The sequence below is a fragment of the Bacillus cereus group sp. N12 genome, assembly GCF_016483575.1.
Taxonomy (GTDB): Bacteria; Bacillota; Bacilli; order Bacillales; family Bacillaceae_G; genus Bacillus_A; species Bacillus_A toyonensis.
This window is the reverse complement of the sequence record NZ_JAEHBO010000015.1, coordinates 1-91,621: the sequence shown is the minus strand read 5'-3', so window position 1 is coordinate 91,621 and position 91,621 is coordinate 1. Positions and strand designations below refer to the sequence as shown.

Here is a 91,621-nt window from a genome sequence, read left to right as displayed (position 1 = left end):
GTCCCCTGTGCAATACAGAGTTCAATCCTTAGTAGCTGCTTAATATATTTGTCTAATTTTTTGGGTTCAGTTCAAAATGATGGGCTTTTCTTTTCATTTTATCCTTCAATCGTAACCCCAGTAAACATCGATAAGTTTCCCGTTATTTTCTCACCAACTCGTAAAAATAACCCTGCCGCTCTCCCACTAATACAATGTGAGCCAATTAATAATTTACCAGTATACGGACCATCCCATGTATCAATGGTATAGTCAGGCATTTCTATGTATTGCTGATATATTTTCCGTTGTTCAAAGTAATATTCCGTTTTATCTTCAGCTAATAGTTCATCATTTTCGTATATAGATACGCCCCCACCTTCACGTCCATATAAAGGTTTAGAAACAAATGATTCATTTCTTTCTTTAAATGGCTTATTTGTAAAATATGTTGGTAAGAAGTATTTATTAATAATAACACGCTCTTCTTCTTCAAAGAAAACCGCTTTTTCATAAAGCTTCCAAATTAATGCAAGCACATTTTTATTTTGCATTACGAATGCGGCTGGTGGATTAATAATTTTCACTCTTCCTTGCGCTATATGATTTAAAAACTGCAGACCAATTCTTTTTCCATTTTTATCAACATCTGTAACTAAATATTCAATTGGATACAGTCGATATAAATAATGAATTCGCTTGCCATTTGGCGTATATATTCCATCATCTGTAACTACAATATCTTGAATTCCTATATATTCCGTGGGCTGATTTAGGCAATAACTTCTTAAAAACTGGACTGTTTGATGGTCTTCATCGTGCCAATCATAGCTACTAAAATATATCGTTTCTTCAGGATCAATATTATAGTCATGTTTAATTTGTTCCCATGCCTGTACAATATGCTCCTCAATATGATTCGGGTGATTCACATCGTGATAACGGCACAACACTTCATTTGCAACAGAAGGTTCTAAATATCCTGTTGGTGTATCACAATTCACTTCTATTAATTTAATAACATCACCATTTACGATAAAGTCGAGCCTTGTAAAATAAGAAAACAAACCAGTATGTTTCATTCTCGCAATCTCCCACGTTTCAGGCGGGAATCCGAGTTTTTGAAAATCTTCTGTCGTATGTACAATATATTGATACGTTCTATATAACACATACATTATTTCTTCTGTCGCTTTCGAAATAGCGGTATATGTGTTTACCGACATACGAAACATCCCTGTTGCCATATACTGATTCCACTCTTCATTCTCTAATAGACTCGGCCACGTAAAACCATTCCTACCAGCCTCTTCCGCAAGTGAAAACCATATTTTCATATACTCTTTCTGTTCTTGTTCTGTATACATGACTCTATTATCCTTTCTCTTTATGATCCGGCCGGCGCTTTTGCGTTCCCAATTCCACTTGAACCAGAATTTACTTTCGGCGTTTGTGTCGTAGATGATTTAGATGTATTTGTATCTGGCGTCACTTTATTTGATGGATTGGGCTGTTGTTTATTTAAATCCACTTTCTTTGAAGAATCGTTGTTGCTAGTAGTTCCGCCGTAATAACCTCCGCCACCGCTGCCACCAGTTCTCCGTTCATCTTTTTCACGATAAGAAAGAACATTGTTTGTATATGGTTTCTTCATTACATTTGGTTTGACTGTATAGTTCATATTTGAGGTTTTACTTGCTAATAAATATCCTGCTACGAACGGTAATATCGGTAAGTGAGAGTTTTCTTGATACGATGAAAATGATGGATTATTTTCCTTGCATAACTCATCTTTTTCTACATTTTCAGTAGTTGGGGCTTTATCATCACAATTTAATGGTTCTTGTTCGCTCCCTTGCTTCCCACCATCCGTTTTAACAGCGGTATTTTCTTGTTGTACATTTTCTTCTTCATAGTCACCACAACCTGTTAATAAAAAAGATGACACGCCAATTGAAGCAGCGACTTTCAAAAATTTATTTTTTTCCATTCTCATGTGCTATACACCTAATTTCTTTTATCTATATTTTTCCATTTAACTATATTATATAATGCAAATATCACTTTTTACAAACTATACTCAATATGCATATTTACATATTTTCATGCTATTTATTCCCTAAATGAAAATGAAATATTATAATAGCCGAATTGTCTATCTGTACACCTAAATAAAGTGAAAGACGATTTTGTATTATGTCGTCTTTCACTTTATTTATTTTTTATATACTAAACGTCTCAATAAAATTTCTAATGGTCCATTAAGATTATTTTTTTCCATTATTAAAGCTACTATGACAGACAATATCCAAATACATATTGCTATCAATGCAGCAAAAGCGTTACTTACATGCCCTCCTAAATCAAATGCTACTGGTGATAAAAATATAACAAGCAGTGCTTCATTTAAAACAAAAAATGTTAATGAACGTTTTCCTAGAGCGATTAATGCAAGGCTAAAGTACCCTGGATTTTTCAATCTACTCCCTATTATCCCGAAACCTGTTGCATATGCTAATCCTCCAGCAATTCCAGTTAAAATATGGATTCCATTTATCATTCCAGCTGTAAATACAGTTGGATACCATATAGTCCCTATAAAAGATAAAGGCAAAGCACCTATTAAAGAAATTGCTAATCCTATAGTTGTTATAAAATATAATTTTTTTAACTGTTGCTCTGGTTTTATTAATAACTTATATCTAGCAATCCACAAACCAAGAATTATAGAAGGAAGAATTGGGAACATAAAATGGATGAGTACAGGTATAATAGGAAAGAAAAGTAATCGTATCATTGTAGTACTAAGATACGTGTCTTTTGCCGAAACATCTGGTGAAAAACCATAATCACCTATTGATTGCATATTAAGTCCCCATATTATTGGAATAAAAATGGTATACAATATAGCGATAATTATAAACGTTCGAATTAATGTTTTCATTTTACACTTTAATAGTGGACTAACAAAAATACCCGCTAAACCATAGGCCATAAGAATATCTTGCCCTCCAATTAAGACCGCTAACACAATCCCAAACAGTATTAAATACAAGGAGCGTTTTCTTACTATTTTTACAGCCTGAATTTCATTTTTCCCTTTTGATATTTGCCCTTCAAATGCTAGAACTAAACCGTAGCCTAATAATACGGCAAACATTGCTCTTGCACGGTTATCAATTATGAATATACCAAAAAGATTTACAATTTGATCAAAGAAACTACTGCTTTCCACTCTATGCATAATTCCAGGATATGCAGCGTACAAATACAGCGGTGCATGAGCAAGTACGATTAACAGCAACATAGTACCCCTTGCTAAATCTAATGAGACTGCACGCTTCTTTTCAAGTGTTCCATCACATATTGAACTGCTCATATTTCACTTCCTTATTATCAAATAAAGTGAAACTTTAATCAGTGGGGGTTTTGTTCATCCCCCACTGATTATTAGCCTTCACCAATCGGGCTTTTATGGGCAGCCCGACCCCCACCTAACTTCTTTGCTTCCGCTGAATTTTGAGGTGGGGATCTTACTGCCCGTTAATGCGGGATAAAATTCAACTGCCTCATTGTCTGTTTCTGCTTCTACATAAGTCAACTGATGCATCGTTACTACTTTCTTTATCATTTGCAATGCAATTCCCTTATGACGATATTGTGGAGCGACTGCTATATGGCATATTCGTGCTTTCGTTGCGCCAATTACTTCAATACCTATACAAGCCTTTTCTTCATATTTATATAATCTACCTTTTTTACCTTGATAAAATAATACTGCTTCCTTTAAGCTTGTTTCACTTGGACCGACTGCATACTGTAATACGTTTAATACTGAATCCCTTCCAATTTGTTCAACACGTTGCAAATTCATATCTTCATCCCTTTCTAAGAAAAAAGATTAGCTCTTTATAAAAAAGAGCTAATCTCATTACGCTGTTATTTTTTCTTCTTTTTTCACAACGACCGCCACATAACTATGGAGTATCATTCCGACAATAACGAGACTCATTCCAACCCAAGATAAAGATGATGGAATTGGAGCAGAAAGCCAAATAAGCTCTCCTACTAAAGCAAATAAAACTTCACCGGATTGTGTCGCTTCAACCGTTGCTAGCTTTTGCGGATCATCTTTCACAAGATCTGTCGCAAAGAAAAATAATACTGTCGCGATTAAACCTGAACTAACTGCTACAATAAAACATTGAAAAACTTGACTACTTGACGGTAATCCACCTGTTGATACTTCGTAACCAGATAGTAAAAACCAAAATGGTAAACTTGCTAATGTCATCCCGAGAACTCGCTGGAATACATCTAATTCCCCTTTACATACTTGCATCATTTTTCGATTTCCAAGAGGGTACGCAAACGCCGCAATGAGAACAGGAACTACACATAAAATGGTTTCACGAATTCCTAAAGAAGAAGCATGTTCTACTTGCATGAGTACAACACCGAATAAAATAATACCCGACATTACTAATTCTTTCATCGGAAGTTTTTTATGTAATGGGTCTACCGCAAAAAATGGTGTTAACAAAATCCCTGCGACTATCGTAATTTGCCATGTTGATGCAACAAGCCACCCTGGTCCAAATGCGCCAGCAAAACTAAGTGGTGCATAAAAAAGACCAAAACCTACAATACTCCATACCAACCATTCTTTCGGATTGTTTTTCATATATTGAAAGAGTTGCTTTAAGTTGCCTCTATACATGACAATAAGTAGTAGCATTGGTACCATAAAGTAATACCGTAATGATGCACTCCAAATCCAACTTCCACCTTCTAAGTCCATCGCCCGGTTTAAAACAAAGGTAAAGGCAAAGAAAAATGATGCCAATATCCCTATTGCAATTGCTTTCATTATAAAACCCCTTGTTTAGTTTCTTCTTAATACTATACAACAAAATGAATATAATTAAAATTCACGCACTTTAACTTACATGTAATCTAGCTCTATATAATCTTCTTAACTGACCAATATGCGCTTGATGATACCGATTATGATCAGCTACATGCCATATGCCCCATCTTATTGTCGCATTTTCGCCCTTTTCATAAAAAACTTCCCGTGTTAAATCATTTTCTGTTAGTTTCATACATTCTTCATAAAGTGAAACTTTAATCAGTGGGGGTTTTGTTCATCCCCCACTGATTATTAGTTTAACCAATCGGGCTGCCCGTTAATGCGGGATAAAACAATTGTTGCACTGCTTCATAATCTTGCATTAACTCTTGTAACGTGTGTTTTCTTAAAACTGGCAGTTCTCCCACTTCATTCAACATAGGCCCATATTTATTTTTTAGTGCAGTGGAACTTCTTCTCCCTTTAAGTGATACACCCAATGTAAATCGACAACTGCTAAATGCTGAAGTAGCTGTCCGATGCTATTTTCATTATTTTCAGACCCTTTAAAAGATAATTCCTTCTCTTCAGTACTTTCTACTAAATTTTGCAATCGTATATATGTATCTCGAACCGTTGCATACAAAATTGCTACTTGCGGATTCATGTTTTTTTCTAAATAAAGATCTTTCATGATAAACTCCGTCCTTTAAAGGAACAGCACCATATGTTCATCATCACTGTACGCACCATTAATCTTTATAGCCCTTTTTTCAATTCCATATGTTTTAAAGCCCATTGATTCGTACAAATTTTTTGCTGGTTCGTTTGTAGATACAACACCTAATGTCAATTGCTCTAGTTGTATATCCCGCGCTCTTTGAATTGCATTTGCAATTAGCTCACGTGCCAACCCGTTTCGTCTGTTTTGTGCGTCTACATACATCGCAACGATATGGCCTTTATGCTTATATGCTACTTTCTCTTCCGTTAGTAAAGTGACTACACCAATTAATTTTTCTTCATTAAACGCGCCAAGTGTACAACTAATAGTAGATGTTAAATTCCCTTCAACTCGCTCAATAGGATTTTCCTGACGAATCGCCTCTTCATAAGTTGTTATAAACGCCTCTGGGTTTACTTGTAATGCTTGTAAACGTAAATCCCAATATTTTTTTGCATCTTCTTTCGTAAGTAATCGAATCATGTATCTCTACCCCTTTTTAATTTACATAATATTTTTATAAACCACTAATTATAGATTGATATTCTTCTATTAACATACTATAACGATAGCGATGAATGAACTTCTTTTGACGTAACCGATCATTTCTCATTAGTCCTTCACAAACAAAGCCAGCCTTTTCATAACTCTTTCTAGCTTGTAAATTATCCTCATCTACACGTAGCCAAACTTTCTCCAATTCGAAATCAAAGAATCCCAGTTGTAATATACTATATAGAGATGCTATTCCATACCCTTTTTCCCAATACTCTTTATCCCCAATCGTAATTCCTAGTTCCGCATTTTTATTTGTTTTGTCAAAATTTTCAAGGTCTACCCAGCCAATGTGTATATCGTTTTCTGTAACGATAGCCCTTTGTTCATAACCATTCTTTCGACTTATGCATGCTTCAATCCATTTTCTCGTATCTTCACGAGTGAACGGAGGATATTGATCTGGTACGACTAAGTGTTTTGTCACTTCTGTATCTAATGACCATTGATATCGATCTTCTACATCCTCTAGTGTCAATTCCCTTAATTGAACGAATGGTATTTTCATTTTACTATCCCCTTTTTATTTGCCAATAGAAAATCCTTCGAACACTCTTCCTCCGTATAGTTCTAACGTCTTTTCTGTAAAATTAATTAATACATTTTTATCACCGTTTTTATAAAAATGATCAAAAGCCGCTACAAATTGTTCTGCATAATGGTCATCATATCTTCTTAAAACTCTAATAAACCATTTTGAATTTCCAAGCCATTGGCCATTTACTCTTAATACATATTCATGTATTAATTCCGCTAATAAATTAGCAATGAATAGTTCTTCTTCTCTTTTTGATGCACCAATGAAGTCATCCAAAGTATCCGAAATAAAATAGCGCTTCTGTTTCATCGTTTCTTCGGTCCATTTATCTGGTCCTTTAATTAGTAAATCGTTCGCTTCTTTTTTTAATTTCTCAACAATTTCACTTTCCCCTTTTAATACAATTCCTTCTGAAACTAATTGAGGTAGAGAAGGTCGCCCGCGATCACAATCCATTTTAAAAAAGGTTTTATACGTTACAAAATTATGTACAAATACTTCAACGGGCCATCCATTACTATAGAAGGATTCTCTATAACAAGATGACAAACTTTGATCGACTATAACAATATCAAGGTCAGATGTTTTTGTCGCTTCTCCTCGTACAACGCTTCCTCCCAGTAAAGCTACATCACAATTCGGAAATTGTGATGTAATTATGCTTTGTGCCGCTTCAATTGGTTTCATTTTCTTTTCTCCTTCGCTTATTTTACTTTCTTTTTTCTGCTCTTTCTCGAGCCTTTTTTATATATGGTTCTGCATCTGGTGTTTTACATGACGTTGCACCGTGATCAATTTTTACTTTTCCAATTTCACGAGCAATTTCAATTGCTTGTTGCTCTAAAGCTTCATTTCGAATCCCTATCGCAATTAAAGCGCTATTCATTGCTTCTCTTTTTCTATTTTTTTCATTATGTATATGAACTTTAATCTCTTCTAAATACGGCATGAAGAAGTTATCGTCTAACTTTTTATTTTTTATTGCGATATTCGCTAATAATGACCAACCTGCTCTCCCGATCCATTCATCATCAGATTTCGTCCATTCGTCCATTCTTTCTATTGCGATTGGCGACGTACATATAGCTGTCATAAGAACGTCCATTAAACAATAATAATCAACATCCCTAATCCAACTATTCAGCTGTTCTGATGTTACATTCTTCGGTTCTAAAATATACGTTGCTAAAGTCATTGCATCCATATTTTTTGTTTCCCATAATGAAATTGCTAAATCATGATCTTTTTTTATCTTCTTTTTTAATAATTTTAAATTTGCAAAACTGACTCCGAATAGCGGCTCTTTCGCCCCATGATTTTTATACGTTTTTCGATTTTGTTCCGTTCCATATTTCTCTAGTTGCTGCATGACCTCTTCAAGTAGCATTTGTCCACCTCTTTTATGTTTTCTGTTGACTTCATATAGGTATGTACGATATATTCTACATTATTTTTTGATTTTCCTATATTTATTTTTAAAATACGGTATGTGAAATTTTAAATATACTACGCAATCACACCATGAAAAACCTACACATTGTAAACATGCAGGTTTTTCATGGTATCAAATTTCCATAAAATAAGAAATAAACGAAGGAACCACCTTTGGTTCGTTCTCTCAATAATTTATCTCCGCTATATTTTGGCTAAACTCTTTACATCTGACCACTCTTCTATAGAACCTGCATCCGGAAAAACGGTAACTACATTAAAATTCGCACCTTTTTCTTTTCCTAATTGTTTTGCAGCTAATAAGTTTGCTGCCGCAGACGTTCCTATTTTCATACCAGTAGTCTTATAAAAACGGGCCATTTCATACAAGGTTTCTTCATATGAATAAGTCCATTGCTTTTCTATCAAATTGTCTTCCTTTTCTATGAAATGTTGTTTCCGTCCTAGACCGAATCCACCTGATCCTGCATATTTCTTTAAAGCATTTGGCGGTTGTTCAGATCCATATGGTAATTCGGCAGGCATTACTAAATGTAGCTCAACATTTTTTGTATACTTCTTTACTGCTTTATAGACCCCAATTAGAGTTCCACCAGTACCAGCGGATGCTACCCATGCGTGTATTGGTTTTCCGTTCATTTGTGCAATAATTTCTCGGCCTGTTCCTTCTATATGACTTAATAAATTTGCATTATTATAATGTTGGAACAAAAAGTATAACTCTTGTTTTTGTTTGCTAATCTCTATTGTCTTCTCAATTACAGCGTAAAATCCCTTACATTTATCAACTAAGATTACGTTAGCACCATAATATTCGAGTTCATTTAATAGAGATTGACCAGTTGCAGAACTTAACACTAACGTGCATTCAATCCCTAAATAATAACAAAGATAGCCAATTGACCTCGCTAAGCTTCCACCACTATACTCTAAAATATGTTGTTTTTTGTTAGCTTCTTGTAAATATTTATTGATCATTCCAAGTGCTGCTCTATCCTTAATCGATCCTGTAGGGTTGTGCCATTCACATTTAGCATAGATTGAAAGATTCTTCGTTTCTTCGCATTCTAATTTAATGAGAGGGGTATTTCCAACATTTTTAGAAAACTCTTCAAAATGGTTTACTATCATACTTTTATACCTCCGTCATACATCATATTTATAACATTTGTTCTTAGTCAAAATACTTTCTATATTTCAATTACGCTATTAACTATATTTTCCTATAAAAAATCCCTACAAACGTTGTAGGGATTTTTGTCTAAATCATTTTGTTGCACTCTATTACATACGAAAAGAACTTCTTTATTCAAATGCATTCATAAGCACAATTCTCCAGCCATCTGGATCCTCTATTGTAGTACCTTTCTCTATCCAATACGGATTTTCCGGTTCCACCTCATGGTAGCCCATTTCACTTAACCGATTCGCGATTATTTCAATTTCATCTTTATTCGGCATATAAAAAACTAGTAAATTATCTTTTGTCGGTGCTGGGCATGGGCTTCCATTTACATGCGTAGTAAACTCCAAATGGTACTCTTCACCCGGTAATCCAAACATAACCCCGTCATATCCTTCATGATTGTGAAATTCCCCTATACGTTTTAACCCTAATCCTGTTTCGTAAAAACTTATAACTTCTTCAAATTTATCTGTTGGTCTTGCAATTCTAAATTGAACCCAATTCTTCATGCAAATCTCCTCCTTTTCATTTTCCAAAGCTTTATAGTAGCCATTATAAGTTACATATATTTAGTTTAATATCCCTCATTAGTGTGAGAACTGCTTAAGTTGAAAGACCTATTCGTTCATACATAGTAGGACTTTAGTATAAAATTCATATAAACTTAGTTATACAAATATGGAGATAAAATAAAGATTTCTTCCATATATATTATTACGTATGAAATAATTCTCCTTGTAGGGCCTTTATATATCGATCAGCAGATCTTTGTACAGCCCTATTCGCATCTTCCATCACAACACCATGAAACGCATTATACAGTCGACTAAATTGGATTCCTTTTACTTTCTCTGCCATTTTTCTAACTTTATTCGCTGGTAATGGGATAAGATTGGGATAACTATACATAAAACTTACCCATTTTCGATCCGAAACTACTTGTATAATATCACCTGATAACAAAATACCTTTCCCTTCATTACCGTCTTTCCAGTGCATAACAGTTCCACCTTTAAAATGGCCTCCTAACCGATGCAATGTAAGTTCTTCCGATAATATCAAATGTTCCCCAGACCAAAATTTAATTTGCTTACTCGGGTGAACCACCCATTCTTTATCATCTTCATGAATATAGATAGGTATATGAAATGTTTCCGCCCATTTTACTTGTGTAGAGTAATAATGTGGATGAGAAAGTGCTATTGCTTGAATACCACCTAAATCATATATACGTTGTATCGTTTTATCATCTAAATAACTAATACAATCCCACAAAACATTTAGAGTTTTACTTTGTATTAAAAATGCTGTTTGTCCAATTGCAAACTTAGGTTTAGTAGTAATGCTATACAAACCAGTTTCTTCTTTTATTATTTCATTTTTGTATAAATTGCTATGTTGCATTGTTTCTAATGTTGTCCATGACTGCCCCATTGGATTCATATATTGCCTTTCCTCATTACAAATTTTACAACGAGAAGGTGCCTCTTTATTTTCGGGATACTGAACTCCACATGTCGTGCAAATATAATGAACCATATTCCCACTCCCTTTTTAAATGTAATTAATTCTTTACCAATATTTTAATAAAAAACGAAAATAATTAAATCAATAATTGTGACTAAAATGAAGTCATACGAAAGTACGATTATTCCCCTTCTATTTAAGAATTTAGTCTAAGTACTATATTTTATATTTCTTCTTTCTGGGAAGTTAAATTTTTCAATCATTACATGAAAGAGTAACTCTATACGAAATAAATGAACCTATTCATAGTTTTTGTCACAAGTTTGACACAGTAGTATAAACTAATACACATCTGGGGTATAGTATATTTAAAGTAACGATAAAAAAGAATATTGAATAAATTCTTTTTTAATCGTCACTAGATTACATTTGTAATAACTTAAGGGGAGATTATAATGGAAATCGTTATTATGCTCTATGAAGGGATTACTGCATTAGATGCTATTGGTCCGTACGAAGTATTTGCAGCAGAAAGCAATAACAACATAAAGTTTGTTGCTAAAACTACGGGCTTAATTAAATTAGATTCAAAAATGGGCTATTTACATGCCGATTATAATTTTACTGAAGTTAATTCAGCTGATATCCTTATTATTCCTGGATGTCGCCCGCCTAACTTTAAACAACTTATGGAGGACGAAGAAACTCTCAATTGGATTCTCCAAATACATGAAACTACTAAATGGACTACAACTGTATGTACAGGTTCTTTAATCTTAGGTGCTACTGGCCTACTAAATGGTGTTAAAGCCACTAGTCATTGGAGCTCTTTTGACTTACTTCGTTCTCTCGGGGCTATTCCAACTGAAGAGAGAGTCGTTCGTCATGAAAAAATCATAACAGCAGCTGGTGTATCTGCAGGTATGGATATGGCTCTCCAGTTGATGGCTTGGGAATTCGGAGATGAAAAGAGTAAAGCAGTTCAGCTCATGTTAGAATACGACCCGCAGCCTCCTTTTGATACAGGTTCACCAAAAAAAGCATCCGCATCATTATTAGAAGAATTAAATTTGATGCTTGAAGATTTTCATAATAAAGTTTAAAACCATCCAATTTTTCAAGAATGCAGTTGATACAAAATCTTGCATATTTTTAACCAAACTTTTTTACAGTTGTAAAAAAGTTTTTTTGCATTTCCCTACCTATAATTGCTAATATAGTAGAGTAGAACTTTTATAGAGAGAAGGAAAATTATGCACAATGGAATTCGAATGACAACTTTAGTAAAAAGGGCTATGTTGATTTGCGCTGGGGTATTATTTACATATGAGGCCGCTTTAGGATCAGTACATACTGCTCTAGCAAGTACAGAAGATGAAGCAAAGTCTGTTCAATTTGTAAGTGAAATTCAAACATCTCTTGCACCGAAAGAAGCTCCAAAACACTATAATGGGCAAGTTAGAAAAGTCGCTTACTTAACATTTGATGACGGTCCTGGAAAATACACAGCTGAGCTTTTAGATATGTTAAAGAAAGAAAATGCAAAAGCAACATTCTTCCTAATTGGTTCAAACGTGAAAGCTTTCCCTGATCTTGTGAAACGTGAAGATGCTGAAGGCCACTATGTTGGGATGCACAGTATGACTCATAACTATAAGAAACTTTACACAGAAGGACATTACGTAGATGAAATGAAAGAAGATCAAGGCTTAATCGCTGGCGTTCTAGGCAAATCACCCGTATTAACTCGTCCATCATACGGCTCTATGCCAGGATTAAACGAAGCACTTCGCAACAAAGTGGTGGAAAACGGGTTGAAAGTTTGGGATTGGACAATTGATTCTTTAGACTGGAGATACAACAAAATGCAAGTTGATGCTGCATCAGCTAAAATTGTAGAAAACGTTCTACATGGTGCTACAAATCCAACAGAAGTTATCCTTATGCACGATATTCACCCACAATCAGTTAAAGCAGTACCTGGAATTATAAAAGGACTGAAAGAAAAAGGATATGAATTAGAAGCCTATAATGAGAACGAACACTTCCCATTAAACTTCTGGCATGATAATCGTATGTAATGAAAAGACTTGATTCCCTCTAGTAGGATATCAAGTCTTTTTTTAACGTTTTGGAAAATTTCTTTGTTGCTCTTCAATAAAACGAATAATCTTTTCTCTGTCCTCATGCGTAATACTTATAGAAAATTCGTACTCCTCTTCCTTACACCATGAAGGGGTAAGTTCCTGAGATAATCGGACTACAATTTGAAACTCACCTTCATTTTTCCCCATTAATTCAAACGCTATATTAGGCTCTATGAAATCTAGTTCGGTATATGTAGGATTCGGTAATAATTGAAACCATTTTTTCATATGCTGTAAGTCGAAAGTTTGTAGAAAAGGATCCATCGTTTCAAAAACTTTATTTCCTTCTGACAGTTTCGCTTTTACTATAAGCCAATTTCTATCACACTCCTCTTTTGCATCTTTAAATTGGTATCTCACCACCTCTAAATGTAATGCTACTTTTTCATTTTGAAAATCCATAAATTGCTCCCCTTCTTGCTATAAAACTTTTACTTTATAAATTTGAAATATATAAGCCTTTACTTGCAAGACAATTATTTTTCTATCTCCTGTTAATTTCAATTCTTAAATATAATGATTTTCGTTTATTAATACACATGACTGATTCTAACATATCATCCTTTATACATTAAATATATTTGATTTGCTATATAATCTGAACTAAAGTGAAGTCCATTCCTTATCCACCACATGATAATACCTACCAAAGAGGCTGTTTTAATATCAACTGCAACATAATCATCAGGTAATTTATTTTTCGTATTCTCTCTTCTCGTTTCTATTAATTGCTTTAAAAATAAAAATAATTGCTCTTCAAATTGATTCATTTTAAATAATATAAATAAAAAATTCCGGTGGATATATAAATAATCTAGCAATTGTGTTAGCTTTTGTTTTTCTGATAAATCTTTTGCATGTATTAAATCAACAATTTTATTAGAAAGCTCATTTAAAATCTCGATATTGATTTGGTCTAGTAAATCTTGAATATCTTGATAATGTAAGTAAAATGTTGTTCGATTTAATCCTGCTTTTGTTGCGATTTTCTGAACCGTTAAGTTTGAAATAGTAGGATTCTCACATAAAAGAGAAAAAACAGCATTTTTAAACATTTCTCTTGAACGAACTGTACGAGGGTCCTCTTTTTTAAGTGTAGACATTTTGAAACTCCTTTATAGATTTTCTCTTTACTTTCTCGACAGTACATATCTTCTCTGTCGAGTAGTGAACATTTTCAACAAAACTGTTCATGGTCAGAGAAAACGTATTTTGTTACCTTGATTTATCGACACGATGTCGATAAATCAAGGTAACAATGAAGGAGATTACCAATGCAAAAGGAAATATCAGAAAGAAATAAAAAAATTATATTAGTTGTCCTCATTACCGGCTGTTTTTTATCAACCTTAAATCAGACGCTATTAAATGTGGCAATGAGTAATTTAATGAAGGTATTTGATGTAACAGCTGCAACAGTGCAATGGCTATCAACAGGCTTTATGCTCATAAATGGTGTTCTAGTTCCAATTACTGCATTTTTAATGAAACGATTTACAACAAGGCAGCTATTTATTAGCTCAATGCTCTCTTTGTTTATTGGGACCGTTCTCTGTGCATGCGCCATGAATTTTAGCATTTTGTTAACAGGAAGAATGATTCAAGTAGTTGGAGCAGGAATTATTATGCCACTCATGATGACTATTATTTTATATTTGTACCCTAGTGAAAAACGCGGAAGTATTATGGGGACCATCGGATTCGCTATAATTTTTGCGCCAGCTATCGCTCCAACTTTATCTGGCTTTATTATTGAATATGTATCATGGAGATGGCTATTTATTGGATTAGCTCCATTTATATTCAACGTAATTATTCTCGCGCTTAAATATTTAATGAATGTTGCAAATACAACAAAAGCGAAATTAGATATCGTAAGTGTCATTTTATCAACGATTGGCTTTGGTTGTGTTATATACGGATTCAGTAGTGCAGGAAGTAAAGGATGGAATCATCCCGTTGTTATTATAACAATTACTATCGGTATCATCGTTACAGCTTTATTCTGTTTACGTCAAATAAAGTCTAATGATCCATTATTGAATTTATCAGTATTTAAATATAAAGTTTTCACTCTTACTTCCGTCATTAACGTACTCATTACGATGATTATGTATGCAGATTTAATTCTATTACCAATTTTCTTACAAAACGGACGAGGTTTTACTGCATTTGAATCAGGTTTACTTCTATTACCTGGAGCTGTCATTAACGCCTTCTTATCACCTATCACAGGCAAAATGTTTGATAAATATGGGAGCGAAACCACTCTTTATTACCGGTTTAATCTGTGTCATTATTTCGATGTGGGGTGTAATTGATTTGACCGACTCCACAACTTATATGTATTTAATGGTTCGTACCATTATTTTACGAATTGGGTTAAGTTTCATTTCAATGCCTTTAAATACAGCCGGCTTAAACGCTTTGCCAATAGAACTAGGTTCACATGGTTCAGCAGTAAATAATACAATTCGCCAATTAGCAGGTTCGATTGGGACAGCAGTTATCATCACGGTGTATACAATTCAATCTACTTCACACATATCACAGTTATCTAGTGGGAATGGAAATATAACAGCTACGCAAGTAACAAAATTATCTTCTATCTTCAGCTCAAGTGATGCATACGTGTTTATGTTAGTCTTATCTTTTATAGCTTTGATTATTGCAAGTTTCATGCCAAAAAAAGTAGTAATCAAAAGATACGAAAGTAAATCTTCAAACATAAAATGATTGTTAAAAATTAAGCACTTAAAAGATGGCTCCGGAATTGTACCGAAGCCATCTTTTTGAGTGCTTACGACTATAATTATAATCCTCGATTACTATTTGAAGAGATTATATTTTACAGTTATGCTTTTAAATAATCGTTAGAATTCTTAATACTGAATAGCTTATAAGTACATATTAATCATAAGGAGTGATATGTATATGGATTTTCTTTCATCTGAATATTTGTCTGCCTTGCTTGCCATTATTGTAATTGATTTAGTGTTAGCTGGAGATAATGCCATCGTAATTGGATTAGCAGCAAGGCGATTACCGAAAGATCAACAAAAGAAAGTTATTATATGGGGAACTGTCGGGGCTATCGCTATTAGAGCCCTCGCTACCTTAATTGTCGTTTGGTTATTAAAAATACCAGGATTACTTCTAATTGGTGGTGTACTCCTCATATGGATTGCTTACAAATTAATTGCTGAGGGCAAAAATCATGATATTAAAGCTGAAGAAGGATTTTGGTCTGCTATTAAAACCATTATTATAGCTGATGCGTTAATGGGAATTGATAACGTACTCGCTGTTGCGGGAGCTGCCCATGGTAACTTTTCTTTAGTAATCATCGGATTATTAGTGTCTATTCCAGTAGTTGTATGGGGCAGTACATTAATTTTAAAATGGGTTGACCGTTTCCCTGTCATCATTACGATTGGAGCAGCTGTTTTAGCTTATACTGCCGCAAAAATGATTGTAGATGAGAAATGGTTCGCTGGATTTTTCGAAAGTAACCCTTTCATGAAATGGGCATTCATCATTATTATCATCATCGGTGTGGTATTCTTCGGAAAGATGAAACAAAAAACTAAAGATGATACTATATAATGTCAATGTAATTATAGTTACAAACAAAAGCGCTACTCATATGAGTAGCGCTTTTTAATATTTATTTAGCTTCCCCGTCTTCAGTCGTTTTTACCTTCGTTTTATTTTTATCACGATGGTTATAGTTATACTTTGAACGATCTACTGGAGTGAAGCCTTCTGGTGTGTAGAATCGTAATAAGTCACCATTTACGACTTGGTCAGAGTATTTTAATGAGTTTTGAACCATTTGTTCATTTTGTTTTATTTCATCTGTTAATTCTACAGGTTTTCCAGTTGTTGTATCATAATATTTTCCGTTCAATGCCGTAACTGTTGGGCTTACATAATTACCGTTACGGAATGGAACGACTTGTTTATGATCTGGTGATAATAAATCTGAACCGAATTGAACATAATTTTTCGTATCTGTACCTAGTAAGTGTAATAACGTTGGAAGAACGTCAATTTCACCGCCATATTGATGTTGTACGCCACCTTTCACTCCTGGTACACGAACGATTAATGGTACACGTTGTAACTGTGCATTTTCAAATGAGTTCATTTCTTTACCCATTACTTGTGACATTGCTGCATTATGATTATCTGAAATACCGTAATGGTCACCGTACATAACGATAATTGAGTTATCGTATAAGCCAGATTGTTTCAAGTAATCGATGAACCCTTTTACAGATTCATCTAAATATCTTGCTGTTTGGAAATACGTATCTACTGATGAGTCACCTGTTTTCGCCGGTTCAATCGTTGCTTCCGCTTTATCAATAGGATAAGGGAAATGGTTTGATAACGTAATGAACTTCGTATAGAACGGTTGTTTTAACGTTTGTAATAATGGAATTGATTCATTAAAGAACGGTTTATCTTTTAAGCCATAGTTTACAACGTCTTTTTCGTTCATATCATAGTATGACGCATCAAAGAATTTATTAAAACCAAATGATTTATAAATATCATCACGGTTCCAGAACGTTTTGTAGTTACCGTGGAACACTGCTGAAGTGTATCCTTGTTGCCCTAAAATAGCTGGTGCCGATTGATACGTGTTATGAGCTTTATTTGTAAATACAGATCCTTGCGGTAATCCGTACATTGAGTTTTCTAACATGAACTCCGCATCAGATGTTTTACCTTGTCCTGTTTGATGGAAGAAGTTATCAAAGTATAACGTATTCGCATCTTTTGTAAATGAATTTAGAAATGGTGTAACTTCTTGACCATTTAATTGATAATCGATTAAAAAGTTTTGGAATGACTCCAAATGAATATAAATTACGTTCATTCCTTTTCCTTTACCGAAGTACTCAGGATTTGGACTTGCATATGTTGATGCAAGATAATTTCTAACTTCTGTCATATTATCTCCATCAGCTAATGCTCGTTCTGTTGATGCTTTCGCACTTTGAATACCATCATAAATCGTATAATTGTATGCCCCTAAATATTTCACGATATAATTACGGTCAAACGTTCTTGTTAACAATTCAGGACGGTCAGATTCTGCAAGCCCTAGGTTCACACTGAATAATAAAATACCCGCTACAAATACTAGTGATAGTTTATGTTTCGCAACACGAATAGGTTTTGGATTTGCAAATTTTGTTGCGACTAAAACAATTAAAATAATTGTATCTAAGAAATATAGTGGATCATATAAGTGTAGTAAAGCGAAAATACTACCACCTAAATCTCCAAAGTTATTCGTTTGTGTTAATGTCGGGAACGTAATAAAATCACTGAAAAAGCGATAATATACTACGTTTGCGTATAAAAGTATCGACAATAACAAATTAATAATAATTACCCAAATATAAGATCGTTTCCCTTTTGCAAATAATGCAAGTCCTAAAAATAGAACTGCTGAACTAAGCGGGTTAAAAAACAGCAAGAATTTTTGGATTGTGTTTGAAATTCCTAAATTAAATTCCGTTACATAGGCTGCATATGTTTTGAGCCATAATAAAATAACGGCAAACAGAAAGAATCCAAAATGATTACTTAACACACTTTTGCTCTTTAATAAGAATTGTTTCATTTCTCCACCTCTTTTGATCATCCAAGGCTTATTTTTTATAAGTCTGTCTCTCTATTCATTTTTTCTTCTTCAAATAGATTATTTTTATTTAACTATATGAAGAATATTAGTAATTATAATTTGAAGCTAGTATTTATTCAACTATTTCTTTCTAGACATTTTGACCTTGGTTTCTATTTAACAAAATACATTTGTAACATTTCCTGTTTTCTCCCAAGTTTCATCCACTAATTATGACACCACATACTATAAACCTTTATTCACTACTTCGCAAACTAATCTATCTCCATTTTTGGTACATTTTTCACATAAAAAAATAGTGTATTTTAATCTTATTACTCAAAATACACTTCTCCTGTTACAATTAACTCCTTCAATTCTATACACATTACATGTCATCTATATGTCAAAAATCTATGCAATCATAACATTACAACTTCTTACCACCATAAATGTTATATTTGAATAATTATTCATTTCGTACCTTGGTCTTCATCTCTTTTCAACAAAACCCCCGCTCTAACAAAGAGCGGGGGTTTTCATCATATATTATTGACCTTTATACATTGCATCTACTTGTTTTTGAAGTTCTTCATTTTCTAAGTACTCATCGTAAGTTGCCTCTTTATCGATTACACCGTTTGGTGTTACTTCGATAATGCGGTTTGCAATTGTTTGTACGAACTGATGGTCATGAGATGTGAATAACATTGTACCTTTGAATGCAATTAAACCGTTGTTTAATGCAGTGATAGACTCAAGGTCTAAATGGTTCGTCGGATCGTCAAGTGTGATTACGTTCGCACCACTTAACATCATTTTAGATAGCATACAACGAACTTTTTCGCCTCCAGATAATACAGAAACGTTCTTCTTAACTTCTTCACCTGAGAATAACATACGGCCTAAGAAACCACGTAAGAAGCTCTCTGACTCATCTTGTGGAGAGAATTGGCGTAACCAATCAACTAAGTTGAAGTCACTGTTCTCAAAGTATTTAGAGTTATCTCTTGGGAAATACGATTGAGATGTTGTAACACCCCATTTGAATGAACCGCTATCTGGCTCCATTTCACCCATAAGGATTTTAAATAATGTTGTCATCGCAATATCGTTACGACCGATAAATGCAACTTTATCACCTTTATTTAAAGTGAAGTACACATTATCTAACACTTTTTCGCCATCAATTGTTTTAGAAAGTCCTTCAACAGTTAATAAGTCATTTCCTATTTCACGCTCAGGTGTGAAACCAACGAATGGATAACGACGTGATGATGGTCTAATATCATCTAATGTAATTTTATCTAATAATTTTTTACGAGAAGTTGCTTGTTTCGCTTTAGATGCGTTTGAGCTAAAGCGTGCAATGAAGTTTTGTAACTCTTTTACTTTCTCTTCTTTTTTCTTATTAGCATCTTGTGTTAATTTTAAAGCTAATTGGCTTGACTCATACCAGAAGTCATAGTTACCAACATAAAGTTGAATTTTACCGAAATCAAGATCAGCCATGTGCGTACAAACTTTATTTAAGAAGTGACGGTCATGGGATACAACGATTACTGTATTTTCAAAGTTCATTAAGAAGTTCTCTAACCATTGAATCGCTTTTAAGTCCAAGTGGTTGGTAGGCTCATCTAGTAATAGAATGTCAGGTTTACCGAATAAAGCTTGAGCAAGTAATACTTTTACTTTCTCTGCCCCAGTTAATTCTGACAATTTCTTATCATGAAGATCTTCACCAATACCAAGTCCTTTTAGTAAGATTGCAGCTTCTGACTCAGCTTCCCAACCGTTAAGCTCAGCGAACTCACCTTCAAGTTCAGCAGCACGCATACCATCTTCATCACTAAAGTCTTCTTTCATGTAAATAGCATTTTTCTCTTGCATTACTTTATAAAGTTGCGTGTGACCCATAATTACTGTTTCTAATACTGGGAACTCTTCATATTCGAAGTGGTTCTGTTTTAATACTGCTAGACGCTCACCTGGCGTAATATGTATGTCACCTGTTGATGGTTCGATTTCTCCAGATAAAATCTTTAGAAATGTTGATTTACCAGCACCGTTTGCTCCAATTAAACCGTAGCAATTACCTGGCGTGAATTTTATGTTAACATCTTCAAACAATTTGCGATCCGCGAAACGCAAACTAACGTTACTTACTGTAATCATTTGTGTCCTCCTACTAATACCGCTTATTTCAGCGTTTTCTCACCGATTGTCTTAAAAAATCGCATATTACGACTCAATTATTGTAGACTATAGCTATTATATAGTAGAAGCTGGATGAATAGCAACGGTTGATTACCTTTCTACAATGAAATCGGATAGTTTTTATCGATTCTCACTCTGTAATACATTGGATTAATTTCCTATTTTTAATTTTTATATACAGAAAAAACTGTAGAGAAAACATTCCCTACAGTTTTTTCTTATTTCGTATTTATTATTTTCTCTTTATAACTCTTCAATTTACTCGTTAACCCTATTAAAGCAGGTAACAATATCGGCATCACGGTTAAAGCTAATAGTAATAGTGCAACGCCAACAACTGATGCTACTTGTATAAGTGTCAATACACCTGACGGAATTAATGCAGCAAATGTCCCGCCTAAAATTAGCGCCGCTGATAATACAACTCCTCCTATATGACGAGATGCAGTTACAATTTTCGTTACCGAATCCCCTTCTATCTCGTTATAGCGCATCATTACGAAAATACTATAATCCACTCCTAAAGCGACAATCATAATGAAGCTAAAGAATGGAACATTCCAGCTTAATGAATCTACATGTAATACATGTGCACTAATTTGTTCGCTTATACCAAGTGATGCAAAGTACGCTAATAGTAATGAGCCAATAATAAATATTGTGTTTAGTAATGAGCGTGTAATTACGATTAATACAATCGCAATTCCAATCAACATAATTGTAGCTGTACGTAAGAAATCTTGCCCGGTTACTTCTTTTAAATCAACATTTCTAGCTGTTGTCCCGCCGATCGCTTTTTTCGCCGTTTTTAATTCAGTACCATTTAGCGTACCATCTATCGTTTTATTAATTTCTTGAATGATTGGCATCGCTTCTTTTGAATACGGATTTACGTCTAAAATGATTGTCATTTTAGCAGTCTTTCTATCATGTGACATGTACGTATTCAATGCTTTTTGGAAATCTTCTCCCGCTAACACTTCTTTAGGAATATAAAATTTCTCAGAGCTTTTTGACTCATTAAGCTCGCCTAAATATTTCTGAGCATCCCCTAGGCCGTTACTTACTTTTCCAAGCCCTTCTGTACTTTTAGATAAGCCGGATTGTAATTGCCCCATCTTTTCTTGCAGGTCTTTCAATCCAGTTAAAAGCTGCCCTTGCCCATCATTTATTTTTGTTAAGCCGGATTGTAGCTCAGATGATTTGTTTGCAATTTGTTTTGAACCTGTAGCTCCTTCGTTTAATCCAGTTTTTAGTCCGGCAGCTCCTTTTTGTAACTCGGTAACGCCATTATTCATTTCCTTTAAGCCGTTATCTACTTTCAGTAATGATTGATTCGCTTCTTTAAATGAATTCACCGCAGCTTTATGTTGCACTGCTAATTGATTTAATTCTTTTGAAAGTCCACTTAATTGCTTTTGAGCTTCCTTCGCAATTCCTATCGTTTGCTGTACATTAGGATCATTTGCTACTTCTGGTTTCGTTTGAATGAAATTAGTCATTAACACTTCAATTTGTTCATATCCTTTTTTCGCACCGTCAATCGCTTGAGAAATACTTCCGAAGTATTTCTCGTAAGAACTTAAACCCTTTTCTAACTGTGCATAACCAGCATGAAGCTGTGACGTTGCACCCGATAGGACATTTATATTTTCATTTACTGAAGTTAACCCACTCTCAATTTGCTGCGCTCCTTGTGCACCTTCGTTTATGCCAGTGGATAATTGATTTAAAGCTGTTCCTAATGCTGATACTCCATTTTTCGCTTCGTTCGTTCCATCAATTAACTTTTGAACATTTGCAAGACTATTTGAGTCATTACTACCCATTTTATCTTTCGCATCCGTTAAGCCATCATTAATTTCCTTTATGCCACCATTGGCATCGCCTAAACCAGTATTTAGTTCTCCCGCTTGTTTATTTAAATATAATTCTTTTATCTTATCACCAGTTGGACGCGTCGGTGCATATACTTCTGAAACACCTTTAACTTTCGAAATTTTATCAGTTAATTCATCTAAAGTTTGTAGAGACGTTCCTTCATCTAATTTTTTGTTAGATTGAATCACTAACGTACTTGGTGAAGAAAATCCTGGTGGAAAATGTTCTTCTATCACATTAATACCCATTTTTGATTCATACTTATTATCCACTTCAAACAAATCATTGTAATTCAGTGTATTAGAGTATTTTAATACGAAAGGAATCGATATCACGAATACGATGATTAAAGCAACAAATGGTCTTGCTACTGAATTTTTAGCAAAGAATCCCCATAAACGGCTATCCTCATGACCTTTAAATGTTTTAACTGGATAAAACATTCCTTTTCCTAAAAGCACCATAAAAAATGGATTTAAAGTGGTTATTACGAGTAGTAATACTAAAACACCAATTGCTACCGCTGAAGTAGATTGATATAATTTAAAACTCGCTAAAGCAAGTGATGCAAAACCAATTAGCACCGCTATCCCGCTATATAAAACGGTTTTACCTGCCGATTTAAATGTTTCTTTCGTGGCCAAAAATGCATTTTCTTGTTTACTTAATTCTTCTTTAAACCTCGTATATAATAAAATGTTGTAATCTGTTCCTACTCCAAACAGTACGACAACTACAAACACTTGCGTAAAGTTAGAAAACGGAAAATTAAATTGATCTACAAGATGAGCAATAATACCCATTGAAACTAAATACGATATACCAACTGTAAGAAGAGAAACAATTGGAACAATTGGTGAACGGAATACAATGATTAATACTATAAGAATGAAAATGATTGAAATAACTTCAGTCTTTTTCACTCCCTCTTGAGAGGATGTAAGAAAATCACCCGCTATTAAGTCACTTCCTGTTAAGTACGTTTTTACTCCTTTCGTTTGCACTTTTTTATGAAGATTATTTGCAACTTTTGATATTTCACCATGCTTTTTATCTATTGATATTTGCGTTAAAATAGTCGTATTATCTTTAGAAACTAATTGTTTCTCCAATTCTTTATTATCTAAATGTGAAACAACTTCCTTAATTCCTAATTGCTCTTTTTCATTTTGCAAAGCGTTGATTGTTTTTGTTATTTCCTCTTTTTGCTCAGTAGTTAAAGCTGCTTTATTGCCACTATTAAATACGGCGATAACTTCGTATTTTTCAACCCCTTCTTTATCCATTTCTTTGATCATTTTGTCAGCAATACTGCTTTGTTCTGTATTAGGAATTGTAATTTTCCCTTTTTCCTTCACTAATTTATCCATATTAGGCATCGTTACGACCATTGTAATAGTAATAACTATCCATAATAGAAAAGATAAACTTCTCCAACTTTTTAACTTGCTCATTTGAATCATCTCCCGTTTTTAGCGTTTCATGTTAAATTCGGAATGAACATTCATTCCTATCCTTTTAAAACTATCATTACGGAATGAACGTTCATTCCTATCACTCTATTAAATTATTTTTAAAACCCTTTTAAATTACCTTTCACGGAATGAATATTCATTCCTGTCCTTATAAAGCTATAGAATCAAATGATTCTAATAGCATTCCAACAACTTTCTTCCAGTTCTTTTACCAATTCTTCTGTATATTCTAATTGCCCTGTTTCCATTACTTTAATTAATTTTTCAATTGGTTGATATACAATGATAATTAAAGCAATTGGTGGTAATGGACGAAGAAAACCTTTTTCGATTCCATCTTCAATTAAGTTCATAAAGAAACCCATAAAGTCCTCGAATATTTCATTACTATGCTTATCGAGAAAATAACTATCACAGTGAGAATTTGTAAAAAGAAAAGCATCTGCATTTTGTCTCGCAAATTCAAATAAACGGTTGTACGTATGGCTAAACTGTTCACGAATATTTGCATTGACTGGAAAATCGGTTTTTATTAATTCTGATAGTTGTAAAACGCTTTTCGTAAATAAAGAATTAACTAACGACTCTTTATTTTCAAAATAACGATAAATGGTACCTGCACCTACTTTTGCTTTTTCAGCAATCATCGGAATTGTTGTACCATCATAACCTCGCTCTGCAAAAAGTTGTATTGCAGCATCAAAAATGTCTTCTTGTTTGTTTTTAGCCATTTTTCTCACCTCAATTTTCAGGAATGAAAATTCATTCCGTTTTTAATTATAAATTACATGGATTAAAAGTCAAGTGCGCTACACAGTTCCGTTATGTTTTTTAATTCCATATCTGTCAGTGACATTATATCAGCAATTTCCAGAATATATCAGCGCAACTCACATTTTATCAGCGATTTTCAAGATATATCGACTTAACGACAAAAAACAACAAAATAAGAGTGAACTGTACCAAAACTTTATTTGGTACAGTTCACTTTCAAATATACAATTAAAAGAAATCATAAATAAACGCTTCACGCACCGGGACTACATTTTCAAATGTTCGTATCTCCTCTTCGCTTCCACTAATTAATTCCAGCTTACTTAGCTCTAACGGACGTTTGTAGCCAAGCATTATTGTAGATAGCGCATTAATGTCCAGCTTTATTCCTTTATCAATTGTTTCTTCTTTCATAATTGTTATTTCATGATTTGCAAGTCTCACTACTACGTTATTCCACGGAGCAAATGAATCTGTAATATGTAAGATCACTTCTTGCTGTACATCGTTCCAGTTAAATTCATATTTACTTAAGAACTGCTCTACATCTACAATTCTGCCCATAAAATATGGTTTCACTTCTGTCTTCACGCGTGGCTCTTGCAATGTATATAACAACGGTTCGTTTTCACTTACTGTCATTTCAAGTTCTTTAATCATAGAATCATGCTGGCAAATAAAGTTCCACAGACCATTTCGTGCTTCATTATGCAGTGGTACAAATTCTTCTACTGTCATTTTATAGTTTTCTATTTTATATAACATGTAACCAGCTGCCGTTTTATTTTCATCATAGTAAATCGCTAATGCTAAATCATCATAAACCACTTGTAACCACCAGTTTTTCTCTCGAACTAACATACCTGAAAAACGTTCTGCAAAGATTTCATATAGCTTCTCGACTTCTTCTGGATGATTTTCTTTATTGAAACGTTTCACGGTGCCATTTACTTGTTTTTTCATAACTAAATCGCTCTTAGTCATATGACATACGAGAAGATTCGCACAAAGTTCCCAGCCGTATTTACGGTAAAATGAAACAGAAAATGGATGTAACATCGATACTGTATATCCATCTTTTTTCATCGTTTGAAGAGAATGCTGAAGTAGCTCTTTTACATACCCACTTCTTCTATACTCAGGATACGTCGCTACCCCTGCAACGCCGCCCATTTTAAATGTTTCTTTTCCTATGTATATATGAAATGGAATAAGATGTAGTTTTGCTGCTAAGTCTTCCCCTTCCATAATGCCGTATATTTCATGACTTTCTTTCATTCGAGTGATTTGCCGCTGCAATCGTTCCTCATTTACTTTATATTGAAAAGCGTATTCTGATAAACGTAATGCTTCTCTAAATTTATCTTCTTGTAATTGTATGACATTCATATAATTCTCCTCCATTCCCTGATTGAATTGTATCATAATTCTTACTATTGTAGTTCGGTAAGTGAAATTACACAGACGTTTCAACAAAAAATATCGAATTTACAACAACCTAACATAAAAAAGCAGATACATAATGTATCTGCTTCTCATCACCTTATTTTGCTAACTTTTGAAATTCTTCAAAGAATGTAGGATATGATACGCCTACTGCTTCTGCATCTTCAATTGTTGTTTTTCCCTCTGCTAGACAGCCAGCAATCGCAAGCATCATTCCGATGCGGTGATCACCGTAACTATTTACTGTACTGCCTTTTAGAGCTGATTTTCCGTATATAATCATGCCATCATCAGTTGCTTCTATGCGAGCTCCTAGTTTCGTTAACTCCGCAACGACTGTATCAATACGGTTCGTTTCTTTTACTTTTAACTCGTGTGCATCTTTAATAACTGTAATACCTTCTGCTTGTGTTGCCGCTAAAGCGATAATTGGAATTTCATCGATTAGTCTTGGAATAATATCCCCACCAATTTCAATTCCTTTTAATGAAGATGTTTCAATCGTAATGTTTGCAGCTGGTTCTGATGCCCCTTCGTTAATCGGCTCTACAGTAAATGTAGCACCCATTGTCTCTAAAACATCAATAATACCTGTACGAGTTGGATTCATTCCTACATTTTGTAATACTAGTTTACTATTTGGAATAATTGCTCCCGCTACTAAGAAAAATGCTGCTGATGATACGTCACCTGGTACTTGAACGTCTGTCGCTGTTAACTTCTGTCCACCTGCAAGTTTCACTGTTTTTCCCTCACGAGTTACGTTAACACCGAATGCTTCAAGCATTCTTTCCGTGTGATCACGCGAAACATGTGGTTCTGTAACAGCTGTTACACCTTCTGCCCGAAGACCTGCAAGTAAAATAGCTGACTTTACTTGTGCACTTGCAACAGGAGAAATATACTCAATTGCTTTTAAATCTCCGCCACGTATTGTGAGCGGCGTAAACGTTCCTTCTTCTCGGCCATCAATTTTTGCGCCCATTTGTTTTAATGGATTTGTAACACGTTTCATCGGTCTTTTTGCGATAGACGCATCACCTTGTACGCAAGAGAAAAATGGTGTATTTGCTAATATTCCTGACATTAATCGTATCGTTGTACCAGAATTACCAACATCTAATACAGCTTTCGGTTCTTGTAAGCCTTCAATTCCTTTTCCGACTACAGTTACTTCATCACCATTTTGCGTGATTTCTACTCCCATTTCCTTAAAGCACGAAATCGTACTTAAACAGTCTGCACCGGGCAAGAAACCTTTAATTGTCGTTTTTCCTTCTGCAATTGCGCCGAACATAACAGCACGATGTGAAATGGACTTATCACCTGGAATTGTAATGTTGCCGTTCAATCCGCTATTTATAGGTTGTATCGTTCTTTCTTTCATGTTTTCACCTTCTCATTTAAATTGTTTCATAAGTTGGGTATTCTTCTTCTCCAAGCGCTAGTTTCGCTTTCATACGATCGTCTTCTCTTTGGAAGCTAATGCGTAATACGCCAAGCAATCCTTCTCGCGCTTCTAATATTTGCAAGTTCGTAATACTAATTTCTTCACGCGCCAAAATACTCGTAATATGAGCCAATGCCCCTACTTTATCTAAAACATCGACGTATAAGTCGTGATAGGCAGGAATTGCCCCTCTTTTTCGTACTGGTAAAGAATCACGGTATTCTTTCGCATCTGCAAAATAGTTTTGAATCTCGCCTGCATCTCCAGTAGAAACAGTATCATATAATTCTTCCATTTCAGAGATCCACTCTTTTAATAATACCATTAAATGCTCACGATTTTGCTTTACAATATCACTCCACATTTTCGGGCTACTAGATGCAATGCGTGTAATGTCTTTAAATCCGCCAGCAGCTAGCTGATGAATGAGCGGATTATCTCCTGCATGTTTCTCCACTTGCTTGACTAACCCTGCTGCGATAAGATGCGGAAAATGACTAACGATCCCTGTTACATAATCATGCTCTTCTGTATTTAAAACGAGAAAATGAGACCCCGTTCCCTTTAACCAACCTTTTAGTTCTTCCACTTGTTCATTTGGCACATGGTTCATCGGTGTTAAAATGTAAAATGCATTTTCAAATAAATGTGCTTTTGCACTTTCAACCCCAGTTTTATGAGAACCTGCCATCGGATGTCCACCAATGAAAGAAATTTCCTTTGAAAATAAAGCTTCCGCTTCGTTCATAATTGTTCCTTTTGTACTACCAACATCGGTCACTATCACATCTTCTCGTAAACGAAATGACGCTAATTTGTGTAATAACTTCTTCGTTTCTTCAACTGGAGAAGCAAAAACAATTAAATGTGCCTCTTCACATGCACGCTGTAAATCTACTGCTACTTCATCTACTACGTGTAATTCTTTTGCACGCTCTACTTGCTCTTGAAATATATCATAACCTGTTATCGTTACATCGTGCTCTTTCTTAATTGCTAATGCGAGAGAACCTCCTATTAAGCCTGTTCCAATTAATACTACCTTTTTACACATTTGCCTCATCTCGAGACTTATTTTTCTTATTTTCAAAGTGTTGTTTTAACACTGAAATCACTCCTTCATTTTGCTCCCTTGTGCCGACTGTAATACGGACACCATTCGGGAACGGACGAATAATAAACCCTGCGTGTGCACAAGCTTCATAAATCTCTCCACCATTCTCTACCGGTAAGAAGATGAAGTTTGTTTGTGACGGATAAAATGGAATTTCGTTTTCCTTACAAAAACTTTCGTATTGTTGTATTCCCTCTGTATTAACACGTACAATTTCTTCAATAAACGCTTCATCGTTAAAAGCAATCGTTGCTGCTTTTTGCGCTAATGAAGATACGTTAAATGGCAAACGTACGACATTTAATTTCTCGATTAACTCTTCCTGGCCAATCGCATAACCAACGCGGAAAGAGGCTAATCCGTACGCTTTAGAAAACGTTCTAAGTACAAGAATGTTGTTATGTTTTTCTAGAAGCGGTAATGTCTCAGGGAAATCTTTTGCTGTTACGTATTCATAGTACGCTTCATCAATGACAATTAACGTATTTTCACTAATGCTTTCAATGAACTGAATCAATTTTTGCTCATTCACATATGTGCCTGTAGGGTTGTTCGGATTACAAAGCCAAATGATTTTCGTATTGTTATCAACTGCTGACGAAATTTCATCTAAGTCGTATACACCGTTATTTAAAGCAACTTCTTTCACTTCACAACCTTCAATAATTGCATGATGACGGTACTGTGGGAATGTTGCACCTGCCGTTACGATGTTATCTCCAGCTCGAAGTACGGCGCGACTTATTATTTGAATGACCTCATCTAAACCACTACCGCAAAGTATTTGTTCCATTTGAACTTGTAATTTCTCTGCAATTGTTTGACGGAGCGTTGTAGCACCTCCGTCAGGATATAAAGCATGTTCCAACCACGATTTTTGTAACTCTTCTAACACTCGTGGCGAACAACCGAATGGATTTTCATTCGATGCTAATTTCACAAACGAATGATCTCCGTACACTTCTTTCATTTGTTCTGGTGATTTACCTAGTTTATATGGTTGTAAGGATGATAGTTGATCTTTTACTTGCATGTTAAACCCACCTTTTTTAAAATTCTTTTGCGTATTTGTTATGTTGTGTAATGTTTTGCTTTAATAATTCTATACGATCTTTTCCGAATTGTTCGACTAGTGCATCTGCAAGTTCCCATGCCACAACAGATTCAGCTACTACACCTGCTGCTGGTACTGCGCAACTATCAGATCTTTCAATACTCGCTTGGAATGCTTCTTTCGTATCAATATCAACGCTTGCTAACGGTTTGTATAATGTAGGAATCGGCTTCATAACACCTCTTACAACAATCGGCATTCCCGTTGTCATACCACCTTCTAAACCGCCGGCATTATTCGTTTTTCTCGTGTACCCTTTTTCTTCATCCCAAAGGATTTCATCGTGCACTTTACTTCCTGGCTGTCTTGCCGCTTCAAAACCAACACCAATTTCAGCACCTTTAAATGCATTAATACTCATAATAGCACCAGCGAGTTTTGCATCTAATTTACGATCGTAATGAACGTAACTACCAACACCAATTGGCATACCTTCTGCAATGACTTCGACAATACCACCGATTGAATCTCCACTACTTTTTGCATTATCGATCGCATCCATCATCTCTTGTTCTACTTCTTTATCTAAACATCGAACAGGTGAATTTTCAGTTATCGTTTGAATCTCTTCAATTGATAAGTTGGAAATATGCTTCGCTTGCACCCCACCAATTTCAAGCACATGCCCTGCAATTTCCACACCTAACTCTTTCAAAATTTGTTTCGCAACTGCTCCAGCAGCTACACGAACTGTCGTTTCTCTTGCAGATGAGCGCTCTAATACGTTTCTTATATCACGATGACCGTATTTAATAGCTCCGTTTAAATCTGCATGTCCTGGACGTGGTTTTGTAATTGTGCGTTTCATTTCTTTACTTTCTTGCTCTGAAATTGGGTCTGCACCCATTACTTTCGTCCAATGTTTGAAATCATCATTTTTTACGATTAACGTAATCGGTGAGCCAAGTGTCATCCCGTGACGAACACCACTTACAATTTCAACTGTATCTGTTTCAATTTGCATGCGTCTTCCGCGCCCATGTCCTTTTTGTCTTCTTAATAATTCCTTATTAATATGTTCCGCTGTTAATGTTAAACCTGCCGGTACACCTTCTAAAATAACTGTTAACTGCGGACCATGTGATTCTCCAGCTGTAATGTATCTCATTTCTCTTGCTCCTTTACTATTTTTTTGTACAAAAAAGTCCCTACTGAGCGCTCAGTAGGGACGATATTTATCGCGGTACCACCCTAGTTGTAGACAACTATCGTCTACCTCTCTTCTTCTTTAACGATCGTTTGACCGTCTTACCCTCCAAAAGTTATCGGGAAAGATGCTCCAAGGCTGTAATTCATGCTTATCTTTGTACTGATTCACACCGACCATCAGCTCTCTTTAACAGTGAGATAAACACTACTGTTTCCTCTTCAGCGCATATATGATATGGAATTAAGATAATTTATTTTTGAAACCTTTTAACTCATCCATGAATCTATGGAATTCTGGAATGTCCATTTGTTGTGCAGAATCTGATAATGCAACTGCTGGATCTGGATGAACTTCAGCCATTACTGCATCAGCTCCAATAGCAAGTGCCGCTTTCGCTGTTGGTAATAATAAATCTCTACGTCCAGTTGAATGTGTTACGTCAACGATAACTGGTAAATGTGTTTCTTTCTTTAAAATCGGTACTGCAGAAATGTCTAATGTGTTACGTGTTGCTCTTTCGTATGTGCGGATACCGCGCTCACAAAGAATAATTTGGTCATTACCTTGCGCAATAATGTATTCTGCTGCATTAATGAACTCATCAATTGTTGCTGCTAATCCACGTTTTAGTAATACTGGCTTATTAACTTTACCTACAGCTCGTAGTAAATCGAAGTTTTGCATGTTACGTGCACCAACTTGAATTACATCAACGTATTCTAATGCCATTTCAACATCGTTCGGATTTAAAATTTCACTAATAATCGCTAAGTCGAACTCATCTGCTACTTGGCGTAAAATTTGTAACCCTTCTACTCCTAAACCTTGGAAATCATATGGAGATGTTCTCGGTTTGAAAGCACCACCGCGCATTAATTTTAAGCCTTGGTCTTTCATAGCTTGCCCTACTTGGCGAACTTGCTCTAAGCTTTCTACTGCACAAGGCCCCATGATGAACGTTTGTGTTCCGTCCCCAATCAATTCACCTTTTACATTAACGATTGTATTTTCTTGTTTCTTTTTACGTGATACTAATAACGCCTTACGGTTATCATCTTCTTGTAATTCCAAGCTAGCTTTGAAGATTGTTTTGAAAATATGTTGAACTGTTGACGTTTCGAATGGTCCTTCGTTATGCTCTGCGATCATATCAAGTACTTCACGCTCACGTACTGGATCAAAGCGTTTCGTACCTTGTACTTGTTTTTGCTCCCCGATTTTTTGAACGATTTCACCACGTTTGTTTAAAAGGTGTAATAGTTGTAGGTTAATTTCATCTACCTGTTTACGTAATTGATCTAATTCATGATTTGCCATTTGAAAATCCTCCTCTAATGTTTTAAATATAGTAAGAGAATGAAAAATTCTCTATTTTCTGAACTGGTTAATTATACAAATTTTAAGTGGAATCGATACCTCTTCTTATCTTAAACTAATAATTACCACAAAGACACTATCTACTAGCTGAAAACCACTTTTTTTGTACAAAAAAGCCCTACTGATCCAATCAGTAGGGACGATATTTATCGCGGTACCACCCTAGTTGTAGACTTCTTTCGTCTACCTCTCTTCCTTGTTAACGATCAATGTGACCGTCTTTCCCTTCATAAAGACAATACTATCTTTACTACGAAAAAGATGCTCCAGGACTGTAATTCGCTCTTGTTTTTGTACTGGTTCGCACCAACCACCAGCTCTCTGTTACAGGGAAACAACAACTACTGCTTTTCCTTTCAATGCATGACTATTTTATTTTCAAGTTGGACCACTAAAATACAAAAAGTCCCTACTGAATAAATCAGTAGGGACGATATTTATCGCGGTACCACCCTAGTTGTAGACTAACTTTCCGTCTACCTCTCTTCACTGTTAACGATCAATTGACCGCTCTTTCTTCATAAAGACAATCCTATCTTTACTACGAAAAAGATGCTCCAAGACTGTAATTCATGATTATCCCTGTACTGGTTCACACCAACCACCAGCTCTCTGTTACAGTAAGACTAACCACTACTGTGATCTCTTCATTGCACTTTGTTTATTCAAATGTTTTTGAAATTGAATAAGTATGATTCGTATTATAGAACGCTTTTCAAAACACTGTCAATATGTTTTTTATATATTTTTTAAAATTCCACTTTCGTCCTATATTTCTTCTTGTAAATTCCCCATTACAATTCCGATGCGAATCATCTCATTTTCTATTAAGTTTAATACGTGTTTTTCTATTTCAAACTGGGCTAATCGTTTTTTTATTTGTATGATTTCATTTTCAAGAAAATCAGCTTCCTGACGTGTTTGCAGTAATGTAAAAAACACATTTGCATACATTTCTTTATACGCTTTCATACTCTCTTTCTTTTCAAGCATTTCAATAAATAACTGTTTCATTTCCTCTCCTGCACATTCTCCATTTACATCTATAAATGTACGCGACATAATACGTAATCCTTTTTCTAAAATCTCATCCATGTATAAAATAATACGTAAAATCATTACATATTCTCTCGTTGTTATCTCACCCATTTTTGGTCGTTCTCGTAAAAATATACTGAGCCAAGCTGTCCAAAATTTTTGTTGTTCTTTTACACTTAATGTTTTAACGTAATAGCATAAATGTTGCATAAATTTAATTTTATTCTCTTCATTTTCTCGTATAAGCAACGGATATAGCCAATCTGTTTTTTGTTCCCAATACAGCACACATTTTATAAATACAAAACTAAGCCACTTCAAGAAAGCTTCCCTCGTATGCGGGTGTAAAACTTCTAAATGCTCTACTGCATACTTAATAAACCTCTTCATTTCAGTAAATAAAGGTAAATTTATTTGCGTATAACATAGACCTGCCCAAGCATATTTCGTAATCTCATTTTCTTTCTTTAATTCTAAGTAAGGTAACAAATATTTTCGGCACCATTGTTTCTCAATATGATATAAAAATGTAATATCTGCTATTAAACGCGCAAACATAAAGTTTGTCCGTTCAGAACTTACTCTTACTTGTTCTTCAAATAAAAATAAATATTCATACACATTGCGATCGTATAAATGATCATATGATAACAGTTTTAATAATACAGCTGTCATTTTTCCAACAGGATGCTGAATCGACTCATTATAAAAGTCTTGTTTTCCAATCTTAAAATCTGTATCGCTTTTCATAACTTGAGGAAATACCGAAAAAGCAAAACGTTTTACAAACCGTATACTATTCTCCTCTAACTCTTCTAATCGATTACTAATCTCATATAGAAAACTACTAATTAACCAATGAAACGCAGTGTTTCTAACAAATTTCTGTAACAGCGGAATAATTTTTTGGATTTGCCCATTTGTCAGTCTCCGGTTATTTCGCCACTCTCTAATACAAACAAACCACACTTCGTTACTTATTTCATGCATGCCTATTAATTGGTACGCAAATGAAATACTCCACTCTGTATTCAATTTACATGCCTTTGATAACATCTCTAAAAAATGACGTTGTTCAAAAACACCGTCATTCGAAAATTGCCGAATTTGGTTCATGATTTCATCGTCTTTCAGCTGCAGTAATCCATCGGCAGTTACATTACAAGTAATACTTTGTTCGATAGCCTTTTTTTTAGGTACACTGTATCGATCAGAATGAAAATGCGGATGTTTCTGTTTCATTAGCTCGTATCCTTGTGCTGTTGATGGACTATTTGAATCACAAGTGAATAATAAATCTAAGACTAAACAAACATCAAATGCCCTCTCCTCTGCAAGGTGCTTCATTGCAGTTTGAATGACTTCTTCCTTTGTTTTTTCTAAAGAATGTACGTAATGATTTTTTAAAAGTTGAAACACCTCATGTTTATATGTGACATCTAAAAGAAGCCCTTCCTGTAACAACCATTTCATTTTATCATCTACGCTAACAAATAAATTTTTATTCATCGCATCAATTGCAATTCGCTTTTGAAGCAAACTATTTGCTTCTATCATTTCTGTAATATAATAATTCGCTTTTTTCTCATTGTTTTCACATAAATAGATTAAACACTCTTTTACAATTTGAATTAAAAACGCAAGGTCATTTTGATGAAACTCTTTCTCTACATTTTCCTTATTTCTTTTTTTCAGTGCCGTTTGTCTTAATGACAACATTCGCATCTTCTCTAATCCCATCATCAAAATGGGAACTGCGTAATAAGAAATATGCGGTCTCATCTTCTCATTCCAAATTTGCTCCACATGAGAAAATGTAGACACCGGTAACCGACTCGATTCCTCAAGTTCAATGGATTCTTGTGTATCATTTCCTAACTTTCTTTCACGCTTCAACTTAAGTTTTCCATCCAAAATAAACGTTAGTAACAATAAAGCAATTTCTTTATGCTCAGGAAAAGAACACTTTTGCAATAAGTAAGAGATTTTTTCTATAGATTTACTATCTTTTTCAGCTGTTTCTAATAAAAGGAGTGTCCATCTTGCAAACAACAACGGGTCCATCTTGATCTTCGTTTCGTTTAAATAGCTGCAAATTGTTCTCCATAATAACGGGGATATTTTAGAATGATTTTTAAAAATCAATTGAAATAATTCTTTCTGATGACTAAAAAGAAATTGTTCCACCAACCATTCTGCAAGCAATTCATCTACTTCATCATAGGTTGACGTAAGCAAAAATAAATTTCGTAATTTCCCCTCTGCTTCAAGCCATTCCACCCATTCATAATCTCGGGCAAATTCAACAAAATATCGAACAGTTTCAATTTTTTTAATGGACTGTTTTATGTAGGATAATTGTTCCTGCTCTACTGATGGTGGCACTGTTACAATGTCACGAATACGCATTCTTTTTGTAATATAATTATCCCCCATTAATTCCGCCCAGCGTTTTACCGCTTTGACGAGGGACTGATGATTATTTGATTTATTCGGATACACAATCGGCCTTATCCCTAAATGTTCCCAGTGATACGTATTTTCTCCTTGTGCGACAAATGCATAGCGCCTTGTACTTGGTGGTAAACCAGTTGCTAAATATTTCATTACTGGGTCATTATGGCTATACCCAACGAATAAAACAGTGTAATTGGAGAATAAATCAACTAAAAATCTTCTCGCCCATCCTTCCGTTAAGTAAGCCCTTCCAAAATCACCATCTGTTAAAATTAAAGCTTCCTTTTCTTGTTCTATATTTCCATGTATGTAAGCGAGCCCTTTAAACGCTCTACCTGTAGGTAAAGCAGGTGCATAATAAACGTTTAATTCTCTATTCATTTCGTTCATCGCAGTTGTAAAATGTCGATCAAAATTCGTCGTTACAATGCGAACTTCTGTATCTAAAGGAAACAACCTCGGAATTGCAAAATGAAGCGGATTTGGTTTTGATGTTTCTATATGAACTAGATCTTTTGCAACTTGATGTACATCTTTTGTTTTCGCAATTTTACCAAGATAATAATCATGAGGTTCTGTTATTTCACGCTTTTCGACATATAAAGTTTTTGCAATTTCATCAACTAAATCATCAAAATTCGGTAAGTTTGATTTCCCTTTCATAGAAACTCCCGCTCCAACAAACAATACTAACTTTCCTTGTTCAAGATGATCGATTAACTCATCTGGAATTTCTACTTCTGAAGTAATCCACATTTGGATTCACCCCTTACCTAAAAATGTCATATACTCTCATTTTACTATAACATTTTTTTGTTGTTTTTTTAATATTTAGACATAAATTCGAACATGAAAAAGTTTTATTTAAATATATTAGTTACAATGTATGAACTCCTGAATTTATTGCAAAACTATGTATAAATCGGAGGTGTAACTATTGAATGGTTTTACTGTAGTACTTATCAAATTCATATCGTGCATTATCGCATTTAGTATCGGACTAGCTTTATTTTTCCCTGCAACGTTCGTCCAAATTATTTCATTCAGTCTTTTTGTGACAATCGTATCTTATATGTTCGTTGATAAAATTATTTTAAATCGCATTGGCAATACTGGTGCCATTATGACAGATTTCTTATTAGCGTATTTAAGCGTTTGGATTTTCGGAAATATTTTATTAGACAATTACATGCAAATTGCATGGGGGAGTATCCTTTCAGCGATTGTCTTCACATTATCAGAAGTAATTGTACATCGCTTCTCTAACTCACACACAAGACATCACAACGATAATATTCATATTAATCGCCGATTTGCATATGGTACGGAGTTTGCTGAAGAACAGAATGTATTGGATAAAGATAAGAAGAAGTAACATTTTGATGAAGGAGCTCCCTTTTTAATCATGTGGGCTCCTTTTTCTGTACTATCATTTCGGTACATGAAATGATATAGACTTACCAACAATATTTGATATGTTATCTTCAAATAAAAAACTACCTCTTATTTAGAGGCAGCCACTTTCAAATCTTTTAACGTCACAACATCAGCAAACGCTCCAAACACTACGTTATGATGCTTCACAATATCTTCAGCACGTAACACATCTGTATCAAATGTACTATGTGCATCACTTACTAACGTTACTTTATACCCTTCACTACATGCTCTGCGCGTTGTCGTATCCACACAGTACTCTGTTTGCATGCCTGAAATAATAACATGTTCAATTCCTTTTTCTTGTAACACTTCGTTTAAGTTTGTTTTATGGAATGAATCTGGCGTCGTCTTTTCAACGATACTATCACCCTCTTTTGGTGCAATTGCCGCATGCACCTCCCAGCCATCTGTCCCTTTTTCTAACGGGTGATCTTTTGGCCCGTTATGTTGGACATACATAACCGGAATATCATTTGAACGACATTCTTCAATGAGTTCTTGTAATGTTTCTAAAAACTTTTCCCCATTATGTACTGGTATTCCTGCTGTATACATACCTGCTTGTACATCAATTACTATTAATGCTTTTTTCATTTCGCTCATCCCCTTTGTTTGTATAGGCCATTGGATATTCACTATAGTTGTTTATATTCCATCATCCAACAATCTTCTAATTTCCCCTCATGCAGTTCATGTTCCTTTAAAATCTTCACTTTTTTAAATCCGCATTTTTCATAACACTTTATCGCACGTTCATTATTTACTTTTGGATCCATTGCGATTGCTTCCGCCCCCACGTTCTCTACAATATATGTAATCGCTGCTTGAACGAGTTTTGTTCCGATTCCCTTTCCCCAAAAGGTCGGTTCTCCGATAAATTGATCCATCCCCCATACATTTTGCGATTCTTCATATCCATATAACGCTTTCCATTCAGAATCAACTTGGTACATTTGAATGTATCCGATCGGCACTTCATCAAATTCTATTAAACATCTTTTTTCATGGCTGTTTGGATTATGTATAAAATGAGTAAGCACCATTTCTACAGATTGCGGATTATCGCGTCCTTCGTAATACTGCAAAACTTCTGGGTCTGTTAACCATTTAGACATGATAGGTGCGTCATCTTCTATTACGTACCTAACCAATAAATCTCCTTTTTGAAAAAGCATGTGACACCTCTATTGTTCTTGTATATTTTTCTTTACTATTACATCTTTACTTGCACCTACTAGTGCATATGGTAGTAATGTTATCGCAAAAAATATTGTAAATACATTCAATTGCGAGATTTTATATGGTGTGAACCATTCCGTGAAAAATTGAGAATGTAAAATTCTATTAAAAAACTCTCCGCCCAGTCTAAAGTTTGGTTTCCATTCAGTAACATCACAAATAATAAAAATGAATTGTACAATTAAAAATGCCCCTAAATACCGAAACCAAATTCAATTCCAAATCGGCTGCACTTTATTTAATGTATCTTCCATCTAGCTCTCACCTTTTTTATTTCTATCATATTGATTATACACTTCCCTCACTTTATTTGATAAAATTTTCTATACAATCAAAGATGTTGGGGGAAATATATGATGTCTAATCCTATACAAAAATCAACTTTAATTATCCTTCGAGGAAACTCCGCAAGTGGCAAAACAACAATCGCAAAGGAACTGCAAGAACATTTCGGGCAAGGTACACTATTAGTCTCACAAGATGTCGTGCGTAGAGATATGCTAAAAGTTCACGACACAATGGGTAACTTATCTCATGATTTACTATTTGAAATTACAAAGTATGGAAAAGGAAAATGTGAATTTGTTATTTTAGAAGGTATTTTAAACAGTCGTAGATACGGTAATATGCTGAAAGAATTAATACACCACTTTGATGGAAACGCGTATACATACTACTTCGATTTATCATTAGAGGAAACGATCAGACGCCATAATACAAGAGAAAAACGAATTGAGTTTGGAGAGGATTCATTACGAAAATGGTACAATCCTCACGATACAATTGTAGTGAATAGGGAGACTGTTTTTACAGATGCTTTTACGCAAAAAGATATATTTCATGCGATTCTTAATGATGTTGCGATACGAAAATAAGACCGACAGAATATGTCAGTCTTATTTTCGTTATGTACTTTATATTTCGGTTTTTATAATTGAACAATCTTTACATAAATAAAAATATATATTCATTTCCCCGAACTGGAAATCAACTACTGAAATAAGTTTCCGTTCCTTAATATCTTGTGTAATTGTAGCAACATACTTCATTTCTTTAGAGCAAGTTGGACATGCAGAATCCTCTGGAAGATCTTCATATAATGGTGCCCCTAATAATCTACAAACATATTCTGAACCGAACAAGTCAAAAGCTTCCCAGTAACTATCCTCATCAGTAGGTATATCTTCATTTTTCATATTTATAAGCTTTACAGTTGTTTTTGGTAATGAAACTGGAAGCTTATCTTCCTCTTCCATTACCCATTCTTCTGTATTTTCTTGCCGTATAATTTGAACTGTTTTACCTCCATTACTTAATTGGAAATATTGTGGCTCCCACACCATTGCACAATTCAAGCATGAAACTAATGGTAAAATATTTAGTTCTCCACTTTTAAGTTCAGCAAGCCGCTCATCATTCAAATCAAAACAAATGATTTGGTGCATCTTCTCACCACATAACTTACATACTGGTAAATGACAATCTTGATCGCCGAAATAATGATTATACAAATCTTTCCCTTCGATTACTCTATACCCTTTCTTTTCATTGCAATATGCGCCATATAATTCCGTTGTCATATTCCATCCTCGCTTTATATAAATGTGATCCACCATATAATATTAATTAACACTAAAAAGCATCGTCTTCCTGCATAGTTTCTATAATAAATCCTTTTAAATTTCGGGCTATTTCTTCCATTTCCGCATCTTCGTGATACCAAATATATATTTCATCACAAACTATTCCGTTATGTATTTTAAAGCACAATTTATCCCCTGAACCATCGTCACCAATTATTATAAGGTCTTCAGATATATATTCATCTCTCAACTCAATATTTTGTCTAACTACATCGTCCCAAGTTTTTGCTACATTTTTATTATCTTTAATAGGATATAATATCCATTCCCCTATTTCAGCGTTATTTACTAATTTAAAAAGATCTCTATATTGTGCCGGGAAAACAACACCTAACTTTTCTTCGGTTTCTTTTATATACAATTCAAATACACCTTGTTTCTTTGTTTCAATAATTTCTCTTACTTCTTTCATACAATACACCTATCCTTTGAACTTAATTACACGAATATGAGTGAAAGTGCTTAGCAAATAATTTAATTTATATATTTCATTATATATTAACCCTTCGTTGCCATCATACTGTTCTTGTCAATTTCTCAATGAATCACACTAACTCAAAAAATAAAAGCCAGCCTCAATAAAGAGAACTGACTTCTATCTAGATAACTATATATATTATAGAATTTTCACTTTAACGGTTTGTCTTCCCCAATTCATAGCTTTACTTTTTGACCCCATTAAAACATCAATGCGATTACCTTTAATTGCACTTCCGGTATCTCCAGCGATGGCTTCTCCATAACCTTCTACCCATACTTTAGATCCTAAAGGAATTACTTTCGGATCAACTGCGATAATTCTCATATTCGGATTAGCCGTTAAATCATGCCCCATCGCAGTTAAAACGCGTCCACCATATGTACCATTTTCACTTGGATCAGCAGTATATGCTGTCGCTACTACCGTTAATTCACGTTTAGCAGACTGTGTGTTATTTTTAGATTCTTCTTTTGCTTTCGCTTCTTCTTTAGCCTTTTCTATTTCTCGAGCTTTCGCTTCTTCCTTAGCCCTTGCTATTTCTTGTGCTTTTGCTTCTTCCTTAGCCTTTGCTATTTCTCGAGCTTTCGCTTCTTCCTTAGCCTTTGCTATTTCTTGCGCTTTCGCTTCTTCCTTAGCCCTTGCTATTTCTTGTGCTTTTGCTTCTTCTTTAGCCTTTGCTATTTCTTGCGCTTTCGCTTCTTCCTTAGCCTTTGCTATTTCTTGTGCTTTCGCTTCTTCTTTAGCCTTTGCTATTTCTTGCGCTTTCGCTTCTTCCTTAGCCTTTGCTATTTCTTGTACTTTCGCTTCTTCCTTAACCTTTGCTATTTCTTGTACTTTCGCTTCTTCCTTAGCCTTTGCTATTTCTTGTGCTTTCGCTTCTTCTTTAACTTTTTCTACCTCTTTTACTTTTGCTTCTTCCTTAGGCTTCGCTATTTCTTGTACTTTTGTTTCTTCTTTAGGCTTCGCTATTTCTTGCGCTTTCTTTTCTTCCTTACCTTTTGCTACTTCTTGTACTTTTACTTCTTCCAGCACTTTTGTTGTTTCTTTCGTTTTTGCTATTTCCTGTATTTTTGCTACTTTCTGCGTTTTGGCTTCTTCCTTAGCTTTTACCGCTTTTTGTACTTTCGCTACTTGCTTCGTTTTCTCTCCAGTTTTCTTTTCACTTGGTGCTGTACTTGATAGGAAAGAAACATTTGCATAAGCTGTTTTTCCTTTATACTCAAATTGTAGCCATCCGTCTTTTGCTTGATGCGTTGATTCAATTACATCATCTTTTTTCAGTCTACCAAGAATTTCTGATTCTGTGTTTGCTTCAGAGCGTACATTTAACAAGTTTGCTGTTACATGATAAATATCTTTTGTAAACTCCGAACTTACAAACAATTCTTTACCATTTAAATCAATTTTTGACCATCCTTCTTCGGTATTTATTACTTTTAACTTTTGTCCTTCTTTTACTTTTTCGATAACTTTTGATTCCGTAGTTGGCTTTTCACGTACGTTGAGTACATCCGCTGTTACAATCGTTTCTGCGATAGCAGATGTAGTAAAAGCCCCCAATCCAAAAACTGTTGCTGTTGCTGCGCCAATTATTTTTTTCATATTAGCCTCCATTGCTTTTTTTGGGTTTTATGAAATGCTCCCATAAAATTAGGTAATTTCACGGAATATCAAAACATTTGCAACGATATATTTATACCCCCTAATATACCGTTATTAAAACCCTTTACTCCAATAGTATCAAATTCTCATTTTTAATTCTATAAATTATCAATCTCTTTATCTTATATAAATGTTTCTAATCCTTTTTCTTTTTACTAAATAGTCGTTGCAATTCCTGCCAGAAATAAACTTACAATTGCTAAAAATGAAGTACCGACTATAGCCCCTCTTAAATGGAACATGTAATCTTTATATCCCTTCATCCCATCCGTACAAGGAATAACAACAAACCTCGGAGTAATCCAGCAAAAAATAAGCCAATCAATTATAATTAAATCTACTAAATTGAAGATCATTAAAATGCCTAAAGTATGTAAATAAGCTTCAATATACAATAATTTTTCTTGTTGATGTAGTATATATGTAGAAACGAAAGGAGTACCGAAAAGAATTATATTGTATGCAATATTAAAGTAAATCGTTTGCTTTTTTTCATGAATTGATTTCGGAAAAACTACCTTTTGAATATCTTTCGGATAATCATTTAATGATAGACGAGGATTATAATATACAGACCCCAATATCATTACGGAAAGTACAATAGACATAATGACACCAACATACATCATTTGCTCAAATTGACTCATAAGCCTCATTCACCCTTTTCTGTAATTCCTATGTAAGTCATTCACTTAATTACACATTGTATGTACGGACACAACTAAAAATTATCTTTTTTGCCAAATCAAATTCCTTGTAATATAAATACAGTTTTTATACAGTGAAAGCCTAATTAGTACAGATAGGATTGGTGGAACCTATGAAAATTGAACATATCGCAATTTGGGTAAATGATTTAGAATTAATGCGTGATTTTTATATAAAATACTTTAACAGTAAATCAAACTCTTTATATCATAATGAAGCGAAACAATTTGAATCTTATTTTATTACGTTCGAATCTGGAGCAAGGATCGAACTAATGCGTAAAAAAGGTATAGAAAACCAGCCTAACCTTCATATAACTGGCTATGCACATATGGCTTTTTCTGTCGGTAGTGAAGAACGTGTAAATACATTTACTACAACATTACAAAATGATGGTTACCCTTTATTAAGTGGACCTCGTTTCACTGGAGATGGATATTACGAAAGTGTGATAGGCGATCCGGAAGGTAATCAAATTGAAATTACGATTTAGCTTACTTTTTCTTTTCTGAAGAACAAATAAAAATTGGTTTGGAGGAATATTATGCAAAAGCTATATTTTACTAAATATGGAGCAACAGATTTCAATCAATATTTCCAACTCGTATCAAATGAAGAAGTGATGGCGCAAATTACCGAGCGTGCCATTCCGTTAGATGAGGCACAAAATGACTTTGAAAAATTGTTAAAGCGCAACGAAAAGCATCGGCTATTTGGCTCCTATAAAGTGTATGACTCTATTACAAATGAATATATCGGCCTTGGACACGTTACACTCAGTGAGGAAAATGAAAAAGAGGCTGAAATTGGTTATATGATTTTGCCAGGATACTGGGGAAAGAGATATGGTAGTGCGATTGCAAAGGAATTAATGCATATAGCGAAGCAAACAGAAGTAAACGTATTAAAAGCAATTATTGATCCGAATAATATCCCCTCTCGTAAAATATTATTAAACTTCGGTTTTACATCTGAAAAAGTTTGCGAGATTGATGGATTGCCTGGGGAGATTTTGAGTACATATATTTAACTATATAAAAAAGCAGTGCTACATTTGAACTAACCGTAGCATTGCTTTTATCTTTTATTATTATAAAAATCCATTTTCACTTTAATACGAACTAAATCATTATTTCTTTATCTCGTCTACTACACTTTGAACTAAAGAGATAAGAGCTTCCTTTGTATCCTCATCTGTTACCTTTGCATCATCACTAAATTTAGTGCGCACTGATGGGATTAATAGCGAACCATTTTGAACGATAATTGTATCTAGCATACCTAGCGTAAGTAATAATGATTCATGAGCTTTATCCCCTCCAGCAATCGACGGTGAAGCTGTTATAATAGCAACTGGCTTTTTATAAAGTTCCGCTGATGAAACAAGCCATTCTAATGCATTCTTCAAAACTCCTGGAATACTTTTTGCGTACTCTGGTGTACAAATAATAAGTGCATGTGCCTCACTTAATGTCTTTCGAAATTTTTCAACAACAATCGGTGCTCCAACTCGATCTACATCCGGATTAAAATGAGGTAGTTCCCCTATCCCATTATAAATAGTGTAATCTATACCTTCTGGAATAAATGCTGCTAAAGTTTTTAATACGTTTGTGTTGGATGACCCTTCCCTAATACTTCCTGAAATCGCTATGACCCTTTTGTGTTTACACATATGATCCCTCCTAAGAACATCATACTGATACAGCCATAGAAAAATCAAAAATATTGAATCATTTAACAAATGTACATCCGTTAAATTTGTTTACATAATAATATTATGAGTATAAAAAACGAATCAGTTATTACTTTCACCGTTTTTCATTTAGTCTCTACATACCACGCACTATTCCACCACCGAAAGTAAAACTTTCTCAAGCTCTTTTTTAGACAACATACTATCGTTTATATACACTTGGTATGCATTTCTTCCTTCTTTTACAGGTACTACTATTTTTTTATTTTAACATGTTGGATATGCATTAGAACCCAAATAACGTTCTTTTATAATTTGACGATGATGAAGCTCATGACCAGCGATAATGTTTGCTAATGCAAGAACCGTGACTTCAGAATTGTTCGCGATTCCCCTTTGTAACCAGGCTTCTTTATCTAAACTTTTAAGCAAATGCACAGTAGATTGGCGAACAACTGTTAAATTCTCAAGAAGATCTTGCATAGATTGCTTATCAAAAGCTGCTCTAAGAACATACATATCATCGTTATATCCAGGAAGTTCTGCTGTCTCGCCTCTTGCTATGGAAAGCAATCGATATGCCATAATACGTTCAGTATCCACAATATGACCGATTACTTCTTTTATACTCCATTTATTAGGAGCATATCGAAAATGTCCCTCACTATCAGAAATATCTTTCAATAAAAGATTTGTTTCCTTCATTTGTTGCTCTAGAATACGTATGATATCTCCATTTGGTATTAAATTTATGTACGTTGAATAATACGGATTATATTCATTTGCGTCTGGTCTCTTTTGCATGCTTATCATCCTTTTTATCTTATCTTTATATACAACTTATCATAAATTATTATCATATTAATCAGATGATTTAAATTCTAAAACAAAAGGTCCCCTTCCTATAGAATTACATTAACAAAGCGACTCATCCCCAAGCTTCCAACTAAACCATCTCCCATGCCCTTCCGTTTCCCCAACAGTTTCACGATATTCGTTTCCGTTAATATAATAATCAATATGAAGATCACGATCCCACATGTTATTATATAGGTGGAATACATCACGTTTTGCACCAATTTCTTTCATTTGTTTTTCTAGCGTATGTTTTACATTTTCAGGTATTTGGTTTGCCACATGTGTATGGAAAATACAAATAACAGCATCTTCCCTTATTTGATTTACAATGGCCGGAAGAAGCGCTACACCGTCCCCTTCAATTAATTGCACTGATTTTTCTTTTACAAGCGTCGCTGCTTGGTCAAACATTTCAAGCCTTTCTTTATGTTCTGGCCAAATGAGTGCACGTAACCATAAATAATCTTCCCCATTATGTAAATCATTCACATGTAAGTCCAGTCCGATTCTTTCTACGACAGATGGGCTTTCTTTTAGAAAATGCGGCACATTCGCCCCTCTTATTTCAGAAGTTACATGCACATTTGAATTTATATTTCCGTACATTTCATCCGTCCCGTACGAATAACGGTATTGGTCCCAGAACAGTTGCAACCCAGAACTTGTCCCAATTTCAATTAACGCTAACGGCTTCTTCACTTTGTTAAATATGTAGCAGAAACTTGGGTATAAGTATGCGCACCGTCTTACTTCATTCGTTTGAACAAGTTTTGTTTGTAACAAAGTAATGATTTCTTCTCGGTACTCTTTACAGAAATCTTTAAAATGATTAAAAGCTTTATCTAAATTTGTATCGGCATTTTCAACTAAACTACTATAATACGTTTTTAAATGATGTTCTTTCCCTGCTAACAATAAATAATGTACTGCACCTAATAATAAGTTTGGGACTGGTTGATCTACCTGAGCATAGGACGATAGTGTAAGTACTTCCTCATCTTCAGCAATTTTCATTGATAAATATTCATATAAATCACTTGACCCTTTACATTCCTTTATTGAAAAGTTTCGAAATAAGTTTGAAATTTGCTCTTTTGTACGCATTAAAGTCCCTCCTTTTCATTTTTCAGAATAATCTTACCATTACTGAGAGAAAAATCCCATAAAAAGGTACTCGATTTAGTCACTTAAGGATACGTAAGCTTTTTCGAGATAATTTCAAACTGTAATTTTTTTCTATTCATTAACTGAAAAGTGCTTGTTAAATAAGAATTTTGGCAAATAAAACGTTAAATAGTTTAAAATTATCAGATAACACTAGATATTTTAGTCTATTAATTATTATAATAGAGTATGAGATGGTTATATAATTGAGACAAAAAAGGTATACACCTAGGTGGGGCCTAGGCGGTGTTTCTCTTTTACGGCTTAGACATAGAAAACACCTACTCTTTTTTGCCAATATAGGGGATGGAGAGATTATCATGAGCAACATGCAGCAAAAAACAGACGTTATCTTAATTGGTGCAGGAATTATGAGTGCAACGTTAGGCTCATTACTAAAAGAATTAGCACCTGAATGGGAAATTAAAGTTTTTGAAAAACTCGCAAGTGCCGGGGAAGAAAGCTCTAACGAATGGAATAATGCAGGTACAGGGCATTCTGCGCTATGCGAACTGAACTATACTTCCGAAAAATCTGACGGATCTATAGATATTAGTAAGGCTGTAAAAGTGAATGAGCAATTCCAGCTTTCAAGACAATTTTGGGCATATCTTGTAAAAAGCAAATTAATTCGTAATCCACAAGATTTTATTATGCCACTTCCTCATATGAGTTTAGTAGAAGGGGAAAAAAATGTAGAGTTTCTAAAAAATCGTTTTGAAGCGCTTTCAAAAAATCCACTATTTCAAGGAATGGAGTTTTCTGATGCTCCTGAAACATTAAAAAAATGGCTTCCTCTCATTATGGAAGGTCGTACATCTAATGAACCGATGGCTGCAACGAAGATTGACTCTGGAACAGATGTTAACTTCGGTGCATTAACACGTATGTTGTTTGATTACTTACAAACGAAAAATGTCGAGCTAAACTACAAACATAGTGTCGAAAATATTAAACGCACGAAAAATGGTTTGTGGGAAGTAAAAGTACACGATATGAATAGTGGTAAAATTGAGCATCATACTGCAAAATTTGTCTTTATCGGTGGCGGTGGCGGTAGCCTACCTCTACTACAAAAGACAGGTATTCCTGAATCAAAACATATCGGTGGATTCCCAGTAAGTGGACTATTTATGGTATGTAAAAATCAAAAAGTAATTGAGCAACATCATGCAAAAGTATACGGTAAAGCTAAAGTTGGTGCTCCACCAATGTCTGTACCTCATCTAGATACGAGATATATAGATAATAAAAAAGCTTTACTGTTCGGACCGTTCGCAGGGTTCTCACCTAAATTCTTAAAAACTGGTTCAAATCTTGACTTAATCGGTTCTGTAAAACCGAATAACGTCTTAACGATGTTAGCTGCTGGTGTAAAAGAAATGGGACTAACAAAATACTTAATTCAACAAGTTATGTTATCACATGAAAAACGTATGGAAGAATTACGCGAATTCATTCCGAACGCAAAAAGTGAAGATTGGGATATTGTAGTTGCTGGGCAACGTGTACAAGTAATTAAAGATACTGATGCTGGCGGTAAAGGCACACTTCAATTCGGTACAGAAGTTGTAAGTGCAGCTGACGGATCAATCGCTGCATTACTAGGTGCTTCACCAGGTGCTTCTACTGCCGTTCACGTCATGCTTGAAGTATTAGAAAAATGTTTCCCTGATCGTATATTAGGATGGGAAGAAAAAATAAAAGAAATGATTCCTTCTTATGGCATTTCTCTTACTGAAAATCCAAGACTATTCCAAGATTTACACACTTCAACTGGACGTACACTTGGATTAAACGAAAAAGAAACTGTTCATAATTAATGAATACATTCACAAAATGACATAATAAAAACGTCCGATATATTCGGACGTTTTTTCTTCTTTAAAAATTATACTTATCAATATTATCTTTCGTAAAGACAACTCGCTCTGGTAATACGATAATTCCGTTTCCTTCTGCCTCATAGTCATATCCTTGTATGGAGTTAGGCTCTACTTTCACTTTTCCGATACCTTTTACTTCGAAGCTATCCCCTACTTTTAACTTCTTCCCTTTTACAACAATTTCATTTGCTACATATGTTGCGAGAGCCCCTTGCTGTTTTACATCCCATAATCCAAATTGTTGTACTGTTCCTCGTTTTACATAATCACGCATAACGTTCGGCGTAGAAAATCCAGTTACAACTACTTTTTTATCCATTTTTAAATTTTCTGCTGCTTGTGCCATTGCTGGAAGTGCTGTTGCATCTGGACAAATGACTGCGTTTATATCAGGATACGTTTTTAATATGTTCTCCCCTACTGACAAAGACTTTTGCGCATTATTTTCACCATACTGAGTCGTTACAATTTCCCAGTTCGGATATTTCTTTTTAATTATTTCTTTCGCCTTCGTTACCCATTGGTTTTGATCCGTTACAGTTGGACTTGAATAAAAGAATGCTACTTTTCCTTTATCTCCAATTTGCTTTGAAGTCATTTCAATCAATACATTAGCAAGTTGATCTGGTGTTCCTTGACTTATATAAAAAGAACGATCTTTCGGATTCACATCAGAATCCCACGTTAACACTGTCATCCCTTTTTTCTTAGCACGTTGCAGTGATTGTGATAGGCCGTCCACCGACGTAGAAGAAACCATTAATGCATCATAGTTTTGGTTAATAAAATTATTTATATATTTCACTTGTCCTGATACACTCGCTTCAGACGGTCCATCATATTTTACTTGTACACCTAGCTTATCCCCCATCTCTTTCGCGCCTTCACCACCTGATGTGAAGAAACCAACTCCAGTTAATTTCGGGATGAATGCAAATTTTACATCATCAGCCTTTTTCTTATCTGCTGTTTGACTAGAGCAAGCAATTAAACCGATTAAACAAATACATACAATAATAACAATCCCCAGTTTTCTCTTCATGACATTTCCCCCTTATGCAAATTCCTTCTTTTTCCCGCTAAGAATGGATGTACTTTGAAATGTCTCATAATAACTGAAAGAATAAGGATAATACCAATCACTACATTGGATTGTTCATTAGTTAAGCCTGTCATTTGCAAGCCATACTGCATTAGTCCTATAAATACACTCGCTAGTACAGTACCGATAATACTTCCTTTTCCCCCTGTAATAAGTGTCCCGCCTAATACGACTGCTGTAATGATCGGTAAAATCGTTTCACTTCCCATATCAGCACGTGCGGAACCAAAATATGCAGTTAAGAAAGCTCCCCCTAATCCACCTCCTAACCCAGAAATTATATAAGCGATGATGACTACTTTCTCCGTTTTGATTCCGGTGTATTTCGCTGCATTTTCGTTTGCGCCTGTTAATTTTACGTGGCGCCCATATATGGTACGATGAAACAATACAGTGCATAAAACAGTTAATACGATTAGGATCCATAATAGATTAGGTATTCCTACTAAACTACCATTTGCCAGTTGCACATACGCATCAGGTAAACCACTTATTCCTTCGTATCCAGAAGCGCCCGCACCTCCTGAAATGACGAGTGCAATTCCTCCGTATAAAAACATCGTTCCGAGTGTAACGACAAGTGGTTCTACACCTGTCATTTTTATAATGATTCCGTTTAAAGCGCCCGCTAAGCAACTTATTATTAGGGCGATTATGACAGCAAACAAAATAGGTATTCCGCTCATCCAAAGTACACCAATCAAAATCGAAGTGAGCCCCATTATTGAGCCGACCGATACATCAATTCCACCTGTTACAATAACGAAAGTCATTGGTATCGCCGCGATTGCGATAAATAGGAAATCATTTGTACTAAAAAGGAGATTACTAACGTTGAAGAAATCACTATTTAGAAAACTAAAGAGAATGAATTCTATAAGAAGGAATACGATTAGAACACCTTCCCATCTGTAAACATGCTTCATATATTCATCCTCCTTTCTGCTCTCCACTTTTTCATTACACTATCTAATATAATAATAAGTAATAGTAAAAATCCTGAAATAGCATTATTCCAAAATGCTGGTATTTTTAAAAAGACGAGTGAACTGCTTATTGCTTCTAAAAATAATGCACCTAATGCGGCCCCAAATATAGAACCTGTTCCCCCTTTTAAATGAATTCCTCCTAGCACAGCAGCTGCGATAACCTGTAGTTCTATTCCTGTACCTGTTTGATTTGGAACGAAGCCGATATTCATAACAAAAATGCAACCAGCAAGTGCCGCACTTAAGCTCGATATAATAAACGCATTTATCTTCACTTTATTAACAGGTATCCCAATGAGTCTTGCACCATTTTCATTATCACCTACCGCATAAAAGTATCTTCCGTACGGCACTTTCATTAAAAAGAAATAGAGTAGTAGTAAAATAATAAGAACAGTCCATACAGTTATCGGTAGACCAAGTATGACGATAGATGACAGCTGCTTAAAATCGTTTGGAATATCTTCAATCCACTTCCCGCCTGTGAAGATTAACATTGCACCTCTAATAATTCCTAGCATGCCTAATGTCATAATAATGGCTGGTACCCGAAACTTCGCAACGCCAATCCCGTTTAAGAAACCGATAATAGTCCCAAGTATCATAGTAGCAATAATTGAAAAGAATGCACTATACCCGTTCGTTAACAACATTCCGCAAACCGCTGCGCTTAATCCCATAATCGAGCCAACTGATACGTCTATATTTTTCGTAAATAAGACGAAAGATTGGCCAATTGCTAGAACGACTAAAATAACGCTTGATTTCATCATTAAAGATAACGAGTTAAACTGAACAAAACTAGGATTTATCATTCCGACAATGGCTATATACATAAGTAGTAACAGTATGATAGACGTTTCGTGCATTTTATACATGCGTTTCATTCCGTTACACCCCCATATGCAAGACGTGTAACTTCACCTACACTCATTTGTTCTTTCTCTAAATGAGAAACAAATTGACCATTTCGCATTACATATACACGGTTAGAAAATTGGACAATTTCCTCAATATCTGAAGAGATCATTAATATGGCGAGTCCTTCCCCTTTCATTTTTTCTATCGCCTCATACACTTCAAGTCTTGCTTTTGCATCAATTCCGCGCGTCGGTTCATCGAGAATAATAATTTTTGGGTTACATGCTAAATATTTCGCAAGCACGACTTTTTGCTGATTACCTCCTGATAAAGATGCCAGTTCTTCATTCATGTTTGGCACAACAATTCGAAACTGGTCTATATACGACTTCGCTAAAGCGCTTTCTTTTTCTCGGCTAATAAAAAAACGATTATTTTGCTGTAAACATGCTGCTGTAATATTTTCTGTTACAGATGCGATTGAGAAAATCCCATTCCTCGCTCTATCCTCTGGCACATAAACGAGTCCTTCGCCTAGCCTTTTATGCAAAGAAAATGTATCAATAGATTTTCCTTCTAATAAAATAGACCCTGTTTTTATAGATTTCAATCCAAATATTGCTTCTGCTAATTCAGTTCTACCTGATCCAACGATGCCAGCAATACCTACAATTTCTCCAGCGTGTACAGCGAATGATATATTTGAAAATGCGTGGCCAGTTACATTCGTTACTTCTAATATTTTTTTCGTCCTTTCTATCTCTTGAACTACTTCTCTTTTTTCTTCCTGTTTATATCCTTTTGGCAATAGTCCCTCCATCAGCATGTCATAAGTATAGTCACATACATCCCCTTGGCTTATAATCATTCCATCACGTAATATCGCTACTTTATTAGCAATTTCAAAGATTTCTGGAAAACGATGCGTAATGTATATCATCCCAATTCCTTTTTCTTGTAAACTTTTCATCAACACAAAAAGACTCTTCATTTCGTGAGTTGTTAATGTCGATGTTGGCTCATCTAAAATAAGAATCTCGGCTTCTCGTATTAATCCCCTAACGATTTCTACTAATTGTTGCTGCGCAATGGATAACGATGCTCCTAGCTCATAAAGGGCAATATCCCAACCTAAACTGTCCATTAATTGCTGAATCTTTACTTTCAGTTCCTTTTTCTTTCTGTTTAGCCCAATACATATATTTTCTTCAATAGTCATATGCGGAAAAATGAGTGGTTCTTGTGGTATTAAATACATACGTTCTCGATGTGCTTCTGACGGATTTGAAAATTGTTGCCTCTTTCCTTTTACATACATTTCTCCACTATCATACGAATATAACCCCGTTAATATTTTCATTAATGTTGATTTTCCAGCACCATTTCCCCCAACTAAAGCGTATATATCTCCACGCTCTACTTGTAAGTTCACTTCTTTTAGCACAAGTTGATTTGAAAACGCCTTACTCATTTTCTTTACTTGTAATAAGGGTATGTTCTCCACATGATGTCACCTGCCTTTATCCCGCTATTTACTACCCGTTCATGCCCGATTAGTGCGGGCTGAAAATCAGTGGAATGAATAAAACCCCCACTAATTACAGTTTCACTTTATGCAGAACATTTTTTGAGAAAATGATTATTTGTTCTACTTGTTTTGTAGCATTGTATATTCCTTTTTTCATATCTAGAACACTTTTTTCACCAGACGTTTCATCGTTTCAACTGGAATAAACAAAATATGTGGCACATATGTTTAAGCATTGGTCAATTGTTGAAAGGGATGAAGAGTATGCCACAGCTGAACTTTGAAGAAAATTTGTTAACAAAAGTCGCTTGGTACTATTATAAAGATCAATTAACACAACAAGAAATCGCTTCACTTCTTCACATTTCAAGAAATAAAGTGGTTCGGTTATTAGATAAGGCGCGCAGTGAAGGAATCGTTACTTTTCACGTAAAAGGGACTGGTTTACACTGTTTGAGCATTGAGCGTGACCTAATGAAAAAATTCAACCTAAAAGATGCTTTCATTATCCCTACTCCAATAGACAATTATGCCACTTCTCTCGGAAAAGCTGCTGCACAATATTTAGAGACTCAGCTCCAGCAAGGCGATTTACTCGGTATTGGTTGGGGAGAAACGATTAGCAAAATGCTAGAAAACATTCATTTTGAAAGTTCTATTAATCTTTCAATCGTAACGCTAACAGGCGGAGTCAACCACTACCTCCCAAGAAAACAAAATTATTTACATTACATGCAAGGTGATCTTCATATTATCCCCACTCCTTTTCTTGCATCTACTACTGAAATGGCAAAAAGTATTTTATCAGAACCGAGTGTGAAAGATATGCTTCATGTCGCTTCACTTGCACAAACGACAGTTGTCGGTATTGGAGGGTTATCTCAAGATGCTACCATTGTGAGAGAAGAAAAATTAACACTACGTGAAATGACATATATTCGTAGCCAAAACGGTACGGGCGATATTTTAGGACAGTTTTATAATACGAATGGCGATTTATTGGAGCTTCCGCATCACAATCGTCTTATTGGCACGCCGCTCTCTATTCTTCGCAATATGAAACATGTCATTGGTGTTGCTGGAGGTACAGAAAAGATAGATGCAATTTATGGTGCCTTAAAAGGAAAGTTCATTCATACATTAATTACAGATGAGGAAACAGCCCTCTCCTTATTACGAAAGGATGGTGATTGTTAATGTCTACTTTATTAGCTTTTGATGCTGGTACGGGAAGTATTCGAGCTGTACTTTTTGATTTACTCGGTAATCAAATTGCGGTCAGTCAAAAAGAATGGGTTCATAAAACCGACCCTCTTTACCCAGGTTCTATGAATTTTGATGTAATTGAAAACTGGGAGCTAGTACAACAGTGCACGAAAGAAGTTCTACAAAAAAGTAGTGTCTCTCCTTCTTCTATTCAAGCTATTAGCGCTACTAGTATGCGAGAAGGTTTTGTTTTATATGATAAAGATGGGCAAGAAATATGGGCTTGTGCAAATGTTGATGGGCGCGCATCCGCTGAAGTTAGTGAACTAAAAGAAATTCGGTCACATCTTGAAGAAGATTTATATACAAGATCTGGGCAAACTTTTTCATTAGGGGCTTTACCTCGCCTACTTTGGATTAAAAAACATGAACCTGAAGTCTATAGCAATATTCATTCTTTTACGATGTTAAATGATTGGATTTTATATAAATTAAGCGGCGTACTGCAAATCGACCCTTCAAACGGTTGTACATCCGGAATTTTTGATTTACACAATAGAACTTGGGATAACGATGTCGCTAAAGAGTGCGGGATAACTTTACCGTTTTCACCAAAAGTAAATGAAGCTGGCACCGTGATTGGTAATGTTACAAAAGAGTGTGCAGCATTAACTGGTTTACGCGAAGGAATTCCTGTAGTCGCCGGGGGCGGAGATGCTCAAATGGCATCACTCGGAACTGGAGTCGTGAAGCCTAATCAAACATTAATATGCGGGGGCAGCTTTTGGCAACAAGAAGTGAATATTACTAAACCAATAACAGATCCGCATGCTGCGATTCGCGTAAATTGCCACGTCGTTCCAAACCTATGGCAATATGAAACGATTGCCTTTTTCCCAGGTCTCGTTATGCGCTGGTTTCGAGATGCCTTTTGCCAAGAAGAAAAGAAACTTGCAGAAAAACTCGGTGTAGATGCTTATGAATTGTTAGAAGAACAAGCGAAAGACGTACCGGTCGGTTCACATGGCATTATCCCTACTTTTTCAAACGTCATGAACTACATTTCTTGGCGTCATGCCGCACCTTCTTTTTTAAATTTAAGCTTAGATGCTGACAAATGTGGAAAAAAAGAAATGTTCCGCGCTATCGAAGAAAATGCCGCCTTCGTTACACTTGGTAACTTAAAATTAATAGAAAATCTAACTGGTACGTTCCCTTCTGAAGTTATTTTTGCTGGCGGCGCCGCTAAAGGAAAACTTTGGCCACAAATTCTTTCAGACGTACTCGGAATTCCTGTTAAAGTACCTGTTGTGAAAGAAGCAGCTGCTTTAGGAACTGCGATTGCTGCTGGTGTTGGTGTTGGCATATATTCATCTATAGGAGAGACTGCCGAACAGTTTGTACAGTGGGAAAACACATTCGAACCAGTTACTGAAAATCACGAACTATATAAGGCGTTCTATGAAACTTGGAAAACTGTGTATGACAGTCAGCTCACTTTAGCTGATATAGGACTTACATCACATATGTGGATAGCACCAGGTGCACTGTAACACATTACATAAAGGAGTGAAATGTATGCGAAAAGCGAATGAAAATGATTTCTCCTATCGCTTCGGTGATAACGGGCCGAAATATTTAATACAAGGTCCAAATATTGATCTTGGCCTTGTTGTCATTCAGCCTGGGCAAGAGTTTCAAAATCATTACCATACAACATGCGAGGAAGTCTTTTATGCATTAGAAGGAGAAATAGACTTCTATGTAAATAATGAAAGAGTTCCAATTAAACAAGGTGATGTCTTACAAGTTCGTCCTCATGAATCTCATTATCTTATTAACCATTCTGACAAACCTTTTAAAGCTGTTTTTATAAAGTCACCACATTTACCAAATAAAGATACTGTACAAACGGAAAATCCAACATTAACGAAGGAGTGATTTCGAATGACTTGGGGATTTAAAAATCGATTAAATACAATTTTACCTGATGGAAGAGCGGTTATGTTAGCGATCGACCATGGCTATTTTTTAGGACCGATTCACGGACTAGAACAACCATTAGAAACAGTTAAAAACTTACTTCCTTATACAGATTCCCTTTTTTTAACGCGAGGTGTACTTAGCTCTTGTATTCCTGAAAACTGCAGCACACCGATGGTTATGCGTGTATCTGGCGGAGCTACTGTCGTCGGTAAAGATTTAGCGAACGAAACTATTGTTACACCTGTGAAAGAAGCAGTAAAACAAAACGCAATTGGCGTCGGCGTTTCTGTCTTTGTTGGATCAGACTATGAAACACAAACGGTTTCAAATCTCGCAAACGTAGTTTCAGAAGCTCATGATTACGGATTACCAGTTCTCGGCATTACCGCGGTCGCAAAAGAACTACAAAAACGAGAGGCACGCTTCCTCGCACTCGCTTCCCGCGTATGTGTTGAAATGGGTGCTGACATTATTAAAACGTACTACTGTGAAGGATTCGAAAAAATAACGAGCACATGCCCTGCCCCAGTCGTCATCGCCGGTGGACCGAAACTAGATTCAATCGAAGACGCATTAAACATTACGTACAATGCACTGCAAGAAGGTGCAATTGGAGTAGACATGGGCCGAAACATATGGCAATCCGAACACCCCGCTGCGATGATTCAAGCGATTCATGGTATTGTGAAGAACGGATTGAATGTGAAAGAGGCGCTGGAATTATATGATGATGTAAAAAACTAAGATAAAAGATAGACTATTACACTTAAATATATACAAAATCAATATTTACTATTAGGAAAAGCCCATATCTAACATATGGGCTTTCTTTTACATTTTTAATTGTTCCGAATCTAATCCGATTTCTACAGATCGCGTACGTTCCAAACAATCTCACCTCGTTCACCAAACGTACTGTGATGCCGCTTAAATCCTATCTTTTCTAATACCCGGAAGGACGCCGTATTCCAAGCACCTACAGTTGACCAAAGTCTTTTGCGACCCGTAGCAATCGCAGCCTCCAGTACTGCTGATGCCGCCTCTGTCGCATAACCCATGCGATGAGCACTGCGGAACAACTCATATGCAATCTCCGGCTCTTCAAGCGTGGAACGACCGATAATTAAGCCACAGTATCCGATGAAATCGCCTTCGTCTCGTCTACGAATCGTGAGAAGGGATATGCCATTTTCGGTTGCTTTCTTGCGCTTCTCAATAAGATCGTTACGAACAGATTCAACGGTTGGCATTTCCACTCCACGTTCACCAATTAGTTCTCTAAGCCAGACTGCATCGGATTCCTCCCACATATTCAGGTCAAGTCGTTCCGTTTTCAACTGGAACGCCATAGCTTTAAATGAAGCTGTCATAATGAAAACCTCCTATTTATTTCACTGTACTACTTATAATGGTTTCGTACTGCACCATATGGGAAACCTGCTTAATTCTCTAAATTTTCTAGTATCAGTATACATTATTGGTATTTTATGCATAAGCAATTCCTTTGCAAAATAGACCTTGTTATGAAACTTTATTTCAAATCTATAATATTTAGTTTAAGAGGAATACCCTCTAGTTTATAAACATTTTGATGTTCACTTATCATACAAATAAAATGCTCAAGCCCCTTTCCAAACTGGATAAGGGGCTATATTCACATCTTCAAAACAATTTCTCTTATTGCTATCGAACTTTCTTACCATCTTTATAGTCAAGGCACGATACTTCAATTAACAATCCATTAAACATTGTAAAATAAAAACCATAACTACTACCTCTCATCACATAAGGTGCCTTGTCTATTTCAATGCCCCCAGCTACTAAACGATTATATGATTTATCAACTTCATTTGTAGTTTCCACTAAAAAACCAATATGAAAAGCTTCTGGATACGTAACGTCCTTATTCCCCTTGAATGCTTTTGGATCACTTAATACAAGTATAAATCCACTCTCATCGCTCATCACTACAAGTGCCTTTCCTTTTTGCTCCAAAAATTGAAAATCAAAAAAAGTTTCAAAGAAATGTCTCGCTTCTAATAAATCATCAACACATAAATTCAAATGATTCAACTTCATTCACTCATCTCCTTTTAAACAGGGGCTATACAGAAGTATTTTGACCCATATTAATAACACCCGAATGTTTAAGGTTGTATTCAAGTGTTCATTTTTTAATAGTTTAATACTTTTTTCTATCGTCTAGAACGTTTTTTCAATGCAACTTTTAAGATACAGTGAATGAAATTATACGAACGATTCGAAACGGAATATCTATTTACCAATAAAATTTAACAATCGTATTCTATTGTTTATTCTCCAAATGAATTAAACTCCACTCAATTAAGAAAACTGCTGAAGAGATTCGCTCTGTCGTGTCACCTAAAAACAGTTTATTTATAAAATCTTCAAAGTGAGTTGGTACTTTGGATAATGTTTCAATATACTTCAAAACAGATCCAGCTGAAGGTACTGGCTTGTTATTAATAGCCCATATTCCCTCTAACAATGTCCAAGTTGATGTTTGAACTATATATGATGCTTTTAACTCATCTTTTGCTTTCAGAGCAGTCTTAATTTTAATTAGCGAACTATGTAACCAATGAGAAATGCCCTTTACTTTATCACTAGCAACTCGATAGTTTTCAAATTTTTGTTTTGCTATTGCCTTTAATTCTTTCAATTCACCGCTTTTATCAAACAAAATTTTCCCTTCTAAAAATGAATATAGTTCCATCTGATTATTTTTAAAGTTTACTTGTATTTGATTAAAATCAGCATACTTATATTCAACTAAAATATCTTCTCTCATTTCAGAATAAAATCGCTTCTTTTGTCCGTCTTCTAAAAGAATATATAAGTCTAAATCCGAATCAGGATATGCATCACCTCTTGCGACAGAACCGATGAGCATAAATCCGGTTACTTTTTCTATAGATAAACATTCGTTTAAAATTATTTCCACTATTTCTTTATGTTTTTCATATGTAATAAATGAAAGGTTTTCTATCACTTACATCCCTCCAGTACTAAAAAAGAGGATACAAGTTAATTTCTACAACATGTATCCTCTGCTTATATTTTACGACTGCTGATAAGCCGCTTTCGATGATTTCACATAATAAACACCGTGTTCAACGTTAATGATATGATCTGGTTTTGGTTTACCACGGCCCGCTCTATGTCCAGCTAAATGTTCTTCACTCGTTTCCCAGTTTTTCCATGCCTCTTCAGATTCCCAGCGAATCATAACGACAACTTCTTCATCGCCGCGTCTTACTTTTTTCACAAGAACACTTAAGTCAATGAAGCCTTCAAATTTTTCAATTATACCTTCTCCAGTGAAACGTTCTACAACTATATTTGATGTACCTTCTTTTACAGTAAATGTTTTCGTTTCGATAAACATATATCCCACTCCCTCTTTGTAATTCGAATACTAGTATTCTTCTATTATAGTTGATTATGATAATTATTTTCAATTATAAAGTTTTAAATCTTTTGAATTATGCTGTTTTCTCTTCAACTGCCTCATCTAAAAATTTAAAATATGGGAGTAATATTCCTATTAAAGAAGTGACACATATAATCGCACCGATGATAAAGTATAGTGCTCTAACTCCCCACATTTCACTTAGTATGCCTCCTACTAACACACCTAACGGCATAGCGGATCGTATGAAAAATAGTCGAACTGAAAATACTTTTCCTATCATATTGTTCGGGACAGTTTGTTGGCATATTGTCGTGTTATGAACATTGAAAAATGCGATGCAAACACCTGCAATCACTTCAGTTATTACCGCAATTATTATACTATGATTGAACCCTAGCGAAATGTATGTGAGCCCTCCTATAAACAATCCACCAAGCATAAGTATACGCCGGCTTTTATATGTTACTTTTCCGACTAGTATAGATCCAACTACATAGCCAAGCGGAAATCCTGCCAAAAAGTAACCGTACTCCGCATATCCCGCTGACAGCTCGTCTTTTATATAAGGAAGGTTTGTGACCATCGTTACCCCTACTCCAAATTGTACGAAAGTAAGAAATATACCGAGCCAAACGATGATTGGTTTTGTGAAAAAGTATGTAAAACCGTGAAGAAACTGTTCTAGCCACGTTTTTCTCAGTTCTTGTTTTACCCTTTCCTCCTTTATGAAAAGTAACAATCCCCCACTTATAAATAGACACATACATACGAGCAATATAGTTAATTTGATTCCAATGAATTTAATAACGATGCCACCTAATACTGGCGCAAGAAACATCATAAGACGAGTCATCCCATCAATATACGCATTTGCCTCTTGAAGATTCTCTTTACTTACAATGTTCGGTGTAATTGCTTGACTTGCAGGTGTATAAAGCGGTGTAATGAGCCCAATTATAATTTGAACGACATACACGTGCCAAACTTCTATATTACTAGTAACTACCATGACTAAAGGTAGTAAGAAAACAGATGCCCGCATCCATTGCGAAAAAATCATAATCCACTTTCGGCTCCATTTATCAATAAATGGTCCGCTTATTAGTTGCAGTATGAGAGATGGGATAAAATATAATAACCACATACTACTTAATGCTGTTTTTGATCCCGTTAACTCATAAACAAGAATTGAATTACACAACGTCCCGAAAGCTCCGCCTAATTCCGAAATTGCGCTACCAATCCACATAAAAAAGAATGAACGATTTTTCAATACACTCTTCACTATAGCTCACCAACTTTTCTATTTAATTCCTCCCTTTATGTACATTCTCGTTGTATATTATCTATTTAAAAATACATCTAATTCTTTCGCTAACGACTGCACTGCTTTTTTTCTCAATACATATTTTCCGTCATGTATATCAACTAACTTAGCCGAACGTAATAATTTTAAATGATGATGCACTGTCGATTTACCAAGTTGCAGTCTTTCCGTAATTTCCTGCAATGTACGTTCTTTTTCAAACAACATTTTTACAATTCGTAATCTCGCTTCATCCCCAAGTGCTTTATGTTTTTGAACTAAAAAATAATTCGGCTCATACGGATCTTCTGGATGTATACTTTCATTTGCGACAGGATAATGAAACACTTTCGTATCTTCAATATCAGCTTCTATATTCCACGGCCTGTACGTCAGTTGTGGGATAAGAAGTACGTAATGAACACTTGGCTCTGGCATATAGTTAACGCCGCCAGTCGCCCACTCGACAAACTCTTCCGGTTTCATCTTTTTATTCATTTCATTCTTTGCTTCATAGTCTCGCTCTAATATAGAAAGTAATTGCTCTTCCTCTTTTTTAATAACGCTCTCATACCATCCTGTCATAACGGCGATTAAATGGTCCTTTAGTTCTTGTATATCACTATTACATATAAAGCTAATATACGTAGAGAAAAACTGATGATCCTGTGTCAGTTCCTTTAATTTTTGTATTGCAGTTACGTCTCCATTTCCTGCTAAACGTCTTTTTTCTTCATACTTCTCTCCTACAAAGGGTAAACATATATACTTTAAATCTTCTTCTGAAAGCGAATCGATATTCGCAATAAACTGTGATAGATTTTGAAAATCTCCTTCATACAACAACTGAAGCAGCGCTTTCCACGTATTATGCTCTTCTACAAACTGTAAGTGCTCCCTCATTTCTTCTGTTAATGATTGTCTAATTTCTTCCCATTCGCTTTGGGATTTTTCAAGTGTGTCTATTAACCTTTTATGAGTAATTGCCGCAATACCAAGTGCACATTCGAAAAGTATCGAATACTTCATTTGAATATGGTACGTTTCCCTCTTTCTACTCGTTACATGAAAGACTTCCATTTGATCCCCTCCTTATTTGCTATATATTGAATTCTATAACTATCGAATAATACCTTCTATATTTTTAGAATTATATTGCAATTACTGAAAACTAAAGACTATGATAATCTTTTTAATCCATACTCCATTAAAACGCCGATTGTTAAATACCTTATTAATAATGGAGGTTCCTTTTTTAGCTCTTTTATACGTTGCAGTTCATATTCTTGTTCTACTATAAGGCAGGCATATTGAAGAGAAAGGAGAATATATTACATGGAGAAAAATAATGTAGAAAGCGTATGTTTATTTTTGCAATTACTAAAGTTAAGAATACAAAAGATGTTTATTAAAAAAGAATTAAAAAAGTATACTTGGCAACAAACAGTAAAGCGAACGCTTCAAGTACATGATGCCTTACAATCTTCATTAACATCTCTTCAAGAAGCAGAGCTGGATCAACCGATTCCTTCTCTACCTGTTTGGCAACAATATATGAATATCCTTTTGCACGATGCTTATCATACAGGACAAATTATACAACTTCGGAAACTCCAAGGTTCATGGCCAACTCATCGTTCTTATTTATAAATAATGATTAAAATTGCTTAAGTTTAACATGCCACAAAACAATTGAACGCAGTTAACTGTTACATCAATTTCTCTCCCGTAATTACTACCATTACCCAAGATAAAGTAATAAGAAAAAGAGCATCGTAACAGACATAGTCTAGATACGAACCGAAAGAAGTGAAAACGTTAGGTTTTATAAAATTACTTTTATTGCTACAGATAATAAGTGGGAATCTACCGAAGGACCTTTTTATATCAATGTCCCACATTACAAAGAACTAAATGGGCCTGCTGTAGATAATGGACAATTATTTGATTTTACATTAGCTGAATAAATTCAAAAAAAGCAAATGAGATGCTAGCTCTCATTTGCTTTTTTGTAAATCTATGTTTATTAATAGTATAAAATATTAGCCCAAACCAATCGGGTATTTCCAGACCGTAATCCCCCATCTAACTTCTTCACATGCGCCGCTTATTGATTCATTTGCGCATCGTTCAATAGCTCAATTATTTCACTTAACATTTCTTCTGTAAATGCGCCTGCACTAAAGTTTACTAACGCTCGTAACGGCATGTAATTTAGCATAGCATCCATCATTTCAGAGGCATCACTATCCCCTTCAGCCATACTTGCAAACGGGCTGTCTTTTAATGCTTTTTCCATAAGCTCTTTTGCAATTGGTGCTAACATTCGGTCCGCAAATATGTCCCCTAGTAACGTATTTCGATGCACTGTTTTTTTAATTATAGTCGTTGATTGAACGAATATGTTATCTTGTAAAACAATCTCTCTTGAAGACTTTCCTACTAAAATTTCGAATTCACCTGTTTCAACATGCCAGTCCTTCAATTCAACATTATAATAAGCAAATGACCTGTTATTTAAAGTAAAACTAACCGTTTTTTCTTCTCCCGGTTGCAACTCTACTTTTTCAAATCCTTTTAATTCTTTTTCAGGACGAATCATACTACTTTCAACATCTTTTATATACAGCTGAACAATTTCTTTCCCAGCTATACTACCAGCATTTTTCACGTTTACAAGAACAGAAACAGTATCCGTATCCTTTATCTCGTTTTTATTTATTGAAAGTTTACTATACTCAAAGTTTGTATAACTTAACCCAAAGCCAAATGGGAACAATGGTTCAATATTTTTTGCATCATAATAACGGTATCCAACGAACACGCCTTCTTTATATTCTACTTTATCACCTTCACCCGGGAAGTTTAAGTAAGAAGGATTATCGCTTAAAACTTCCGGGAATGTTTCTGCTAGCTTCCCACTTGGATTCGCATCACCAAATAATAAATCAGCAATTGCTCCGCCTAATGCTTGGCCACCTAAATAGCCTTCAAGTATTCCTTTTACTTTACCTATCCATGGCATTTCAATTGGCGCACCATTACTTAAAACTACAACGATATTACTTTGAACTTCAGCAATAGCCTCAATTAATTGCACGTGATTTTCTGGCATTTGTAAATGTTTTCGATCAAAGCCTTCTGATTCATAACGATCTGGAAGCCCAACGAAAAGGACAGCTGTATCTGCGCTCTCAGCTATTTTTTTTGCTTCATTAATCAAGTTTTCATCTACGTCATCGCTTGCAAGATCATAGCCTTGTGCAAATAAAATGTTCGTTTTTTCACCTGATACCATTTCAAGTTCTTCAAAAATACTTTCAAGCTTTGTTGGATTAATATGAGAGCTTCCGCCGCCTTGATAACGTGGTTGCTTTGTAAATTCTCCAATTACCGCTACCGTCCCCTCTTTTTTTAGCGGAAGAATGGAATCTTCATTTTGTAACATAACCATACTTTCACTTGCAACTTCCCTTGCAAGCTGATGATGCGTGTCCTTACTATACGTAGCGTTTTCTAATTGATTATCATAAGCTTTAAAAATAATGTAAAGAAGACGCTCAACTGCTTGATCAAGCTTTTCTACACTTAGCTCACCACAATGCATTGCATCAATAATTTTCTTCTCACCAATTCCAAAGCTTGAAGGCATTTCTAACTCTAAACCGTTCGCTAAACTTGCAACACGTTCATTTACTGCGCCCCAATCAGATACGACAAAGCCTTCAAATCCCCATTCATCTTTTAAAATATCATGTAACAAATAGTTATTTTCCGAAGCGTATTCACCATTTACTTTATTGTAAGCACTCATTACTGTCCAAGGCTGTGCTTCCTTAATAACATCTTCAAAGCTTGCAAGGTAAATTTCACGTAAAGTTCTTTCATCAACAATTGCATCTACAGACATTCTGCGATGCTCTTGATTATTAGCTGCGAAATGCTTTGATGACGTTCCAATGCCTTGACTTTGGACGCCTTTAACATGATTTATAGCCATTTGCGATGATAAATACGGGTCCTCTGAAAAATATTCAAAATTTCTTCCGCATAGCGGTGAACGTTTAATATTTGCACCTGGTCCAAGGAGAACACCTACATGTTCAGCCTGACATTCTTCTCCTAATGCAACTCCTACTTCATGTATTAAGTCTTTATTCCATGTACTTGCTAACCCTACTGCTGAAGGGAAACAAGTCGATGGAATACTGTTATAAATCCCTAAGTGATCTGCTCCCTCTGCCTGTTTTCTTAGACCATGTGGTCCATCAGTTACCATAATTGATGGAATCCCTAATCGTTCAATCCCTTTTGTATTCCAAAAGTCTAATCCAGAACATAGACTTGCCTTTTCTTCTAGCGTCATTTCAGAAATGATTTTCTTTATATCTCTTTTCATGATAGCCCTCCTAAAAAACATATAAGTAAACGCTTTCTTAATGATATTATAGTTATTATCTTTCAGATATTATGGTATATTTTTTAGACTACTTGTAAAAATTTTAGCCGTTTTTTAAAGAATAGAGGTTAAAATAATGAATTGCTCCAAACGAGAAGATCTATATTATATTTGTAAGCTAGTCTTTGATCTACATAAAACACCTATCTATTTTCTTACTAACAAAGGAGATTTAGTATTTGAAATCTCGTCCAATATTCTGCATAACCCTATGTATTCTTCCAAAGAGGCAATACTGAATGAACTATATAAGGAACAGCCTTCCTATACTTTTCCGTCACTAGTAGAGACCGCCTTTCTCGAAAACTTTTTCGCAATTCATCTGCGTTTGAACGACCAAATTAGTGGGAATATAATTGTTGGACCAGTCCTTTATTCCAGGCTATCAGAAACATCAATTAACGGCATTGTTAATGATCTTCAACTAAAAATAAACAAAGAAGAAATGATTCGATATTATCGTTCTCTACCCGTATTAAATAATATGAATTTTTTAAATGTAAGTTTAGTGCTTTATTACATGCTATATCAGAAACAGTTGGACATAGCTGATATACTGCAAAAAAACATGCTAATAAAAAAGGTGGAATTCGAAATTGAACAGCCTGATGTACATATATCAGAGCAACGACAAAGTACATTAACTCATATCGATCCACTAGCCGAGAGGAAAATATTTGAATGTATTAAGCAAGGGAAAAAGGAGGAGTTAATTAAAAATCTAAGGAGATTACCTGAATCAGGAGAACTTGGGGTGTTATCAAAGACAAGTCACCTGCGAAGCCAAAAGAATTCTGCCATTGCAGCTATTACACTTGCAACTAGATCTGCTATTGAAGGCGGAGTTTTCCCTGAAATCGCATATACTATTAGTGATTTATTTATACAAAAACTCGAAGAAATACATAAAAATGAAGCAATTCCCCCTTTTTTAGAGAATGCTTTACTTGAGTTTGCAGAACGTGTCAAAAATAGTACAATGCAGCAACATTCAAAACATATAAACGTATGTCAAAATTATATATTCACTCATCTTTATGGTGATATTACACTAAATATCCTTGCAGAAATAGTCACATTAAACCCTAGTTATTTATCTTCCCTTTTCAAAAAAGAAGTTGGAATTTCTTTAAATGAATATATTCAGCGTGCGAAAGTCGATGAGTCAAAAAAGTTAATGACATATACGAGACATTCTATATCCGAAATTTCTACATTACTAAATTTTCACGACCAAAGTCATTTTACAAAGGTATTTAAAAAACATACTGGTATTTCGCCTAAACAATTTAAAAATGGATGCAGTTATTAGTTATCCTTCGTTCCGTCAATAGATTTAATTTGTTGCTTTACATTCCTAATACATATACTTTATAAAGCGAAAACACTAATTGTTAGTACATTAATTGAAATAGATGAATGCTAAACATAATTCACATTCATCATAACTCCTGATCATAATCCAAATTTGGAAGAATAGAGGCTTTTTTATATACAAATAATAAGCCTCAAGGAGTTGTTGACATGCATTTCATATTAAATATGTTAGGGATTTTTGTTGTAATATTAATCGTCTTCCTTTGTTCGCCTAATAAAAGAAAAATAAAATGGAGACCAATCGTTATTCTAATCATATTGGAGCTTTTTATTACGTGGTTTATGTTAGGCACCAAATTGGGCAGTATTATTATTAATAAAATTGCGTCATTTTTCAGTTGGCTACTATCGTGCGCGAATGAAGGTATTCGTTTTGCATTTCCTTCAGCTATGGAAAATCAAACAGTTGATTTCTTCTTTAGCGCCTTACTTCCTATCATTTTTGTTATCACTTTTTTTGATATCCTTTCCTACTTTGGAGTCTTAACTTGGATCATTGATAAAGTTGGTGCACTTATTTCTAAGATTTCTCGTTTACCAAAGTTAGAAAGTTTCTTTTCCATTCAAATGATGTTTTTAGGAAATACGGAAGCACTTGCGGTTGTTCGTGATCAATTATCTGTTTTAAAAGAAAATCGTTTGTTGACTTTTGGAATTATGAGTATGAGTAGTGTCAGCGGATCCATTCTTGGTGCTTATCTATCAATGGTTCCAGCAACATATATTTTCAGCGCTATTCCTTTAAACTGTATTAACGCATTAATTTTAGCTAATGTTTTAAACCCTATTGAAGTTACGAAAGAAGAAGATGTTGTTTATAAACCTTCAAAAAATGAAAAAAAAGATTTCTTTTCTACTATTTCAAACAGTATGTTAGTCGGAATGAATATGGTAATCGTTATTTTAGCTATGGTAATTGGATATGTAGCTTTAACAGCATGTTTAAATGGTATTTTAAGCTTTTTTGTAGCAGGTTTAACAATTCAAAAAATCTTCTCCATTATCTTTAGCCCCTTTGCTTTTTTACTCGGTTTAACAGGTAAAGATGCTATGTATGTAGCTGAATTAATGGGAATCAAAATCACAACGAATGAATTTGTTGCCATGATGGATTTAAAATCAAACTTAAAGTCTTTACAACCGCATACGATTGCTGTTGCAACTACATTTCTAGCCTCTTTTGCTAACTTTAGTACAGTAGGTATGATATACGGAACTTACAATTCATTATTTGGCGGAGAAAAATCATCAATAATCGGTAAAAATGTTTGGAAGCTTCTTGTTAGCGGAATGGCTGTTTCCTTGTTAAGCGCTATGCTCGTGGGGCTTTTTGTGTGGTAAATCAATACTTATAATAACGAAAGACACCTAAATGAAATTGGGTGTCTTTCGTTATTATTTCACTTTTTCTTTTATAATTTTTATCCCCGAATCTGTCCATTCCCACGAATCACATATTTTGTAGAAGTTAATGCAGGAAGTCCCATTGGTCCCCTTACGTGTAGCTTTTGCGTACTGATGCCAATTTCTGCGCCAAATCCGAATTCAGATCCATCCGTAAAACGAGTCGATGCATTATGATAAAGTGCTGCGGCATCAACGGATGTGAAAAACTTGCTGACGTTTTCCTCGTTCTCTGTAATAATCGCTTCGGAATGCATGGATCCATACGTATTTATGTGATGAATCGCTTCTTCTACTGTAGAAACGACTTTAACTGCTAGCGTGAGAGATAAAAACTCAGTTTCCCAATCCTCTTCTGAAGCGAATGCAATAGAAGAATCAATTGCCAATGCTTTCTTATCACCACGTAGCTCCACGCCTCTTTCCTTCAATAAAGAAAACAGTTCGCTACCAAATTGCTGCGCCCACTTTTCATGAAGTATAATCGTTTCAATTGCATTACATACAGATGGACGCTGCGTTTTTGCATTTATAATAATATTAAATGCCATTTGTTTATCCGCTGTTTCATCAATGAAAATATGACAATTTCCCGCACCTGTTTCAAGTACTGGAACAGACGCTTCTCTTACTACAGTATCGATTAATTGCTTGCCACCTCTTGGGATAAGAACATCCAAGTAGTCATTTAATGTAAATAACTGCTTCGCGCTATCTCGCGTCGTATCTTCTATGAGCTGTACACTTTCTTGAGGCAAGCTCGTTTGTTTGAGCGCTCGGTGAATTACAGCAACGATCGCTTTATTAGAATGGATAGCGGAAGAACTACCACGCAATATGACTGCATTTCCTGTTTTCAAACAAATTGTAGCAGCATCTACTGTCACATTCGGCCTTGCCTCGTAAATCATCCCGACAACACCAAGTGGTACTCGCATCTCCTGAATAGATAGTCCATTTGGTCTTTCCCATGCACTTACACATTCCCCAACAGGATCACGTAAATCAATTAGCTGCTTAATTCCCTCAGTCATATCAATGATACGTTGTTCATTCAGCATAAGACGATCAAGGAGTGACTCAGAAAATCCTTTTGCCTTACCTTCTTCAATATCCCGTTTGTTTTCCTCTACAATATAAGCTGTTTCTACTATCAACTGATCAGCAATTGCGGTAAGTGCTTCATTTTTTTGATTTGTAGATGTAAGCACAAGTTCTCTAGCAACCTCTTTCGCTTTTTTCCCCTTTGCCAACACTTCATTCATTTTTATTTCCTCCTTTTTAAAGGTTAATCCGTATATTATTTGAGAACCATTTAACACGAGTATCTAAAACTTACCTGCCCATTCAAATTTGCGTGCTCTCTTTTCTTAAAATGAAACCCAATGATCTCTATGGATGACTTCATAATTATGCCTTTCGCCTCTTGCTTGAATATCTTGGCTTTGCATACCTTTTAAATTCCTTAGTTCCTCCGCGCTATATGTGCATTGTCCTTTTCCTATTACGCGCCCTTGTTGCGTAATTACTTCCACGACTTCACCCACTTGGAAAAATCCTGACACATTTGTAACACCAGCAGGAAGAAGGCTCTTTCCATGTTGAATGATAGCAGTAGCTGCTCCGGCATCTACTTCAATTTGACCGCTAACAAGCGAATGCAAGGCGATCCATTGCTTGTTCATTTTAATTACTTTTTGAGGAGCATTACCGATATACGTTCCATCACCTTTGCCCTTCAAAACATCTAAAAACTTTTCCTGTCCACGTCCTGTTCCGATAAATACACTCACTCCAAGAGATAGCGCCGTCTTTGCAGCATCGATTTTTGATTTCATACCGCCAGTTCCAAGTTTTGAACCAGCATCTCCAGCAAGAGAAGCGATTTCTTCCGTAACTTCAGGAAGAAAATAATATTTTTTCGCATCTGTATTTTTTTGAGGATTTTTGTCATATAAGCCGTTCACATCCGTAAAAATCATAAGTATATCTGCCGACACAAGTCCGCTTACTAAAGCTGACAGCATATCATTATCACCGAACGTCAGCTCCTCTAAAGAAATGGAATCATTTTCATTGATGATAGGAAGAGCGGAACGGTTTAGTAGCTCTCCTAAAGTAGCGTAAGCATTACTGTATTGTTCTTTTCTAGAAAAATCACTTCTCGTTAATAAAAGTTGTGCAGTAACAATATCATATTTACGGAACTCCTCTGTGTACGCCTGCATTAATAAACTTTGTCCGACAGCTGCTGCAGCCTGTTTCCCTTTAGTTGTCACTGGTCTGCTAGGATACCCAAGAGCAGAAAAACCTGCTGCGACGGCTCCAGATGTAATTAACAAAACTTCATGCCCTTCCTGTTTCAGTCGTGCCAATGCGGCAACGTGATCTGAAAGTTGTTCTTTAGAAATGCCTCCATGACTATCTGCCAAGGAACTACTCCCTATCTTTACAACAATTCGTTGTTTTTTCACTTTTGTAACCCCCAAGTCTAAAATCAAAGTTTTTATACATTACACTTCTATTCATTCAGTTTGCAGCTATATTTATTCTCATCCATGCTGCCCTGTAGTATGAAAGAGCAAAATAAAAATGACCGCTTCGCCCTTAATAAAATAATAAGGACGAAACGGTCATTGTTCCGCGGTACCACCTTGATTGATATACATAGATATCCACTTGACGCCTATAACGCAGGCGAACGCCTAAACTTTCATTTAAGACTCAGGGATAGGTTCGATACATTCTATACGAGGAATCTTTCAGCCGGTGAATTCCACTCTCTTTCGTAAGAAGACATATGTACTAATTCCCTTCAACGATTTTCGATCTGATTTTTTTATATTATGCGATATAGTTCGATTCGGTGTCAAGAGGTATTTTTAAAAATAAATAGAGCCGCAAGTTACTTGTATGAAATTATCGCCCTACTGAATGAAAATAAAAATTGATATAAGTTTAACTCATATTCATAAGCATAAAACCTTAAATTATAGTGTATATATTTACATAATGTCGAATATAATTAATTTTTATCTTTTAGTGTTGCAAAAAGGAATATATTCTCTTAGAATGTTTCTTTATATTGCACAGGGATGTTATTTTTATTCTAAGATAATAATATCAAACCGATATAATTAATTATAAAAGGAGCAAGATCGAGTTATTATGAACAAACAAATTGGATTCATCGGATGCGGAAATATGGGGATGGCTATAATTGGCGGTATGATAAACAATAATATAGTATCTTCAAATAAAATCATGTGTTCAGATTTGAACACTATGAATTTAAAAAATGCTAGTGAAAAATACGGGATAACTACAACTACTGACAACAATGAAGTAGCTAAAAATGCTGATATTTTAATTTTATCAATCAAACCAGACTTATACTCCTCCGTAATTAATGAAATAAAAGAAGTGATCAAAAACGACGTTATCGTCGTAACAATCGCTGCAGGGAAAAGCATTAATAGTACTGAAGATGCCTTTGATAAAAAATTAAAGGTTGTGAGAGTAATGCCTAATACTCCTGCTCTTGTTGGAGAAGGAATGTCTGCTTTATGCCCTAACGAAATGGTTACAGAAAAAGATTTAGAAGATGTACTAAACATTTTCAATAGTTTTGGTCAAACAGAGATCGTAAGCGAAAAATTAATGGATGTTGTAACATCTGTAAGTGGTTCTTCGCCAGCATATGTATATATGATTATAGAAGCGATGGCAGATGCTGCTGTACTAGATGGTATGCCAAGAAATCAAGCATATAAATTCGCAGCTCAAGCTGTGTTAGGTTCTGCAAAAATGGTATTGGAAACAGGAATACATCCAGGTGCATTGAAAGATATGGTTTGTTCCCCAGGCGGAACGACAATAGAGGCTGTAGCAACATTAGAAGAAAAAGGCTTGCGAACAGCCATCATTTCAGCTATGCAACGTTGCACGCAAAAGTCTATTGAATTATCTAATCAAACTAAAAAGTAAACACTAATTACAAACTGTTTTTGACTATATACACATGTAGTTTACATCCCCCTATTTTCGCCAAAAGATAAACGGACAAATTCATAAATGATTGAGTTTGCCCGTTTTGTTTTTATTATATTAAAATAATTATATTCAAATCCTCTTTTTGGTTTCTATTTCTATACCTTCTCTAAGAATGTTATGTTTTCCATTCATTCACTTTTATACACACCTAACTATGACTGTGTAATTTTATTAGATACAAGTAATTTTTCAATACATATCGGTAACATATCGAATAGCGTTTCAAATGCGTAATTTACGTCTAGACGCTCTGTCCATTGATGTGCATCTTTTCCTACCGGCCCCATATTTAATACTGGAACGTCAAACTCTTCTAATTCCTGAAGTGGAATTGAATATCCTTTATCCCATAATGGCATATTGTCTACAAGAGAACTCATTGAATCCAATGGGTTCTGTAAGCCCACATAGCTTAAATCTGAAATTCCTCCAAAATAATTTTGATTTTCAAATGTAATGCTATGATTGTATTGGGCATACTTTTCCATTTCTACAACTACCTCTTTAATGAAAGGATTGTTGCGTGAACTCACAGCTGGATAGTACGGCGGAGCGAAGAAAAGTACAATCATCGGCGCTTTTTCTTTACATAATATAGCTAATTTATCAACTAAATCGATTGTTACTGCACGATCATCTTTATCTTCTCTATTTTTTATAATATTAGATTGAATATCATTTATTGTCTCTTTTCCATGTTGTTCAATTGCATACGCGATAAGCTCTTCATACGTTAATACATTTACTTTAAGATTAGGAGGTATGAACGGATTATATTTAGAAAAACGATATGCTTGCTTCTCGTAAGACTCTTCGATTTTCTCTGCTACTTTCGTTACTTTTTGACGCAGCAACGAAACGACATCTGTCATCGATTTTTCTAGTAAAAACAAATTAAATAGTGTGACTGCACGATGCGGAATTTGTACAGAATAGTCCTCTTTTAAGTCTCTTTGAAGCAAGTTAGTTGGTGGAGGACTCGCTTCACCATCTACAATATCACAAAGGTCCGTATTCAACTCTAATTCTGCTGTTAATAATGCAGCCATATAACTCCCATTTAAGCCTGCAAAAGGTTCGCCTACATGTGTCTCTTTTCCATAGCAAAGGAAACCAGGTAACACCTTCCCAATAGAACCAGTATAAATATACTTATTTTGGTCCCCAGGATGCCTTGAAAACATAGGCTCTGAATTTAGAACCGTTTTAAATTCTAAATCATGTTCTCTTGCTAAATCTAATAATCTCGGAACAGCTGCTCTCATCCCCACGGAGTTCACTTCTTCATCTGGAACAGCTAATAAAAGAACATTCCCATCAAATCTTCCTTCACAAGCTTGCTCAACCATTGCCATTTGTAAAGCTAGACCACATTTCATATCCATTGTCCCTCTACCAAATAGCCAATCTCCCTGTTCTATATCTTCACGTACATGATCTGGTAGTTCATCTTTATGGGAGTAAAACATAGATGTTAACTTTTTAGGATGAAATGCCTCTTCTTTCCACACTCCATAATCTTGTACATCTACAACATCAAAATGACTAACAAGAATTACAGTATTTTTCGTACTATCACTTTTCTTTACTAGAGCGGTAACAAAATATCGTCCATCCCCTGTCGGATTTTTTTGCAAATGATGCGGATTTTGTTTGAAATACTGTAAGTCAGATAATTGTTCTACAACAAAGTCTGGTAATATAACTTCAGCTTCTGAACCTGTAATACTAGGAATTTCAACAAGATTGCTTAATAACTGAATCAATTGTTCTTTTGATTGCCACTTTGACATAGTAATCCCCCTATTTTTCCGCATTATGAAAATCAATTCCAATATATGAATAAAAAATGACGACAGTTATCAAAATTATAATTCTGATGTACTGCCGATTTTTATTGAAATTTCATGAGCTGCTTCTTTTACCCTACTAATAAGAAAAAATAGTCGATCATCATTAATACGATGACTAATTAACCCAACACTTAATGCTCCTACTACTTTATGATTGAATCCGATAATAGGTGCAGCTACTGAAGCTGTCCCTTCTGTTTTTTCACCATAACTTACAGCATATCCTTCATTTTCTATTTGTTTTATTTGAGTAAGAAGAATTTGCTTTTGTTCTGGTAAAGAAGAAAGTAATTGTTCTACAATGTATTCCATTTCATTCGTTTTCATATTGGCAAGCATCGTTTTATTTGCGGCGCCAATCGAAAGTGGAATCTGTTCCCCTAAGTTATCGATAACCCGAATTTTTAAAGGGCTATCAATTCTTTCAATAATAATAGAATGAGTTCCATTTGGAATGTTCAAATAGACACTTTCTTCCACTTCAGCGGCCAATCGCTTCATCACTTCCCTTGCAACAGATCTATAGTCTACCTTCTCCAATTGACGTAATCCTATTTCCATCCACATTGGCCCAATCTTGTACTGCTTTGTTTCTGAAATTTGTGTAACTAACCCATGCTCCATTAGAGAATTAAGTAACCTATGTACTGTACTAACCGGAAGATGTGTTCCATCAGCTATATCAGAAATAGCCCAATACTCTTTTTCATTTGTAGAATTTAATAGCTTAATAATACTTATCGCTCGATCAATGGACTGTACCATAATTCGCCTCAACTTTACTTGTAGTATGTTTAGCCTAATTAACTATCAATTTATCAAAAATTCAAACTGAAATCAATCAATTTATTTAATTTTCAAAATAAACAAAAGATACGCTATCAACATTTTGAAAACGCAAACAAAAAAATATTGACTTTTCTTTTTAATTATCTGAAAATTAGAACAAGATTTCACATCACGGAATACATTCCATAATACGGAAAAACATCAATTTTCATACTACCAATTTTGAAAGTGAGGAAAACAATGACGCAAGTAAACAATACAAACAATGAATTAAAGCGCACAATGAAAAGTAGACATTTATTCATGATTGCACTCGGTGGTGTGATTGGAACGGGGTTATTTAACGGATCTGGTTTTATTATAAGTAAAGCTGGACCTGGCGGATCCGTACTTGCCTTTATGGCCGGTGGATTATTAATGTATCTCGTTATGCTATGTCTTGGTGAGCTTGCTGTAGCCATGCCTGTCTCAGGTTCTTTCCAGGAATATGCAACCAAGTTTATTAACCCTGCAACTGGGTTTACAATCGGCTGGTTGTATTGGTTAAGCTGGGCGAATACAACCGGTCTTGAATTTACAACTGCCGGTATTACGATGCAGCGCTGGTTTCCTGATATTCCCGTCTGGGTTTGGTGTTTAATATTTGGCGTTACCATATTCACTATAAACGCATTATCTGCTCGTAGTTATGCAGAAACAGAATTTTGGTTTTCAAGCATTAAAGTATCTGCCATTATCGCTTTCATTATTCTTGGTGGCGCCGCTATGTTCGGTTTTATTGACTTAAAAGGAGACGAACCAGCTCCGCTTCTTTCAAATTTCGTAAATCACGGTGGTTTATTCCCGAATGGACTTGCCGCTATTCTATTAACAATGGTTACGGTCAATTATTCCTTCCAAGGTACAGAACTTGTCGGAATCGCAGCTGGTGAAAGTGAAGATCCAGCAAAGACTTTGCCTCGTTCTATTAGAAATATTATATGGCGCACGATGTTTTTCTTCGTTTTAGCAATTTTTGTTCTCGTAGCTTTAATTCCTTGGGAAGAAGCAGGATTAACAAAGAGCCCATTCGTTGCTGTTTTTGATAATATCGGTATTCCGTATGCAGCTGATATTATGAACTTTGTTATTCTTACTGCTGTTCTTTCTGTCGCAAACTCAGGACTGTACGCCGCAACTCGCATGCTTTGGTCATTATCAAAAAATGAAATGGCGCCAGCCTTTTTAAAGAAATTATCATCACGAGGAATACCACTAAATGCTTTAATCTTGACGATAGCTATTTCTGCTTTTTCTCTTTTGACAAGCGTGGTAGCTGCTGAAACGGTTTATTTATGGCTTATTTCGATTTCTGGGGTCATTACAATCATTGTTTGGATGTCAATTTGTGTTTCTCAATTCTTTTTCCGTAAACGCTATTTAGCTGAAGGTGGAAAATTAGAAGACTTAAAATTCAAAACTCCACTTTATCCACTTGTACCCATTCTTGGTTTTGGATTGTATGGCATTATATTAGTAAGCCTTATCTTTATCCCCGATCAAAGACTAGGAATCTACTGTACTGTACCATTTATCATCTTTTGCTACACGTACTATCACTTTAAGATTAAGAAAAAAATCGCCACTAATACTCATAAAGAAACTAAAATTAGCGAAACTTTGTAATACTGTACGATACAGAGAAGACAGCACATGGATTTTACTTCATGTGCTGTCTTTTATCGTTCTTTCATTTTCTCAGGAACAATTCCCCTATTTCTTCTATACTATTGAAATGATTATTTATAGCACTTCGTGTTTTGAATTGTTCAGGAGGTTTTTGCGTTCAAGTGTTATACTCAAACGGGTCAGTATTGCTACATTCCTTTACTTTGGTTTCAAAGATGATGTCGGTATAATTAATGTAGGAAATGCTGTTAGCAATTATTATTTTTTATTGTTCATAAGTTGATGCTTTTCCTTACTATTACCACTTTGTTTTGATATATTAAATTTATACTACGTCACATTAAAAATTTAAAAATAGACAGGAGTTATATAAGATGATCAAAGGATTCGGAGGAATATTTTGGAGAACTGAAAATATTGATGTTATAAAAAAATGGTACAGCGAAGTATTGAAGATTGAAATAGAAAATTGGAATGGGACTGTGATTAAACCCGAATCAGGAACTGAGACTATCTTTTCTTTCTTCAATAAAGATGACAATTATTTTCCAACAGAACAACAAGTGATGTTAAATTTCCAAGTACATAATCTACATGAGACTATTCAGCATCTTGAACAAATTGGTATACCTCTTGAAAAGAAAGAAGAGGTTAGTGAATTTGGAAAGTTTATTTGGATTAAAGATCCTGAAGGACGACTCATCGAGCTTTGGGAGAAATAGTCGATTGTAATCATTCGCTATTAAGATAACGGATAATTTCGTTCAGCCGATGTCTTCGGCTATCCATAATAGATTCCTGTTGCAAATTTGTAGCAGGCTCTATTTTCACTTCATCATTTTCATTTAAACGCGAATCAATTATCCTTAACAGCATTTCCTAATCCTTCGTCATTACAATTTGAAATCCCCTCCTCATCAATCATCTATTATTTAAACAAAAACTCCCCTTAAATCAAAAATGATTAAGGGGAGTTTTTCATATGCGATGAAGTTATAGTTCGGATTTCACTCGAACAGAAACATTATTTTTAATTATATTTTTGACATCTTTAAAGCTAACAAAATTGTTACTTTTCTCATCCCAAAGACGGAAACGTAGTGATTGTAAGCTTGTAGCAAGCGTAATCGTTGGTACATTTTTTAACGGAAGCGTATTATTGTGTGCCTCTTCTAGTTTATAGTTAGGTACTCTTGGACTTAAATGGTGAACATGATGGAATCCAATATTACCAGTTAAGAATTGCAAAATTTTTGGAAGCTTATAAAAAGAACTTCCTTCCACTGCCGCTTTCACATATTCCCAATCTTTATCCTCTTCAAAATAAGAATCCTCAAATGTGTGCTGTACGTAAAACAGCCAAATACCTATTGAGCCTGCTATTAAGAATATAGTACCATGTACGAAAAGGAACGATTGCCATCCGATTGCCCAGCAAAGTCCCCCTATTAAAGCAACGATTAATATATTCGTCAAATAAGTATTCATACGTTCTTTCTGTCTTGCACCTTTTCGGTTAAATCTATTTTTAAGCAAGAAAACATAAATCGGACCTAATCCAAACATAACGAATGGATTGCGATATAAACGATATGCTAAACGAAGTCTAAATGGTGCAGCTACATATTCATCAACTGTAAGCGTCCAAATATCCCCTGTACCCCTCTTATCCAAATTACCACTCGTAGCGTGGTGAATAGAATGCTCATGCCCCCATTGATCAAATGGGAATAAAGTTAAAACACCCATACATGTTCCAACTATTCTATTTGCACGTCGACTTTTAAAAAAGGAATAATGGGTGCAATCATGAAAAATAATGAAAATTCGTGTCATAAATCCAGCGGCTAACAGAGATGGAACTAATGTTAACCAATAAGAAACTGACAAACTTTTATAAGCAAGGTACCATAAAATAATAAATGGAACTATTGTGTTGATAAGTTGCCAAACACTTTTTTTAATCGTTGATTTTTCAAAAGGAGCAACTTGTTTTTTTAAATTTTTAGTATTTTGTAAGGTCATTTTTCTAATTCCTTTCCTGTATGTTGCTAATTCATATTATAGCATACTATTAGTATCAGGTGTTATGTGTAGATATAATAAATATTTTACACAATGAAAATCTCTTTTTTCTTACTCATTTCTTACAAATTACTTACGTCCAAAATAGCTTCTATAATAATAAAGAAGGAGCATTTGTGCCGATAATTCGAGTTTTTTTCCAATAAATACATAAAAAAACACAGTGCTTTTTCACATCTGTGTTTCTTATTTTCATTCCAATGAAAACCAAGTAACTTTAGGATTTATACTTTTTTGATAAAAATAACAATTACATACATTCTATACTATATAATCTATGGGTTTACCATATTACTCACTATTTTCATTATTACAAGCTAAAAGTGGTTCGTACATCATTATAGCGTGATTCTCCGTTACATATTGATCTTCTATAAACTGCTTCTGTTGATTATATACTCTGCGTTGAATCACATTATGTCGTATATAACCACCCCAGTATGCAGGCTGAATGGCGTGTTCTTTTTCATAAACTTCATATTGATAAAGTTGCGGATACATTGTTCTCCATTCACCAACTAAATATTTCTCTGTCATATAAAGGTGAAGTTGATATGGTTGATCCGTGTCATTTTTAATTTGCAAATCCAAATAATTATAAGAGCACGTCGCTCCACTTCCAAACGGCTGCGTTCGCCTGGAATCAGGAAAGACATCAAAGCTATGACGATATCGCTCCGTTACTGTCAGCGGTGTATGTAAAGTCATCCAATATATTAAATTTGAAAGCTGACAAAGGCCTCCTCCAATACCTGTTTGAAAAGATCCGTAGTGTAAAACCATACCTTCTACATACCCTTTTTTCCTCGTAGGCTTACCTATTAAACGCCAGTAAGAAAATGTTTCTCCCGGTCTAATGACGATACCATTAAGTTTTTTAATAGCAATTTTTAAATTAACAACCTTATTGTTTTGATACCACATATCTACATCCTTGAGCTTCCGAAGTAGTATTGTTCGGTGCTGAATTGCTGTACATGGCAGCTTTTCTTGTTGGAACCTTTTTGCATATGTTTTTCCGTCTACTAACCACTGAATGTACCTCTTTGTAGAGTAATACCATGTCCCTACTATAATGCGATACTTAGACCGCTGCTTAGGACGTAATTTCACTATATTCATTTTATTCCCTCTCTCTTTCATATGCTGCCATTTCCGTTATTACCCCGACAATTGGTTTCCATATTCACCTGCACAGCATTGAAATACTAATTGGTGCATTCTCTTTTTCTTCAAATAAATTCTAATATACCTCTATTTCAATAAATTGCACTTTTCTTAGTTGCATAATCATTTTTTTTCAATAAATAAAGATTAAATGTACTCTAGTGAAAATTTTATTTTTTGGATTTCTTTATAATTGTGTGAAACTGCGTCGCAATATGATAAATTGAAATAAACACATTATAAATATAACGGATAATTTCAAACAAATAATAATGAAAATTAAAGGAATTCTAAAGTATTAATATATTTTCTGTAAATATTGAGTGATCATACATTACTTATTAAAACTTTACTATATGTATCAATTCTCTATTCTACAAACGAACTTCTTTATTTTAAGAGAAGCATTTTTTTCCTTTCTTGTTTTTATAAGTCTCTTCTGGAAAACTTTGCGGCAGAATCCAAACATCACTATTTACAGGACAAAACACAAAAAATTGCCAACCAGTTCGCTTAGCAAGGTTAACTAGTTGGCAATTTTTTAACGAGAATGCTTTACAAATAATTGAATTGCTTCTTCCGATACATAGAACTTCCCATTACTCTCTACAATAATACTTCCTAATTCATACTCTTTATCATTAATACGAATTATATTTTTATTAACACTTAATTGAGCTTCCACTTTATTACAATTCACTACAAGCACTGGGTTTGCTATATCCGTTTTGTCAATTGATACAGTGGCACCAATGCTCTTAAAAGCTTGTTCACTCTCTAAAAATATTTTATTTGTTACTTCTTCTAAGTTAAAGCCCATTGCTTTCGCCATCGTCTTCGCAATGTCTGTATTTTGGATTAAACCTGCTGGCTTTTGTGGTCCATAAGAGTATAAGAATACATCCTCACCTGTATGTCCTCCTGTCGTGAAACCAATATTTGCACGGTTGGCCAATATCGTAGTAAGGATTCGACCTACATCCATTTTCTTTTTTGCCGCTTTTAATTTTTCTTTTTCATCATGAGTTAGATTGTCCAAACCGTATAGTTTAGCTACACCTTCTACATTTGATAAATCAGATTTCAGTTTATTTGTAGTCCCTTCAAGTGTCATTTCCGCCTTTTTCAATGGGTCAATGTATGCAGATACAGGTTTAGTATTATATCCCTTTGTCGTATTCCTATTGCCAATAGAGATACCACTGTTGCCATGGTCAGCTACAGCAATGAGCATCGTATTACCGTCTTTCTTCGCAAATTTTAATGCTTTTGCAACCGCATTATCAAATGCCAATACATCACTAATAATCCCAATTGGATCATTCGCATGGGCTGCCCAATCTGGCTTACTTCCTTCTACAAATAAAAAGAAGCCATCTTTATCTTTTGATAATGTTTGAATTGCTTTTTCCGTCATTTGAGAAAGTGTCGGTTGCTCTGGATTTGTTACTTCACGATCCATATCGAACGCAAGGGCATTATGTGAGAAAGAGCCCCAAATTTTATCAGATTTAGAGTTCAATAATGCATCTTTTGTTTCAACTAAGTCGTATCCTTTATCTTGAATCACTTTAACTAAATCTTCACCATCTTTACGGATTCCATTTCTTTTCACAGGCTGTAGTGCTGCTTTTCCCCCGCCTAATACGACATCTATATTTTGATACACTTGCTGCTTCGCAATTATGTCAAAATGCTTGCGGTTAGCATGATGGGCAGAGAACCCAGCAGGAGTAGCATGTTGAATTTCAGATGTAGCAACAATTCCAGTTGCGCGACCAGAGCGCTTTGCACCTTCTAGAACGTTCGCAACTGGCCGCAACTTCTCCTCTTCTTTAATTGGTTTTAAGCTAGGTGAATTCACAATAGATGGCAATACACCTACATATCCTGAATTTGATTTATTCCCTGTTGCTAAAGCTGTAGCTGCTGGGGCTGAGTCTGTAATAGCGGATTCTGCTGAATATGTGCGAACACCTCCTGTTATGATTTCATCTAATGCAAGCGGTGCCCCTTTATACAAGCGAGCTAACGTTGTTGCTGAAGAGCTCGTTCCATCCATAACCATCATAATTATATTTTTTGGTTGATGCTCTACTTGTTCCACCTTAGCTTCGGCCGCCTGATCATTCATCATGCTTTCAGTACTTAATACACTTAATGTTACAGTTGATACTAATAATATCCCCTTCACTTTTTTACTCAATTTCATCATTTTTGTTCCTCCATAAACTTTACATTCATTTATATACAAGATCCAATTTCCCATTACGTTTATACAAAACTTATATATGTTCTTTTTTATTAGTTCCCTATTGTCATAAAGCTAACAACAATTACCGTCACTTTCGTTCATTAATTAAATAATGTTATATGTCACAGCCCTATATTCTCTACTATTAAAGTGTCATTATTCTCTTCATCATATAAAAATTTGTTTATCAATAAAAACACGATTAAATGAAATAAAAATTTATTGTTAAACAATAAATTACATGTTAAATTATATAGATAATAATTAAATGAGGTGCTTTTTATGAAACAAGGATCAACACTCTTTTTAAAGACGGCTGTTATTCTTATGGGAATTCCTGTTCTTGCTATGTGCATTTTTTTAGTTCCTAAAATAGGGAATTTCGCTGCAGAATTATATCCTGATATTGCATATATTAAATATCTTGTATTTATCAACTTATACGCAACAGCAATACCTTACTATTTCGCACTGTACCAAACGTTTAAGCTGTTAAACTATATTGACAAAAACAACGCATTCTCAAAATTGTCTGTAAAATCATTGAAAAATATTAAGAAAAGTGCATTAACAATTAGTGTATTATATGTATTAGGCATGCCGCTTTTCTATCTCGTGGCAGAGAGAGATGACGCCCCGGGCATTATTATTATTGGAATGATTATGATTTTTGCTTCATTGGTTATCGCTGTCTTTGCTGCCGTTCTCCAAAGACTATTAAAAGATGCTATTAATATAAAATCAGAAAATGATTTAACGGTCTGAGGTGAATAATATGGCAATAATAATTAATATTGATGTAATGTTAGCGAAAAGAAAAATGAGTGTAACAGAGCTTTCGGAGAAGGTTGGAATTACAATGGCTAACCTTTCTATTTTGAAAAACGGAAAAGCAAAAGCGATTCGATTTTCAACTTTAGAAGCAATTTGTAAAGCATTAGAATGCCAACCAGGAGATATTTTAGAATATCAACCTGAAGATACCGAATAAAAAGAGTCCTTCTCGTATGAAGGACTCTTTTTATTGCACATTACGGTGCGAAATTAATTTGACCAGTAAACAATAAGATAATCGTGATGATCCAAAATATAAAAAATGATGAGGACAGTATGAATGAAAGAATACCTATCCCCTTCTTCTCTGTTTTTTTCGTCATTATAATTATGGAAAGTATGATACCTACGCCTGTAAGAGCAATAGTAATATAATCTCCCACTATATTACCCGCATTCGCTATCCTCGTTGGAGTTATAAAAACGAATAAAAGACATAAAATTCCGATAAGTAAAGATATATAGCTTATTATACTGTACTTCTTTTTGGGGACTATTTCGATTTTCATCATAACCCACCCCTTCTGTATAGCTATGATTTCATACTAGCACGAATAACCATAATTTGGTTTTATTTTACCGCCTATAGTGCTTTTATTGAGTTAATTTCTTTTTAATACTTTTTTAAAAAAGTATATTGGACCTACTACCAGATATGCTGGGTTTGATAAGAAAGTCGGCTTCTTACCTTCAATTGCATGACCTACAAATTGAAAAATCCATCCTAATATAAATAGTGATAGCCCTAATTTCCAATTCACGAATAAAATGAATATAGAAGTGATAATCGTAGGAATACCAATAAAGTGAAAAAATTTATTCATTGGATGTTGATGGTCGTCTCGATATTTTTTAAACATTTTTTGAAAGTCCATATCTTACCCCCTCTCCATTATTAAAAATCTTATTTTAATTTGAAACTAACGAAAGTAAATTTTCTTCTACTAATGTATATGCAGGTGTACCATGAATAACCTATACAGCCAATCTTTTTAAAGAAACTAATAAAGCTCTTGAAAAAGCTTCTGAAATAATTAACCTACTACATACAAAACATAGAAAATAACCTCTACTTTTTGTATGAAAAGTAGAGGTTATTTTCAAACCATTTATAAAGAAACCTCTCTATCAACCACTATCTTAAAAAATTCCGAATAATGTGCCAAAGAATAATCCGATACATCACAAATCCCTTGAAACATGCATGTTGAAATACCTAATTCCTTTGCAGGTAATAAATCTAACTCTCTATCTCCAATAGCTAAATCAATATTGTACTTCCTATGTAAATGATCATACGCTAAAGAATTCGGTTTTCGAGGGAAACCATCGTCAATTGTAACCATATCGACGAAATATTTGTCCCATCCGTAATATTTTAAAATTTCCATAACCCCTGCTTTATGTTTATGGGTCATGATTACATTTTTATCTGCAAATTTCAAAACCTTTTCGACACCAGCAAAAGGCTTCATATCTTTTGGAGTAAATTTCTTCTTCAAAATTTTAATCTTTTCTTCCTGCTCACATGAAATATTATAATAATGAATTGCGTGAGAATATGATATTTTCAAGTTTTTGTATATTTCTTGTTCATCTACTGTATCACCTAATATTTCAGAAAGCATCTTCGTATATGCAGGATACGTATCAAATAACGTCCCATCAAAATCCCACAAAATATTCATTGTATTCACCCTTCTATTTTCGAATCATTGTATGACTAAATCCGCCCTATCCTTCGGCAATTCCATTTCTAAATAATACTCCTCTGCTTTCCAATACCTGTTTTGAAACTTTGAAAGTTTCTTTTGTGTCTCTTCGCTTTCACGCTGAAACCTTGTTTCCCTTGGACAGTCCAAATACACCATATAATGAAAGAAATCTCTCCATTCTTTTCGCTGTAGAAAAACTCCTTCAATTACAATTACACCTACAATAGGGATCTGGACTTTTTTCATTTCACATGAATCTGTATCATCATAATAGAAAGGCAATTTCAATTTCGTTTCATGTTGTAGCTTTTGAAAAAATTTCTGCCGCAAGTATGCAATATCCCACTGTAAATAATAGTACTCATACCATTCTTCATATCCTGTATGATAGCGTTTATTACGCTCCACTATATGATCATCAATATGGAAAATATGAAACGGAATGCCTTCTTGTTTCATATTTTCTTTTAATTTTGTTGCGAATGTTGTTTTTCCTGAACGACTTAAACCATCTATTCCGATAATGAATCGGTTTTCTCTATGTTTCTTCATTATACTTATAATTTCACTCGTACTCATTGCTTCTTCCACTCTTCTTTTAATAAAGAAAATAAAATGGTATCATGAGCAACTCCATTTTGAATCATATGTTTTCGAAGTAATCCCTCTTCTTGAAACCCTGCTTTTTTTAGCAATTTTTGAGAAGCTTCATTTTCCACATATACGACAGCAGCGATTCTTATGAGCTGTAACGTTTCAAATCCGTAAGTTAAGATGGCTTGTAATGCTTCGGATGCATATCCCTTTCCCCAATATATATCATCTAATTCATAACCAATTTCAGCTCGTTTATGATGATTGTTAATTAAATGAAATCCGCACGTTCCGATTAATTGGTCCGTCCCCTTTTTCTCTATTCCCCAGCGAAACACATTGCCTTCTTCATAACGATTTTTAAACGTTTGAATCGTTGTTTTCGCTTGCTCAATATTTTCGAAAGAATCCATTCCGAAATAACGTATAACAGATTCTTTCGAAAAATATTGGAACATCATTTCTGCATCTAATAGTGTAAGTTCTCTTAAAAGTAAACGTTCTGTTTCTAATTTCGGAAATCCCATCTCTTTTTCTCCCTCTATTCTAATGAACTGCAAATTTCAATATAATTTCCATCTGGATCAGCAATATAGGCAATTGTTTGTCCCCACGGTTTCACAATTGGTTCTACTAAAACTTTAATGCCTTGCTCTCTGAATTGCTCAATTGTTTCTTGTACATTCTCAACTAAGAATCCTAATTCGAAGTGAGAAGATTGTAATTCACCTTCTGTAAGCGGTAGTCCTGTTAATTCTTTCACGTCTTCTCGTGTATTCATCGCTAATATTGTAGATCCAGTATTAAATTCAATATATGTACCATGCTCAGCTTTTATAGGTAACTGTAAAGTATCTTTATAGAATCTTAAACATTCTTCAAACTTTTCTACATATAAAATGATGTATTTCATTTTTAAATTCATGTTACATCCCCCCTTTTGTATTCATCCCTAAAAATTCGACAAAAACTACAAAAAACCTTGTTCTTCCTACAAATGAACATAAAAAAATGAGGCCGATTTCTCGGCCTCCCAGCTTATTGGCATAAAACAGGAGATTTGGTTTGGACATAACCAGTTCGTACTTTTATTATATTTTATTTTTTCTGAATTTTAAATACTTTAAACACCTATTTATATTGAGAAAGTTTTTTACTTGCATAAAATTATATTGTTTAAGAAATGCTACAAATGGAGGTGTATACATATGGAACCAATGCTTTGTCCAAGCTGTAAAACAAATCGTACTCGCTTTAACATTCTTGAGCAACAAGTAAAACCAGTAAAGTTAAATCCTCAAACTGGTCAAGTAGAAGAAGAGTATACTAATGAAACGATGAATGCTTTTCATATGGCTTATCAAGGACCTACATACCGAGTCCAATGCGCTGTATGCGGACTTGTTGAAAACCCTGAACAATTTATTAAACCTGCTCAAAATCAGTCTTTCTCATAAAGTGAAACTTTAATCAGTGGAGGTTTTGTTCATCTCCCACTGATTATTAGCCTTCACCAATCGGGCTTTTACGGGTAGTTGATCCCCCACCTAACTTTTTTGCTTTCGCTGAATTTTGAGGTGGGGTTCTTACTGCCCGTTAATGCGGGATAAAATATTGTTAATCAGTAGTTCCTTATTTATGATTTTTTAGGTATTGTTACGGGATACTCCATCTACAATTGTTCGTTCTATACCTTGAATACACATATTTTTATTGTGTAAAAAATAGCGAACAAAAATAAAAATATATAAGAATTAAAGAAGATAATTCCCATATCCCCCTTCTTTAATAATTCCACTCTTTGTTACAATATTTCCTTTTTCAACTGTTTAATCTTCCAAGTTATATTAATAAATATATATAAATACATACAACCTATAAACCCTACCATACCTTTAAATATATAAGGAATTCTAGATTCTGATGGTCCAAGAAAACATAAGTAAAACGTTGGCATTATCGTTACAAACACAATTACAAAGAATAGTAATAACTCATTTAGTTTTTGTATCCTCGTATCCTTTTCTGAATATATATCAGGCAACTCATTTTCTTCTTCTACTTCTTTACAAAAATAATTCCATTTTGCAAAACTCGTTACATGTTTCCATCCACACATTTCATATATATCAATATATTCTTGTTGTTTTTCTTTTGAATCTTTATAATCCAATCTAAAATCCGCTTTATATACTACATCTTTCGGCTCAGTTTTCTTAAACGTATACATTACATTATACTTTTGTAAAGCCCAACCTTTTTGATGCATTTTTCTTAAAAAGTCTTCTTCTTTTTCTAAACTCCATACCGCGAAAGGTTTGAATATCCTCTTTGTCCCCATCTTCCATTCACTCCCCTAATATACTGTTTCCATTTCTTACAGATCTCTGTAACCTGTTATATTCTAGCTCTAACACTTCTCTCCCAAACGACGTTAACTCATAGCACTTCTTTCTATCTGTAGAGGCCACTTCAACAATTAACTTCTCTTTTAGTAACTTCGTCGTATTCCCATATAAAGTACCAGGACCGAGCCTTACTTCCCCTTTTGTCATCTCTTCCACCATTTGCATAATTCCATATCCGTGCATTGGTTTCACTAATGACAAAAGTATGTAATACGTCGCCTCTGTTAACGGAATATATTTTTGTGCTTTTGCATTCATTATACCTACCTCCGATACATCGTCTTATGATATATCGACTGACGATATATCATATAACGATATTGTATAATCATATTCCAAAATATACAAGTATAATTTAATAATTAAATATCCATTTCTTTAAATTGAAAAATCATACCTATTTTCAGAATAATTTGTTAAAATATAGAAACATTAACTCTTTTATAATGAAAGGAATGATACATATGATTCATACATTAAAAGAAAATATAGGGTGTGTGTTTGTTGGTAAGGAAAATGTTATTGATCTACTACTCGTTTCTCTACTTGCTGATGGACATGTACTACTTGAAGACGTGCCTGGTACCGGGAAAACGTTGCTGGCGAAAACACTTTCAAAAAGTATTGGTGGTAATTTCTCTCGTGTTCAATTTACCCCTGATGTACTTCCGAGTGATGTAACAGGTATTGAATATTTCAATCCAAAAACAAGCGAATTCGAATTAAGACTCGGACCAGTTATGACGAACATTTTACTAGCAGATGAAATTAACCGTGCAATGCCGAGAACACAGTCTAGTTTGTTAGAATCAATGGAAGAACGACAAGTAACGCTTGAAAAACAGTCTACTCCTCTTCCGAAACCGTTCTTTGTTATTGCGACGCAAAATCCAATTGAATCACAAGGAACTTTCCCTCTTCCTGATGCACAGCTCGATCGCTTTTTAATGACAATTGCAATTGGTTATCCGGCCCCAGAAGATGAGTTACAAATGATGCGACGTTTTCGTAACGATACACCATTAGAAAGTGTTACATCTGTTATCTCTTTAGAAGACATTTTAGAAGCGCAGAAACAAGTAAAAGAAATTTTCGTATCAGAACCGTTAGAACATTACATAATTAAACTTGCTCACGCTACAAGAAATCATGATTACATCGCTAACGGTGTAAGCCCACGTGCCACTTTAGCTTTAGTGCGTGCAGTTCAAGCATTAGCCTTTTTACGTGGCAGAGAATATTGTACGCCTGAAGATATTCAATTTTTAGTTCCTTCTGTTTGGAATCACCGTATCGTCTTATCAATGGAAGGTGCATTACGCACGACAAAAAATGAAATTATGCAAAGGATTTTAAAAGAAGTTGATGTACCTGTGGAGATTGAACAAGCATGAATGGTCAACGCGTTGTAACTGTACCTTTATTTTTCCAGCTTCATATTATTCAATTAACTGTGCCAGTCGCGTTACTTTTCACATTCTTTTTCCCGCAACGAATGTTTATGTTTCTCTTTTTCTTCTATTATTTATTTGCGATTTTCATTTATAAATACGTCGCTTTCATAGAGAAAAAGTTTCAAGTTATAAATGAGAAACAGACGACTCGGCTATTTCCTGATGAAACTGGACAATTTTTTATTCATTTAAAAAATGGAGCAAGCATACCACTCGTGAATGGGGTTTGTTATTTTCATTTACATTCATCTCTTATACCGCATAAAGATCAAGGAATTGAACAAATTTCAAAGACATTATTCTCCTTTCCATTTTCACAACCTGCACATTCAGCGCAAAAATGGGATTTAACATTAACTGCGACGAAGCGTGGTGTGTTTCAAATTGAACAGTTCGAATGTGTATTAAAAGATCCATTTCATCAATTGAATGTACATTTACCTATTTTTGATAAATTAAAGACCGAAATTATTGTGTATCCTTCTCCTAAAGAAGTAGCAGGTTTGCAAGAACTTCAGCAACTATTAAATGGTTCATATCGAACGAATTTTTCTTTTTACAATGATGAAACATCTATTATCGGTGTGAAACGATATGAACGTGAATCATTCCGCTCTATTCATTGGAAAGCATCTGCTAAAATGCAGGAATTACAAGCAATACAATATGAACCAGTAAAAAATTATAGCTGGACGATTTGTCTTTCTTTAGCTGCTAATCGCGGGTTTGGTTGGAGAGATGATGTAGAAGAACTTATTTCATATGCAACATATATTTGCCAGTACGCAACGAATCAGCAAATTCCGTTTGAATTGTTTATTAGTGTATTAGCAGAAGGTGGCCCTCTGCACTTACCATTAAACGAAGGACAAATGCATTATGGGAAGGCATTAGAGGAATTGGCACGTATTTCAGATGATAGTACACTTCTTCCGAAACAAGGATTTCTTCACTATGTAACGAGAAAAAGAGAACGCTCGTCTACGATGATTTACATCGGTATACAGAAGAATGAGCTCCCTCTTCTAACGCAACCTACATTTCTCATAAATAATGAAGGGATGGTGGACACAGTTGAAAACTTGGCTCTATCACGTTAATGACTTTATTCTGCTTCTCCTCCTTTCGTTATTAACAGAAAGAGATGAATTTGTTGCTATTGCTCTATTTTTAGCAACAGGCTATATTGGAGTACTTCTTATTCATAAATTCATGAAGAAACGAACGACAGGGTTTGTAATACTATTAATTATTCAAATCATCGGTTGCTCTTTCACTCTACCTTTTTCTCTTTTTGGCACAATTATGTTACCACTTTTCTTCTTTATCGTACATGCAATCGGACCTGGGTATCCGGTGCAAAAGTCGTTAGGCGGTATTTTATGGTTTGTCTTTACAGCTATATTTCATGCCCCTTTTCCACCGTTATGGAAATTATTATTATTAGTTTTACACATTATGATTACATTTTGGCAAACAGGTTCAAATCGTAATCAACAGCTATTACGTTTTACTTCTATTATTGCTATTGGAACAATTAGTGCTTTACTTATTCCGGTATTCCCTTATATTCGTCTTGTTTTTTCTTATATCGTTCAAGTTGTTGCGTTAGGATTCGGATACGCTATCAATCCGTTATTTTCGGCAGCTGCATTAAAAGAAACAGATGATTTTTGGTCGAATAAAGGGAATCTAAAAGATCCTACTATTAAAGATGACTTGGAGCCCCTTCCTTTTGATCCAACTCTTATAAATAGCATTACCATAATAGTCTGTACCGCCATCGCCATTTACATCGTTTGGAAAATAATAAAACATCGAAAACATTTAAGTTTACCAAATATACCTGTCTTTGAATCTACAATTATTACTGATAAAGAAGGAATAGGCCAAAAACGAATGAAGCGATACAAACCACCACATAATGAAATTCGAAAAGAAATTTTCAAGCTGGAAAGTAAATTATCCCCTCCTTTAAACCGGGAACGAGGAGAAACAGTTGAAGTATGGTTAGAAAGAATTCATGATGATGAAGGTATACATATTCAGAGGCATATTATTATAGATGCGTATAATGCAGTACGTTATTCAAATGGTGAAAACATTGTACTTCTGAATGAATTTAAAGAAGAGGTTCATAAGCTTTATGCGTATGAGAAGAGTTTGAAGAAAAAGAAAAAATGATGTATACAAAAAGACTCCTAGTTTTGAACTGAACCCAAAAAATTAGACAAATATATTAAGCAGCTACTAAGGATTGAACTCTGTATTGCACAGGGGAC

General features: G+C 34.8%; 85 protein-coding genes, 2 pseudogenes and 4 other annotated features. Of the genes and pseudogenes, 25 read left to right on the top strand and 62 right to left on the bottom strand.

What is annotated here, in order from left to right; all coding sequences use genetic code 11:
- Positions 1–98: 98 nt before the first annotated feature.
- The 13 genes and pseudogenes from JDS92_RS10800 to JDS92_RS10740 form a co-directional block, all read right to left on the bottom strand.
- Positions 99–1,346, bottom strand: a complete 1,248-nt coding sequence (locus JDS92_RS10800; RefSeq protein WP_000287859.1) for a glutathionylspermidine synthase family protein — start codon at positions 1,344–1,346, stop codon at positions 99–101.
- 20 nt (positions 1,347–1,366) lie between these two features.
- Positions 1,367–1,975, bottom strand: coding sequence for a hypothetical protein (locus JDS92_RS10795; RefSeq protein ID WP_001242217.1), 609 nt, complete (start codon positions 1,973–1,975; stop codon positions 1,367–1,369).
- A gap of 219 nt (positions 1,976–2,194) precedes the next feature.
- Positions 2,195–3,358, bottom strand: coding sequence for a DUF418 domain-containing protein (locus tag JDS92_RS10790; protein ID WP_098711961.1), 1,164 nt, complete (start codon positions 3,356–3,358; stop codon positions 2,195–2,197).
- Positions 3,359–3,451: 93 nt separating this feature from the next.
- Positions 3,452–3,853, bottom strand: a complete 402-nt coding sequence (locus tag JDS92_RS10785; RefSeq protein WP_098854925.1) for a GNAT family N-acetyltransferase — start codon at positions 3,851–3,853, stop codon at positions 3,452–3,454.
- Between the two features lie 57 nt (positions 3,854–3,910).
- Positions 3,911–4,849 carry a DMT family transporter gene (locus JDS92_RS10780; RefSeq protein ID WP_000643649.1) on the bottom strand — a complete coding sequence of 313 codons (939 nt, stop codon included), beginning with the start codon at positions 4,847–4,849 and terminating at the stop codon, positions 3,911–3,913.
- A gap of 70 nt (positions 4,850–4,919) precedes the next feature.
- A pseudogene (locus tag JDS92_RS10775) lies at positions 4,920–5,525 on the bottom strand (DinB family protein).
- 15 nt (positions 5,526–5,540) lie between these two features.
- A complete protein-coding gene (locus tag JDS92_RS10770) occupies positions 5,541–6,038 on the bottom strand; it encodes a GNAT family N-acetyltransferase (RefSeq protein ID WP_000620331.1) in 498 nt (165 codons plus the stop codon).
- Positions 6,039–6,072: 34 nt separating this feature from the next.
- Positions 6,073–6,618 (bottom strand): GNAT family N-acetyltransferase, encoded by a 546-nt coding sequence (locus JDS92_RS10765; RefSeq protein ID WP_098912679.1) that lies wholly within the window; start codon positions 6,616–6,618, stop codon positions 6,073–6,075.
- Positions 6,619–6,633: 15 nt separating this feature from the next.
- Positions 6,634–7,335 (bottom strand): nucleotidyltransferase domain-containing protein, encoded by a 702-nt coding sequence (locus JDS92_RS10760; RefSeq protein WP_000802436.1) that lies wholly within the window; start codon positions 7,333–7,335, stop codon positions 6,634–6,636.
- A 22-nt stretch (positions 7,336–7,357) separates the two neighbouring features.
- Positions 7,358–8,035, bottom strand: coding sequence for a DNA alkylation repair protein (locus JDS92_RS10755; RefSeq protein WP_000923467.1), 678 nt, complete (start codon positions 8,033–8,035; stop codon positions 7,358–7,360).
- A gap of 248 nt (positions 8,036–8,283) precedes the next feature.
- Complete coding sequence (locus JDS92_RS10750; RefSeq protein ID WP_199631922.1) at positions 8,284–9,231, bottom strand: PLP-dependent cysteine synthase family protein; 948 nt, start codon at positions 9,229–9,231, stop codon at positions 8,284–8,286.
- A 174-nt stretch (positions 9,232–9,405) separates the two neighbouring features.
- Positions 9,406–9,795, bottom strand: coding sequence for a VOC family protein (locus JDS92_RS10745; RefSeq protein WP_000800673.1), 390 nt, complete (start codon positions 9,793–9,795; stop codon positions 9,406–9,408).
- A gap of 205 nt (positions 9,796–10,000) precedes the next feature.
- The gene (locus tag JDS92_RS10740; protein ID WP_016108617.1) at positions 10,001–10,825 is read right to left on the bottom strand and encodes an MBL fold metallo-hydrolase; all 825 of its coding nucleotides are present in this window, start codon (positions 10,823–10,825) and stop codon (positions 10,001–10,003) included.
- Between the two features lie 383 nt (positions 10,826–11,208).
- On the opposite strand from JDS92_RS10740, the gene JDS92_RS10735 reads away from it, so the two are divergent.
- Positions 11,209–11,856 (top strand): DJ-1/PfpI family protein, encoded by a 648-nt coding sequence (locus tag JDS92_RS10735; protein WP_199631921.1) that lies wholly within the window; start codon positions 11,209–11,211, stop codon positions 11,854–11,856.
- Positions 11,857–12,006: 150 nt separating this feature from the next.
- Positions 12,007–12,834 carry a peptidoglycan-N-acetylglucosamine deacetylase gene (locus JDS92_RS10730; protein WP_000551438.1) on the top strand — a complete coding sequence of 276 codons (828 nt, stop codon included), beginning with the start codon at positions 12,007–12,009 and terminating at the stop codon, positions 12,832–12,834.
- Positions 12,835–12,876: 42 nt separating this feature from the next.
- Here the strand turns inward: JDS92_RS10730 and JDS92_RS10725 are convergent, their stop codons facing one another.
- Positions 12,877–13,302, bottom strand: coding sequence for a WapI family immunity protein (locus tag JDS92_RS10725; RefSeq protein ID WP_087969394.1), 426 nt, complete (start codon positions 13,300–13,302; stop codon positions 12,877–12,879).
- Between the two features lie 155 nt (positions 13,303–13,457).
- Positions 13,458–14,003, bottom strand: coding sequence for a TetR/AcrR family transcriptional regulator (locus JDS92_RS10720; protein WP_199631920.1), 546 nt, complete (start codon positions 14,001–14,003; stop codon positions 13,458–13,460).
- 171 nt (positions 14,004–14,174) lie between these two features.
- Between JDS92_RS10720 and JDS92_RS10715 the strand changes: the two are divergent.
- Both JDS92_RS10715 and JDS92_RS10710 read left to right on the top strand, forming a co-directional pair.
- Positions 14,175–15,636: pseudogene (locus JDS92_RS10715) on the top strand (DHA2 family efflux MFS transporter permease subunit).
- 198 nt (positions 15,637–15,834) lie between these two features.
- Entirely contained in the window at positions 15,835–16,506 is a 672-nt protein-coding gene (locus JDS92_RS10710) for a TerC family protein (protein ID WP_000346961.1), read from the top strand.
- 61 nt (positions 16,507–16,567) lie between these two features.
- On the opposite strand, the gene ltaS is transcribed toward JDS92_RS10710, so the two are convergent.
- The 11 genes from ltaS to JDS92_RS10655 all read right to left on the bottom strand — a co-directional run bounded on the left by ltaS (position 16,568) and on the right by JDS92_RS10655 (position 36,790).
- Positions 16,568–18,541, bottom strand: coding sequence for a lipoteichoic acid synthase (gene ltaS, locus JDS92_RS10705; RefSeq protein ID WP_016108621.1), 1,974 nt, complete (start codon positions 18,539–18,541; stop codon positions 16,568–16,570).
- Between the two features lie 549 nt (positions 18,542–19,090).
- Positions 19,091–20,716, bottom strand: coding sequence for an ABC-F family ATP-binding cassette domain-containing protein (locus JDS92_RS10700; protein ID WP_000633859.1), 1,626 nt, complete (start codon positions 20,714–20,716; stop codon positions 19,091–19,093).
- 260 nt (positions 20,717–20,976) lie between these two features.
- The gene (locus JDS92_RS10695; RefSeq protein ID WP_242475993.1) at positions 20,977–24,093 is read right to left on the bottom strand and encodes an MMPL family transporter; all 3,117 of its coding nucleotides are present in this window, start codon (positions 24,091–24,093) and stop codon (positions 20,977–20,979) included.
- Between the two features lie 185 nt (positions 24,094–24,278).
- A complete protein-coding gene (locus JDS92_RS10690; protein ID WP_001107297.1) occupies positions 24,279–24,845 on the bottom strand; it encodes a TetR/AcrR family transcriptional regulator in 567 nt (188 codons plus the stop codon).
- A gap of 271 nt (positions 24,846–25,116) precedes the next feature.
- Entirely contained in the window at positions 25,117–26,277 is a 1,161-nt protein-coding gene (locus tag JDS92_RS10685; RefSeq protein ID WP_199631918.1) for a GNAT family N-acetyltransferase, read from the bottom strand.
- 154 nt (positions 26,278–26,431) lie between these two features.
- On the bottom strand, positions 26,432–27,721 hold the full coding sequence (gene aroA, locus JDS92_RS10680) for a 3-phosphoshikimate 1-carboxyvinyltransferase (RefSeq protein WP_199631917.1): 1,290 nt from the start codon (positions 27,719–27,721) through the stop codon (positions 26,432–26,434).
- 16 nt (positions 27,722–27,737) lie between these two features.
- Positions 27,738–28,838: a prephenate dehydrogenase gene (gene tyrA, locus JDS92_RS10675; RefSeq protein ID WP_098711986.1), complete on the bottom strand. Its 1,101-nt coding sequence runs from the start codon at positions 28,836–28,838 to the stop codon at positions 27,738–27,740.
- Positions 28,831–29,931 carry a histidinol-phosphate transaminase gene (hisC, locus tag JDS92_RS10670; RefSeq protein ID WP_199631916.1) on the bottom strand — a complete coding sequence of 367 codons (1,101 nt, stop codon included), beginning with the start codon at positions 29,929–29,931 and terminating at the stop codon, positions 28,831–28,833. The genes tyrA and hisC overlap by 8 nt, the downstream gene beginning before the upstream one ends.
- 16 nt (positions 29,932–29,947) lie before the next feature.
- Positions 29,948–31,120 (bottom strand): chorismate synthase, encoded by a 1,173-nt coding sequence (gene aroC / locus JDS92_RS10665; RefSeq protein WP_097959418.1) that lies wholly within the window; start codon positions 31,118–31,120, stop codon positions 29,948–29,950.
- Between the two features lie 53 nt (positions 31,121–31,173).
- Positions 31,174–31,393 (bottom strand) — a binding site (T-box leader).
- 9 nt (positions 31,394–31,402) lie between these two features.
- Entirely contained in the window at positions 31,403–32,479 is a 1,077-nt protein-coding gene (locus JDS92_RS10660; protein ID WP_001273577.1) for a bifunctional 3-deoxy-7-phosphoheptulonate synthase/chorismate mutase, read from the bottom strand.
- A gap of 192 nt (positions 32,480–32,671) precedes the next feature.
- Positions 32,672–32,908: a binding site (T-box leader), on the bottom strand.
- A gap of 54 nt (positions 32,909–32,962) precedes the next feature.
- Positions 32,963–33,199 (bottom strand) — a binding site (T-box leader).
- A gap of 108 nt (positions 33,200–33,307) precedes the next feature.
- Complete coding sequence (locus JDS92_RS10655) at positions 33,308–36,790, bottom strand: DUF4020 domain-containing protein (RefSeq protein WP_097959417.1); 3,483 nt, start codon at positions 36,788–36,790, stop codon at positions 33,308–33,310.
- A gap of 181 nt (positions 36,791–36,971) precedes the next feature.
- Here JDS92_RS10655 and JDS92_RS10650 point away from each other — a divergent pair, with 181 nt between their 5' ends.
- The gene (locus JDS92_RS10650) at positions 36,972–37,409 is read left to right on the top strand and encodes a YndM family protein (protein ID WP_001013100.1); all 438 of its coding nucleotides are present in this window, start codon (positions 36,972–36,974) and stop codon (positions 37,407–37,409) included.
- A 128-nt stretch (positions 37,410–37,537) separates the two neighbouring features.
- On the opposite strand, the gene JDS92_RS10645 is transcribed toward JDS92_RS10650, so the two are convergent.
- The 3 genes from JDS92_RS10645 to JDS92_RS10635 are packed head-to-tail and all read right to left on the bottom strand — an operon-like array spanning position 37,538 to position 38,925.
- A complete protein-coding gene (locus tag JDS92_RS10645; protein ID WP_000709518.1) occupies positions 37,538–38,068 on the bottom strand; it encodes a cysteine hydrolase family protein in 531 nt (176 codons plus the stop codon).
- 41 nt (positions 38,069–38,109) lie between these two features.
- Positions 38,110–38,649 carry a GNAT family N-acetyltransferase gene (locus JDS92_RS10640; protein ID WP_070173368.1) on the bottom strand — a complete coding sequence of 180 codons (540 nt, stop codon included), beginning with the start codon at positions 38,647–38,649 and terminating at the stop codon, positions 38,110–38,112.
- A gap of 9 nt (positions 38,650–38,658) precedes the next feature.
- The gene (locus JDS92_RS10635; RefSeq protein ID WP_223268667.1) at positions 38,659–38,925 is read right to left on the bottom strand and encodes a YfzA family protein; all 267 of its coding nucleotides are present in this window, start codon (positions 38,923–38,925) and stop codon (positions 38,659–38,661) included.
- A 141-nt stretch (positions 38,926–39,066) separates the two neighbouring features.
- Between JDS92_RS10635 and JDS92_RS10630 the strand changes: the two genes are divergently transcribed.
- Positions 39,067–39,588, top strand: a complete 522-nt coding sequence (locus JDS92_RS10630) for a kinase (RefSeq protein WP_015000635.1) — start codon at positions 39,067–39,069, stop codon at positions 39,586–39,588.
- Between the two features lie 39 nt (positions 39,589–39,627).
- On the opposite strand, the gene JDS92_RS10625 is transcribed toward JDS92_RS10630, so the two are convergent.
- From JDS92_RS10625 to JDS92_RS10610, 4 genes are all read right to left on the bottom strand, one after another.
- Positions 39,628–40,293: a hypothetical protein gene (locus JDS92_RS10625; protein WP_106080556.1), complete on the bottom strand. Its 666-nt coding sequence runs from the start codon at positions 40,291–40,293 to the stop codon at positions 39,628–39,630.
- A 52-nt stretch (positions 40,294–40,345) separates the two neighbouring features.
- A complete protein-coding gene (locus JDS92_RS10620; RefSeq protein ID WP_016108632.1) occupies positions 40,346–40,768 on the bottom strand; it encodes an SMI1/KNR4 family protein in 423 nt (140 codons plus the stop codon).
- A gap of 204 nt (positions 40,769–40,972) precedes the next feature.
- Positions 40,973–42,439, bottom strand: coding sequence for a cell wall-binding protein EntB (gene entB / locus JDS92_RS10615; protein WP_097959416.1), 1,467 nt, complete (start codon positions 42,437–42,439; stop codon positions 40,973–40,975).
- A gap of 215 nt (positions 42,440–42,654) precedes the next feature.
- The gene (locus JDS92_RS10610) at positions 42,655–43,146 is read right to left on the bottom strand and encodes a nitroreductase (protein ID WP_140158476.1); all 492 of its coding nucleotides are present in this window, start codon (positions 43,144–43,146) and stop codon (positions 42,655–42,657) included.
- 173 nt (positions 43,147–43,319) lie between these two features.
- Between JDS92_RS10610 and JDS92_RS10605 the strand changes: the two genes are divergently transcribed.
- Together JDS92_RS10605 and JDS92_RS10600 are read left to right on the top strand one after the other, a co-directional pair.
- The gene (locus JDS92_RS10605) at positions 43,320–43,700 is read left to right on the top strand and encodes a VOC family protein (protein WP_199631915.1); all 381 of its coding nucleotides are present in this window, start codon (positions 43,320–43,322) and stop codon (positions 43,698–43,700) included.
- A 51-nt stretch (positions 43,701–43,751) separates the two neighbouring features.
- Positions 43,752–44,237 (top strand): GNAT family N-acetyltransferase, encoded by a 486-nt coding sequence (locus tag JDS92_RS10600; protein ID WP_001171007.1) that lies wholly within the window; start codon positions 43,752–43,754, stop codon positions 44,235–44,237.
- Between the two features lie 99 nt (positions 44,238–44,336).
- On the opposite strand, the gene JDS92_RS10595 is transcribed toward JDS92_RS10600, so the two are convergent.
- The 3 genes from JDS92_RS10595 to JDS92_RS10585 all read right to left on the bottom strand — a co-directional run bounded on the left by JDS92_RS10595 (position 44,337) and on the right by JDS92_RS10585 (position 46,865).
- Positions 44,337–44,882 (bottom strand): NADPH-dependent FMN reductase, encoded by a 546-nt coding sequence (locus tag JDS92_RS10595; RefSeq protein WP_098711519.1) that lies wholly within the window; start codon positions 44,880–44,882, stop codon positions 44,337–44,339.
- Positions 44,883–45,170: 288 nt separating this feature from the next.
- Positions 45,171–45,707, bottom strand: a complete 537-nt coding sequence (locus JDS92_RS10590) for a DinB family protein (protein WP_097959415.1) — start codon at positions 45,705–45,707, stop codon at positions 45,171–45,173.
- 111 nt (positions 45,708–45,818) lie between these two features.
- The gene (locus JDS92_RS10585) at positions 45,819–46,865 is read right to left on the bottom strand and encodes a DUF2332 domain-containing protein (protein ID WP_097959414.1); all 1,047 of its coding nucleotides are present in this window, start codon (positions 46,863–46,865) and stop codon (positions 45,819–45,821) included.
- Positions 46,866–47,245: 380 nt separating this feature from the next.
- Between JDS92_RS10585 and JDS92_RS10580 the strand changes: the two genes are divergently transcribed.
- Positions 47,246–48,748: a malate:quinone oxidoreductase gene (locus tag JDS92_RS10580; protein ID WP_000069153.1), complete on the top strand. Its 1,503-nt coding sequence runs from the start codon at positions 47,246–47,248 to the stop codon at positions 48,746–48,748.
- Positions 48,749–48,809: 61 nt separating this feature from the next.
- On the opposite strand, the gene lsrB is transcribed toward JDS92_RS10580, so the two are convergent.
- The 4 genes from lsrB to JDS92_RS10560 are packed head-to-tail and all read right to left on the bottom strand — an operon-like array spanning position 48,810 to position 53,267.
- Entirely contained in the window at positions 48,810–49,853 is a 1,044-nt protein-coding gene (gene lsrB / locus JDS92_RS10575) for an autoinducer 2 ABC transporter substrate-binding protein LsrB (RefSeq protein WP_000823645.1), read from the bottom strand.
- Positions 49,850–50,839, bottom strand: coding sequence for an ABC transporter permease (locus JDS92_RS10570; protein ID WP_000683486.1), 990 nt, complete (start codon positions 50,837–50,839; stop codon positions 49,850–49,852). The genes lsrB and JDS92_RS10570 overlap by 4 nt, the downstream gene beginning before the upstream one ends.
- Complete coding sequence (locus tag JDS92_RS10565; protein WP_199631914.1) at positions 50,836–51,789, bottom strand: ABC transporter permease subunit; 954 nt, start codon at positions 51,787–51,789, stop codon at positions 50,836–50,838. Before JDS92_RS10565 ends, JDS92_RS10570 begins: the two co-directional genes overlap by 4 nt.
- On the bottom strand, positions 51,786–53,267 hold the full coding sequence (locus JDS92_RS10560; protein ID WP_000427976.1) for a sugar ABC transporter ATP-binding protein: 1,482 nt from the start codon (positions 53,265–53,267) through the stop codon (positions 51,786–51,788). Before JDS92_RS10560 ends, JDS92_RS10565 begins: the two co-directional genes overlap by 4 nt.
- Before the next feature lie 270 nt (positions 53,268–53,537).
- Between JDS92_RS10560 and JDS92_RS10555 the strand changes: the two genes are divergently transcribed.
- The 4 genes from JDS92_RS10555 to lsrF are packed head-to-tail and all read left to right on the top strand — an operon-like array spanning position 53,538 to position 57,227.
- The gene (locus tag JDS92_RS10555) at positions 53,538–54,488 is read left to right on the top strand and encodes a sugar-binding transcriptional regulator (protein WP_141499325.1); all 951 of its coding nucleotides are present in this window, start codon (positions 53,538–53,540) and stop codon (positions 54,486–54,488) included.
- Positions 54,488–56,050 carry an autoinducer-2 kinase gene (gene lsrK, locus JDS92_RS10550; protein ID WP_199631913.1) on the top strand — a complete coding sequence of 521 codons (1,563 nt, stop codon included), beginning with the start codon at positions 54,488–54,490 and terminating at the stop codon, positions 56,048–56,050. The genes JDS92_RS10555 and lsrK overlap by 1 nt, the downstream gene beginning before the upstream one ends.
- Before the next feature lie 25 nt (positions 56,051–56,075).
- Positions 56,076–56,438: a cupin domain-containing protein gene (locus tag JDS92_RS10545; RefSeq protein ID WP_001224016.1), complete on the top strand. Its 363-nt coding sequence runs from the start codon at positions 56,076–56,078 to the stop codon at positions 56,436–56,438.
- Between the two features lie 6 nt (positions 56,439–56,444).
- Positions 56,445–57,227, top strand: coding sequence for a 3-hydroxy-5-phosphonooxypentane-2,4-dione thiolase (lsrF, locus tag JDS92_RS10540; RefSeq protein ID WP_000219772.1), 783 nt, complete (start codon positions 56,445–56,447; stop codon positions 57,225–57,227).
- 122 nt (positions 57,228–57,349) lie between these two features.
- On the opposite strand, the gene JDS92_RS10535 is transcribed toward lsrF, so the two are convergent.
- From JDS92_RS10535 to JDS92_RS10510, 6 genes are all read right to left on the bottom strand, one after another.
- Entirely contained in the window at positions 57,350–57,853 is a 504-nt protein-coding gene (locus tag JDS92_RS10535; RefSeq protein ID WP_087969414.1) for a GNAT family N-acetyltransferase, read from the bottom strand.
- Positions 57,854–58,166: 313 nt separating this feature from the next.
- Entirely contained in the window at positions 58,167–58,562 is a 396-nt protein-coding gene (locus tag JDS92_RS10530; RefSeq protein WP_000773071.1) for a VOC family protein, read from the bottom strand.
- A 226-nt stretch (positions 58,563–58,788) separates the two neighbouring features.
- Positions 58,789–59,496: a nucleotidyltransferase family protein gene (locus JDS92_RS10525; RefSeq protein ID WP_097959412.1), complete on the bottom strand. Its 708-nt coding sequence runs from the start codon at positions 59,494–59,496 to the stop codon at positions 58,789–58,791.
- A 69-nt stretch (positions 59,497–59,565) separates the two neighbouring features.
- On the bottom strand, positions 59,566–59,892 hold the full coding sequence (gene hmoA, locus JDS92_RS10520) for a heme-degrading monooxygenase HmoA (RefSeq protein ID WP_000469501.1): 327 nt from the start codon (positions 59,890–59,892) through the stop codon (positions 59,566–59,568).
- A 97-nt stretch (positions 59,893–59,989) separates the two neighbouring features.
- Positions 59,990–61,204 (bottom strand): MFS transporter, encoded by a 1,215-nt coding sequence (locus JDS92_RS10515; RefSeq protein WP_097959411.1) that lies wholly within the window; start codon positions 61,202–61,204, stop codon positions 59,990–59,992.
- A gap of 57 nt (positions 61,205–61,261) precedes the next feature.
- The gene (locus JDS92_RS10510) at positions 61,262–62,305 is read right to left on the bottom strand and encodes an ArsR/SmtB family transcription factor (RefSeq protein ID WP_097959410.1); all 1,044 of its coding nucleotides are present in this window, start codon (positions 62,303–62,305) and stop codon (positions 61,262–61,264) included.
- A gap of 255 nt (positions 62,306–62,560) precedes the next feature.
- On the opposite strand from JDS92_RS10510, the gene JDS92_RS10505 reads away from it, so the two are divergent.
- Positions 62,561–62,875, top strand: a complete 315-nt coding sequence (locus tag JDS92_RS10505) for a serine/threonine protein phosphatase (RefSeq protein WP_199631912.1) — start codon at positions 62,561–62,563, stop codon at positions 62,873–62,875.
- Between the two features lie 457 nt (positions 62,876–63,332).
- Here JDS92_RS10505 and JDS92_RS10500 read toward each other — a convergent pair whose 3' ends face one another.
- Positions 63,333–65,624 (bottom strand): glycoside hydrolase family 3 C-terminal domain-containing protein, encoded by a 2,292-nt coding sequence (locus tag JDS92_RS10500; protein ID WP_199631911.1) that lies wholly within the window; start codon positions 65,622–65,624, stop codon positions 63,333–63,335.
- Between the two features lie 136 nt (positions 65,625–65,760).
- On the opposite strand from JDS92_RS10500, the gene JDS92_RS10495 reads away from it, so the two are divergent.
- Together JDS92_RS10495 and JDS92_RS10490 are read left to right on the top strand one after the other, a co-directional pair.
- A complete protein-coding gene (locus JDS92_RS10495; protein ID WP_199631910.1) occupies positions 65,761–66,996 on the top strand; it encodes a helix-turn-helix domain-containing protein in 1,236 nt (411 codons plus the stop codon).
- 212 nt (positions 66,997–67,208) lie between these two features.
- Positions 67,209–68,402, top strand: a complete 1,194-nt coding sequence (locus tag JDS92_RS10490; RefSeq protein ID WP_000545491.1) for a nucleoside transporter C-terminal domain-containing protein — start codon at positions 67,209–67,211, stop codon at positions 68,400–68,402.
- Between the two features lie 80 nt (positions 68,403–68,482).
- Here the strand turns inward: JDS92_RS10490 and JDS92_RS10485 are convergent, their stop codons facing one another.
- Both JDS92_RS10485 and proB read right to left on the bottom strand, forming a co-directional pair.
- On the bottom strand, positions 68,483–69,730 hold the full coding sequence (locus tag JDS92_RS10485; RefSeq protein ID WP_097954641.1) for a glutamate-5-semialdehyde dehydrogenase: 1,248 nt from the start codon (positions 69,728–69,730) through the stop codon (positions 68,483–68,485).
- A gap of 105 nt (positions 69,731–69,835) precedes the next feature.
- Positions 69,836–70,939: a glutamate 5-kinase gene (gene proB / locus JDS92_RS10480; RefSeq protein WP_087969420.1), complete on the bottom strand. Its 1,104-nt coding sequence runs from the start codon at positions 70,937–70,939 to the stop codon at positions 69,836–69,838.
- Positions 70,940–71,082: 143 nt separating this feature from the next.
- Positions 71,083–71,293: a binding site (T-box leader), on the bottom strand.
- Positions 71,294–71,633: 340 nt separating this feature from the next.
- Here proB and proC point away from each other — a divergent pair.
- Positions 71,634–72,452, top strand: a complete 819-nt coding sequence (gene proC, locus JDS92_RS10475) for a pyrroline-5-carboxylate reductase (protein WP_001041316.1) — start codon at positions 71,634–71,636, stop codon at positions 72,450–72,452.
- 218 nt (positions 72,453–72,670) lie between these two features.
- On the opposite strand, the gene JDS92_RS10470 is transcribed toward proC, so the two are convergent.
- Both JDS92_RS10470 and JDS92_RS10465 read right to left on the bottom strand, forming a co-directional pair.
- A complete protein-coding gene (locus JDS92_RS10470) occupies positions 72,671–74,311 on the bottom strand; it encodes a M20/M25/M40 family metallo-hydrolase (protein ID WP_097959406.1) in 1,641 nt (546 codons plus the stop codon).
- Positions 74,312–74,386: 75 nt separating this feature from the next.
- On the bottom strand, positions 74,387–75,136 hold the full coding sequence (locus tag JDS92_RS10465; protein WP_199631909.1) for an IclR family transcriptional regulator: 750 nt from the start codon (positions 75,134–75,136) through the stop codon (positions 74,387–74,389).
- A 264-nt stretch (positions 75,137–75,400) separates the two neighbouring features.
- Between JDS92_RS10465 and JDS92_RS10460 the strand changes: the two genes are divergently transcribed.
- Together JDS92_RS10460 and JDS92_RS10455 are read left to right on the top strand one after the other, a co-directional pair.
- The gene (locus JDS92_RS10460; RefSeq protein WP_098055649.1) at positions 75,401–76,825 is read left to right on the top strand and encodes an amino acid permease; all 1,425 of its coding nucleotides are present in this window, start codon (positions 75,401–75,403) and stop codon (positions 76,823–76,825) included.
- Positions 76,826–77,202: 377 nt separating this feature from the next.
- Positions 77,203–77,550: a VOC family protein gene (locus JDS92_RS10455; protein ID WP_098711514.1), complete on the top strand. Its 348-nt coding sequence runs from the start codon at positions 77,203–77,205 to the stop codon at positions 77,548–77,550.
- A 271-nt stretch (positions 77,551–77,821) separates the two neighbouring features.
- Here JDS92_RS10455 and desA read toward each other — a convergent pair whose 3' ends face one another.
- From desA to JDS92_RS10440, 3 genes are all read right to left on the bottom strand, one after another.
- The gene (gene desA, locus JDS92_RS10450; protein WP_199631908.1) at positions 77,822–78,853 is read right to left on the bottom strand and encodes a Delta(5) desaturase DesA; all 1,032 of its coding nucleotides are present in this window, start codon (positions 78,851–78,853) and stop codon (positions 77,822–77,824) included.
- A 351-nt stretch (positions 78,854–79,204) separates the two neighbouring features.
- A complete protein-coding gene (locus tag JDS92_RS10445; RefSeq protein WP_098711513.1) occupies positions 79,205–80,035 on the bottom strand; it encodes a VanW family protein in 831 nt (276 codons plus the stop codon).
- 586 nt (positions 80,036–80,621) lie between these two features.
- A complete protein-coding gene (locus tag JDS92_RS10440) occupies positions 80,622–82,295 on the bottom strand; it encodes an alkaline phosphatase (protein ID WP_098711512.1) in 1,674 nt (557 codons plus the stop codon).
- A gap of 321 nt (positions 82,296–82,616) precedes the next feature.
- On the opposite strand from JDS92_RS10440, the gene JDS92_RS10435 reads away from it, so the two are divergent.
- Together JDS92_RS10435 and JDS92_RS10430 are read left to right on the top strand one after the other, a co-directional pair.
- Positions 82,617–83,099 carry a DUF2975 domain-containing protein gene (locus tag JDS92_RS10435; RefSeq protein WP_098711511.1) on the top strand — a complete coding sequence of 161 codons (483 nt, stop codon included), beginning with the start codon at positions 82,617–82,619 and terminating at the stop codon, positions 83,097–83,099.
- 10 nt (positions 83,100–83,109) lie between these two features.
- The gene (locus tag JDS92_RS10430) at positions 83,110–83,325 is read left to right on the top strand and encodes a helix-turn-helix domain-containing protein (protein ID WP_000974611.1); all 216 of its coding nucleotides are present in this window, start codon (positions 83,110–83,112) and stop codon (positions 83,323–83,325) included.
- Positions 83,326–83,365: 40 nt separating this feature from the next.
- Here JDS92_RS10430 and JDS92_RS10425 read toward each other — a convergent pair whose 3' ends face one another.
- The 6 genes from JDS92_RS10425 to JDS92_RS10400 all read right to left on the bottom strand — a co-directional run bounded on the left by JDS92_RS10425 (position 83,366) and on the right by JDS92_RS10400 (position 86,402).
- Positions 83,366–83,677, bottom strand: coding sequence for a hypothetical protein (locus JDS92_RS10425; RefSeq protein WP_098711510.1), 312 nt, complete (start codon positions 83,675–83,677; stop codon positions 83,366–83,368).
- Between the two features lie 93 nt (positions 83,678–83,770).
- Complete coding sequence (locus tag JDS92_RS10420; protein WP_098137448.1) at positions 83,771–84,043, bottom strand: Mpo1-like protein; 273 nt, start codon at positions 84,041–84,043, stop codon at positions 83,771–83,773.
- A 234-nt stretch (positions 84,044–84,277) separates the two neighbouring features.
- Positions 84,278–84,856 (bottom strand): HAD-IA family hydrolase, encoded by a 579-nt coding sequence (locus JDS92_RS10415; protein WP_098711509.1) that lies wholly within the window; start codon positions 84,854–84,856, stop codon positions 84,278–84,280.
- Between the two features lie 24 nt (positions 84,857–84,880).
- Positions 84,881–85,462: a kinase gene (locus JDS92_RS10410; protein WP_098912593.1), complete on the bottom strand. Its 582-nt coding sequence runs from the start codon at positions 85,460–85,462 to the stop codon at positions 84,881–84,883.
- On the bottom strand, positions 85,459–86,004 hold the full coding sequence (locus JDS92_RS10405; RefSeq protein ID WP_098711507.1) for a GNAT family N-acetyltransferase: 546 nt from the start codon (positions 86,002–86,004) through the stop codon (positions 85,459–85,461). Before JDS92_RS10405 ends, JDS92_RS10410 begins: the two co-directional genes overlap by 4 nt.
- A 14-nt stretch (positions 86,005–86,018) precedes the next feature.
- Entirely contained in the window at positions 86,019–86,402 is a 384-nt protein-coding gene (locus JDS92_RS10400; protein ID WP_087969437.1) for a VOC family protein, read from the bottom strand.
- A 283-nt stretch (positions 86,403–86,685) separates the two neighbouring features.
- Between JDS92_RS10400 and JDS92_RS10395 the strand changes: the two genes are divergently transcribed.
- Positions 86,686–86,934, top strand: a complete 249-nt coding sequence (locus JDS92_RS10395) for a hypothetical protein (protein ID WP_000433610.1) — start codon at positions 86,686–86,688, stop codon at positions 86,932–86,934.
- 347 nt (positions 86,935–87,281) lie between these two features.
- Here the strand turns inward: JDS92_RS10395 and JDS92_RS10390 are convergent, their stop codons facing one another.
- Complete coding sequence (locus tag JDS92_RS10390) at positions 87,282–87,818, bottom strand: DUF2812 domain-containing protein (protein WP_098711506.1); 537 nt, start codon at positions 87,816–87,818, stop codon at positions 87,282–87,284.
- A 7-nt stretch (positions 87,819–87,825) separates the two neighbouring features.
- On the bottom strand, positions 87,826–88,143 hold the full coding sequence (locus JDS92_RS10385) for a PadR family transcriptional regulator (RefSeq protein WP_098711505.1): 318 nt from the start codon (positions 88,141–88,143) through the stop codon (positions 87,826–87,828).
- Positions 88,144–88,331: 188 nt separating this feature from the next.
- Between JDS92_RS10385 and JDS92_RS10380 the strand changes: the two genes are divergently transcribed.
- Genes JDS92_RS10380 through JDS92_RS10370 form a run of 3 tightly spaced genes read left to right on the top strand, consistent with a single transcriptional unit; the run spans position 88,332 to position 91,523 of the window.
- Positions 88,332–89,279 (top strand): AAA family ATPase, encoded by a 948-nt coding sequence (locus JDS92_RS10380; RefSeq protein ID WP_176549973.1) that lies wholly within the window; start codon positions 88,332–88,334, stop codon positions 89,277–89,279.
- Entirely contained in the window at positions 89,276–90,439 is a 1,164-nt protein-coding gene (locus tag JDS92_RS10375; RefSeq protein WP_098711503.1) for a DUF58 domain-containing protein, read from the top strand. Before JDS92_RS10380 ends, JDS92_RS10375 begins: the two co-directional genes overlap by 4 nt.
- Positions 90,414–91,523, top strand: coding sequence for a DUF4018 domain-containing protein (locus JDS92_RS10370; RefSeq protein WP_098711502.1), 1,110 nt, complete (start codon positions 90,414–90,416; stop codon positions 91,521–91,523). Before JDS92_RS10375 ends, JDS92_RS10370 begins: the two co-directional genes overlap by 26 nt.
- Positions 91,524–91,621: the final 98 nt, after the last annotated feature.

Coding starts and splice junctions, on each gene's coding strand:
- JDS92_RS10580 (WP_000069153.1), top strand. CDS start 47,246: ATGAGCAACATGCAGCAAAAAACAGACGTTATCTTAATTGGTGCAGGA.
- JDS92_RS10495 (WP_199631910.1), top strand. CDS start 65,761: ATGAATTGCTCCAAACGAGAAGATCTATATTATATTTGTAAGCTAGTC.
- JDS92_RS10605 (WP_199631915.1), top strand. CDS start 43,320: ATGAAAATTGAACATATCGCAATTTGGGTAAATGATTTAGAATTAATG.
- JDS92_RS10430 (WP_000974611.1), top strand. CDS start 83,110: ATGGCAATAATAATTAATATTGATGTAATGTTAGCGAAAAGAAAAATG.
- JDS92_RS10745 (WP_000800673.1), bottom strand. CDS start 9,795: ATGAAGAATTGGGTTCAATTTAGAATTGCAAGACCAACAGATAAATTT.
- JDS92_RS10660 (WP_001273577.1), bottom strand. CDS start 32,479: ATGGCAAATCATGAATTAGATCAATTACGTAAACAGGTAGATGAAATT.
- JDS92_RS10730 (WP_000551438.1), top strand. CDS start 12,007: ATGCACAATGGAATTCGAATGACAACTTTAGTAAAAAGGGCTATGTTG.
- JDS92_RS10750 (WP_199631922.1), bottom strand. CDS start 9,231: ATGATAGTAAACCATTTTGAAGAGTTTTCTAAAAATGTTGGAAATACC.
- JDS92_RS10505 (WP_199631912.1), top strand. CDS start 62,561: ATGGAGAAAAATAATGTAGAAAGCGTATGTTTATTTTTGCAATTACTA.
- JDS92_RS10770 (WP_000620331.1), bottom strand. CDS start 6,038: ATGATTCGATTACTTACGAAAGAAGATGCAAAAAAATATTGGGATTTA.
- JDS92_RS10390 (WP_098711506.1), bottom strand. CDS start 87,818: ATGGGGACAAAGAGGATATTCAAACCTTTCGCGGTATGGAGTTTAGAA.
- tyrA (WP_098711986.1), bottom strand. CDS start 28,838: ATGTGTAAAAAGGTAGTATTAATTGGAACAGGCTTAATAGGAGGTTCT.
- JDS92_RS10400 (WP_087969437.1), bottom strand. CDS start 86,402: ATGAATTTAAAAATGAAATACATCATTTTATATGTAGAAAAGTTTGAA.
- JDS92_RS10620 (WP_016108632.1), bottom strand. CDS start 40,768: ATGAAAGAAGTAAGAGAAATTATTGAAACAAAGAAACAAGGTGTATTT.
- JDS92_RS10710 (WP_000346961.1), top strand. CDS start 15,835: ATGGATTTTCTTTCATCTGAATATTTGTCTGCCTTGCTTGCCATTATT.
- JDS92_RS10485 (WP_097954641.1), bottom strand. CDS start 69,730: ATGAATGAAGTGTTGGCAAAGGGGAAAAAAGCGAAAGAGGTTGCTAGA.
- hisC (WP_199631916.1), bottom strand. CDS start 29,931: ATGCAAGTAAAAGATCAACTATCATCCTTACAACCATATAAACTAGGT.
- JDS92_RS10445 (WP_098711513.1), bottom strand. CDS start 80,035: ATGAATATAGTGAAATTACGTCCTAAGCAGCGGTCTAAGTATCGCATT.
- JDS92_RS10735 (WP_199631921.1), top strand. CDS start 11,209: ATGGAAATCGTTATTATGCTCTATGAAGGGATTACTGCATTAGATGCT.
- JDS92_RS10720 (WP_199631920.1), bottom strand. CDS start 14,003: ATGTCTACACTTAAAAAAGAGGACCCTCGTACAGTTCGTTCAAGAGAA.
- JDS92_RS10385 (WP_098711505.1), bottom strand. CDS start 88,143: ATGAATGCAAAAGCACAAAAATATATTCCGTTAACAGAGGCGACGTAT.
- JDS92_RS10500 (WP_199631911.1), bottom strand. CDS start 65,624: ATGAAAAGAGATATAAAGAAAATCATTTCTGAAATGACGCTAGAAGAA.
- JDS92_RS10435 (WP_098711511.1), top strand. CDS start 82,617: ATGAAACAAGGATCAACACTCTTTTTAAAGACGGCTGTTATTCTTATG.
- aroC (WP_097959418.1), bottom strand. CDS start 31,120: ATGAGATACATTACAGCTGGAGAATCACATGGTCCGCAGTTAACAGTT.
- JDS92_RS10740 (WP_016108617.1), bottom strand. CDS start 10,825: ATGGTTCATTATATTTGCACGACATGTGGAGTTCAGTATCCCGAAAAT.
- JDS92_RS10440 (WP_098711512.1), bottom strand. CDS start 82,295: ATGATGAAATTGAGTAAAAAAGTGAAGGGGATATTATTAGTATCAACT.
- JDS92_RS10410 (WP_098912593.1), bottom strand. CDS start 85,462: ATGAGTACGAGTGAAATTATAAGTATAATGAAGAAACATAGAGAAAAC.
- JDS92_RS10565 (WP_199631914.1), bottom strand. CDS start 51,789: ATGAAACGCATGTATAAAATGCACGAAACGTCTATCATACTGTTACTA.
- JDS92_RS10535 (WP_087969414.1), bottom strand. CDS start 57,853: ATGACAGCTTCATTTAAAGCTATGGCGTTCCAGTTGAAAACGGAACGA.
- JDS92_RS10655 (WP_097959417.1), bottom strand. CDS start 36,790: ATGTGGATTACTTCAGAAGTAGAAATTCCAGATGAGTTAATCGATCAT.
- JDS92_RS10795 (WP_001242217.1), bottom strand. CDS start 1,975: ATGAGAATGGAAAAAAATAAATTTTTGAAAGTCGCTGCTTCAATTGGC.
- JDS92_RS10470 (WP_097959406.1), bottom strand. CDS start 74,311: ATGTCAAAGTGGCAATCAAAAGAACAATTGATTCAGTTATTAAGCAAT.
- JDS92_RS10510 (WP_097959410.1), bottom strand. CDS start 62,305: ATGGAAGTCTTTCATGTAACGAGTAGAAAGAGGGAAACGTACCATATT.
- ltaS (WP_016108621.1), bottom strand. CDS start 18,541: ATGAAACAATTCTTATTAAAGAGCAAAAGTGTGTTAAGTAATCATTTT.
- hmoA (WP_000469501.1), bottom strand. CDS start 59,892: ATGTTTATCGAAACGAAAACATTTACTGTAAAAGAAGGTACATCAAAT.
- JDS92_RS10765 (WP_098912679.1), bottom strand. CDS start 6,618: ATGAAAATACCATTCGTTCAATTAAGGGAATTGACACTAGAGGATGTA.
- JDS92_RS10625 (WP_106080556.1), bottom strand. CDS start 40,293: ATGACAACGGAATTATATGGCGCATATTGCAATGAAAAGAAAGGGTAT.
- JDS92_RS10600 (WP_001171007.1), top strand. CDS start 43,752: ATGCAAAAGCTATATTTTACTAAATATGGAGCAACAGATTTCAATCAA.
- JDS92_RS10570 (WP_000683486.1), bottom strand. CDS start 50,839: ATGAAGCATGTTTACAGATGGGAAGGTGTTCTAATCGTATTCCTTCTT.
- JDS92_RS10685 (WP_199631918.1), bottom strand. CDS start 26,277: ATGAATGTCATACAATTACAAGAAGATAAATTTAGAGAAGCATTACGT.
- JDS92_RS10530 (WP_000773071.1), bottom strand. CDS start 58,562: ATGAAGTTGAATCATTTGAATTTATGTGTTGATGATTTATTAGAAGCG.
- JDS92_RS10700 (WP_000633859.1), bottom strand. CDS start 20,716: ATGATTACAGTAAGTAACGTTAGTTTGCGTTTCGCGGATCGCAAATTG.
- JDS92_RS10640 (WP_070173368.1), bottom strand. CDS start 38,649: ATGCTTTTTCAAAAAGGAGATTTATTGGTTAGGTACGTAATAGAAGAT.
- JDS92_RS10380 (WP_176549973.1), top strand. CDS start 88,332: ATGAAAGGAATGATACATATGATTCATACATTAAAAGAAAATATAGGG.
- JDS92_RS10590 (WP_097959415.1), bottom strand. CDS start 45,707: ATGCAAAAGAGACCAGACGCAAATGAATATAATCCGTATTATTCAACG.
- JDS92_RS10755 (WP_000923467.1), bottom strand. CDS start 8,035: ATGCTACTTGAAGAGGTCATGCAGCAACTAGAGAAATATGGAACGGAA.
- JDS92_RS10790 (WP_098711961.1), bottom strand. CDS start 3,358: ATGAGCAGTTCAATATGTGATGGAACACTTGAAAAGAAGCGTGCAGTC.
- lsrK (WP_199631913.1), top strand. CDS start 54,488: ATGTCTACTTTATTAGCTTTTGATGCTGGTACGGGAAGTATTCGAGCT.
- JDS92_RS10760 (WP_000802436.1), bottom strand. CDS start 7,335: ATGAAACCAATTGAAGCGGCACAAAGCATAATTACATCACAATTTCCG.
- JDS92_RS10610 (WP_140158476.1), bottom strand. CDS start 43,146: ATGAGTCAATTTGAGCAAATGATGTATGTTGGTGTCATTATGTCTATT.
- JDS92_RS10690 (WP_001107297.1), bottom strand. CDS start 24,845: ATGGCTAAAAACAAACAAGAAGACATTTTTGATGCTGCAATACAACTT.
- JDS92_RS10405 (WP_098711507.1), bottom strand. CDS start 86,004: ATGGGATTTCCGAAATTAGAAACAGAACGTTTACTTTTAAGAGAACTT.
- JDS92_RS10545 (WP_001224016.1), top strand. CDS start 56,076: ATGCGAAAAGCGAATGAAAATGATTTCTCCTATCGCTTCGGTGATAAC.
- JDS92_RS10465 (WP_199631909.1), bottom strand. CDS start 75,136: ATGGTACAGTCCATTGATCGAGCGATAAGTATTATTAAGCTATTAAAT.
- JDS92_RS10425 (WP_098711510.1), bottom strand. CDS start 83,677: ATGAAAATCGAAATAGTCCCCAAAAAGAAGTACAGTATAATAAGCTAT.
- JDS92_RS10645 (WP_000709518.1), bottom strand. CDS start 38,068: ATGAAAAAAGCATTAATAGTAATTGATGTACAAGCAGGTATGTATACA.
- entB (WP_097959416.1), bottom strand. CDS start 42,439: ATGAAAAAAATAATTGGCGCAGCAACAGCAACAGTTTTTGGATTGGGG.
- JDS92_RS10455 (WP_098711514.1), top strand. CDS start 77,203: ATGATCAAAGGATTCGGAGGAATATTTTGGAGAACTGAAAATATTGAT.
- lsrF (WP_000219772.1), top strand. CDS start 56,445: ATGACTTGGGGATTTAAAAATCGATTAAATACAATTTTACCTGATGGA.
- JDS92_RS10695 (WP_242475993.1), bottom strand. CDS start 24,093: ATGAGCAAGTTAAAAAGTTGGAGAAGTTTATCTTTTCTATTATGGATA.
- aroA (WP_199631917.1), bottom strand. CDS start 27,721: ATGAAAGAAAGAACGATACAACCTATAAATAGCGGATTGAACGGCAAC.
- JDS92_RS10630 (WP_015000635.1), top strand. CDS start 39,067: ATGATGTCTAATCCTATACAAAAATCAACTTTAATTATCCTTCGAGGA.
- JDS92_RS10595 (WP_098711519.1), bottom strand. CDS start 44,882: ATGTGTAAACACAAAAGGGTCATAGCGATTTCAGGAAGTATTAGGGAA.
- lsrB (WP_000823645.1), bottom strand. CDS start 49,853: ATGAAGAGAAAACTGGGGATTGTTATTATTGTATGTATTTGTTTAATC.
- JDS92_RS10420 (WP_098137448.1), bottom strand. CDS start 84,043: ATGGACTTTCAAAAAATGTTTAAAAAATATCGAGACGACCATCAACAT.
- JDS92_RS10725 (WP_087969394.1), bottom strand. CDS start 13,302: ATGGATTTTCAAAATGAAAAAGTAGCATTACATTTAGAGGTGGTGAGA.
- desA (WP_199631908.1), bottom strand. CDS start 78,853: ATGACCTTACAAAATACTAAAAATTTAAAAAAACAAGTTGCTCCTTTT.
- JDS92_RS10800 (WP_000287859.1), bottom strand. CDS start 1,346: ATGTATACAGAACAAGAACAGAAAGAGTATATGAAAATATGGTTTTCA.
- proC (WP_001041316.1), top strand. CDS start 71,634: ATGAACAAACAAATTGGATTCATCGGATGCGGAAATATGGGGATGGCT.
- JDS92_RS10460 (WP_098055649.1), top strand. CDS start 75,401: ATGACGCAAGTAAACAATACAAACAATGAATTAAAGCGCACAATGAAA.
- JDS92_RS10395 (WP_000433610.1), top strand. CDS start 86,686: ATGGAACCAATGCTTTGTCCAAGCTGTAAAACAAATCGTACTCGCTTT.
- JDS92_RS10490 (WP_000545491.1), top strand. CDS start 67,209: ATGCATTTCATATTAAATATGTTAGGGATTTTTGTTGTAATATTAATC.
- JDS92_RS10415 (WP_098711509.1), bottom strand. CDS start 84,856: ATGAATATTTTGTGGGATTTTGATGGGACGTTATTTGATACGTATCCT.
- JDS92_RS10375 (WP_098711503.1), top strand. CDS start 89,276: ATGAATGGTCAACGCGTTGTAACTGTACCTTTATTTTTCCAGCTTCAT.
- JDS92_RS10785 (WP_098854925.1), bottom strand. CDS start 3,853: ATGAATTTGCAACGTGTTGAACAAATTGGAAGGGATTCAGTATTAAAC.
- JDS92_RS10780 (WP_000643649.1), bottom strand. CDS start 4,849: ATGAAAGCAATTGCAATAGGGATATTGGCATCATTTTTCTTTGCCTTT.
- JDS92_RS10585 (WP_097959414.1), bottom strand. CDS start 46,865: ATGCGTACAAAAGAGCAAATTTCAAACTTATTTCGAAACTTTTCAATA.